Origin of the sequence: Thalassotalea sp. SU-HH00458, from assembly GCF_040362795.1 — a bacterium.
GTDB lineage: Bacteria > Pseudomonadota > Gammaproteobacteria > Enterobacterales > Alteromonadaceae > Thalassotalea_H > Thalassotalea_H castellviae.
On record NZ_BAABWW010000002.1, the window covers coordinates 230,686 to 346,028 of the forward strand.

Genomic DNA, 115,343 nt, shown 5'->3' on the forward strand with positions numbered 1-115,343 from the left:
GTAAACCGCCAGTATGCAATAAAACAATTTTATGATGCGGTTGAAAATACCCAATGTTAATTAAATCTAATAAAGCTAATATCATTTTGCCTGAATAAATAGGTTCGAAAGGTACCCCAGTTACTGCTGAAAAAGCTTGTAGTTTTGTTAAGCTCTCTGGGCTAAATTTAGCGTAGCCACCGTCATGATAGTTATTGAATATCTGCCAGTTATTCAATGGTTGATTGTGTTTATCGTTTAATAAGGCTGATACTTCTTCGGTTAGGTAATCTGTTTGCTTTAACACCGCAATACCAAGAATGTTATGTTGATTATTATCGCCAGAAATGAGTCCTGAAATCGTACCTGCACTCCCTACCGGCGTTATTAATGTGTCGTATTGTGTTTGAATATTTAATTCATGACATATTTCAGCAACCCCACGTAAAGCAAGCACGTTACTGCCGCCTTCTGGAATAATAAAATAATCAGGGAACTGTTGTGATAATTGCTGTAAATATTTTTCGCAATTGCGTTCTCGATAGGTTTGACGATCTACAAAGTGTAAGGTCATGCCCCATTTTCTCGCTTTTGAAAGGGTAAAGTTTTCGGCATAATGTGCTTCCCCTCTGATAATTCCAAGGGCGTGCAGATCATGTTGATTGCAAGCAAAGGCGAGTGCATGTATATGGTTTGAATAAGCGCCACCGAATGAGATAATGCCTTTATAGCCATTTTCTTTCACGTGTTTTAAATTGTATTTTAGTTTTCGCCATTTATTGCCAGAAATAATAGGATCAATCAAATCATCGCGTTTTATCTGAACCTGCAGCTGATATTGTTCAAAAAGTGGGTGTTGTAATGTTTGTAATTCTGAGAAATTAGACATAAAAGTTTATGATTTTATTTAATTAATCGCTTATTTTACCTTAAAAATACTTGCGCATAGCGGCTAATCAGGGATAATGAATTTAACGACAATTTGTTTTAAAAGCATAATAATATCGATAAATGTCAATAATCGCACGGATAAATCAACTATTTTCATCGCCGAAACCAACTGGTTCACTCGGTATCTGTTTGCAGCAGCAAGCGCTAGCTTTTTGTTCCCTTGAAAAAAATCAACCTGCTGGATTTCATCAGGCTAAAGTGAATGAACAACACTATGCCTCTGCTTTTTCTCAGGCAAAAAATAAAATCAACTTAACTGGTCAGTGTAATATTGTCTTGTCAGCAAAACAGAATCAATTAGTGCAAGTGGATAAACCCAAAGTCCCTGTTGAAGAAATTAATGCTGCCATCAAATGGCAAATAAAAGATCTGGTGTCAATTGCTCCAGAAGATATGATTGTTGATTACTATGATGGACCTGTGATGGGAGGCGGCCTTGAGAAAATTAATGTTGTTTGCGCCGCTAAAAGTGAGTTGCAACCTTTGGTTGAAAGCATCCATCAAGATAACTGTCAAATACAAACTATCACTGTTGAAGAGTTTGCTTTTGCGAGTTTATGCCCAAATGAAGATGACGCTCGATTGATGGTGTGTCAGCAACCTAATGAAGAGATAGTACTTATTATTGTTAAAAATAATGAGTTATATTTTCAACGTCGATTACGCGGCATGGCGACTATTGCGAGTAAAACTGAAGATGAACTTAATATGGGGGTTATTGACTCATTGAGTTTAGAAATTCAACGCTCAACCGATTACTTTGAAAGGCAATTAAAACAAGCGCCGATCAGAAGTATTGAAGTATTAGTACCTATGGCTCAAGAAGCGTTTTTAGCAAGAAAGCTTGCGGAAAATACCAATGTCCCCGTGAATTTGTTTTCTATGCCACAAGGCTATGAAAAGCAACGGGAATATGCAGCTTGTATCGGTGCGGCCATGTTAAATAACATGGAGGACAGCGTGTAATGAAAAAGTTATCCATTAATTTATTACAAGCTGAGCTTATTCCTGTACAACCACTTTGGACATTGAAACGAGTGGCATTTATTTGGTTAGGCACTTTCGTCATCATGTTCGCTTGGTTATTTTATAGCAACGTTCAATTATCTCAGCAAACCAATGAACTAAATAAACTCACCGAAGTTAAGCAACAAAATGAATTATTACAAGCTGAATTAGAACAGCAAGTGAGTCAAAATAAAGCTGACCCGCTTTTGCAAGAAAAATTAGCAACGTTAAAGTTATTATTAGTGAATAAAAAAGCACTTCATAAACAATTAACGGATACTAGCAGTACTTATGCGGCTGGTTATTCAAAAGCTATGACAGAATTATCAGAGCTTCATCATCAGGATGTTAGCTTACAAAAAGTACGTATGAATAAAGGTAGTATGACGTTTTCTGGGATAGCAAGAAAGCCTGAAGCCGTGCCAAGTTGGTTAGCGGCTTTTGATAATGCGACGTTTCTTTCTGGGCAGTCGTTTAAACACTTTAGCTTAAGTGAAAATGAAGACGCGGTGACTCACTTTACGGTTAGCTCTGAACGTTTAACTGAACAGTCAGGAGGCCAATAATGAAAGAAAAATGGCAAGATTATTCAGCTAAATTTTTAAACATATCGTCCAGAGAGCAATATTTAGTCTTGCTGACGGGTTTAATTGCGATCATCTTTATTATGTTTAGCCTCTTTATTGATGGAAACTTAGTAAAAATTAATTCACAAGCGAAGCAAATTAAACAAGTCGAGACCAATAATAGAACCGCTCAAACCACCATTGATATCTTGCAACAATCTTTAGCGACAGATCCTAATGTTGCGATTCAAAATCAGATTAACCAATATGAGCAAAAGTTATCGTCAGTAGACAGTGAGTTATTATTATTAACTTCTGACTTAATTAATCCTATCCAAATGCGCTTTGCTCTGATTGAGTTATTAAAAACTCAACCATCGGTTGCTTTATTATCTTTCGAAGTGATGGCAGCACAACCGGTAGCATCGGAAAAACCTTCTCAAAATAACGATGAACATGAGGGGAATGAAAGTACTGGGGATGAGCATTCACTTACTTTATATAAGCATGGCATTAAACTTAAATTAAAAGGCAGTTATTTTAAATTGAGGGATTACTTAAACCAGTTAGAAAATATGCAATGGACGTTTTTTTGGCAAGAGTTTAATTATCAGCTGATTGAATACCCTAATAGCGAACTGTCAATTGAAATGTATAGTTTAAGTACGCAGAAGGAGTTTATTGGTGTATAAATGCATTGTACTGTTTTTAATCCTTACTTCTGTTAATGTTAACGCTGAGTCAGTTGATCCAACTAAGCCATTTAATTTTAATCATGGCGCAGTTGCCAGCGTAGCGAATAAAAATGCTTTAGTGTTACAAACGATTGTCGAAAATGACGGACAAAAAAGTGTTGTCATTAATGGTCAACTTTTATCCTTAGGTGATCAAATTCGCCAATATACTTTATCTGAGATAACTAAGCATAGTGTGTTGTTATCTTCACCAGAGAAAAATATAGAGCTCTCAATGTTTTCATCTGTAGTGGCAAAATCAAAATGAAAAGAAAAATAATTATGCATACGCCTCAAAAAAGTTTTTATATCACGTCAATTTTCGTTTTTTTACTCGGTTGCCAATCGGTTCCACCGCAGCCGACACATGTAAAAAAAGAACTAGACAATGCCATTGCTGAGTCAACTAAACGTAAAGCACCTAAACCATTATCCACCGTACCTTCTGCGGTACAGCAAGAATTAATGAAACAAAGTATGACGCAAGCACGTCAAGGGTTACTGGCTGAAAAACGTTTAGAAATTGCCGCTAGTCAGGTGGATGCTCAAGCGTTTTTTGCTGCCCTCGTACAAGACTCTAATTATAGTGTCGCCGTTCATCCTGACGTTACAGGCACTATTACGTTAAATTTAAAAGATGTCACTCTAGACGAAGCCCTCGACGTGATTGCTAGCTTGTACGGTTATGACGTGAAAAAACAAGGTAACGTTATCAAAATATACCCCGCAGGTATTAGAACTGAAACGATCCCGTTAAATTATTTATTTGTAAAACGTTTTGGCACGTCAAGCACCAGTATTAATTCTGGTGGTGTTTCAGAAAATGACCCTAACAATGGCGGAAGTAACGGAAATAACAACCAAAATAATAACAACAACCGTTCAAATAACAGCAGTAACGGGAATAACCAAAACGGTCAAAATAACCAAAATGGTAATAGCGGTATCAATATTTATACCGAAAACGAATCTGATTTTTGGACTGAATTAAAAGAAACCTTAACGTCTTTAGTGGGCGATCAAGATGGACGTTCGGTGATTGTTTCTCCACAAGCCGGTTTGATAACAGTTCGAGCATTGCCAAGTGAAATCGCGGCAGTAAAGCAGTTTATAAATGACACACAAAATCATTTACGTCGACAAGTGATTATTGAAGCTAAGATCATGGAAGTTACTCTTAATGATGATTATCAGCAAGGGGTGAAGTGGGACCAAGTATTAGGTCATGCTAATAGTACAGATTTAACCTTTTCAACCACTGGAAATATTGCCAATAACGTAATCTCTTCTGCCATTGGTGGCACTACGGCGTTGAGCTTTATAAATTCTGATTTCTCCGGTGTTATTGAGTTATTACAAACTCAAGGGAATGTCCAAGTACTTTCAAGCCCAAGAATAACCGCTACTAACAATCAAAAAGCAGTCATTAAAGTGGGTGAAGATGAGTATTTTGTTACCGAAGTTTCTAATACAACGACGACAGGTACAGCAACCACTACCACTCCAGAAGTGCAATTAACACCATTCTTTTCAGGCATAGCGTTGGACGTAACGCCACAGATAGATGAACACGGTGAGGTGATTTTACATATTCATCCGTCGGTAACCTTAACGGATGAACAGTCAAAAACTATTCGGTTAGGAAGTGAAGACTTCACTTTACCCTTAGCGCAAAGTAGTGTGCGTGAATCAGATACTATTATTCGTGCAAATTCAGGTGAAATAGTGGTGATTGGTGGCTTAATTGAAACAAGAAAGGTTGATTTAGAATCTAAAACGCCATTACTGGGTGATATCCCTGTCGTAGGTGAACTTTTCAAAAGTAAAAACCAAACGATGCAGAAAAAAGAATTGATCATTATGTTAAAACCTATTGTGATAGGTCAAAACACTTGGAAAGATCAATTAAAAGATGCACGAGCTTTATTAAAAGAGTGGTTTCCTGAAGAAGAACAAATAGAAGAATAAAGATAAACACCCGAGTTTTTGACAATAAACCTGTATTAATCGGCTAAGTTAGTTATGTATCTATATCATTTTGGGTTAAAAGAATTACCTTTTACTTTAACGCCAAATACTAACTTTTATTTAGGGCTTGAACCGCATAATGAAGCATTAGCCGTATTAACGACGGCTTTAAAGACAGGCGAAGGCTTTATTAAAGTTGTGGGTGAAGTAGGCACAGGTAAAACGCTGTTGTGCCGTAAACTACTTAATGAGATTCCAGAGCATTTTGTTACGGCTTATATTCCAAATCCTTATTTAAAACCGGATGAGCTGAGGCGAGCCGTTGCTGTAGAGCTTGGCGTTAAGCAAGCGCAGCGAATGTCAGTGCAATTATTAACACAACGTATTCAACAACGATTACTTGAGTTACATAATCAAGGACATTCTGTGGTGTTAATTTTAGATGAATCTCAAGCGTTACCCGCTGAGAGTTTAGAAGCGTTACGTCTATTTACCAATTTAGAAACAGAAACCCGTAAGCTGTTACAAGTAGTGTTATTTGCACAGCCGGAGTTAGATCATCGCTTGAATGAAGAAGCATTTCGACAATTAAAACAACGAATTACTTTTTCATACAACTTAAGAACGATGGATAGTGAAGAAGTTGAAAGCTATATTCACCACCGCATGCAGGTTGCTGGTTATAAAGGTGCCACTTTGTTTACTCGGCAGTTATGTAAAAAAATTGCAAAAGTTACCAAAGGTACACCAAGATTAGTGAATATTGTGTGCCATAAAATGTTGATGTTAAGTTATGGACAAGGTCAATATAAAATGAACAATAAACACCTTAAAATGGCTTGTCATGATACCGAAGCAATAGTAATGCATGACTATAAATTCATTATCATATTCAGTCTTTGTGTCATTATCAGTGTGGTTTTATTTATGGCCTATTATTGGGGAGCACTGACATGAGTGTGATTAATCAAATGCTAAAAGATTTGGATGATCGCCAAAGCGATCTTCAACATTCTCAATCAGCTCAAATACCGCAGAAAAAACAGCGCACATCGTGGAAGTTAATTATCTTTTTCGTCATTATAGTGATTGTACTCAATATTGCTGGTGTGTTTATTTGGCAGTTATACAGTGAAAATCAATCATTGAAGAGTGCTTATGAGCCTTTAAATGCTAATAAGCAACGAGATATAGAGTACAAAAAATCTCAAACGTTAACGAATCGTTTAGAGCAAAAAACGCCAATAAGCAAGTCTGAAATAAGCACGGTTAAAAAAGAAGAAATTGTACTCTCTGACCTTGAAAATACATCACTTTCAAAAAATGTTGAAAGCCATCCTGAGGTAACAGTTGGAAATGAACCGTTAATAAACCAAAAAATTGACGCAGCGATTGAAAAAGATCCACAACCAATAAATCAAAAAGCTATTCAAACCACGAATAATAATAACGTTCTTGTAAATAAAGTAGCGGAAGATGCCGTGAACGATAAAGCAACGAGTAAACCTACTTTATCAATTTCGCGCAAACAATTAACGCCGGTAGAATTGACGCAACAAAAAATTGATCAAGCAGAGCAAGCATTGGCTGAAAATAAATTATCAAGAGCTGAGCAATTATTTGAAGATGTAATCTTGATGATACCAGAGCATAAAATTGCCCGGAAAAAGTTAGCGGCTTTATGGTTTGGTAGACAAGCATACCAATCAGCAATTAATTTACTATCTCAAGGTATTCAGCTATACCCTGAAGATAGAGAGTTTCGTTTAATGAAAGCTCGCATCTACTTTAATCAAGGTCAAACAACCGCTGGGGTGAATACTTTGAAAGCTTTACCTAAAGTAGAAAATGTAGAATATCAAGCGTTATTGGCCAGTCATGCCCAACAAATATCACAGTTTGATATAGCTGCAAGGGCTTATCAGTTATTAACAACACTTGAGCCCAATGCCGGTAGATGGTGGCTAGGTTTAGCCGTTGCTCATGATAGCAATAGTGAATTTGAACAGGCGACACGCGCTTATCAACAGGCGACTACTAAGAATGATCTTTCTGAAAATGCAAAGCAATTTGCTCGTCAGCGTGTTCAAGAGCTAGGAGAATAATTAAAATGGCGGCACCTAAATTAAAAATGCGGTTGGGTGATTTATTGGTACATGAACATATCATTACCAATGAACAGTTAATGCAAGCGTTAAATAGTCAAAAATCAACAGGTAGAAAACTTGGTGATACCTTGATTGAATTAGGGCATATTGCCGAACGCCAATTACTCGAGTTTTTAGCCCAGCAATTAGACGTCCCATTTTTAGATATTAGTCAACGAAGAATTGATCCCGCAGTAGCAAAACTTCTACCTGAAGTACATGCCCGTCGCTTGCGAGCTGTTATTATAGAAGATCAAGGAGATTCCGTCCTGTTAGGGATGAGTGATCCGGCTGATTTAAGTGGCTTAGATCAATTAGAACAAATGTTAGCCCCTAAAGCATTAAAGCTTGCGGTTGTGATGGAGTCGCAATTGTATGACGCTTTTGATGGTTTATATCGTCGAACGGCTGATATTGAATCGTTTGCCAGTCAGTTAGAAGAAGAATACGAACAAACTACCGACTTTGATTTAAGTACCTCTTTTGTTGATGAAGGGGGCGATGCAACGGTTGGGAAATTACTGCAATCGGTATTTGAAGACGCCGTGCAAATGCGCGCATCAGATATTCATATTGAACCCGACGAGCATTTATTACGTATTCGTCAACGTATTGATGGGGTATTACAGGAAAACGTTTTAAAAGAAAATAAAATTGCTTCAGCCATGGTATTGCGTTTAAAACTAATGGCAGGTTTAGATATTTCTGAAAAACGTCTTCCTCAAGATGGCCGTTTTAATTTGCAAATCAAAGGTCATTCAATTGACGTGCGTATGTCAACCATGCCTGTTCAACATGGTGAGTCAGTGGTAATGCGTTTACTCGATCAGTCTGCAGGTTTGTTGTCTTTAGATGAAACCGGTATGCCAGAAGATTTAGTCAAGCGGGTAAGAAATCAAATTTCTCGTCCACATGGTATGATTCTCGTAACTGGGCCAACTGGTAGTGGTAAAACAACGACACTGTATGGTGCGTTAAGTGAGTTAAACCAATCCAGTAAGAAAATTATTACCGTTGAAGACCCGGTTGAGTATCGATTACCTCGGGTAAATCAGGTGCAAGTTAATAGCAAAATAAACCTAACATTTTCAGGGGTACTGAGAACCGCGTTGCGTCAAGATCCTGATATTTTGATGGTAGGTGAGATGCGTGATCATGAAACCGTAGAAATAGGCCTACGTGGTGCATTAACCGGTCACTTGGTATTATCAACTTTGCATACCAATGATGCTATCACGAGTGCGTTACGGTTAATGGACATGGGAGCAGCTGGCTTTTTAGTGGGTAGTTCGTTACGGGCGGTAATAGCACAACGACTTGTGCGGAAAGTTTGCGATAAATGTCAGGAAGATTACCAGCCTAGCAGTCAAGAAAAATTGTGGCTAAACCACCTCGCTGGTGACGCAGCCAATAGTGCAAGCTTTAAACAAGGCAAAGGTTGTCAAACTTGCCAATACACGGGTTACAAAGGACGTATAGGTGTTTTTGAGTTATTAGAAATGAATGAGCCGATGATGGCGGCTTTAAAACGTGAAGATGCCGAAAGCTTTACCGAGCTCTCCAAAGCAAATCCAACCTTTACTCCGTTAGCGGTGGCGGCCTTTAATTATGCCAACCAAGGTATTACAACGGTTGAAGAAGTCCTTCGTTTAGTCGAAATAGTTGATGTGAAAGAGTAGTTGAATGGCAGCATTTAGTTATATTGGTCGTAATTCCCAAGGAGCCCAAGTCAAAGGCTCTATTGATGCGCCGAACGCAAATGCCGCCGCCGAGCAATTGTCACGGCAGCAAATTATTCCGATATCTATCGAACAAGCAAAAAAATTGACCGACAATTCCGGGGATCTCGGGCAGATAGATATAGGTGATTTATTAGGGTTTTCAGCGATATCACTAGATGACTTAATTGTTTTTTGTCGGCAAATGTATGCGTTAGTGCGTTCGGGCGTCCCTATTTTGCGTGCGATAAATGGTATGGCAGAATCGAGTAATTCCCCCAAACTTAAAGTGGCGTTAGCTGAGATAGCAACTCAACTTGAAGGTGGTTATGAACTTTCTTCCGCGTTACATCAACACCCAAAATTGTTTTCCCCACTTTTTGTATCATTAGTGCATGTCGGTGAAAATACTGGCCAACTTGATGAAGCGTTTAGTAAATTAGCCAGTTACTTTGAGCGCGAACAAGATACCCGTAAACGAATAAAAACAGCCTTACGTTATCCGTCTTTTGTTTTAGGGGCGATAGCCATCGCGATTGTTATTTTGAATATTTTTGTTATACCGACATTTGCGAATATGTTTTCAAAATTAGGGGCTGACTTACCATGGGCGACGAAAGCTCTCATCTCAAGTTCTAATTTTTTCTTAGATTATTGGCCACACTTACTGGTGGTATGTATAGGTGTTTTCTTTGGTTTAAGGGCGTATTTAAAAACAGAAAAAGGCTTATACCAATGGGACAGAATAAAAACAAGATTACCCATTGTAGGCTCTATCATTGAACGTTCAATACTTTCTCGCTTCTCACATAGTTTTGCTATCGTATTAAAAGCAGGGGTTCCGATGACATCCGGATTAACGCTTGTTTCTGATGCAGTTGATAATACCTATATGAGTGAAAAAATTATTGCCATGCGTACCGGAATAGAAAGTGGTGATAGTTTATTACGCTCAGCCGTTGGCAGTAAATTATTCACGCCGTTAGTGTTGCAAATGATCGCAGTAGGTGAAGAAACCGGACGAGTGGATGAACTACTTGAAGAAGTCGGTGATTACTACGAACGTGAAGTTGATTATGAATTGGGCACCTTAACGGCAAAAATTGAACCTATCTTGATCGCGATTGTAGCGTCAATGGTCTTAATTTTAGCTTTAGGTATATTTACACCTATGTGGGACATGATGTCGGCATTTAAGGGTAAATAATGACCAAATATGCCGGGGTAAATAATCGTGAAAAAACGCTCGGTGAAAATGTACTTATTATCGCGTTAATTGCGGTATTAATGGCGAGTTTTTTATATTACTTTTTTAAACAAGAACGCCAATTAACAGAGGTAGGGTTTGATGCGGTAGCGCGTAATTTTTCTGCCAGTGTTTTAGCGATTAGAGCGCAATGGTTTATGGATGGTCAGCCGGATGAAATTGATTTAAAGGAAACCGGCAAACCGGGTGTCACCTTAAAGGTGAACCAACAAGGTTGGCTTGATTTTGACGATGATAATGAAAAGTGTCAAAAAATTTGGGTAGCGTTAATGGCAACAGACTTGTTTTTTATGAACCAACCCATTGCTGTACTTGAAATTCAAACTCACAGCACTGAGAGTAAAGCGATAAACAATAAATTTGTCACTATTTGCCGGTATAGTTTACCTACTGGAGAAAGCTTTGATTATAATCTGGCAAATGGAAAAGTAAGTGTTAACAATCGTAGTTAAGCATTGGCTTTGATGACGTGTTATTTTGATTAATCTCAATTGTGAATGAAATAATGCAAACTTATTAACGAATTAAGTGACTTAGCTAGTGAAACGTTGTTAGAATCAATTTATATAAGATTGTTAGAAAAGAATATTAGAGGTTGATATGAAAAAACAGTCAGGTTTTACCCTTATAGAATTAGTGATTGTTGTGGTTATTCTAGGCTTTTTGGCGGTCACGGCAATTCCTAAGTTTCTTGATCTTACCGACCAAGCTAAGCAAGCTAATATTGAAGGCATGGCTGGAGGGTTTGCAACTGCGGTTTCGTTAACGCGTGCTCAATGGGAAGCGGAAGGTCGTCCTCAAGACACTAACACAAACTTTGTTAATTATGATGGCTCAGCGTTGTATTTAACAACACCAGCAACCAATACCAATGCTTTTCGACCAGGTTACCCTATGGGATTAACTACTACTGGCGCGAATAATGGTAATATGAACACAACTCGATGTATTGAAGTATGGAATAATATTCTGGCTCAACCTCCGTCAATTTCTGACACGGCGGCTGATCTGAACAACGGTGCGAATATTGACTATTTCGTTGTGCAATCAGTAGGTACGGGGAGTAACGGTAATAACACGTGTATCTTTTACTTAAAAGAGTCTTTACCAAAGTCGGGTGGCTCATTTGTTACGCCTACAACAACTGCTCAGGGTAATAATTTTACTTACGACCCAGCTTCAAGCACAGTAGCAATTACTATTAATAATTAATCAACAAATTCTATTCAAGAGTAAGGTAGTTAAATGAAAAATTTATCGAATATAAAGACAAAAAACCAAGGCTTCACGCTAATAGAATTAGTGGTAGTTATTGTGATTCTAGGTATTTTAGCGGCAACTGCAGCACCTAAGTTTATTGATTTAACTGGTGATGCGAAAGCATCAGTTATGGAAGGTGCGTTAGGGAGTATTGAAAGTGCTGTCAGTATGGTACATGCCAAATCATTAGTACAAGGGAAAGCAACAGGCAACAACACGGTTATAATCAATAGTCTTTATTATGCTGTAGCAAATGGCTACCCTCGTGCGGCGAATTTAGGAACTGGTGCTGGTGATACCGCAGCTAATGCAATTGGGATTTTAGGGTTGATTGATATAGACTCTTCAGCTTCTGGTGATTTTGTCGTTACCGATGCTACACCTGCTCTTATTCAACATCGAAGTGCAACTACCGCGGCAAACTGCCAAATCTCTTACCCAGACTCTACAGGTTCTGGTGTTAGACCTGATATTACTATTACTACGTCAGGCTGTTAATTCTTGCCATTATGGTAAAATTTGATATCTTCAAAGGAGAGCATTGCTCTCCTTTTTTAATGTATTTTAAAGTGATTTGTAGATGAAAAGTAAAGGTTTTACGCTAATCGAGTTAATAGTTGTCATTGTCATTCTAGGCATTCTTGCCGCAACGGCCGCGCCGAAATTTATTAATTTAGAAGCCGATGCACACACCGCCACATTACAGGCTGTGAAAGCGTCTATGGAAGGTGCATCTGCTCTGGTTTACGGTAAAGCGATAGTTAAAGGCATTCATAACGAGCCAAGTTCTTTCCCGGCATTACCTTCAATAACTATTGCTGGCGGGGTTACTGTTTATACTCATTATGGTTATCCATTAGGCACAGATACAGAGTGGAAAAAATTAATAGATTACGACACTGATGCCTTTAGTATGCAAAAGTCAACCGACTCAACCAGAGTGTATGTTTATCGAACAGGTGATCCCGTACCTACTTCAACGAGTGATGCCTGCATAGTTCATTACACTCGTTCTACAGGTGCCAATACTAAACCTATCATTGGCGTTAACAAGTGTAACTAAATCAAGGTACTTGTATGAGACCTAAAATCGTTCCCAGTAAGCAGATAAAATCATCTGGTTTTACCTTGATTGAATTACTTGTGACTATCATTATTTTAGGTATTTTATCGGCAACGATAGTACCAAGAATGTTTTCCACTAATGGTTTTGAAGCATACGCATATCGTACCGAAGTTATATCAACATTGCGTAATATTCAGCTTAGAGCAATGCAGCAAACCGTTGATACGGCCATTTGCCGACAAATAAAAATATCGAATGATAATAAAATAATTGGTTTACTTAAAACCGATACCGATAAGGCAAATAACTGTGATACAAACTTATGGCAAGATGCGCAAGCTGGTGAAACTACAAGTGTTGAAGTAGATGCTGATCATACGGTGACTTTTACTTATAGCGATACTGGAGTATTTTCTTTTGATCAAATGGGCCGTCCTGTTGACTGTGCTGCGCCTTGTGAAATTTATATTGAAGGTGAAGAAACGTTAACCATTACCATTGAACCAGAAGGATACATTCATGCGTCCTAATTTGGCTCGTTTTAACATGTGCAGTTATCGTAATTCCTTGGTTTCAGGTTTTACTTTAATAGAAACGGTTATTGGTATTGTGGTTTTATCGATAGCCTTTTCAGTATTAATCACGTTAATTTATCCGATGACAGAACAAAGTGCTGATCAACTTCATCAAATTAAAGCGGCTGAACTCGGCCAGTCGATGCTCAACGAGATCCAACAAAAAGCCTTTGATGAGAACTCAGATAAGACGGGTGGACTCATTCGATGTGGTGAAACTTCAGCCCCTGCTTGTAGCACTATTATGGGATCGGAAGGTGAAACCAGAGGGACCTATGATGACGTTGATGATTATAATGAGATCAACCATGGAAATGATATTGAAAACTCATTGAATGATCATTCTCTTGATGCCTTATATATCGGTTATAGCGTCGATGTGACTGTATGTAACGATGGTGATTATAATGGCCAATGTGATGCAACAACCAATATTGCTAAATTGATCACCGTAACAGTTAAAACACCAACAGGTTTTGATATTGTTTTTTCCACGTATCGAGCAAATTTCTGATGAGTCGACCAATCGCTAAAAAGCAATCAGGCTTTACACTTGTAGAATTAGTTACCGTTATTGTTATTCTCGGTATACTTGCCGTTGGAATGAGTAATTTTTTACAGTTTGGTAGTCGAATTTTTACCGAAACGAGTGCTCGTGACCAATTGGTGTCATCGGCACGATTTGCTATTGAGCGTCTAAATCGTGAAGTTCGCCATGCAGTACCTAATAGCGCTAAAGTTGATAATGCTAGCGGCAATTGTTTGTCATTTTTTCCAACCATTGCTAGTACTATATATAACGACATACCTGTATCACCAGAGGCAAACAGCAATACAATCACTATAATACCATTTGATGATAGTGATATTGCTTTGGCTAACCATGTGATCGTTTATCCTTTGATGGCGTCAGATTTTACCCCTTCCGCTAATACTAAATTCCATGCGTTTAACTTACCTATTGATAAGACTCTGACGCCGTGGGAGTTAAGTTTCTCTTCACCGGTTACTTTTGCCACTGACTCTCCAACCCAAAGAATATTTTTCTATGGAAATGAAGTCAGTTATTGTGTGGTTGGTACGCAACTTATTCGAACCTCCGATGGCAATAGTTCATTAATGGCAGATGATATTCTAAATTACTATAATGCTAATAATGTCGCAGCATTTAAGCTAACGGAAGCCAGCCAAACAAGAAACGCCACTATTCAAATACGATTACTCTTTGGTGTGAACGGCGAAGAGAGCGGTGAACAAGTCACGTTTAATAACGAAATACAGGTGCCGAATGTTCCTTGATGTATCTAATACTAAAGATTCTCTCAATAAGTCGTTCAACAAGCGAAGCAAGGTTATTAAATTGCACAAGCAAAGTGGTAGCTCACTGGTGATCGCAATCTTTGTTATCGTGATAATTTCAATGTTAGGTGCAGCATTAGTGAAAATGATACGCTCAAGTTCAGACAGTATTGTTTATGAAGTGTTAGGCACACGCGCTTATAATGCGGCACAAATTGGCCTACAGTGGCAATTACAGCAATTATTTCCACTTGATAATACTAACCAATTAACTTGCGCGGCCGTGTCAAACAACCCTCCTGACATAAGTAGTCATGCTGGTTTAGAACATTGCCAGGTTAATGCGCCTATCAGCTGTAATGATGAAGGAGAGATATTAGGTACACGGTATTATACTATAACGAGCACTGGGCAATGCGAAGTTGCCGGTGTTATAACTTCAAGAACATTAGAGGTGCAAGCACGTTCTTTGTAACTGTTATTTAACAAAAAAGTGTAAAAACATTTTACACTTTGTTTATTATGGAAAAAAGTTGTTTTTATAAGTAATTGAATTTCATGCTGTTTTTGATGTTGGCTCACTAGTTGCATTACTATGAGCAATTGTAAAGTTGTCTAATCATTAATACGAGGTTTTTTAATGTTTAAGTTTGCTATTAGCGTTTTATTTGCACTTTCATTGTTTGTTTCAAACGCGTCAAATGCGTCTATTCTTTTTGTTGATTATTCAGGTGACTATACTGAAGATAAGCTAACGTCTGATTTACTCGATATTAATTTTATTAATATTGGTGATTGGGACTACGTATGGGCATCGCCTGTTAACACTGAATTTTGGGATAGTGATGGTGATCACCTTTATGATAATCGCTTACTAACGGCAGACTTCCAGTTAAACTGGCAAGAAGCACAAGATTGGCAATTACAATTGTTACGTGATTTAGGGGTTGAAGCCTTTTTTAATGAAGAGACTGGCGAATATATTGAAGCAGTCAAATATTGGAATACAGGTTTCACTGGATTATCTTCAAGTATTGCCACTCCTGATGCGGTGACAACTTCTGATTTTGCTTCTGGATTTATTAGTAGTGCATTCAATGGAATTGGTTTTGATTTCGCTGATACGTTTTATGTTCGCGAAGCTTCTAAGCGCCCAGATGCAATTTCAACTCAAGTACCAGAGCCGGCGACTTTATTAATTTTTTCATTTGCGTTAATTGCTTTGTCGTTAAGAGCCCGATTCATAAAATAATAAATTTTATAGCTAGTTTCATGAAATTTAGCCTTGCAGGATGCAAGGCTTTTTCTTTTTTAGTCACCATAAAAATAGAAATATCTACATAAATACAAGTCGTTACTTGTGAAAATATAGGGTTAAGAGTAACTTTAGCGTATAGTTATAAATATGTTTGACGCTTGGGCCGCTTTAAATGCTTGCACGTTATTTTACTTTTTGTTTTCTTATTATCTTCTTTCATGCATCTGTTGATGCTTCTGAATGTTTGTCTGTTTTCCCTGATTACTATAACCAAGCCAATACTTCTAGCGAGCAATTAAGTAATTTTCCGACTAATAATTCTGGAGCATATCTAACCGATGGCACCACGCTTACTCGTGGCGATAATTATTATTTAGGTTCTACAGTTGGGAATAATGGCCAAATTTATGTTGGTCCAATTTCAGGGGGAGAAACGTCTGCACGCTTGTTTTTTCGTGGCTCTGTTTCTTGGCAAAACGTACGGATAAATGAAAGTGGCAACCCGCAAGATTTAATTATTGTTGTTGATGGTAGCTTATCAATTAGTGGCAGTAATACGCTAATTAACGCCATCATCTACGTAAAAGGGTCATTAACGGTCAATAATGGTACTTTTAATGGTGCGTTAGCTTCGGTGGGGTCTGCTAGTGGCTCGGCTAATTTTAATTATGATGAAAGTTATATCAAAAATGCCGATTTTAATGGAATGTGTGAAGGGGCGGTACAGGCGAGTACAGAATATCGTTTTGATGAAACAAGTTACGACGGTTCAACGAATGAAGTCATCGATAGCATAAGTGGTATGCATGGCCGTGCTCTTTCAACTCAACCATCACAAGGAAAAGTGTGTAATGCCGCTGATTTATCTGCAACGGGCACTTCAGATTATTTGATCCTCGATGAAAATATTTTACATGGTAAAACAGACTTTACCGTTTCATTATGGGCGCAAACCGCAAAAACTTCTAATCAGAGCATATTGTCGGGTGCAGGATCAGGTAGTAGTAATGAGTTAATTTTTTGGTTTATTAACAGCGCAAATTTCCGACCTTATTTAAAAGGTAGTTATAATGGCTCCATACCTACAACGTCTATTGCGGATTATGATTGGCATCATTTAGTGTGGACTCGCTCAGGAAACCAAAACTGCTTATATCGCGATAACGTCATGCAAGGTTGTAATACGCTGACTACTTCTGCACTGAACATTCAAAGCTTAATTTTAGGGCAAGAACAAGACAGCATTGGCGGAGGTTTTTCTTCTTCTCAAGGATGGGAAGGAAAAATTGATGAATTATTGGTTTTTGATAGTGCGATTAGCGCTAGTGAGATAAGCCAAATTTATACAAATCAAAATGCAGGTTTAGGTTATGACGGCACTGCACGAACTTGTCCTCCAGTTCCTGAGCCCACCCCTATTGCTGAATACCGATTTGATGAAACGAGTTACTATGAATACCCTAATGAAGTACTTGACAGTATAGGTGAATTTCATGGCGTAACCTCAAATATACAACCTGATGATGGTTTCCTATGTAATGCTGCCGATTTATCATCAACAGGTATTTCTGATTATATTACATTAGATAATTCTGTCTTAAACGGTCAAAATAATTTTTCAATTTCTGTTTGGGCAAAAACACAAAAAACAGGGCCACAAAGTATAATGTCGGGAGCAAGTCCAGGAAGTGTTAATGACTTAATTATGTGGTTTACTTCACATACCAAGTTTTCGCCATTTCTAAAAGATTCTAGTAATGGCAGTGTCTCAATAAGTTCAATCGCTGATAATAATTGGCATCATTTAGTGTGGACTCGTTCTGGCTCACAAAACTGTTTATATATTGATAAAGCTTTGCAAGGCTGTAGAGCTCTTTCTTCTTCAGCGCTTAATATTGATAGTTTAGTTCTTGGGCAAGAACAAGACAGCGTTGGTGGAAATTTCGATTCAAATCAATCATGGAACGGTTTTTTAGACGAGTTAGTCATCTTTGATGGTGTAATTAATCAAGCTCAAATAACCGAGATTTACGATAATTACCAAGGTGGCTTTGGGTACGATGGCGCAAATAGAACATGTCCGGTTACTTCATTATTAGCACATTACCAAATGGAAGAGTCTACATGGTCTGGGAATGCCAATGAAGTTATTGACCAAACAGGAAACGTTAATGCGACCGCTATTAATGGGCCTGTTACTGCTAACGATAGTCCTGCAATATCAGGTAACCCAGGAACTTGTGCTTACGGTACTTTTGATGGAATTGATGACTATATTGAATTAGACAACAGTTTTGATAATTTGCAAGAAAGTTTTACGATTACGGCGTGGATTAACCCAAGTAATGTGAACTCTGGCTCTAGGATTTTTATTGACGATGAAAACAACAGTAATGGTTTCGGATTTAGTTTAGGTGATCCTGGTAATGGTAAATTAAGGTTTTATTCTCGAGGGGTAAATCCTGTTAGTGTTGACACAGTTAGTTCTATTTCGCCAAATACTTGGACCTTTGTCACAGCAGTACACGATAGTATTGCGAAAACACGACAAATTTATATTAATGGTGTTGCGCAAACGATCACCGGTGGCAGTACTCGTAATACCTATACAGGGAATTGGGGCGTTGATATCGGCCCTGCAACAATCGGTGGTGAAACAGACTCAGGAGAGACTAATAATCGCTTTACCGGAAACATGGATGAAGTGAGAGTTTATCAAGGTGCATTATCACCAGGAGAAATAGCTGATATTTATGCCGAAACGCATCCTTGCCCGTTGCCATCGGTTAATCATTATCAAATCATTCATGATGGCAACGGCCTAACGTGTGAACCTGAAACGATTACAGTAAAAGCCTGTACTAATATATATGACGGTACCTGTGTCTTAAGTAGTGATACGGTAACGCTAGATGTGGTCGCTACCGGTAGTTCAGTGATCACTAATAACCTGACATTTACCGGTTCAACCACCACTAATATTGCGTATACCACGCCAGAAACCGTAGTGCTTTCACTGGCGAATCCAACTATAGCCCCTGAAAGTGCAACCGTGTGTAACGATAACAGTGCCGGCAGCTGTAATTTAGTGTTTGCTGATGCGGAGTTTGTTTTCTTAAATGGTGGCAATGCAGCTAATGTGATTGATAACCAGATTTCAGGGAATACATTTAATACGTTAGAAATTAAAGCAGTAAAAACCAATACAACAACTGGAGAATGTGAAGGGATATTTACTGGCAATGTTGATGTTGATTTTTCTCAGGAGAACATCACGCCTGACAATACTAATCCGGGGAATAATTTTGAAATTAATGGGCTTCCTATAGTTAAAGGTTCGAGTCCCTCAACGAGTGTCACTTTAAACTTTGGTAGTGATAGCATCGCAACTATCCCTTCACCTCGATATTTAGATGCGGGTCAAATCCAATTACACGCCAGTTATAGTGATTCAAATATTAATTTAGAGGGAAGTTCACTATCGTTTTGGGTCAGGCCGAGCTATTTTCAAATTGATGCGACTTCATGTAAGGATGAAGTCGGCGGTTGTACTGCTAACTCAACGACAACTCACAAAGCAGGTGATAACTTCGCTTTCACCGTGACTGCTTATAACAGCCAAGATGGTATAACTCAGAATTATCGTCAGAGTGATGGCCAGCTACAATTAAAAGTAACGCGGGTGTTACCGAATGTTGCTGGAAGTGTTGAAGGCGTATTTAGTTATGCAAATGGTCAATCTCGTTCTACTGCAAGTGGAGGATTTTCCAATGCAACCTTGGAAGATTTTTATAGTAACTCGTATGGCATTTCAACGTTTGCTAATGCGCAATATAACGAGGTAGGCGTGATTAATGTCGATGTGCAAGATTTTAATTATGGGGGAGAAAACTTAGTTGTTGAAGCGCAAGATATTGATATTGGACGCTTCACTCCTCATCACTTTAGGCAAACGATAGAAGTAGGTCACGCTGGTAGCTTAATTGCTAATCATGACACAAGTTGTAACAGCGAGGATTGGGTATATAGCGGACAAACAACCGCGGGTATTGGAAGTATTCGTTATGATTTATTACGACCTACTTTGACGGTTACCGCCTATAATGCCGCGAATCTTCCGACAGAAAATTATCGAGGTGCTTTTGTTAAATTAGCCAATGATGATGTTACATTCGGTGTTGTTAGTTCAACTCATGCCAATACATTGCCTTTGACGGGTGTGGTTTCTATGGATGGCAGTATAACCGATTCTATTGACAATACTGCAATTGCTAAAGGCTCAGTAGAGTATGAATTATCTGACCAACACCATTTTACATACACCCGAAATGCAGCGAGTAAAGTAGCACCTTTTGACGCATCTTTTGAGATTCCAATAACTTCGATTATTGATAACGACAATATCAGCTTAAAACCTTCTGATGGTTCGACAGATTATTTTGTGAATCCTAGTTTTAGTCTTGCTCAGTCAAATACGGTTAATGTTCGTTTTGGTCGTTGGAACATTGAGAATGCCTATGGTCCAGAAACAGAAAACTTACCGGTAGCGATGACCGCACAACAATGGAATGGGACCGCTTTTGAAACCAACAGCGATGAAAGCTGCCTTATTCCACAATACGCAGGTAAAGTAACATCAGGTAGTTTCTACGATCCATTGGTTGATTGGCAATATCGATTATTAGACACAACAGATGGTGAACCAATTACTCCAAGTGATACTGCTGTCACTATACCGGCTCCGCTTTCGCCATTTGTTCAAGGGGAGTATCAACAATTTATCTTCACGATTCCTGATAATGGTGTAACTAATCCACGTGGCTCTCTAGCATTTGAATATGCAGTGCCTACATGGTTAAAGTACGATTGGCAAAATCAAGATGGCACCTTTGATGATAACCCTACTGGTACAATTACGTTTGGTTTATTCCGCGGCAATGATCGCATTATTTCTTGGCGAGAAGTGGGAAATTAAACTGAATTTATCCTTTTTTAGCTATTTGCTGAAAAAAAAGTAAAAAAACTACTGTTTTTTGCAAAATCATGCATCACATCGACTGAAGTCTGGGGTATGATGAGCAGCAATTATAAAAATAACTTCATTACGCTAGTGCAGATTGACACTAGTGAGATAGCAAGGACATAGAGATCATATGTTTAAAAAATTACGTGGCATGTTTTCTAACGATTTATCAATTGATTTAGGAACAGCAAATACCCTTATTTATGTTAAAGATCAGGGCATAGTTTTAAATGAGCCTTCAGTAGTCGCCATTCGTCAAGACAGATCCGGTGGCTCAAAAAGTGTTGCCGCAGTCGGTGCAGCAGCAAAACAAATGTTAGGCCGTACACCGGGAAATATTGAAGCAATTCGTCCGATGAAAGATGGGGTTATTGCTAACTTTTTCGTCACTGAAAAAATGTTGCAGTATTTTATTAAACAAGTGCATAGCAATAACTTTTTACGCCCAAGTCCACGTGTCTTGGTATGTGTGCCTTGTGGTTCTACGCAAGTTGAACGTCGAGCGATTCGTGAATCAGCCTTAGGAGCGGGGGCTCGTGAAGTTTATTTGATTGACGAACCTATGGCAGCGGCGATTGGTGCTGGCATGCCTGTTTCAGAAGCAACAGGTTCAATGGTTGTTGATATTGGTGGTGGTACAACAGAAGTGGGGATTATCTCACTTAACGGTGTGGTCTATTCTTCTTCAGTACGTATTGGTGGTGATAAGTTCGATGATGCGATTATCAATTATGTCCGTCGTAACTTTGGTAGTTTAATTGGTGAAGCGACCGCTGAACGTATCAAGCATGAAATAGGCTCGGCTTACCCAGGTGAAGAATTAATCGAAATTGAAGTGCGTGGTCGTAACCTAGCAGAAGGTGTGCCGCGTAGCTTTACATTGAACAGTAATGAAATACTAGAAGCCTTGCAAGAGCCTTTAACCGGTATTGTTAGTGCAATTATGGTGGCGTTAGAGCAATCACCGCCAGAATTAGCCTCAGACATTTCAGAGCGTGGCATGGTGTTAACTGGTGGTGGCGCATTATTGAAAGATTTAGATCGATTATTGATGGAAGAAACCGGTATTCCTGTGGTGGTTGCAGATGATCCGCTTACATGTGTAGCACGAGGTGGCGGTAAAGCATTAGAGATGATCGATATGCATGGTGGCGATCTTTTCTCTTACGAATAAATGCACTGATTTCTTCTTTGCTATTGGCTTTCATTTCTACTTCAAAAGTACTCATTGACTAACGTCAACTCCGTGCTTTTTCCTTGAATTGAAAGCCATTATCGTCGAATAAAATAGCGCAAATTATGTATAATTTTGTTTATTTGGAAAATCTATTGGCTTGTAGCATTAATTTATGAATCCAATTTTTAAACATGGTCCATCCCCACAGCACCGACTCGTTCTGGTGCTGTTTTGTTCTGCTTTGTTGATTTTTTTTGATCATAAAGTCAATAGTTTCGAATCGGTTCGTGGTTATCTTCAATCTATGGTGAGTCCTTTGCAATACCTTGCCACTACACCAAAGCAATTAATTGATTGGAGCGTGGAAAATATTGTTACCCGCCGTCAACTCATTGCTGAAAATCAAGAATTTAAAACCAACGAATTGCGCTATCAAGAGCAATTAATGCAACTGAATATGCTTAAAAAAGAAAATGATCGTTTGCGTTCATTGCTCGCATCACCAGTTAGGGCTGATGCAAAAAAGATGGTGGCAGAAATTTTATCTGTGGATAGTGATCCATATTCTCATCAAGTTGTGATAAATCGTGGCGCTAACCAAGGCGTTTTTGAAGGTCAAGCTGTGATAGATGACCAAGGGATTGTTGGCCAAGTATTGCACGTAGGCACTATTTCGAGTCGTGTTTTATTGATTACCGATGTTACGCATGCCGTGCCGGTTCGTATTAGTCGAAACGGTATTCGACTAGTGGCCAGCGGGACAGGAACCATAGATTTATTAACCCATAATTTTGTGCCTCATAGTACCGATGTTAAAGTGGGCGATTTATTAGTAACCTCTGGATTAGGCGGTAAATATCCTGAGGGATATCCAGTAGCGCGCGTTTCAGCCGTCAGACAAGATGAAACTCGCCCGTTTGCGCAAGTGCAAAGTGAGCCGGTCGCGCAGATAAACCGATTGCGTTATTTATTGTTATTATGGCCTGAAAAACCGACGAATATTTTCTCCTCCAAAGATGATTTAGCAGCAATAAGTGAGGGTGACGATGTTGGCACATAATGGCATTATCATTATTTTCACCTTATTAGTTGCCTTGATGGCGAGCATTATGCCTATGCCGTTAAGTGTGGATGCCTTTCGACCTGACTGGGTGCTGGTTGTTTTGCTTTATTGGTGTTTAGCTTTACCAACTCGAGTCAACGTTATTACTGCTTGGGTAATGGGGTTTTTATTAGATGTATTATTAGGCTCAGTACTTGGGCTTCATGCAGCTGCTATGGCTTTGTCTGTGTATATTGTTGCGGGTAATTTTCAAAAAATTCGAAACTTTTCAGTTTGGCAACAAGCCTTAATTGTAGGAGTGATCTCTGCTCTGTATCATTTATTGGTTTTTTGGTTTCAACGTTTTTTAACCGATGTCGTTTTTCTTCCTAGTTATTTATATCCGGTCTTTACCTCTATTGTTTTATGGCCATGGGTATTTTTATTGTTGCGTAAAGTTCGTCGTCATTTTCAAATTAAGTAATATGAAAAAACTCATTTTAGCATCTCAATCTCCCCGTCGTCGTGAGTTATTAGCGCAATTAGGCTACCAGTTTACTTGCTGTCCTGCTGATATTGATGAAACGGTACAATTACATGAATCTCCAAGAGAATATGTAGAACGTCTAGCGTTGGAAAAGTCTGCGTGTATCGCAAAAGAACAGGCGGAGACTACGTTGGTTTTAGGATCTGATACTTGCGTTGTTTATCAAAATTGTATTTTGGGAAAACCTGAAAACCTAGCGCAAGCGACTGATCATTTAACTAGGTTGTCAGGAAATACCCATCAAGTGTTAACGGCAATTGCTGTTGTTCAGGGACAGTTCAGTAAAGCTGTGGTAGTTTGTACTGATGTTACGTTTAAAACGTTAACCACACAAGAAATCATCAACTATTGGCACACAGGTGAGCCGCAAGATAAAGCAGGATCTTATGGTATTCAGGGTATCGCCGGACAATTTGTGAAACACATTAGTGGCAGTTATTCTGCCGTTGTAGGTCTACCCTTATATGAAACAGCTCAATTATTAGCTGAATTTTCTTGTCCAACGCCTGTCCATAGTAGTTAACGTACAGTTTTGAATAAAAGGATCAAACATGAGTGGTGAGTTACTCGTTAATGTTACACCAAGTGAAACACGTGTCGCGTTAATCGAAAACGGTGTATTACAAGAGGTTCATGTTGAGCGTGAAGCAAAACGAGGTTTAGTCGGTAATATTTATCTCGGTAAAGTTATTCGAGTGTTGCCAGGAATGCAGGCGGCCTTTGTTGATATTAATTTAGATAAAGCCGCTTTTTTACATGCTTCAGATATTAACTCTAAATTGATCCTCAAAGAAGATGAGCAAAGTGATCAAGTTCCTGATATTCGAAGCTTAGTTCACGAAGGGCAACACATTGTCGTACAAGTAGTTAAAGACCCTTTAGGAACCAAAGGAGCACGTTTAACGACGGATATCACGGTTGCTGCTCGTTATTTAGTATTAATGCCAAATTCTAGTCATGTTGGTATTTCTCAGCGTATTGAAGAAGTTGAAGAAAGAAAAAGACTCAGAGATATCGTGCTGCCATATTGTGGTGAGGAACATGGATTTATTGTTCGTACCGCCGCAGAGGGAGCGGGAGACGAAGAATTACGGCATGATGCAGAATTTTTACGCCGAGTTTGGATAAAAGTTTTAGAAAGAAAAGCCAGAAAGCAAACGCAAACCGCTATTTATCAAGATCTATCATTAACTTTTCGCGTGTTGCGCGATTTTGTTGGTATTTCATTAGAACGGATTCGCGTTGATTCTAAACTTACGTTTGATCAATTGGGGGAATTTACTCAAGAGTTTGTACCTGAACTCACAAAAGTGCTTGAATATTATCCCGGTGAAAGACCCATTTTTGATTTGTTTGATGTTGAAAACGAAATTCAAAGAGCTTTACATCGTAAAATTGAACTTAAATCTGGTGGCTATTTAATTATCGATCAAACCGAAGCTATGACTACGATAGATATCAATACCGGAGCTTTCGTTGGTCATCGTAACTTAGAAGAAACTATTTTTAATACCAACATAGAAGCGACACAGGCCATTGCAAGACAGTTAAGGCTGCGCAATTTAGGCGGAATTATCATTGTTGATTTTATCGATATGATGAATGCCGACCATCAAAAACGTGTTCATCACAGCCTTGACGTAGCTATGAGCAAAGATAAAGTCAAATATAGCATCAGTGGTTTTTCTGCGTTAGGTTTAGTCGAAATGACTCGAAAACGCACCCGTGAAAGCTTAGAACACATTTTATGCGGCGAGTGTTCAGTTTGCCAAGGCAGAGGTCATTTAAAAACTGTTGAAACGGTGTGTTTTGAAATTTTACGTGAAATTGTCAGAGTAAATCGTGCTTATGACGCAGACAAGTTTATTGTTTACGCGGCGTCAGCTGTCAGTGAATCGTTACTAAATGATGAGTATCATAACCTTGCTGAACTTGAGGTTTTTATTGGTAAGCAAATAAAAATTCAAACAGAAATCATGTATAATCAAGAACAGTTTGATGTGGTAATGATGTAAATTGCTCAAGGAGGAGTCACACGCATTTACGAATAAAACGTAATCGCCCCACAAAGCAGATAGTCAGACAAGTGTCGAGAAGAATATAGAATTTATGGGTATATCGAAAGTATCAAATCGTTGGTTAAATCGAACATACAAATGCATTGCCATCTTTTTGGTAATATTTGCTGTGTTGATCAGCGCTTTGCGTTTATTTTTGCCCTACGCACACAATTACCGCCAAGATCTTCAAGACTACATAAATACAACCTATCAAAGTGATATTGTTATTGGTTCATTAAATATGGGCTGGCAAAGTACAGGGCCGACTTTACAAGCCGAAAATGTTAGCCTTTTGCAGACAGAAGGCTCAGAAGTTTTCATTCAAGCATTTGATATAAATATTGATTTCTGGAAAAGCATTCGATTTAGACGTTTGATCACCAAAGACTTTACCTTAGATGGCGTTAAAGTGTTATTTGATGAAAAAATGTTAACGGATAATGCTAATAGTCAGCAAAATACGGCGTTAATCAATAGTGTATCTGAACTGTTTTTAAAGCAAATAGGTCGGTTTTCGGTTAAAAATAGCCAAGTAATCTATCGTAAAGACAAAAGCAGAAGAACCTTCTTGATTAATCAAATTGATTGGTTGAATTTAGGAAAAACGCACAAGGCACATGGTAGTGTTATTGTGGATGGATTAACGTCAAATAACTTACAAGTGAACGTAGATATTCAAGGCGAGAATATTTCGGATATGAAAGGGATTATTCATATTGATGCTAATCGTTTAAATATTACGCCTTGGCTTGATCAAGTGCTCGCGATTGATAATGAAAATACCCACTCTACAGTTAACTTTAATGCATGGCTGAGTATTGATAAAGGCATTGCAAAAACACTCCAAGTGGCATTGGGCGAAAATCAAATCACTTGGCAGCAACAGACAGATATTCGCACTGTTAACCTTGATCAAGGACAGATTTTATTTCAACACCTTGATAAGCCTGAGGCACTGCATGTCACTTCGTCAGATATTCAAATAACGTCAAATGAACTCAAATGGTCACCTTTAAGATTCGAGATTAAACGGGTCAATAATGAAACCCAAGGTTATATTTCAACACTTGATATAGCCGGTCTTGCTGATTTACTCCCTTTGATTATTGAAGAGCAAACTTCTCGTCAGTTGATTGAAGAATTACATCCTACCGGTCAGCTTGATAACATTTTCTTAAAATTTGCGGATGATAAGATCTCGACCATCGCAGAATTTTCAAACTATACCAGTGAATATAGTGGCGGTATCCCTGGTATTGAAAATGTGAAGGGTGAACTCATTTATTCAGACCAGCTTTTACAAGTGGCTATCAATGCCAATGATGGAGCGTTAAATTTCGATAAGCATTTCAAAACTCCGATTATTTATGACCAATTATCATCAACATTAGCGATAAAATTTGCGGAAAATTCATGGCAACTGACGAGTGAAAACCTAACCTTCGAGTCGGATGAAATTAAACTAAATGCTGAACTAGGTGTGTTTGCAGAGCCAAATAAAGACATAGAGTTATCGTTATTAGCCACCGCTTTTGACGGTAATGCAATATATGCACAATCATTTTATCCTCATTTATTAATGGGGGATGATTTAGTGAATTATTTAAATGGCGCTCTACAACAAGGTAAGCTTGAACAAGCGCTAGTTTTGATCCAAGGACCACTGAAAAACTTTCCTTACCCTGATAAAAAAGGCACTTTTGTTGTTGATGCTGAATTAGTTGGTGCAACTTTTAAATTTGCCTCAGATTGGCCGGCGATTAATCATTTCAATGCTAATTTAAATTTTACCAACAACAGTATGATGATCACTGGCCGTGAAGGTTTATTAAGTGGTATTGACGTAAAAGGGGTAACAGCAGAAATAGCCGACTTAAATAATGATCGTTTATTAGCGGTTGAAGCCGAATTTGCAGAAACTTCGCCAGGACTTATCACCAATTTAATGATCACTAGCCCTCTCAATGATAGCGTTGGCGCAGTGCTTGAAAAAGTAGTGATCAGTGAAAATATTGCTGGCAAGTTTTCATTGTCTTTACCTTTAGATGAGCCAGAATCTACCGTCGCGAAAGGCGAAATTGCGTTTAATCAAAATAAAATAGCGTTACAAGCACCTGAAATGAATTTTACTCAAGTGAACGGTATTTTGACTTTTGAAAATGAAAAAATAGCGACTAATAAGCTCAATTTATTGTGGCGAGATATGCCTTTAACACTTGAAGTTGACGCTGATGATAAAGACGATTTCTATCAAACGGATATAAGTATTACCGCTGCATGGCTAGAAGAGCAATGGCAAGTTCAATTACCCGAATTATTGAAATCATACGGCAGTGGTTCTGTTGATTGGCAAGGTGCACTTGCCATTAAAAACTTCCACGATGGTCAGTTTTCTTATCAACTTAATCTGCAATCTGATTTAGCGGCAACTCAGTTAAACCTGCCATCTCCTTATAATAAAAATTTGAACGATGAAATGCTCGCTAGCGCTAAGGTGTATGGTAACCAAGATCAATCAAGAATTGATGTGAAACTAGGAGATGATCTAAATTTTTATGGTAATTTAAATCATCAAAGGGTTTCATTTACCCAATCTCACCTCATTTTAGGTGACGAAGAAATGTATTTACCTATGAGTGGCTTTCATATTACCACCCAACTAGCTGAAGCGAGTTTTGAACAATGGCAACCGTTCGTGACCTCCATCATTGACAGCCTACCTGCTACTAATGAAACCGATACATCGCCTCCTTTATTAGAAAAACCTCAGCGTATTCGAGGTAATGTGGGCAAATTAACGTTTTTAAATGAAAGTATACAAGGTGTGTCATTTAATTTGGAAGATGAATTAAGTTGGTGGTTATTAGAATTAACCAGTAAAGAAGCTCGAGCGAAAGTAAAGTTTTATCCTGATTGGCATACGCAAGGGATTGATATACAAGCTGATTTTATCCATCTTGCTCCAGAAAAATTGCTCTTTGCTAAGTCTGAGCCGACGAATGTCAATAATGAAGTCAGCGCTGAAATTATCAAGGAAAATCAGCAAGAAGCCCCATTTGATCTTCATGCGAACGACGAGTTTTTTAAAAATGTTCCTCCGCTACAAGTGAGATGTGCAAGTTGCTCTTATGGTAATTTAAACCTTGGAAGTGTTAATTTTACCCTTGAGAGACAAAGTGAAGATTTACTTATTGTGAATAACTTTGTTTCGCAAAGAAAAGATAATAAATTATCCTTTGACGCTCAATGGCAGCACAATCAAGAGTCATCTAAAACAACCTTGGTAGGTGATTTAAACTCAAAAGATATTGAACGAGAACTCGAACGTTTGGGGATTTCTTCAACCGTCAAAGATAGTGGTTTAAAATCATCCTTTAAGTTGAATTGGCTTGGCGGCCCACATGATTTTTCATTAGCAAATGTTAATGGTGATATTCGTGGTGAGCTCGATGAAGGCTACTTAGCAGAGGTCCCTGATCAAGCCCGAGCGTTTTCAATTTTAAGCTTACAATCATTAGTTAGAAAGCTGAAATTTGATTTTAGAGATATTTTTAGTGACGGTATGTTTTACAGCAAAGTGACCGGTGATTTTCATCTTCAAGACGGTATTATTTACACTAAAAATACATTTTTAAAAGGCTCTGCAGGAGACTTAGCAGTAAGTGGCAATACCGATTTAATTAATGAAGCGTTAGATTATCGGATGTCGTATAAACCTAATGTCACTTCAAGTTTGCCTGCTATTGCGTGGATAGCCACCTTAAACCCGGTAACATTTTTAGCAGGTATTGCCATTGATGAAGTGATCACCTCTCAAGTGGTCTCAGAATATAACTTTGAAGTCACAGGTTTAATTAGTGAGCCAAGCTTTAAAGTGGTTGATAGGAAAACACAAAATATCAGTGTGGGCCGTGACTCTCCTCCACAAATAGTCGAAAATATTTCAACGCCTGAGCAAGAGAAACTGAATATGCCTTCTCAAGAACAAAAATTAATGGATGAGCAAAAGCCAAAGACCCAGGAAAATAAAAGTGGTTAAACTCTCAGCAATTCAACTTACCTCAATGCCAAATGTAGCCGCTAATTTAGCGGTTATAGAGCAACACTTATCCAATTTAGCTTTTAGCGACAACCACCTTGTAGTATTGCCAGAATGTTGTTTGTTTTTCGGGGGGAAAGACGCTGAACAGTTAGCATTAGCCAAAGCAACCTACAAAGAGAATGCGTTAATTCATCAGTTGTCTGCACTTGCGAAAAAGTATAGGGTGAATTTGGTTGCAGGGAGTATCCCACTATATCACCCAGATACTGATAAATTTACCAATAGTAGTTGTGTTTTTTTGTCATCAGGTGAACAAATAGCGCAATACGATAAAATTCATCTGTTTGATGTTAAGGTAGATGATAATGAAAAGAATTATCTTGAATCGCGCTATACTCAAGCAGGAAAGACCCTAGTTTCTGCCAATGTTAATCAAATGAAAGTTGGCTTAACCGTTTGTTATGACTTACGTTTCCCTGAATTATACCGCCAATTAACAACGCTTGGTGCTGAAATTATCACCGTACCTAGTGCTTTTACTAAAGTGACCGGCCAGGCGCACTGGGAAACTTTATTACGGGCAAGAGCGATTGAAAATCAAGTGTATATCGTTGCTGCAGGCCAACAAGGTGTCCATGAGAATGGACGCGAAACATGGGGACATAGTATGATCATTAGTCCTTGGGGTGAAATACTTGCCTGCAAAACTGAAGGACAAGGCTCCATAAGTGTAGATGTTTGTTTATCCGAACTCTCTAGAATTCGTTCAGCAATACCGGTGGCTGAACATAACCGATTTATTACCGCATTGAAGTAACAAGTAGAAATAATATGAATATAGTTGAGCGCGAGCTCTTGGCTGATAGCCAAATAGATAGAAGTTTTTTGAATGATACCTTAAATAGCATTTATCAAAGAAATGTTGATTTAGCGGATCTGTATTTTCAATCAAGCGCTCATGAATCTTGGCTACTCGAAGATGGTGTAGTGAAAGAAGGTTCATATAATATTGAACGTGGCGTAGGTGTTCGTGCTATTTCAGGCGAAAAAACAGGATTTGCCTATTCTGATGATATATCTGCACATGCGTTAACTAAAGCGGCTGATGCTGCCAAAGGCATTGCCTTTGCGGGTAAAAATGGTGTGGTACATGCCTTTAAAGCGCAATCACAGCCTGAAATATTTCAAGGCATTGACCCTATTGGCAGTTTAACTCAAGAGCAAAAAATTACCTTACTTCATGAAGTGGAAGCTCATGCTCGCTCGATAGATAGTCGTGTCAAACAAGTAATCGTTAGTTTATCTGGTGTTTTTGAAAAAGTGTTAGTGGCGGCAAGTGATGGCACTTTTGCCACCGATATTCGTCCATTAGTTCGATTAAATTGTTCCGTTTTAGTTGAAGATAATGGCAAACGAGAACGGGCTAGTGCCGGCGGCGGTGCAAGAACGGATTACAGCTACTTTTTCGAGGTAGAAGGTAATAAAGCGCGATATTTAGCTTATGCTGAAGAAGCGGTTCGTCAAGCATTAGTCAACATAGTCGCGATAGAGTCGCCCGCAGGTAGCTTCCCCGTTGTCCTTGGTTCAGGTTGGCCAGGCGTGCTATTACATGAAGCGGTTGGACATGGCCTAGAAGGCGATTTTAACCGTAAAGGTTCTTCTGCTTTTTCAGGAAAAGTCGGTGAGAAAGTGACCTCAGAGCATTGTACTATTGTCGATGATGGCACCTTAGAAAATCGACGTGGCTCATTAAATATTGATGATGAAGGCACGCCTGCTCAATATAATGTGTTAATTGAAAAAGGCATCTTAAAAGGCTATATGCAAGACAAGCATAACGCGTCATTAATGGGGGTAAAACCTACCGGAAATGGTCGTCGAGAATCTTATGCCCATCTGCCTATGCCTCGAATGACCAATACCTATATGCTTGCAGGTGAGCATGATCCGAAAGAGATTATTAAATCGGTGAAAAAAGGTATTTATGCTCCGCATTTTGCTGGCGGCCAAGTGGATATTACTTCCGGCAAGTTTGTTTTTACCAGCTCTGAAGCGTATCTAATTGAAAACGGTGAAATTACCACGCCGATCAAAGGTGCTACTTTAATTGGTAGTGGCCCTGAAGCAATGAAAAACGTGAGCATGGTGGGTAATGATCTAGCGCTTGATGCAGGCGTAGGCGTTTGTGGAAAAGACGGTCAAAGTGTCCCTGTAGGTGTTGGTCAACCGACATTGAAAGTGGATGAAATGACCATTGGTGGCACCCAATAATTACCTGAAATTACCGTTAATGGCTTGGTAATCGTTTAGTAAAAGTGTTGATGTGAAATACTTTTATTTAAAAAAGCCCATGAGCTGTTTTCTTTAAATATGAAAGACATCAATGGATGTCTTTTTTGTTGATGGTAAATAAAAACTCGTTTGAATATCAAACTGTCGGTTTTATATCTAGGTACTATTGAAATGGATGACGAAATGCTCGTCGCTAACAAGGCGGATTCCCCTTGGCAATAGCGTGTTACGTTAAGAATGGCCAACGGCTTTAGTAAATAGCAAACATCATTAAGTCATTCTGATTATCTTTCATGCAAGTATTCTTCATTTAGCGTTAAATCAACCATAAATATGGTTGAATGACATGTTCATCCATTGCAGAAAAAATCGCATTGTTATACTATCACATTATGAACAGAAGCTATCCGCACAATAATTCGATATTAAGGCTTATCACACTTTTTGTGTTGATGAGCTTTTCGTTGGCGAGCTTCTCGCATGCTGTGCATAGTAATGAGGTTGATAGCCAGCAAGTCGAGTCTCTCGACTGTAAATTGTGTCAGCATAATCTCGACGATAATAATAATAAACTGGCCGTGATTGATGAATTTTCGGTGCAGTTTTTTGTTATCTCTTCCTCGAAAAAATCATATATTCCAGATTATAAATATTTTGTTACTCCTGCGTTAAGAGCGCCACCAATTAACTAAGTTCGTTAAATATAAAACTTAAACATTAAATATTTTTTAACTTTATCTTATTTTAATAAGTTAATTGGAAGTACCCCCATGCAATTAAATAAAATCACAGCGGCATGTCTTGTGTCGTTGGCAGTTTCACATGTCGCATATGCACAGAAAGTTTCAGGTGTTGTAGAAGATTTATCCGGTAAACCCGTTGCTAACGCTAAAGTTGTTGTCGTAAATAGCTCACAATCAATGACGACTGACAATTTAGGTAAATTTAGTTTTGAGAATATTGCTAAAGGTGATATTGAATTACATGTTACAGCAAAAGCTTTTAGTCATAATAATTATCATCTGCAAGTTAATGATAGCGATTTAACTGGTGTTTTAGTCAAAATGACCCCCAGTGTTATGGAAGTTATCGATGTACATGCTACGCCTTTACATTCTTCAAATATAGAATCAGCATTACCGGTAAACGTTATTGCTGCCGATGAACTTCGCATGAAACATGCTTCGACTTTAGGTGAAACGTTAAAACATGAAGTAGGAGTACATTCCAGTTATTACGGACCAGTTTCAAGTAGTCCGATTATCAGAGGGTTAGATGGCCCACGTGTTTTAATCACTCAAAATGGTTTAGATGTAGGTGATGCTTCAAGAGTAGGTCCAGATCATGCCGTATCGTCAGAAACCGCGACGGCGCAACAAGTTGAAGTACTTAGAGGGCCAGCAACCTTATTTTATGGTAGTGGGGCAATTGGTGGTGTCGTAAATGTCGTTGATAATCGAGTCCCGAAGGAGCTTGATGATGGCCTAGATTATATGATCAAACATAATGATGTTGCTGATGAAAACGAGGGATCATTCTCATTGAATACTTCGTCGGGCAATCTTGCCTTTCATTTAGACGGTATTTGGCGAGAGTCTAATAATTATGAAATTCCTGGTTTTGCTGAATCTGAAAATACGCATGAAGAACATGAGGAAGAGGAAGATCATGACGAGCATGAAGAAGAGCTCGGTACAGAAGGTGTTTTACTCAATAGTGATTCTAAATCTTCAGGATTTACGGTTGGCACTAGTTATATTTTAGATAATGGCTTTGTCGGTTTTTCATACGGAAGAACGGATAGAGAATATGGCATCATCGGTCATAGTCATGATCATGAAGAAGAGCATGATGAAGATGAACTTGAAGCCGATCATGACGCACACGAAGAAGAACGTGTATATGCTGAGTTAAAACAAGATCGCCTACAATTTTTAAGTGAATTGAGTTTTGATGAAGGTGTGATCAATAGAGTCGCGAGCAAGGTGGCGTATACCGATTATCAACATCAAGAAATTGAAGGTGGTGAAATTGGCACAGAGTTTAAAAACCAAGTGTTTGAAGCGCGTTTTGATGCCTATCACCGCGAATACCAAGGTTGGAAAGGCGCATGGACATTACATTATAAAAATAGTGACTTTGAGGCGTTAGGTGAAGAAGCCTTCACGCCCCCTTCTGAAACAAGTTCTATGGCATTAGCCTGGTTAGAAGAAAAACATTTTAATGATGTTTTAGTTCAATTAGGTGCTAGAGTTGAGCGTGTAGAACTGGATACTTCTGGTACATATGAAATCGAACATCATGACGAAGAAGAACACCATGAAGAATTGCAATTTGATGCACAAGAATTTACGGCTGCAAGTGCTTCTTTAGGTTTGGTGTGGGATTATCAACCAGGTTATAACTTAGGGTTTTCAACTTCAATTTCTCAACGCGCACCATCGTCTGCTGAAGTATTTTCAAAAGGGCTACACATAGGTACTGGTACCTTCGAAGTGGGGGCTATTTATGATGTTGAATATGAAGATGGCGAAGTTCATTTTGAAATGAATGATCAGTCTTTGGAAATAGAAACAGCGTATAGTTTAGATATTACTTGGCGTAAATTTGAAGGTGATTTTGGTTTTGTAGTAAGTGCTTTTGTGAATCATATTGACGATTACTATTACCAACAAAATACCGGTTTATTTTTTGAAGATGAACATGATCATGAAGAGCATGAAGAGCATGAAGAGCATGAAGAGCATGAAGAGGAAAGTGATGGTTTACCTATTTATGTTTATCAACAAAATGATGTTGATATGTATGGTCTTGAAGCTGAAATGGTCTATCAAGTAACTCCTAGTTTAAAAACGACTATCTTCGCCGATTATATCAAAGCAAAATTAAGTGACGGCGGCAATTTACCTCGCATCCCACCTAAGCGTGTGGGTGGACAGTTAAATTATCAAAGCGATAATTATGCGGCTGAATTATCTTTAAGTCATTACTTTAAACAAGATGATGTTGCGCAATTAGAAACTAAAACTGATGGTTACACTATTGTTGATGCTAATGTTAATTACTATTTAGACGGTATTGGTGATGACTTTGTGATGTTTGTTAAAGGGAATAATTTAACGAATGAAGAAGCTCGCGTACATGCTTCATTTTTAAAAGATGTTGCGCCGTTACCAGGTAGAGGGTTTGAATTGGGGATCAGAGGAAGTTTTTAATTTCTTGTCAATTGAGTTGCATAGAATAAGGAGCTGTAAAGCTCCTTTTTTTTCGACAATCGGCAAGTTTATTTTAAGCGAATACCATCTTTTTCAATGATGATTTTACCTTTTTTTAATAAGTTTCCAACGGTAGACTTAAAGGTTTTTTTGCTCACCCCTAAAGTACGTTTGATAAGTTCAGGTGAACTTTTATCATGTAGGGGACTAAAGCCACCTTGTTCGGCAATATGAGCCAGTAATTTGTCTGAAAAATCATTCACTTTACCTTCACCAGGGCGAGAAAGTGATAAATCAATTCGGCCATCTTCACGGATATTTTTGATATAGCCGGTTACTTTTTTACCAATACGCAAGGGTTGAAAAATTTCATTATCATATAATAATCCCCAATGACGATTATTAATAATGGCTTTAAAACCTAAATCTGTTTTACCGCCAATGATCAAATCTACTTTATCCCATTTTTGATATTCTGCTGGCCATATATCTAAGAATCGGTCAATTTTACTTGAAGCGACAAGGCGTTCGGTATTTTTATCTAAATAAATATGGACTAAATAATATTTACCGGTTTCCATTTTGGAATGCTGTTCGTTGTAGGGAGCAAGTAAATCCTTTGGTAAGCCCCAATCAAGAAAAGCGCCCATTTTATTGACTTGTGAAACTTTTAAGGAGGCAAATTCGCCCAGTTGAGCAAATGGTGTTTCAGTGGTGGCAATTAATCGATCTGCTGAATCGACATAAATGAATACCTTTATTTGATCATCTATTTGACAGTTTTCGGGTAAATATCGGTTAGGTAATAAAATTTCTCCCAGTTCACCGGCATCTAAATATGCTCCATTTGCCATAATGGCGATAACAGAAAGAGTATTATATTGACCAATAGTTGCCATAGTTTTCGCTCTAAATTTTTGATAAATGAAAAAGACTAAATCTATTATATCGTATTGCTTTACTTGCGTGTTGACTATTCGAATAAATAGCGTCTTTTTGAATGTTTAACGCAAAATTTAATCATTATTTATGCTTTTTTACTGTCTCTTTCGCGCGTATATATTGGGCATGACTTAAATGTAAAAGATCAGAAATGCGCCTGATGATATGGTCTTCAATACTGGCTATTTCGCCATCAGCCATGGCTAGTTGCCATAGTAACGTAATGATATGTTCTTTTTCTTGCGGCGAATAATGGCTATTAATTTTTGAGGTAAATTGATGAAAATCTATCGCATGTTCGCTTAATTCAATTGCTTGCTGTATTAATTCTTTTACTTCACTGGGCGACAGAGAAAATTGCTTGGAAATAATCTTAGTGAGCAATGACTGCTCTGCATCATCTAAATGACCATCAGCTCTCATAACTTCGCATAATAAAACAGTACAGGCCATTTCTACACTTAAAGGCTTTGGATCTGAAAATTCTTCCTCATTTAATGACTGAAAAAATGCTGATATTTTCGCTAACATAATTTATTCCTCTTTTTTGCTTATTGTTGTGTTTTATCACAAAGAACTCAAGGCGCTAACCGCAATAATTTGTGTCAGTGCGAGCTAATTTTAATCTTTAGTGAGTTTAAGCCTAATAGTTGCTATTTCGTTGATTGCTACTTACAATAACCAAATGACAGCGCTGTCTATTGCGTGTTGTATATTAATTATCATATAAACAAAGGGTAATGATGAGCCAAGTTCAAGAGCCAACAGTAACAACTCCCGTGAAAAAGAAACGACTATTATCAATTGACGCGTTACGCGGGTTTGACATGTTCTGGATTTTGGGTGGTGAGAAGCTGTTCGCAGCTTTTTTTATTATTACTGGTTGGTCTTTATTTCATATCGGTGCTGAGCAAATGCAGCATTCTGCTTGGCATGGGTTTACCGCGTACGATCTGATCTTTCCTCTTTTTATTTTCCTATCAGGAGTTAGTTTAGGTATCGCCGCAAAGCCGTTATCTAGTTATCCGCCAAGACAAGCAAAAGCGATTCTATTACAAGGCGTAAAACGCTTAGTGTTATTAATTATTTTTGGTGTTTTATATAATCATGGTTGGGGAACGGGTATGCCTGCATCACCTGAAGATATTCGTTATGCCAGTGTTTTAGGGCGCATTGGAATATCGTGGTTTATTGCAGCATTATTGGTTTGGTATGTCAGTGAAAGAACACAGTGGATTGTTGCTGTTGCTATATTAGTGATTTATTGGTTGTTATTATCTTTTGTATCAATTGGCGAGCTAGGTGGAGGAAACTTTACTGCCGAAGGTGCGTTAAATGTTTGGTTTGACCAAACCTTTCTGCCTGGCACGACTTATCGAAACTTACCGTTAGATCCTGAAGGCATATTGTCAAACGTTAATTCAGTGGTTAATGCCTTAATCGGCGTCTTTATTGGCCGTTATATGATAAAGCATCAGGCAAATGCGCAATACTTACTTATTCGGTTAGTCATTTTGGCTGGTGTCTTACTTTTGCTTGGTTACGTGTGGGGGCAATTTTTTCCGATTAATAAAACGTTATGGACAAGTTCCTTTGTCTTAGTCACAACTGGTTATAGTGTGCTTTTACTGGCACTGTTTTATGCGTTGGTTGATGTGATTGGTTTAACCCGTTGGGCGAAATTTTTTGCTGTAATTGGCACAAACTCTATTATTGTTTACTTAGGTTCAAGTTTAATCAATTGGCAATATACCAGTAAAAGCCTGTTCGGTGGCTTGATAAAAATAGCTCCAGCTGGTTGGCAAGACATTATTTTATTCGGCGGTATGTTATTACTGCAATGGCTTGTTTTATATTGGTTATATTGTCGAAAAATATTCATAAAAGTTTAAAAGTTAGTTATTTTCACCAAAATATAATTAAAAGGATTTTATTATCGGCTTTTTTAAAAGTGTATCTTCACAAAAAACGTTTAATTAAAATCCATATAAAACAATAAGATAGTTAGCTTAACTTGTTTTTCTCGTTCTTCATCGCATTTCGGCGCGATACTTGTAACAAGCGTTTACAACTTTTGTAAAATATCATGCTAGTAATTCGTTATCATTACTATAATTAATATTTTATAACTTGTTACACTTGTACACATTTACCCGAGGAATTAGTGGTGACTAGAAAAAAACAAATTATTGTCCCTATTGTCATATTAATCGCAGGAATATTACTTTTCATGGCATTTTCAAGTATGAAAAAGCCACCAGAAGAAAAAGCGAAAATTGATAATACCCCTATCGTTGCAGTGGAAGAAATTACTGTTGCGCCAATGACATTAACTGTCAATTCTTACGGCATTGTTACGCCAAAATATGAAACAGAAATTGTTGCTCAAGTGAGTGGCTTAGTGGTTGAGTTATCTGAAACCTTTGTTCGTGGTGGTTTTGTTAAGAAAGATCAACTGTTAGCGAGAATTGATCCAAGTGACTATGAAGCTGCTTTGATTGATGCAGAGGCTAATCTTGCTTCAGCACTAGCCGCATTAGAACAAGAACAAGCACAAGGTAAAGTCGCAGAACGTGAATGGAAACAAATTACCGACGCTTCTCCTACTGAATTAAGTTTACGTAAACCGCAACTAGAGCAAGAATTAGCACGCGTTAAAGCGGCGCAAGCATCAGTATTAAGAGCGAAAAGAAATCTTGAACGTACTGAGATTAAAGCTCCTTATGATGCCATGATTGAAGATCGTAATATTGGTTTAGGCGCGTTTGTTGGTACTGGCAGTCGTGTCGGCAAAGTTTTAGGCACAGGGACGGCTGAAGTCAGGTTACCTGTCGCTGATAATCAATTAAAATTTTTAATTAAACAAGGTGAAAACGCTGAAGTGGATTTAGTTGGTACCTACGCGGGTATTGATACAACGTGGCAAGCACATATTGCTCGTTCAGAAGGGGTTATTGATAATAAAAGTCGTATGAGTTATTTAGTGGCAGAAATTAAAGACCCATACTCACTTTCAACGTCTCAAGAAGAGAAAAAAACACCCCTTAGATTTGGTTCATATGTAAACGCTAATATTTTCGGATTATCGTTAGCACAAGCGACTAAATTACCCCGTTATTTAGTGGTTAATAACAAAGTAGCGATCTTAAATGAAGAATCAAAACTTCATTTTGTTGATATTGAAATTGTCCGTCAGGAAGGCGGAGACGTCATTGTCTCTAGCGGTTTAGCACATGGTGATCAATTAATTACTTCGGCACTTGATTATCCGGTTGATGGTATGAAGTTAGCCTTACCGGGAGATAAATCTGAAAATATTGACGCTGAAGAAAATAAAGAGACTGACACACAAATCGCGAGTGTTAAGGACTAAATGATGGATGATACGCATAAAGGCATAATTGCTTGGTTTGCACGCAATAGCGTTGCTGCCAATCTATTAATGATATTTATCTTAATTGGTGGTTTATTAACAATTCAAACCATTAATAAGCAAATGTTTCCGCAAGTGAAAATTAATTGGATTTCTTATTCAGCACCTTATCCTGGCGCTGCTCCTCAAGAGGTAGAAGAAGGGATCACGATAAAAATTGAAGAAGCATTAGAAACGGTTCAAGGTTTAAAACGAGTGATTACCTATTCAAACCGCAACTATTCAAATGGTTGGTTTGAAGTGGAATTGGATTATGATCCGCAGATTGTTTTAGAAGAAGTTAAATCAGCAATTGATTCTATTTCAAGTTTCCCTGATGGCATGGAACGCATTAAAGTTGAGCGTGAAAAATTCCGTCAAGAGGTGATGTACATAAGTTTGTATGGAGATTTAACAAACGGAGAGTTAAAAGAGCTTGGTCGTAAAATTCATAATGAAATTCAACAGTTACCATTAATTAATATTTCTGAGTTCTATAGTGGTTTAGGCTATGAAATCTCAGTTGAAGTCAGTAAAGATAAACTACGTGAATATGGTTTAAGTTTTAATGATGTTGCTAGATCTGTGCGAAATTATTCACGCAATATGTCAGCAGGGCAAATTCGCGCTGAAAACGGTTATATTAACTTGCGTGTTGAAAACCAAGCTTATCGTGGTCATGAATTTGAACAAATCCCTGTTATAACATTAGAAGATGGCACAAAAGTTTTATTAGGCGATATCGCTAATATTATTGATGGTTTTCAAGAAGGTCTTCAGTACTCTAAATTTAACGGTAAAAATTCTGTCACTTTCTTTATAGGTGCAGCTGATAATCAAAGTATTACCGATGTTGCCAAAGTGGTAAATCAATATGTTGAATCAAAATCGGATGCACTCCCTGCAGGCGTTGAACTAGAAACTTGGGTAGATATGACTTATTACCTAGAAGGCCGTTTAAATATGATGCTTGAAAACATGGAGAGTGGAGCGGTATTGGTCTTCATCATGTTGGCGTTATTTTTACGTGTGCGTTTAGCTTTTTGGGTAATGATGGGTTTACCGGTATGTTTCTTAGGTACTTTATTGCTGATGCCGATGGAATTTATCGACGTGACCATCAATGTCATTAGTTTATTCGCTTTTATCTTAGTACTCGGTATTGTTGTTGATGATGCAATAGTGATGGGCGAAAGTGCTCATGATGAAATAGAAGCAAGTGGTCATAGTACCGAAAGTGTTATTCGAGGGGTTAAGCGAGTCGCCATGCCAGCAACGTTTGGTGTGTTAACAACTATCGCGGTCTTTGTGCCTTTCCTCTTTGGTGAAGGACCTTCATCAGCTTTTGGTAAAGCGATTGGCGCTGTAGTTGTGTTGTGTTTAATTTTCTCATTAATCGAGTCAAAACTTATTTTGCCTGCACATTTAGTGAAAATGAAAATTAAAGAATTCAATCCTAAGAATCCGTTGGACCGTTTACGTGCGTGGATTGATACAAAACTAAAAGTGTTTATTGAGAAAAAATATCGTCCTGCTTTAGCGGTATGTATCGAGTATCGTTACGCGGTATTTATGTTCTTCATTAGCTTAATGTTGATCAGTGCTGGCTTGTTTGCCGGTGGTTTTGTTCGTTTTATTGGCCAACCGAAAATTCCTCATGATTTCCCACGTATTAGTGTGGAAATGAATGTCGATGCTTCAGAAAAAGCAACCCTTAAAACGCTGTTAGATATTGAAAAAATTATTTACAAAATAGATCAAGATATTGAAGCAGAACATGGCACAAGTATGATCTCTGATATGCAAGTTGATCTTCGTAGTCGTACAAGTGGTCGGGTAATGGTAAAACTAGTGATCCCTAAACTTAGACCCATGAATACTTTTGAACTAGCTGAATTATGGCGTGCGGCTATTCCTAATTATCCAGGTATGAAGTCGTTATCAATTGATGACAACTTGTTTGGAGGCGGACGAGACGATGGAGATATCGCCTTTAGATTAGAAAGTCAAAGTGACGCTCAACTTTTAGCCGCTGCAAAAGTGTTAAAAGAAAAACTCAATACCCTTAAAGGGGTTGGTGATGTTAATGATAGCCGTCAAACCAGTGCAAAAGAAGTACAACTTGAACTTAAGCCGTTAGCATATAGTTTAGGACTTACATTGTCTGATGTAGCTTCTCAAGTGAGTTACAGTTTTTATGGCTTAGAAGCACAGCGAATATTACGTGATACCGAAGAAGTGAAAGTAATGGTTCGTTATCCATTAGAACAACGTAGCTCTGTCGGCCATGTTGATAATGTGATGATTCAAGCACCAAATGGAGCCGAGCTACCATTATCTGAACTTGCTGATATCAGCTTAACCGATGGCGTTACTCGTATTCGTCGTGAAAATGGAAATCGCACCATAAATGTTTGGGCAAGTGTTGACGCGGATCAAGTAGAACCTTTTGAAGTGGCTAAAGATATTCGCGATAACTTTATTCCACAATTATTGCGTCAGTTCCCACAAGTACAAAGTGAGGTTTCAGGACGTATTCAAGAAGAAATGGAAAGTGCAGATTCACAATTACGTGATTTTGTTATTTCGCTTCTGGTTATTTTCTCGTTATTAGCGATACCTTTAAAATCGTACTCACAAGCTATGATGATTATGGTGGTAATTCCATTCGGTGTTATTGGTGCTGTAATGGGTCACTTGTTCTTAGGTATGGATTTAAGTGCCTTATCTGTGATGGGAATATTAGCGGCTTCAGGTGTCGTGGTGAATGACTCGTTAGTGATGGTTGATTATGTCAACAATTCTAGAAAGTCAGGTGTTCCATTAAAAGATGCGGTTATGTTTGCGGGAACTAAGCGCTTTAGAGCGATTATGTTAACGTCGTTAACCACGTTTATGGGCTTAGCACCCATTATCTTCTTTGAAACAAGTGCACAAGCGCAAATTGTTATTCCGATGGCTATCTCTTTATCCTTCGGTGTCCTCTTTGCTACTGTGGTAACGTTAATATTAATTCCGACGTTATATGTCATTATTGAAGATTTAAAACGAGTATTTTCGCGGAAAAAGAAAAAGAAGCTGATCGAACCAACCGGTGAGGAAGTTACTTCGTAACGCTTAGATAGGTCGTGAACATTTATCAAACCAGTTATTGAAAAATAACTGGTTTTTTTATGGAAAAATTTAATTTTTATGCTTGATAAAAATTCATTTATCTAATGTCGAAGACACTTGCAAGACAATAAATAAACTGTCAAAGTGAAGGTGACTTCGCTCGCTGATTTGCTCAAGGAGGTTATTGCTACAAAAATGATTGTCGATCATTTTGTCAGCTACATCGTTATGCTTCTGGTGCATAGCCACAGGTATAGAAAGTGACATATTGGTTGACCCATTGTTTATCAATAATTATGGAACTTTTATATGACTGAAGAAAAAATTACCTATATTTTAGACACCAATATTTTACTGCACGAACCTTTCGCTTTCTTATCTTTCCAAGAACACGATGTTGTTGTACCAATGACCGTACTAGAGGAATTAGACTCGATTAAAGATCGTCATAAAGACGTAAGTAGAGATGCTAGAGTCGCTATTCGAGCTTTAGAAGATGCTTTAGCTGATGCTACCCCTGAAGAAGTGATGGCAGGTGTGTCATTGCCGAATCATAACGATGACAATGTTACAGGGCGATTAGCTATTTTTAATGATTACATGTTAGAACAAACCGCAGGAAAGCTATCGTTTAACGAAAATGATAATCGCATTATTAATACCGCGATCCATATTCAAAACATCAACAAAGATCGTAAAGTCGTATTAGTCACTAAAGATATCAATATGCGATTAAAAGCAAAAGGCGCAGGACTGAACTTTGTCGAAGATTACCGAACCGATCAGCTCATAGATGATATTCAGTTTTTAACTAAAGGCTACCATCAATTTTCAGGAGATTTTTGGGCGCACGTGAATGATTGTGAAAGTGAAACTGAAGGGCGAAATACCACGCATTATATTAAAAAAGATCTCCTTCCTAGTGTTTATATGAATGAATATTTATTGGATGAAGGAGAGCATTTTGCCGGAAAAGTAACCGGTTGGGATGAAGAAAACTTAGCCATTACTGATATCAGTCGTGAACGTTTAATGTCAAAGCAGGCATGGGGCATTCATCCGAAAAATGTTTATCAAGGAATGGCAATGGACGCTTTACTTGATCCAAGTATCGATTTAGTCATATTAACGGGACCTGCCGGTTGTGGTAAAACTTTGCTGGCATTAGCTTCTGCGCTTGAATTGGTGGTTGAACGTGGTCTATACGATAAAGTTATCGTGACAAGGAGTACCCCCGAAATCGCAGAATCTATTGGCTTTTTGCCTGGCACGGAAGAAGAAAAAATGGCGCCATGGCTCGCTGCCATTACTGACTCATTAGAGGTGTTACATAAACAGGATGAAAACATGGATGGTAGCTTAAATTACATTATGGATAAGGCGAATATTCAATTTAAGTCAGTCAACTTTATGCGTGGTCGTAGTATTCAAAATGCCATCGTATTGCTGGATGAATGTCAAAATTTAACGGCGTCACAGTTAAAAACCATTATTACACGATGCGGCGAAGGAACTAAGCTAGTGTGCTCAGGAAATTTAGCGCAAATCGATAGTAATTACTTAACGGCATTAACGTCCGGGTTAACTTATATCGTAGAACGTTTTAAAGATTTCCCTGGAAGCACGACAGTAAATCTAAATGGGGTGGTTCGTAGTCGATTAGCCTCATTTGCAGAAGAAAATTTATAAGCTAACCCAGCAAAAAATAAAATGAATGATCATCTGTAAAGAGGTGATTGATTAAATCAGGAGCAATATTTAGCTCCTGATTTTTTTATGACGACTCGCCAGTTATTCGTTAGTTTTAGTGATGGAAAGTACATGGATGAGTCACGTTAAACACCGAGACTGTAATATTCGCCTAATCCTTCTAATATGTTTTTGATGGCAACCGAGGATAAAATTACCCCCATAATTCTACTGACAACACTTGCCCCGCTACTACCAATGACTTTATTTATCCAGCCAGCCAGTAACATTAAAATGTAAACGAGAACTAACACTGACAGCATAACTAACACCGTTTGAGTTTGCTGCCAAAGCGTGAATACCGAGTTTTCTGTTAATAAAACTGCCGCTAACATTGCACCTGGGCTGGCAATAGAGGGTACAGCAAGTGGGAAAATCGCGGTGTCACGATGATCTTTTTGAAACTTTTTAATTTCTTCATCAGGTTTGCTTTCGCCAAAGATCATGGTTAAAGCAAAAATAAATAATACGATGCCACCAGATATCTGAAAAGCGGGTAAAGGGATTTTTAATGCATCTAAAATGAGCTCCCCGACTACCACGAAAAATATTAAGATTAATGCCGATAGAAGTGTTGCTAGTAAGGCGATCCGGCGCTTTGTTTTTTGTTTAAATTGATCGGTAACAGCGATAAAAACAGGAATAGTACCTATGGGGTCTATAACGGCAAAAAATATGATAAAAGTCGCTACAATATCAATCATTCATTAGTCCTTTTGTTGTTAATGAGAATGTTGGAAAAGTGGCGATTATAGCATATTAAACAACTTCACGTTTGCACAGAATATTTATGGTATGTAGCAAAGCGGAAAGATTAACATGTCAGTAATGGGGGATTGCCCTTCAATACCATTACCCTAGCAATGAAAGGTATTACGTTATAGCGTCGATCTTACTTGATGTTAATTCTCTTTCTTCATTATAATGAGCAAAACCTTCAAGCGACTTTTAATATGAATAATCAAACCCTATTAGCTTTTATCATCATTTCACTAATATTTACAAGCGCTTGCGGGCAAAAAGAACTTTCTATTGAGCCAAAAAAGCTAGATTGGAAACAACGAGTCATTAAGGTCAATGAAGATAGTTCGTTGCTTTCAGGTAGTTCTTATTTATCCGTATACTCAGCGGTCTATTTACATTCCGAAAGTGATTTTAAAGAACTTTCTTCCACGGTAAGTATCAGAAACATCAATAAACAAGATACGATTTATATCAATAAGATTGAATACTTTAATACTCAAGGTCAGTTGGTTAAGTCTTTTCTTGAAAATAGTATTTATATTGCACCGATGGAAACCGTTGAAATCGTGATTGAACTTTCGGATACGGAAGGTGGCACCGGCGCTAATTTTGTTTTTGATTGGAGTATCAAACCTGATTCGAATGAGCCATTATTTGAAGCGGTAATGATCTCTGCGGTTGGTAATAAAGGTTTCGGTTTTGTTACTCATGGCAAAAAAATTAATTAACCTTTATTGGCGGTACTGAGTACCAGCCATTTTTATACGCTAAGCTCCCCCATAGAACGTGAGCAAGCGCAATATATGATAATTTTTGATTCGCTTGCTTCGGCGTTAATTGGTTGTTCTCAGTTTTATAGTTAAAATTTAAAGCTGCTTTTTGTGGTTGTAAAATAGTCACATCATGGTCAGTCATATATGCGAAGTTTTCTGCATATTGCATCATTGCTCTGCCAGAAAACTTGGGGTTGGTAAGATCGTGCCCAAGCATAGGGGAATAGTTTTCGATACCAATGAGTGATAAAAGCGTTGGCGCTAAATCAATTTGGCTTACAAGACGATTATCTAATTTAGCCGTTAAGCCTGAATTTAAAATAACACCGGGAATATGAAAGTTGTTGATTGGCACTAAATCACTGCCCATTGCTCTTGCATCATGATCCGCAACAACAAGAAAAATAGTGTTTTTCCAATATGGCTGTGTTTTAGCTTTAGCAATAAAGTTTCCTAACGCATAGTCAGCATATTGAATAGCCTTATGTCTCAGTAATTCTTTTTTATCATACTTTTGTAATTGTTTGTCGGTGTATTTTATTGGTGTGATAACTCCTTTTGGAATTTCAAAGGGATCATGATTACTAGACGTGAAGATAAAACTAAAAAATGGCTGATTGTGATTATAAAGCTCGGATAACTCCTTGTCGGCTTGATTAAATAAGTCTTCATCACTGGCCCCCCAAGATGCAATAAATTTTGGCGTGTCAATATCGTCAAAATCGACAATATCAGTGAAACCATTCCCTAAGAAAAAGCTTTTCATATTATCAAAGTGGCTTTCACCACCGTAAATAAACTGGGTTTGATAACCTTTACTTTTAAGTAATGAAGCTATGGTGAAAAAGTGTTTTTGAGATTTATCAAGTTTAACCACGGCTCTTGAAGGTGTTGGCGTAAACCCTGTGATTACTGCTTCGATACCTCTTACAGAGCGAGTTCCTGTTGCGTATAGTCGTTGAAAAGCCCAGCCTTCATTATGGAGTTTATCCATTTCAGGCGTTAGTGAGATACCACCTAAAGATGAGACATATTGTGCGCCTAAACTTTCTTCTAAAATGATCACCAAATTTTTGGGTTTACCTTGATACGAGGGAGAACGTTTAGTTAATGTCGGTAAATTGTCATTTTTAAAAGTATTTAAGGGTAGTTGTGTTTCCTGCCTAACAACATGAATAACTTGATCATTACTCATTGTTCCATAGAGGCGAGCGGCATTTATTTCGTTGCCAAATTGTTTAAGTGCATAAGCAACACTATAAGTTGAATTTAATGTTAACGAGTTAATTAACGGGTCGGTGGAAAAATACACTAATGACGGATTTATGGGACGATGGCCTAAGTTACCTCTAGCAAATAAAAATAGAACAACCACTAATGTGACAAAAGAAATAACCGCGCTTTTAGCCGTTAACTGTACTTGTGTTGACACTCGTTTATTAATGTAATTCCAGATTATTTTACTCGGTAAAATTAATAGCGATAAAACTATAAATAGCGTTAATAAATGACCGTTAACTAACATTTTAGTTATTTCATCTGGATATGCTAAGTATTCAATAAATATGCGGTTTGGCCTAAAACCATACTCATTAATAAAGGCTGGTGTGGTTAACTCTAAAAAAATAACTAGCATTGTCATGATGTAAAACCATAGGGTTAAACAGCTTCGCCAAAGCGTTTTCAATCGGCTCGCTATAAGCCAAGGGTGGAATAGTGCGGGAATGGCAGATAAGTAGCCAATCGTGCTTAAATCAATGCGAAGCCCATTAATAAAAAAGTTACTAATGTCGTGAATAGAGTCAAATCTATCTAGTTGCCATAATGCCAAGCCTGAACGTGCAAATGACAGTAAGGCTATGATACCAATAGTAAATAGTAAAAAAGGTTTTGTTGTTTTATAAACAGAAGTAAACATCGTTTGACAATTTTTATGAAAATACGCGGTTTACTATATTGGTAAAAGCTTAAGATTAACTTAAAGTCAGTTGATCAATGATAGGCACTGTATCTCTTCCTTTAAAATATTACGGCTATCCAGACTAACACCGCAATCACGACACTCAAAAGCACAGCCGCCGAACCTAAATCTTTTGCCAATCCAGAAAGCGGATGAATTTCTAATCCAACTTTATCGACAATCGCTTCAATTGCGGTATTAATTATTTCCGTAAAGATGATAAACAGCAGCGCTACAATTAATATAATCTGTTCTTTAACGGTGATGTCTAGAAGAAATGTAACTGGCGTTGCAATGATCAAAAGGAGTAGTTCTTGCCTAAAGGCAGCTTCATGGTTTATTAACCAACTAAATGCTCTTAAAGAATTTAAACTAGCTAAGTAAATTCGACTTAACCCCCTTGGTTTATTGGTATTATCAAACATTATTTAATTGTCTTTTCTTTCATTACATTAGCTTGATGCTAAAGCGACAATCTTAAGATTTCCTTAATCAACTGAGATAACGAAAAGGAAAATGACCAGGATAATGAAAAATGCACCTTGCCTAATTTGATGAGCAAAGATGTTCAAAACGACATGCAAGGGGGAGAGTGGAGCAAAAAATTAAGATGGTGCTGCGTTGAGTGGTTTTAACATCTAGCATATTGAACTATTTTATGGAAAATATGATAGCGATTAACAGAAAGTGATCGCAAATAGAAACGAACAGGCAATCGTATTCTCAGCAATAATATTAAAATATTTCGCAGATTTGTCTGTATCTACTCGACCTTTTTGATCGATTCCCTGATTATCAATTCAGGCGTGAATTTATTATTGACGAAAACATCCGAGTGTTTATAGACATTTTTTAATATCCATTGAGCTGACATTTTAGCCATTTCATTAATTGGATAATTCATCGTGGTTAATTCAGGGTGTAAATAATTAGCAAAGTAGACGTTATCAAATCCGATAACTGAACAATCTTTGGGAATTAACATGTTGTGATCTCTTAACCCTTTCATTGCACCAGAGGCCATTTCATCATTTGCACAAATAGCGGCAGTAAACGGTTTATTTTTTTTAAGGAGGTGATCAATCCCAACTCGGCCACTCGTTGTTAAAAAGTCACCTTCGTAAAATAACTCATCATCAAACTTTAAATTTGCTTCATTTAAGGCTCTTTTGTGACCATCTAAACGTTCGTTAGCATCTTGTTTAAATAGTGGGCCTGAGATGTAAGCTAAATTTTTATGCCCTTGTTCAATGATATATTTAGTTGCTAAATAGCCACCGAGTTCATTATCAATATAAAAGCATTTATCTTTAATTTCAGGGATTAAACGGTTTAATATCACCACAGGCGTTGAGCCTTTTGATAACTCAATAACAAACTCATCCGATAGAGAATCAATTAAAATAATGATTGCATCACAATTACGGTCGATTAAAAAGTTAATGCCGTCTTTTTCACTTTGTTCAACACTGTGACCTGCGGTAACCACTGCATGCTTGCCTGCTTTTCTTAATTCTATTTCAATACTACTGAGCATTTCACCGTAGAAAGGACCATGTAATTCAGAGACTAAAACCCCAATGCTATTTGAACGGTTCGAAGCTAATGAGCGGGCCACACTATTGGGGCGATAGCCTAATTCGTCCATCGCTGCCATGACTTTTTGTTTAGTTTTTTCACTCACATGCTCATGATTGTTAAGCACCCTAGAAACGGAAGATAGTGAAACACCTGCTAATGCTGAAACTTCGTAAATGGTCGCCATTATTACCCTTTAGCGTATTATAATTTTTTGCTAGTAGACTTTAACATGAAAGTTAAATGCTTAACTAGTAAGAGTTAGTGTTGTGATGAATTCTGCATACGCATTTAATATGGCATAATAATTCAACGATTGAAAGCGCTTCCAAAAAATTGTAAAAATCATTGCATTTTTTATTATTAGCAGACAAAATGGAAGCGCTTCCAGTTTTGTCTGAGTAAATTGAAAGTGACTTAATTAAATAGAAAAGCAAGCTGAGTCTGCATCAGTGATAACAAAAATTATGTGAGAAGGGCGGGGAAATGTTAGGAGAAAACAATGGCTAGTGTATCCATACAACCAGGTGAGCTTGAGCCTGTTAAACAAAGTGGTAATGACAATTATGTTTTTGCGTTAACGTCTTTAACGTCATTATTTTTTATGTGGGGTTTTATAACCTGTTTAAATGATATTTTAATTCCACATTTAAAAGGGGTGTTTGACTTAACCTATAGTCAGGCAATGTTGATCCAATTTTGCTTTTTTGGTGCCTATTTCTTAGTATCCATTCCAGCGGGCAACATAGTAAAAAAAATAGGCTTTCAAAGAGGTATTGTATTAGGGTTGATTATCGCGGCGGTTGGTTGTTTAGCTTTTTACCCTGCCGCTTCAATGCACAGCTATCCAGTTTTTCTATTCGCGTTGTTTGTACTTGCGAGCGGTATTACCATTTTGCAAGTGTCGGCAAACCCTTATGTCAGTATTTTAGGAAAAGCTGAAACTGCTTCATCAAGATTAACTCTTACCCAAGCATTTAATTCTCTAGGGACCACCATTGCACCATTTTTTGGCGCATATCTTATATTAGAACAAGTTGCAGAAAGCATGTCGGCGAGTCAACAAGCAGAATCTGTACAATTGCCTTATTTAATTTTAGCGGGAATGTTGTTTATGCTTGCGGCGGTCTTTGCTTATATAAAATTGCCTACCGTTGAATATGCACAAGACACTCATGAAAACCAATCTCTTTCTGGAAGTGCCTGGCAATATCGTCACCTTGTGTTAGGTGCGATTGGAATTTTTGTCTATGTTGGCGCAGAGGTAGCAATTGGCAGCTTTTTAGTGTCATTTTTACATGATCCTAATATTGCTGGATTAGAAGAAGCCCATGCTGCTAAATATATAGCGTATTTTTGGGGGGGCGCTATGGTTGGCCGGTTTATCGGGGCGGCGGTTATGCAAAAATTACCGGCAGGGAAAGTATTAGCGTTTAGCGCGATTGTCGCTGTGATCTTTATTGCTAGTGCCATGATAACTTCAGGACAACTTGCTATGTGGTCGATGTTATTGGTTGGTTTGTGTAATTCAATCATGTTTCCAACCATTTTTAGTTTAGCGATTAGTGGATTAGGAAAACATACCAGTCAAGGCTCAGGCATATTATGTTTGGCAATTGTCGGTGGTGCTATTATTCCGTTAATTCAGGGGATGTTAGCGGATAATATTGGTTTGCAAAATTCATTTTTCTTACCGATCATTTGTTATCTGTTTATCGCTTTTTATGGTCTGTCAGGCAGTAAGCCTTTATTAAATAAGGCTTGAGGTTATTATGTCAATTAAAATTAATATGAAACATCGTTGTATCCGTTCACTCTTGTTGGTCGCTATTACTTCTTCACTCGCGGCGTGTAATAGTGAGCAAACGCCAACGTCGGTTGAGCAAAATGAAAATCAACAACCAGAGAAAAACAGCGCACAACCATTGCACGAAAATTTAGCTATTTGGCCAAAATTAGATATTGCGGTTAAACCAGATCCAAGCGTTGAAGCGAAAGTGTCAGAAATTTTATCAACGATGACATTAGAGCAAAAAGTTGCACAAATGATCCAGCCAGAGATACGGGATATTTCGGTTGAAGATATGCGTAAATATGGCTTTGGTTCATATTTGAATGGTGGTGGTGCATTTCCTGAAAATAACAAACATGCAAGCCCTGCAGATTGGATCAAACTTGCTGAAGCTATGTATCAAGCCTCAATCGATGATTCACTCGATGGTTCTACTATTCCTACTATGTGGGGAACTGACGCGGTACATGGCCATAACAATGTTATTGGCGCGACGCTCTTTCCTCATAACATTGGTTTAGGAGCGGCGAATAATCCTGATTTAATTGAAAAAATTGCTGCGATCACCGCAAAAGAAGTGATGGTAACAGGCATTGATTGGGTGTTTGCCCCTACCGTGGCTGTTGTTCGCGATGATCGCTGGGGTAGAACTTATGAAGGCTATTCTGAAGATCCTGAAATTGTCAGAAATTACTCGGCGGCGATTGTAAAAGGTCTTCAAGGTGCTGCAGACCAGGACTTTTTAGGTGATGAACGGGTAATAAGCACCGTGAAACATTTTCTAGGGGATGGTGGCACTGAAGCAGGCGATGACCAAGGGGATAATATTGCTAGCGAACAAACGTTATTTGATATCCATGCCCAAGGTTATGTTGGCGGTTTATCAGCTGGTTCACAATCGGTTATGGCGTCTTTTAACAGCTGGCATGGCAAGAAAAATCACGGCAATAAGTACTTACTAACCGATGTGTTAAAAAACCGTATGGGTTTCGATGGCTTTGTTGTTGGTGATTGGAATGGTCACGGGCAAATTAAAGGGTGTACGAATGAGAGCTGTCCACAATCTATTAACGCTGGTTTAGATATTTTTATGGTGCCAACTAATGCTTGGAAGCCTCTTTATGAAAATACCATTGCTCAAGTAAAAAGTGGTGAAATTAAACCAAGCAGAATTGACGATGCGGTGAGCCGAATTTTGCGCGTGAAAGTCAGAGCTGGCCTCTTTGAAAAGCCTAGTCCAGCAAAACGTAAATTGTCGGGAAAAACCGCACTGATTGGTGCTGACGAACATAGAGCCATTGCACAGCAAGCGGTGAGAGAGTCTTTAGTTTTATTGAAAAATAACGAGAATCTTTTGCCGTTGTCTCCACATCAACATATCTTAGTGACCGGTGATGGTGCGGATAATATTGGTAAACAATCAGGTGGTTGGACAATTACGTGGCAAGGTACGGGTAATAACAATGCCGACTTCCCTGGCGGTACTTCCATTTATGATGGGATCAAAGCAAAAGTCGCCATGGGTGAGGGAAGCATTGAACTAAGTAGTGATGGTTCATTTATGCAGAAACCTGATGTTGCGATTGTTGTTTTTGGTGAAGAGCCTTACGCCGAAGGAAATGGTGATTTGGATAACCTTGAATATCAACGAGGCAATAAACAAGATCTAGCTTTATTAAAACGCTTACAAGCGCAAGGCATAAAAGTGGTCTCGGTTTTTATTAGCGGTCGTCCAATGTGGGTAAACGCTGAATTAAATGCTTCTGATGCGTTTGTCGCCGCTTGGTTACCGGGTTCAGAGGGCAAAAGCGTAGCTGATGTGTTATTTACCAAAGCTAATGGCGATATCAATCATGACTTTAAAGGTAAGTTATCATTTTCATGGCCGAACTCAGCAGATCAAACCACGGTTAATCGTTTTGATAAAAACTATCAACCTTTGTTGCCGTATGGTTATGGGTTAACTTACCTTGGAAATGATCAGTTTGAAAATGGCGATCAAGGTTTCGTTTTAGCAAATGATCTCAATGAAACTTCTGTGGCTGCTTCTGATTCATTAACTGAATTAAAAATCTTTGAATTAGCGGTGAAAAAGCCATGGCATGTTGCTCTGCAATCAGGTGATAAATCAGCAACGGTGACCTCTAATATTCAATCGTTAGGTGCTATCTCGTTAAGAACGTTAGACAAGGTAGTTCAAGAAGATGCAAGAACGGTATCTTTCAATGGTAATGAATCGGCAAGCTTACGTATTTTTAGTAGTTTCCCTGAAGATTTTAGAGCTTATCATGAAGCAAAATCGGTACTATCGTTTGAAGTTCGTCTTGAGCGAGTGCCAACTGATGCGGTTAACTTAGCAATGAATTGTAATGGTGAATGCCAAGACTCAATCGACATAGCGCCGCTGTTGAAAGCCGCTGATTTAAACGAATGGCACACCATTAGCATCGATTTCGCTTGCTTAAAAAGCTCAGGAGCTGAATTTGCTCAAATAATGTCACCGTTTACGTTATCAACGAAAGGTAAAGTGACATTAAGTTATTCTGGCATTAGTGTTGTTCCTAACACTGCTGAGCAAGCCACAATGAGCTGTCAGTAAGTGAATTAGTATCTACTGCCGCGTGATTACTTTTTAATAGGAAGTAGTTGTGCGGCAGTTGTTTTGAAAAATCATTCAAAACTGGATAAGCCTGATTGTTTAGGGAAGAAAATCATGAATGACTTATGTGCCACGATTGCGGATGCAACATAATATCTATCCTAAAGATAAATAGAGCTAATTTATCTTGCAAAAAAGGATAGTATATTAGTTCAATTCGGTTTATATCACTACTTTGCTTTATAGTGTTTGATGATTTTCTGAATAGTTAATCACATCACGATAAATCAACCATTGCCCATCAGGTTGCATTTGCCAAACGACTAAGTAATTACCTAATATTTTTTCATTAGATTTTTCACCTTTTATGGTGACTTCCCAAACACCGACCTCTGTTGCCGTTCTATTGTCACGCTTTGTTCAACAGTTTTTAAAGTTATTGTTGCTGGACCTGCTGACATTTCAAGTTTGAGTTGTTTGGCTATGTCTTTACGGCCCTGAATTAATGCAAAACCATCATTTAGATATAATGCATCTTCTGTAAACATTTGGGATAACTGCTCAGCCTTACCTTCATTGAACAACGCTATGTATTTATTATTATTTGCTTCGATTGTTGCACTTAAATCATTGGCCCAAGCAAATGATGACATACTCATTAGTGCAACCAGACTGTAATAAGACAACTTTTTCATAATAAAACTTTATATTGTTAATGTATTGCAAACATTATTGCAAGCCTACAAGTTATGTAATGTAATTATTCACGTTCAAGCAATCTTCCAACGGAACGATTGAGTTTATTACAGACAACCAACTATGTAATAAGGTAAAACACGCTTAACAACAAAAAAGCCACTAATTGCTTAGTGGCTTTTTAATATTCAGTTTATCTTGCGATAAATGTTGTCCTTACATTGCGCTATTTAAAGCTATAACGCATGCCTAAGGTATATCGAGAGCCATATTGGCGAGCAAACAAGAACTGCTCTTCATAACGACCATAACCTTGCTCTGTTTCGTTATTTAGGTTTAACCCTTCAAAAAATACCGTGAAGTTTTCATCGATATCATAATTAATACTCATATCGACTTGACCAAACTCTTTAGCAAACTGAGGAGGGTTGTCAGACGACCCTTGCGCTTGTCCAACACCTATTAAGTATTCATCACGCCATGCGTATGTCACCTTGACCGACAATGCTTCTTTTTCATAAAACAATTGGAAGTTAGCGGAATCACTTAAGCCCGTTAATGGCGTTTGTGGTTCTAATTCAGACACTGAATCAACTTTCGTTATATCATCCACATCAAATTCGACATCACCATCAACAAAAGTAGCATTGGCGCCAAAACCAAAGCCGGTATCACCAAAAAAGTGTTGTATTGCCAATTCAAAACCATCGACAACTTTGTTATCTGGGGTATTGAATGGACGAGTAATATCCCATTGCATTAATGGATCATCACTTGCTGGTGTTAAATAACCTTGCTCATTTAATGTCGCGCCATTAAGCTGCATTTGAGCAAATATTTCATCGTTGGTTGGGTTACCGCCTAAATCAGCAACAGCTTGATTCCATCGAGCCCCTTGATAAATTTCACGCATATCTTCAATTGAAGTAGTGACAGTTTGGCTACTGATAAAATTCTCTACATCTTTTCTAAAATATCCAACAGCAGCATAACTACCTTCTGCGTAGTAATATTCTAATGAAAGATCGAAGTTGGTTGCTTCATATGGCAATAAGTTTGTATTACCTTCACCACCAATACGAGAATTAGGTCGAGTACTTGCCCCTAAAGATCTGCCACCGGCTAAAGCACCTAAAGGCGCACGAGTGATTGTTTTCCCCCAAGAAGCACGGGCTACAATGTCCTCGGTAATATCGACTTTAGCATCGAGCATAGGTAGAAAGACATCATGCTTACCTTCGAGAGATAAAATGGTGTTGTCACCTGACTGATATTGAGTATGCCATTCACTTCCCCCTTTCCACCACACTTCTGTAGGAATAGGTTGTAATACATTACTCGTGACATCAGTTTCTTCATATCTAAACCCAATATTGACTTGTACGGGAAAATCAGCAACTTCAAATTCCCAGAATGACGAAGCATAAATACTGGTGGTGTCTTCATCAACTGAGCCTTGAGAGAGTACACTGCCATCTCGATAAGGGTCAGTACTAAAATAATCATCCCCCAGTAAGTCACTATTTAAAAAAGCTTCTGAACGGGCAACGGCTTCATCAAAGTCAAAACTATAGTAATAACCCGCACCTATTGAATTATCACCATTGGAAAATTGATCCAAAAAGTCCTCGGTCGTGTTGTATTCAAACATACCGTCAGGGAAAGCCGCAGAATAATTCGGGTTAAATAAGAAACCACCAATTAAACCACTCCAGGCGCTAGAGCCGCCAATAGATTGCTCGGTACGAGCAAGGCCAACTTTAACCGAAATTAATGATGAGTCATTTGGGTTTTCCCAAGTGCCGTCTAGTTGTAATTGCTCTATTTCAGACTTGCCTGGGCTATGAATAAATTGACTAAAATGAGAATCCATTTCACCTGGCGATAAAGTGGTGGTGCCATTTTTCCAAAAAATTGTCCCTTGTGGAATATCTCCGGTTCTAAAATCATAATGTTTACTGACTAATTGATCTGAGCCAAACACTAACGAGCCTGTGCCATCCATGCCAGAATCTTTGCCGTTATCTGCTTTGTTTTCTGAATTGTGATAATCAAGTGATACCGATATATCGTCAGTTGCAGCCCACTCAATATTAAAACCAATGGATTCTTCATTTGTTTCAGTTGTGTCGCGATTAGCTGTGTATGAACCATCATTACCGGCTAGGTCAGCGAAGAGAACGGTACCATTTTCGTCTAGCTCATATGCTTTAATATTGCCACCGTAATCGTGCCATTGTCCCCAACTAATTCCGTTATTTCCCGTGATTGATTGGCCCATTGTGTAATCAAAAGTTAAAATAACACTGTCTATTGGCGCGTACTGAAACGTGACATTGGCATTGGTTCTTTCTCGTTCAACATCCGTTATGCCATAGCCCATATTTCTTGGAAAGAAAGCACCTGCGGCAGCATTGGCATCACGATTATCGATCACTTTGTCAGCATCTAACGTAGGTAACTGCGCGTTTGACTGATATTGCCAGCCTTGTATGCCCGCCCATTGTTGTTGAAAGTCTCGTTCTTGATGAGAAAAGGCGATGGAAAAACCTAATGTATCATCAGCATAGGTATTGCTATACATACCTGAAAATTCTGGTGTTAAATCATCGCCTTCAACATTTGATGAGTCGTAAATGCCTTTACCTGAAAGTACAAATTTCTCACCCGGACTTTGAAAAGGTTTCATGGTGACAATATTGACCGTTGCGCCTAAGCCGCCACTGGGATTTTCAGCTCGCGCTGTTTTATGTACTTCAAGTGAGCTGACACCATCTGAAGATAAGTTCTCTAAACTGTATGACCGCGAATTACCCGTACCTGGCATTTGACGGCCATTTAAGGTAATTAAGTTAAAGTCAGGGCCAAAACCACGAACCGTAATTTGACTACCTTCACCGTTAGAACGACTAACCGACACGCCCGTAATACGCTGTAATGATTCAGCAAGGTTAGTGTCAGGAAACTTACCCATATCTTCAGCTGAGATCACATCCATGACGCCAGAAGCACTTCTTTTTAATGCCATCGAGCGCGTTAAACTGCTCATGATGCCGGTAACTTCAATAATTTCTATTTCTGAGTTTGTTTCTTTATTGGTTAATTGTTCAGCTTCTGCCGCAGATAACTGGTGGGTTAATCCCGTTGCTAAAATGGCTGATATGCAAGTAGCTAAACGCTTTTTAGAGTATTTTGAATGTTTCATTTTAACCTACTTTCTTAAAATTAGTTTAATTAACGTCGGCTATACTCGCCGAACAGTTATTTTTAATTACGTGTTTACGGAGCTGTTATCGCAACATTATCTATACGATAGACAGCGCCATCACCCGTTCCCCAAGCAGGGAAAACCATCAATACATCTATCGCGCTAATATCTAAGCCGGCGTCAAACAGTGCTTGTAAAGAAAAGGTATAAGTTTGCCATTCACCAACCACAGGCGTTTGACCTTCTTGACTGGCAGATAATGCTAATTCAACAGCTGATGAGGCATCTCCGGCTTCAATTTTAAATAACCAGGTTGAACTTGAGTCGAGCGGAGCTGTAACGACTTTCATATCAAAGGTTACGGTGCCATTTTGTAACAATGAACTAGCGTCATAATAAACGTCGTCATTCGCTAAGAAACCCATAACGGTTGGCGCTGAGCCAATGACAAATTCGGCCACCATGCCATGGCTTGCATCGTCTTCTTCTTCGGTTGGCGTAGAGCCACCACAACAGTCCCAAATAGGCCATTGTTCATGTTGGGCATTATCGTAAATTGTTAATCCTTTTGGAGCTGGAACACTTGTTGGATCATAAATCATGACATTATCAAGACGGTAGGTTGCGCCATCGCCGGCTCCCCAAGCTGGGAATACCATCAGCACATCTATTTGACTAATATCTAAACCAGCATCAAAGAGTGACTGTAATGAATAAGTATAAGTTTGCCACTGACCAACAACCGGATCTGCGCCTTCTTGACTTGCCGATAGTGCTAGTTCAACGGCTGATGAGGCATCACCTGATTCAATTTTAAATAACCAAGCTGCGCTTGCATCAAATGGTGCGTTAACAACTTTCATTTCAAATTGCACAACACCGTTGGCTAATAATGCTGAAGCATCAATATAAACATCATCGTCTGCTAATAATCCCATTACCGTTGGTGATGCACCAATAACAAATTCTGCAGTTAAGCCATGTTCTGTATCATCGTTTTCAACTGTTGGAGTACTGCCACCACAACAATCCCAAATGCTCCATTGCTCTTTTGCTTGGTCATCAAATAATACAAATCCTTGGAAACCACTTGAAGCATTTGGATCATAGATTTTTACATTATCAACACGATAAACAGCGCCATCACCTGCGCCCCATGCTGGAAAAATCATCAAGACATCTAAGGCACTAACATCAAGCCCTGCATTTGCTAAGTCTGCTAAATTAAAAGTATAAGTTTGCCATTGGTCGGCGACTGGGCTTACCCCTTCAACACTATCCGATAAGGGTAATTCTACTGCCGATGCAGCATTATCTGCTTCTATTTTGAATATCCAAGCTGCACTTGCGTCAGTTGGCATAGCGGTGACTTTCATTTCAAATTGCACAACGCCATTTGCTAGAATGCTAGTCGCATCAAAAGGGGCAGGCGTGCTGGTATTCTCTTCACGTGAAATAAAGCCCATTACCGTTGGATTTGCACCAATTGAAAATTCTGCGACGTTGCCGTGCTCATCATCATCCATTTCTACCGTTGGTGTAGAGCCGCCACAACAATCCCACATAGGCCAACTTGTGTTTTCATTATCACTAAAGATAGTTAGTTCAGGAGCGGCACCCACATCACCTTCAATCGATAAATTGCTAATTTGGAAGACGGCTCCTTCACCGGCGCCCCAATCAGGGAATACCATTACAACATCAATAGCACTTAAATCTAATCCTTTGTCTGCGAACGCTGATAATGGAAAGGTATAAGTTTGCCATTGACCAACAACAGGGTTAACACCTTCAAGGCTTTCATTTAATTTAAAATCAGCTGCGGTGCTTGCTTCATTACTTTCTACCTTAATATTCCACTGTGCATTTGCTGCCGGCGCGGTAATTAATTTCATGTCAAAAGTAATAACACCATTTAAATCTACTAGTGGTGAAGCGTCAAAAGGTGTTCCTTGACCATTAGGATCAGTGATAAATTCTTCTCTTGAAATAAAACCGACTACTGTTGGGGTTGCGCCAATGACAAATTCAACAACCTCTCCTTTTTCAGCGTCAGTAATCATGCTTGGCGTTGAACCTCCACAACAATCCCATGCTGGCCAATTAGGGTTTAAAGTCCCTGAAAAAATAGTTAGGTTTTTTGCTTCACCTGTTGAAGGTGGAGTAGGGACAGGTGCTTTACCTTCAACTAGGGCATCTTCTAGATCATCGTAACCAGCTCTAACTGTTTCACAACCTTTGCCTGTATCTGGGTTTTGTTGACATTGATAAACACGGATATAATCAATTTCAAAAGTTTGTCCATCAGCAAATGCACTTGCATCAATCCCTAGGTTATTGGTATTTTCAGCCCAATCACCGCCAACAGCGTTGTTTAAAATCATATAAAATTGTTGATCGTATGGTGCATTATCCCAATGAGTCGTTAACTCACCGGTTGTTTGATCAAAGTATTCTGCAAACCAACCTTTGTGCGCTAAGCCAACAGCTTCATCTTTACTGTTGTAACGAACTTCAGATTTACGTTGTGTTGCATATAAATAATCATCTACATACCAACGAATTTCACCTTCTTGCCATTCAATGGCATAAACATGGAAATCGTCAGCAGGGTTAATGCCATCAGGTAAACTATAAGATTTACCTGAGTGAGAATTATTTGGCCATTCTTTACCGTAATGTAACGTACCGTGAACGTTATTTTCTTCAACGCCTTCATCGTTCACTGTTTTTAAGTTCACTGTTTCGAGGATGTCAATTTCGCCTGACTTTGGCCAGCCGCCATAAACTTCATCTGTTGGCATCATCCAAAACGCAGGAAAACTTCCTTGGCCATAAGGCATTTTCGCTTTTATTTCAAAACGACCATATTTAAAATCTGCTTTATTTTTGCTGATCATTCGAGCCGAGGTATAAGGTAATTCAGCACCTTCTGCCGCAGGTAACGCAACTAATTTCAGCGTACCATCACTAACATAAGAATTTTCAGCGTTTTCGGTATAACATTGTTTTTCATTATTACCGCCACCCCAACAATTGACTTCATGGGTCCAGTTTTGAGTATCTATGGCTTCACCATCAAATTCGTCACTCCAAACCATTTGCCAATCGCTGACAGGTTGTTGTGGATCTATTTTACTTGAATCAGTTTCAGTTTGAGCACCACCACATCCTAGTAACGACATTGTCGATACTAAGATAAACAATGGTGTAAAACTTTTTGAAATTTTTATCATTATGTCTCCCCCGGTTAATCTAAGCACTTTTTGTTATTTTTGGAAGCGCTTCCAGTTTTACCTAAAAAAATAGCCGCTAGTTTCTGGAAGCGCTTTCGTAAATTATGTTAGTTTTATATTTAGGTCAAGTATAAACTGCCAAAAACCGCAATTATATTAGAGCTTATACTCTTAATTGAACGTGTAAAATTTTAGTATCTACTTAATTATTATTGCTTTACTTGTCTGTTTTTACTCCTCTTCGAATAGAGCAAATCAAAAGAGAAAAGAAAAGCAATGACTCTGATAACTTTTAGGATCACAAAGTCACTAATTTTAGCTACTTTGTGACGTTAACATTCAAGAAAATACTGCTACGATGTGCTTTGCTGTAGCGCATGATGGATCTTGTCAACTTTATCATTGTCGAGCGTATACCAGCGCATTACAAACGCAACTAATACAGAGCCTAAAGCGGCGAATAAAGTGAATGAGATTAAGATGCCATGCTTTGTCGTCTCACTTTGTTCCATGTCCGCTTGATAACCATAAAAGGCTAATAACCAGCCTGCTAATGCCCCTCCTATAGCTACGCCAAGTTTGATAAAGAACACAACCGCAGAATATACCATTCCGGTTATTCGAACTCCGGTTTTCCAATGGCCATAATCAATGGTATCTGCCATTTTAGCCCAAAGTAGTGGTGTTGCCATTTGCAAAAAGAAACTCCACAGAAAAAATAGGCTTAATGCGAGGGTGATTTGATGGGAACTTACAAAATAACTGATCACACATATGAAAGCTGCAATGGATTGTAAAGCGATATAGGCTTTAATTTTACAAAATTTCTTTGCGACCGTTTGTGATAATGCACAACCTAAAATACTGCCGATCATGCCTAACGTCATAAATGGGGTGATTAAATCAACTCGAACTAAATAGTATTTTACGTAATAGACAGCTAAAGTACCTCGAAGTACTTGACCACTAAGTAGTAGGAGTCCGGCTAAACACAGAATGCGCCATTGATCATTTTGCCACAAGCAGATCAAATCCTGCTTAAAGGTTGAGTTTTGTTGCGGCGGGGGGCTAATGCGTTCTTTGGTTCCTGCAAAACACAGTAAAAATAAAACGACCCCTAAAGCACTCATCGCTATCATAGTATATTGATAACCTAATGCTTTATCTCCCTCACCAAAATATTCAACTAACGGCATAGTACCAGCTGCCACTATTAAGCCGCCAAGCATGCCAAAAACAAAACGATAAGATTGAACTGAAACTCGTTCTTTCGGATCCGCCGTTAATACTCCCCCAAGCGCAGAATAGGGGATGTTTATAGCGGTATAGACAATCATTAGTAAAGAGTAAGTTGCAAACGCGTAGATGATTTTACCATTATCTGAAAGATCAAAAATGGTAAAAGCTAATATGCTGATCAAACCGAAAGGCAAAGCTAACCAGAGCAGGTAAGGCCTAAATTGTCCCCACTTGGTTTTTGTCCTATCAGCCATTGCTCCCATTAAAGGGTCAGTTATCGCATCAAATATTCGAACAATTAAAAAAAGCGTTCCGACTAATGCCGGCGAAAGACCAACCACATCTGTATAGTAAATCAGTAAAAACATCATCACAGTTTGAAAAATGATATTACTAGCGGTATCACCTAAGCCGTACGCTATTTTTTCTTTCATTCTAAGCATGTTACTTTCTCTTATTTTGATGCTTTTAAAGTGATAATGGCATTATTGGCGTTGTTGAATAAAATCTCGATAAGCATAGCCACTGGCTTTTATGGTTCTTTTTTGACTGTGATAATCCACATAGACAATCCCAAATCGTTTTAAGTAACCTTCAGCCCATTCAAAATTATCCATCAAACTCCAAGCAAAATAACCTTTTATATCAACGCCTTGCTCGATTGCTTGATGGACTGCATTTAAATGACTGTGATAATAGCTAACTCTAGTCTCATCGTTTACTTCGTTATCAATCAATTCATCAGGCATTGCTGCACCATTTTCGGTGATATATATCTCTGGTAAGTCATATCGGTTATTAAGATCGACTAATAAATCGGTAAAACCTTGCGGATAAACTTCCCATCCCATATCAGTTAAAGGTACATCATCTAAATTGATTTGCGAAAATATTTCTTGATTATCAGCTTGGTATACTGCTCTGGTATAATAATTTACCCCTAAAAAGTCAATGGGATGAGCGATTATCTGGAGATCACCTACTTGAATTTCTGGTTGTGCAATTGCAGGTAAACTTGCCAGAATATCGGGATATTGAGCGTCAATAATCGGCTTGATATACCATTGATTAAAGTAATCATCGGCGTACTTTGCAGCTGCAATATCATCGGTATGGTTAGTATTGGGGTAACAAGGCGTGAAATTTAACACAATACCATTTTGTGTGTTTGGACTAAGTTTGGTTAATGATTGCATGGCTAAGCCATGGGCAAGTAATAGGTGGTGTGCCGCTTTTTTCCCGTATTCTTTGCCTTTAATTCCTGGTGCATGAATGCCAATTTCGTAACCTAGATAAGCGCTACAAAAGGGTTCGTTTAACGTTGCGTAAGAATAAACACGATCGCCAAAAGCTTTAATAACCAGTTCGGCGTATTCTTTGAATTTATAAGCGGTTGCTCTGTTGAGCCAGCCGCCTTCGTCTTCTAAATACTGAGGTAAGTCCCAATGGTAAAGCGTTACAAATGCTTTGATATTTTTCGTTTGTAACGCATCAAGCAATTTTATATAGAAGTCGAGACCGTCTTGATTAGGGCTACCATCTTGATTCATCACTCTGCCCCAAGAAATAGATAAACGATAAGCATCAACGCCTAAAGCACTTATCATCTCAATATCTTGTTGCCAAAGATGGTAATGATCACAAGCAATTTCACCATGCGATTTATCTGCAATAGCATTTTCCTTGCGACAAAAAGTATCCCAGATACAAGGTAAACGGTGATCAGCACCGCCTTCTATTTGGAAAGAAGCAGTGGCAACGCCTAACGTGAATTGTTTCGACAGTAAACGCGAATTTTTAGGTAGAGTAATTTTCATAGTAGGCTTTATTATTAATATAATCGATTATTGGTAGCGCTTCCAAAGTAACGAGCTTGTTTTCTGGAAGCGCTTTCAATCTAGCTTGGTTAAGTTAAAAGGTCAACACCTTTCAAAAGAATAAGAACGTTTCTTAATGGGACAATGCATGATTTTTTAATTTTTTCGTTATATCATCAAATGAATATGTACTGATCATTAACAGCTAAAGATACTCTTTCCATGGCATTAGCGGGCAAAAATCAAGTAGTTACACGTTATAAGCTTTCAATAATAGGCGTGTTTATCGCAATAATGCTCGTAGCATTAATATTGGCAAGTTTTCGATATTATGGTGAATTACGCTCTATGGAGCAAAATGAGCTAACTGACTTAATTAGTCAAACCAATGATATAAATCGTCAATTTAATCAGGCAGCAAGTTCAGTGCAAGCGATCCAAGATTATGCCAATCATACTATTAACTTTCCCGAAGAAGTGCCGTTGAAATTGCCTTTGTTTGTGCAAGAAAATGAGCGATTTTATTTACAAAAATCTCGTCACGATATTCTTAAATATCGACAAGAACTGAGTGTAAATATAACGGGAATTGGCAATATCAATGAGATAAAAGACACATTTGAGAATGAATTAGCGATGGCTCATTCTTTAACTCCTGCGTTTATGGCGGCGCAAAATGCCATCGAAACAGCTAATTGGTTTTATTATGTTTCTGAGAACCAATTTGTCAGCATTTACCCTTGGGTAAATAGAAATAATTGGCAATATTCTAATAATTTGATTGAAAATGAACATGTACAAAGATTAAGAAACACCACTAGCAATTTTGACGGATTGCTTTGGTCAGCACCTTACATTGGTACCTCAAGCAAAAGTTTGTATACCGCGGTAGGGGGGCCGGTATTTTTTCAGGATAAATATATCGGTGCAGTGATTATCAATATCGATTTATCAAGACTTCATCAAAAAGTCCTGTTAGACATTAAAGAAAATGAAACCTATGTTCTTATTAATAATAAAGGACAAGTTTTATTGAATCGCTCGAAACATGGAGAGCCGCTTAAAAAGCAAGTTTCCTGGAAAAATACCCTACCTAAGCCATTAGCTAATTTGACGCTCGAAAATATTCACAACTTACCTGCATCTTCTCAGTTTCACGCTTTACTTGTTCAAAAAGCCGAGCTAGCGATTGATGGTTGGATATTATTAAAATATCAACCTTTTCAAGCGTTTACTAATCCAATCTTTGAAAGGTTTATGGGTTTGTTTTTCTTATTGTTTTTTGGCCAAATAGTGTTGTTAGCTGTGGTCTATACCGTGACGAGTAAAACCTTTATTAAACCTACTCAGCAATTTATTAGTCATATTGCTTATAGTGCAAAAGGTGATCATGGCAAAATTAAACCGCCTAGTGGTTGGCTACATTGGTTTAATTTAGTAGGAGATATTTTCAGTCAAAACAGAAGCTTAATGCAGCAGCTCAAAGAGCAAAATAATATTTTAGACAGTAAAGTAAATGATAAGACACAAGCGCTGCTAGAAAAAAGTAAACAACATCAGCATGATTATGCCATTTTGCATTCGGTGATGGATGCGATCCCAGATTATTTAATTTTCAATGATCCCCATGGATTATTAATTGGTTGTAATTTAGCGTTTGAAACTTTTATAGGAAAAAAAGAACACGCTATTTTAGGTCGTCAAGCAGGGGAATTAATTCCTAATGAGCTAGGTACTGCCTTATTAGAAGCCGCAAATAAAAGCAAAACGCAGACTAAGCATGCTCAAGGTATTTTTCAGGTAATTGAAACGGTTGATAATACGTATGAATTATTTACTTCTGAGTTTTTTGATCAAGAACAACAAGTGCTTGGCACCATCATTATTATTCGAGACGTAACGGAACAATATGCTATTAATGCTGCGTTAGCGGCAGCTAAAGAACAAGCAGAATTAGCTAACCAAACGAAGAGTCAGTTTTTGGCGAATATGAGTCATGAAATTAGAACTCCGATCAATGCGATTCAAGGCATGCATTCGTTACTCGAAAAAACGCCTATTTCTAATCAACAACGCAAACACTTAGCTAGTGCTCAAAATGCTTCCGGAGCATTATTGCATTTAATTGATGAGTTACTCGATTTAGCTAAAATTGAATCGGGCAATATGTCGATTATGAAAGCAGAATGCAGCTTAGACCGCATTGTTAGTCAAGCGATTAACTTAAATATTGGCAATGCGAATAATAAAGGCATCGAGCTTATCGTTACAATTGAGTCAAATGTACCTGTGATAGCCATCACCGATGAAATGCGTTTAGTACAAGTACTTAGTAACTTATTGAATAACGCAATAAAATTCACTCATGAGGGGAGCGTTACAATTCACTTAGCAGTGATCGCTATTAGTGATATTGATACTTTAGTGAGGTTTCGCATAATCGATACGGGCATAGGAATAGCTAAAGAAAAACAAAGTCATTTATTTGAAGCATTTATGCAGGCAGATGAATCGATGACACGCGAATATGGTGGCTCAGGACTCGGTTTATCCATTTGTCAGCGTATTATTAATTTGCTAGGTGGAGAAATTAAAATTATTAGTGAAGAAGGCGTAGGAACTGAGTTTAACTTTGTCTTACCCCTGAAAATTAATAATGATAACCCTTATGCGAAATATAATAAAAATGTACAAATATTTTGTTTAGATTATCAATTGCCGGCATCGTTTAATGCGCTTATTGAAGATTATGAATTTCAATATCATCTATTATCATCCCCTGATGATATTAATCATTACTCAGCATTAAAACTGAACATATTGTTTATTGATGCGAATGTAGTAGATGAACACTTATGTAATGTACTTGTTGAGCAGCTTTGTCATACTGAAACACTTAACTCACGGGAAAAAAAGACACAAGATCAAGACAAAGAAAAACAATGTATGTTGGCGGTTTGTCTACCCGATCAGAGCCAAGATTACAGTGTCTCGTTTGAATACTTAGATAAATACCAATTACCTTATATAGTCTGTGAAGCGCCGCTGTCACGTAATGATTTATTTAATGTTATTGATTCGAGCTCAGGCGCTAATCGTCAAAAAGTCGAACCTATTCAACATGGCAGTCCCACTGAAAATCTCACTGAGGTACCGCCGCAAAATTTAGCGAATGTAAGAATTTTAATAGTGGAAGATAACCTAGTAAATCAATTGGTTGCTAAAGAATTATTAAAGAGCATGCAAGCTGAAATCACTGTGGTTGAAAACGGTCAATTGGCGATAGAAAGCCTTGAAAAATCATCCTTTGATGTTGTGCTAATGGATATACAAATGCCGGTAATGGATGGTTTAACGGCAACTAAAATCGTGCGTAAAAACGAAAAATTTAAAGACTTACCCATTATTGCAATGACGGCACATGCGCGCCAAGAAGATATCGAAAATAGTTTAGCCGCAGGCATGAACTTACATATTGCCAAACCTGTGAACGCTGAATTACTGTTAAGTAGTATATTAAAAGTGTTAAAGAAAGCCTAATGACTTACTCTTTCTCTTAACGTTTATGCTCATTAAACTATCGGGAACATAGTGCCAGCCCACAATTGATTGGTTGTATCGAAGACAGGCTAATAAGCTAGGGTGAGTGACCTATTACCATGATTATTTGGGTTGTGTTGAAATTTGCTCGGTAATTTTTTCAAGTTTCCTAAAAGTCTCGTTTAATGTTGCACGTTCTTGAGAGTTTAATACTGACAGTATCTCTTGCTCTCGTGCTTTTACCAGAGGGGCCAGTTGATTAAAGAGTGTTTGACCTTTTTCGGTGAGTGTCAATAAAGTTGAACGTTTATCTTTAGTATTACTCACTTTTTCTAAGAGTTTGCTCTGGACTAACTTTTTAATTGCTCGACTGGTTGGCATTTTTTCAAGATTGGTTTTATTTCCTATTTCTTTTGCATTGAGTGAACTTTCATTCGCTAGAATAGCTAAGACACGCCACTCTTGTTTCGATAAATTAAATTCTCCTAGGTATATTTCAGCAATTGAATCACTGATCATCGCTTGTAATTTTGCTAATTGATAAGGAAAAAATTGCGTCAAATTAAGTAGGTTATTCATAGCTGAACATCAGTTATAGGCGTGAATCGATTTTGATAATGGTTATGATTATATCGGTTGTGATTGGGCAAGCAACTTGTATGGATAAATAGTTATTGGCACTTTGGCTGTCTAGGCTAAAAAAAGGCAAAAAAAACAGGCCTGGGAGAGCATGGCCTGTTTTTAAATTCGAGTTATCTAGTTAACGTGTTTAAGTTAAATTGTTCACTTAAATCGGTTAAATGAATAATGTAAGCTCATTATAACTCGTGTTATTAAGCTTTGTGGTCAAACAAAGCTGTAATAAGTTTAGCAGAGATTTCACATAACATTATTGGCTAAAGCTGATTTTAGGATAGCCAACTTGATCCGCATCTAAAATAAAGGTTACTGTCACCGTTGATGGTACCGGCAACTGAACATTCCCTCCCGTGGTAGATAAGGTTAACGCTTGTGCTTCGAGTAAAGTTTCATTTACGCCATAGGCGATAGAAAAATCTTCATTCGCTATTTTAAATTCATGATCGGCAGCTTCTACATCAACCATTGCATGATACAAACCGTTGCCTTGGTAAACGAAAGGTGTATTTATACCCCAATTGTTCATGCTGCCACGTAAATAAAATGTTGTCCCCGCGAACGGCTCTATTGCTCTAATGGTTAACCGTGGCGAATTTACATTGTTCGCATCTAAAACAAACACTAACTCTTGCTCAGCGGTTAAAGATAACGATAAGTTGTCGTTGGATCCTGGTGTTAACTCAAACGTAGTGCCAACAGTTGCATTGATACTGCCACCTAAATTTGGTCCACCGGTTCCTCCCCAATCGGCATCTGCAACTTTCAATGAATGATCCCCTGCTGCAATTACATAACTACCTCGATAAATACCATTTCCGGCATACGTTAACGGTCGGTTAGTTCCCCAGTCGGCCATTAAACCTCTTAAATATACGGTTGACTCTCCATAAGGCGCTGGAATGGCATTAGGATCATCTGGTGTGATCATCAAGGTTGGGTTATCAGCATTACTGGCATCTAATTCAAATATATAAGTGCCGTCAGCAATTAAATTTAAGTAAAGGTTATTACCACCATTGGTTAAGTTTGCTGATTGACCAATAGGCATAGAAAAACCACCACCAATATTAGCGTGTGAAAAGTTCTCATCAGCAATTTTAAACTCGTAGTTACCGGCTAATAAGCTCACTTCAAGTTGGTATTTATCATCGCCAACGTATGTGAAGGCATCGGAAGTATCCCAAGCATTCATGCCTCCACGTAAGTAAAGGGTATTTTCACTGTACGGTGGACGCGCCGATAAACCATAGCCTTGTGTTGCCCCTTGCGGTTTAACAAAAACAGCGGTGGTGTAGGCAGGCACGGTAAAAGTCCCTTGATTAAATGAGGCTGTTTGCACCGTATTGTCTATCGAGTTTAATTGCTTGGCATGCAAACTAAAGTCACTTGCTTTGGCAATATAAAATGATTGTTCCTGGTTACTACCATTAAATAGTACTACGATGGCATCGTGATTTTCATCAATGTCTGTTAAGCCAATACCATCATCTAAGCTCATCACTACTAAGCCTTGGGTTTGTTCACTGCCGGTATTATGGAACTTGATCCGCGCAGAAATATCTTCAGCACTGTTTAACCTAAATAGCTTGCTTGTTGCCCTGATATTAATAAACTCTTTAAACACTTCACTACTAAATTGAATGTCTTGTGAGGCAATTGCACTGTTTGGATTAGCACTAATTCCACTAATAACAGCCCATTTGTTTTCATTGTCTTGTGCTAAAGGTAAACCGATATTCCAGTTACTTTCCAATTGAGTAAAATCTACTCGGTTAAACCAGTCGCCAGCGTCGTAAGTGTTTCTATCCATAGATTTCGAACGAATTAAGTCTGAACCCATATGTAAAAAAGGGATCCCCTGACTTAACAGTGGTAAAGACAAAGAGATATTATGAATGCGAACTCTATCTGATAAACTTAAATCGCTAGGCAAGTTGTATTGCAGTTGATCCCAAAGCGTTTCGTTATCATGTTTAGAAACGTAGTTAACGGTATCAGCTGGGTCGCTACTGTAACCAGCCGGTTGACCATTCCATTGGTAATCATATGTAGAGAGATAGGCGCCACTGGCTGCCGTAAAGTGATAACTGCCAACATTGCCGACTAAACCAACACGAATGGTATCTTGCTCGTTTAAACTGCCGCCACTATTAAATAATGCCGCACTGCGAACGGCGTCACGTTGTCTATCTGAAAATGTGCCAATTTCACTGCCGGCCATATTCAGTTGTGATGCTTGTTCAAATCTACGGTTATTAGCCACTTCACCGAAATTCCAGCCTTCGCCATAAAAATAGGTATCGGCATCGACAGCTCTAACCGCTTCTCGTGCATCAATAACCGCTTGCTTAGGAAGGTGGCCCATTAAGTCAAAACGAAATCCATCATAGCCAAAATGTTGAGCAAAACTAACCAATGAATCATTCATTAATTTTGCCATCATTTTATGTTCTGTCGCGGTATTTTCGCAACAAGTCGAATTCTCTATCATGCCACTAAATTCATTTAATCGCTGATAATAACCGGGTACAACTTTATCAAGCACTGATTTGTCATATAAGCCTGAAGAAGCGGTATGGTTATAGACAACATCTAACACTACTCGCAAACCAATTTCATGCAATGATTGGTTCATTGCGCGCATTTCTATAATACGAGCGACGCCATCAGCATTTGATGCATAACTACCTTCTGGTGCTGCAAAATGTTGAGGGTCATAACCCCAGTTAAAACCGTCAAAAGCTCGCATCGACTCAACTAAAGCTTGTGCTTGTGTACTACTTGGATCGTAACTATTTAACACGTCGAGGAGCACTGCATTGTTATCTTCAACACCACAAACTGGGGCATTGCTATTACGTTGACATAATTGCGCGACAGTATCGGTAACATCTACACGTTGACTTGGCGCTTCTTCAATTGAGGCAATATCATTGGCAGGTAAAACATGAAAATGAGTCAAACCGGCATTTTGTAATGATTGGAGGTGCTGCATTGGCGCAGAACTTAATTCAGTAAAGGCTAAATATTTACCGCGGTTTGCTTCACTGGTACTTTGATCAAGAATACTAAAATCACGAATATGACTTTCGTAAATAATGCTGTCTTCCGCATCGGTTACCGTAGGTACAATGTGAGTATCCCAACCGATAGGTTTTAAGTCATTATCATCTAAATTAACAAACTGGGTATAAGCACCATTGGTCGAAAGTCCAACCGAATAAGGGTCGGTGCTATTCAGGGTTTCTATTTGCCCGGTTAATGGATGGTAAACTGTTAATTCATAACGATAAAACAAACGGTCAACGTCGTTTTTATTGCCGGTATATGACCAAATACCAGTGGCTGAGTCTGGGCTCATCACATGTGAAGCAACGAGTTGTTTAGCGGCATTGTAAATATTTATCTTAACTTGTGATGCGGTAGGTGCCCAAACTGATGCGGTAACTTGTTCACCTTGATACTGCAAACCTAATACGGCTTCGTCGGCGTCGTTCGTATTTCGAGTATATAAATAATCCAATAGTCGTGGTGTTTGAACGCGAGTAGCATCGAGCAAATCACCTTCAGCATCTAAGGCGACCACTAAAAGTTGCTCTTTGATAAATTGTTTGGCTTCTTGTTCTAAAAGATCAATTGAAAACCCTTGAAAGCCTGTAAGGTGTGGATTTTCGCTAAAATAATGTTCATTTATTGTTGTTGGGTTTATTGTAATAAACGGCAGTGCTGAAAGTGTTTGTTGATTTAATTCGGTAACGTTTGCTTCTGCAGCATGATATAAACGGTAACTATCGGCATTATTCGCTTCTGTTGACCATAGTAAAGCACTGGTATCTAACCAATGCGCTCTGGCACCATCAAGGAAAATAGGGCGTGAAGTAACGGGTGTATACCAAATGTCTGGATAACCGTTAAAAGTAAAACCTTGTTGTCCATTTTCTGGTTCAAAACGGCTGTTATTATTGCCTAGCGCTTTTTCATTCCCTTTATGAATTATAAAGTTATAGCATTGTGCTTCTGGCTCAACCGTTAAAATGTAATAACCACCAAAATCAGGGTGTACACCATCTACAGGGTAAGGATCTCCCCAATTAGCAAAATTAGGGCTGTCGGTAGTTGGGGCTGCATAGTTGCCACAACCTTCGCCATTCCACAGATGTAATCCCCAGCCATCATAATTCCCGTCGGTACGACTATAGAAAACAGCAATTTGGTCACTGGCTAAATCAAGCCCAGTGCTAAGGGTTTTAATGTCTACTTCAGCACTTAGATCGAGAGCAACTAAATCGCGTTTTAACTCAAGTTTTAAGGTGAAATTATGGCTCTCGCCAGCGGCAAGTTCATCAATAGTTAAGTTGATATAAGGGATGCCTGAGGTTTCACCGTCGGTATTAAACACTTGATGACTGCTTGCTCGTATAAGTACGCGCATTGCGCCTGAAATGCTATCATCACTGAGGTTCGTGATAGTTACCACTGAGGTATATTGTCGATTAACACGGTCATATACTGGACGGGAAGAATAATTAAATTCAGTGTCGACGGTTTCTTGCCAATCGGCCTGTACTAGCGTTGATGTTAAGAGCATCAACCCTAGTAGTAAATGGGATATTAGCTTCATTATTATGCTCCTTTATTCGCGACACGAGAGCGTTGAAGACTAAGTGCGATTAAGGCAAGCAATAAAATAGCGAAACTTTTTGGCTCTGGTACTTCTGTCGAATTAGCTGTCAACGAGACATTATCAATCGTTAACATAGAGCTATAAGATTCTTGATTAAAACCTGCTTGAACCGTGAAATCTAGAAACCAATTAGTTTGATTATTAAAGCTTGAATTTAAAGCGGTTTTAAATGTACCTGCGCCTGAAATACCACTTGGCGAGATTAAAAATCCGGCATTGCCATCTGCGCCAAATAAATTACCATTGCCATCATTTAAGCTGACAAAAAAGAAATCTGAGAAATCATTATTGATATCGAAGCTGGTAAAACTCCAATCAAAGCTTAAACGTAACTCGTCACCGCTGGTGGTAAAATCGAGTGCAGTGAATAATGTATTGGCATCAAAAGCTGTCGCGCCATTGAAATAATCTATACTGATTTTTGCCTGACACTCTCCGGCATTGTTCATGATTGAAAAATCCCCTGTTGAGCCGGGATCACCCGAACCATCAGTATCTTTTTGCCAATGATCAAAATTACAGTTTTGAAAGTCCCCATTGGTGATAACGCTTGCTTGAACTTGCCAGTTCAGCAAACAGGTCACACAGAAAGTTAGTAATGCTATTTTTATTCTCATTATCGCAATCCTTTATATATTTTTATAATTATGGAAGTTATGAATACCAAGGATTGATTTATTCAAGCGAGTAAATCACTCAGTATTCAAGCCTGACTTTCATTAAACGAAAATTGAGCAATTTATGGTGATGAATACGTATTCATGAATACGTATGCATGATTTGATGGCAGTTAAAAGCGAGGTTTTTAATGGTTGAGTAACAGGCTTATATTTTTATATAAGCCTGTTCTTGCAAGCGGTGTGATATTTCAATAACAGGCTATGTAGAGTTAGGTAGGGTTATTTATGAAGTTTTAAAATGCTTCATTAAAGTTTCAAGCTCATCGGTTAAAGTAGTTAATACTTGTGTGGCATTTTTACCTGCATGGGCTAATTCAACCGCTTCATGCGAACTTTCGGCAATCATATTTATGCGACGTGAAATATCATCACCGACTTTATTTTGCTCATCGGCGGCGGTTGCGATATGGCTATTCATATCAGTGATTGCACTTAATGATTGAGCGATTTGATTTAACGCTTCCGCCGCTTCTTGAGTTTGACTCACGGTATTGATGCTCGAAGTTTTACTCATACTCATAGTTTCAACACCACGATGAGAGCCTGACTCAAGACGTTCAATCATATTTTGAATTTCTGTGGTACTGTCTTGAGTTCTTTTTGCCAAGTTTCTAACTTCATCTGCGACCACAGCAAAACCTCGCCCTTGTTCGCCAGCGCGAGCAGCTTCAATGGCGGCATTCAGGGCTAATAAGTTGGTTTGATCAGCAATGCCACGAATTACATCTAATACCGAAACGATATTTGAAACATCATTACCTAATTCAGTGATAACCGTACTCGCTTCGTCAATTTGAGTCGCTAAATTTTCGATTGACTCTACCGCTGAATCAACAATTTCATGTGCTCTTATACCTTGTTGATCGGCTTCGCTTGTAGATTGTGCCGCTGCGCTAGCATTGTCAGATACAGTTTGCGAAGAAGCCGACATTTGCGTCATTGCAGTGGCAACCATATCAATTTCACATCGTTGTTCTTCAAACGTGCGATCTATTTCAATGGTGCGATTATTGGCATCATGGGTTTCATTTCTTAATTTGTGTACTGAACTATCTATACTGCCTAAAATGCTTGCCATCGATTCTCTTAATTGGATCATAGAACCAAAAATTGAATCAGGTCTAGCAGTGCAGTTTTCTGAGGTGGTTGAGCCGGTTAAGTCACCCGAAGCTACTCTTTGTACTAAGCGTAATACTTGCTTTGGCTCACCACCTAAATCATCTAATAACTTGCGAGTTGACCAAAAAAGTAATACCCCCAAAACAGCGGTTAATATTAAACAAATCAAAACTTGCCATTTTGCGCTAGCCCAAAAACGTGCCTCTACCTCTGTAAAGCCGATGCCAGTGCCAACGTACCAACCCCAAACAGGCGTCTTTTGAGCTATGGACAGTTTTTCTTCAATAGAGCCATCTGCTTGTTTTTGGCTCCACTCATATTGTGCAATACCCGTTGGATTATTACGTACGGCATTTTGCAAAATTTTACCCACGCTGTTGCCTTTACTGTCCTTAAAATCATTAAAACTGGTGCCGTGGAGTTGAGGATCTAAAGGTGTGGCAATAAAGTTCATGTTCTCATCTGCGACATAAACGTATTCTGTTTTATGGTATTTATTTTCGCGAAGAACTTGGGTAGCAAGCTCTTTTGCTTGCGCTTCAGTCATTTTACCACTAGCGACATATTTTTCGATTTCAGAAATAACATTAAAAGTGGATTTGAAAAGCTGTTCAACTCTTGCTTGATTATCATCACTACTCGCTATTCTTAATGTGGTTAAACCAACAATCATGACCATAAGAAATGATGCTAGAATAAGCCCAATTAATGCCCCAACTTTTAAACTTAACTTCATATTACATCCTCAATAAAGGTTGATTGATCTTGAATGAATAGCTATTTCAGCAGAAATGCTTAGTGGTATTTTGTGCAAAGAATTTAACTGATTAACCCGCATAAATTTTTGTAAGCTATGTTTTTAATATTACCTTACAAGATTAGCACTAAATGGAATATTTTTTGTAGTAAATTGATAAGAAACAATACTTAAGCACAAGTATAATTTCTAAATGGGAAATCGGCGTTTCTCATTCTCTTAGATCTTTACCTTGATTAATTGGCAATATTTACTTTTTGCTAAAGCGCAAGGAATAATATTAACGCGTAACTATGCGCGTTAATTTATCTTCAGCAGTATGAAGTAAATGGAAAAAGTGTAATTGATTTTTGGCTCTGTCAAGATTATGACTGGTATGCTTAGTGTGAAAATAATTGTCGCCATCTATATAGTCCGTGAGGAAACGAATACCAATCATAAAAGGTAATAATTGTGCCCCGATAATTAAGCTTTCTCGTTCTGTTTGTGTGATATTGCCAGCAAAACTATTAATGTAAGACTCTGCTAAGGCTTCGAAAATATCCATTCTTATTTGCATATCTTCTAGTGCCACACCGTCTTCGGGTAAAGTTGAACAACAGGTTCGAACCATATCGCCAAAATCATGCATGATAAAGCCAGGCATACAAGTATCTAAATCAATAACGGCTATCGGTTTTTTAGTGTCGCTATTAAATAATAAGTTATTAATTTTAGTATCGTTATGAGTTACTTGCACAGGAAGCACAGCAACTAACTCGGCAACCTTTTTGATAAAACTGACTTGTTCAAAGCAAAAATCAACCAAGTGTTGGCAATCATTTAATCGTTTTTTCGGATCTTTTTCGACAACCGCTTTTAATTGCGTTAAGCGAGAATCAAGGTGATGAAAATTTGGAATTATTTCCGCCAATTGATTTGCCGGAAAGTCACTCAACGCTGAGGTAAATTGACCGAATGCAGCAGCCACTTGATGCGCTTGCTCTGTGGTTTCAACCGCTTCAACTGTGTAACAATTTGGGATAAATTGAATTGCTCGCCAATAATTGTCGTTTACTATTACCGTGGGAGAATGATGTTTAGCCGTTAATTGCCACATTGGCTCTAACGAATATTGCTGACGTTCTTTTTTTTCTTGTAGATGCTTGTTAATCAGCTCAGCGTTGTTTATTACCTGAGTAGGATTTTTAAAAACATGATGATTAATTTTTTGTAGAACAAAGTTTTGCTTAACGCTTTTCACTAAATAGGTTTGATTTATTAAACCATTGCCCAGTGCTGAAACTTTACTATTTTCTATCGAGCAATGATAAAAAGGTAAAACTTCATGCAAAGCGTTATTTTCTACAAGGTTATTCATGAAAGGCAAATGTCCAATGATTAGCTTTTATTCTTGATAATTTGGTTTTCAGATAAAGAGGCGAACCAACCTTTATCAGCCAACTCAGAAAGTTTGCTATTCACATTCTCTGAATCGGCCGCATATGTTACGCCAAACCATTCATCGTGTGAAGTTAAAACCTTGGTTGGCTTTGCGCTTTGAGTATTTAACAAGGCAATAGCGTCTGGTAAGTAGCATTCTTTTTCATTGCTTTGTGCGGGGGGCAACTCTTTGGCATCAAAAGTGTTGAGCAATAATTGACGTAATATTGGAAATATCTGTTGGTCAAAATACCAAAAATTCATCGAGACTAAGGTGTTTTCAGCTAACGTTTGTTTAGGGTGATGAATCGTTTCACCGTATATATTTTTACCTTCTTGGCGAATATTCTCGCACTCAGTTAAGGTTAATAATTCATGGGTATTTGCAAGCTGGCATATGCCTCTATTGACGCCACCATAATCAGATAGCGTTTTTATTAATTGATAGGCAATCATAGCTGGTGAGTCACTTTGAGTTAAAGTCGACACTAAATTAAACGCTTGCTTTCCATAATAATCATCAGCATTTATGACGCAAAAGTTACCAGAAAGAACTTCTCTTGCACACCATAATGCATGAGCGGTGCCGAGCGGTTTTTTTCTTGTCGGTGCTATTTTACATTCACTGGGTAGATCGGAGTTTTCTTGAAAAACAATGTTGTTTTCAATGTTGTCAGGTAAGTGATTAATCACTTTTTCAATCAGTTGTGCTTGATGATTGGCTTGCGTAATAAATACAACATGTTGACAACCATTGTCTATGGCATGACAAATATTATAGAGCATTAAGGTTTTATTTAAGCGCCCAAACGAATGGAATTGTTTAGCACCGCCAAAGCGAGAACCTCTTCCCGCTGCCAATATCACTAAGCTAGTTGTTGAAAAGTTTTGCGTCATATCGTTAACTAATAATGCCAAGAGGTTGTGCACTTTGCCATACACCACGCGTGAAATCAGGGATATCTTTACTGTTACTTCTATCTGTAACTGAGTCTGCGCTTAAAGGTGCGATCACCGACCATGCGGCGGCATCATAAACATCTTGGTCGAGTGCTTCACCATGGCGTAAGCAATAAATCATTCGCCATAACATTAAAAAGTCCATGCCGCCATGACCGCCATTTTGCTTGGCCGCTTCGCCCATTTTTAACCATAACGGGTGGTCAAACTCGGCTTGCCATTTTGCTAATTGATGATCCCAGCGATGAAAACTTGGCGATGAAGGTTTACGCCCTTTTTGGCCAGAGTCTTGCCATTGTTTAAGTGCTATTTGGTAATCACGTTTATATTGCTCTGCTATTTTCGTCGGCGGTGTTTCTATCGCAATTCTACTTGGAAAGCCAGCAAAGGCGCCATTCGTTCCTTGAATATAGTTATGACGAGAATAAGGCCTTGGCGTTGTTGTATCGTGTTGCACCATAATACTGCGACCGAGTTTGGTTTTAATCACAGTGGTGTTCATATCACCGTTAATATAATTTAACTGGTTGCGTTCATGATCAGCAGGAAATTCCCGTTGAGCGTAGGCTTTTCTTCCTAATGCAGGAGAACTAGTAGAGGTTAAATAATCAAAACGATCGCCACGATTAATATTCATATATTGTGAAACGGGGCCTAAACCATGAGTTGGATATAAGTTGCCTTGCATTTTTGTATGCCAGTAGGTACGCCAAGATCCTGTTTTTCTATCTGTTTCTTTCATTTGCCAGCGTAACTCGTGAATATAAGCAGCTTCCCCGTGTAACAGTTCGCCAAATAAACCATGGCGTGCCATATTTAACACCATTAATTCATCACGCCCGTAACAAACATTCTCCATCATCATGCAATTTTTTTGCGTACGCTCGGCGGTGTCTACGAGTTGCCAACATTCTTCAACCGTCGTTGCTGCTGGAACTTCAACAAAAGCATGTTTGCCACTTTCCATGGTGTCGACAGACATGGGAGTATGCCAACGCCAAGGGGTTGAAATAATCACAATATCAATATCTTGTCTGTTGAGCATATCTTTATATGATAAGTCCGAGCCAGTATATTGGTCAGGGGCTGATAATCCTTGTGCTACGACATATTGATTGGATTTATCTAAAACATCTTGATGAATATCACAAATTGCTTTTATTTCAACGCCTTCTATATGACAACAATGTTTGACATGCCCATAACCACGTTCACCAACGCCAATAAAGCCAACTCTTACTACAGGCATTTTTGCGGAGGTTAACCCCATTACTGTTTTATGTTTTGAAATTGGCGATTTTTTAGGAACCTGAGTAAAGGTATCTGCAGTTGCTTGGCTAGCGGAGATAGTCGCGGCGGTGACGGCAGCGACAGATTTTATAAAGTTGCGACGATTAAATTTACTCATGTTTAAATGCTTTTTTAAAATTGCTAAGGTGGTGAATAAGTTACTTGTCGATTACGGCTATTGCAAGATGTGGACGTTGAATTGTTGTCGATTAAAAGTATACATACCTTTAACACTGACACACTTGAAACTAGCTTCGTGAAGTGCTGATAAAAGCGCTTTTAGTCATTTATGCCCTTTCATTTTGAATAAACGCGTGTTTAACGTCTTGTTTTAAAGTAAAATTCATCCTCTTTGATTTTTTCAACTTTTATAGTCGCCACTTGTGATGTCAAATCCCGCCCCTAAATGACAAAAAACCGTTAAAAAATTAATTTTTTCATCATTTTTGGGGATAGAGATCCACAAAACCCCACAAATTCATCACCTTCGCTAAATCCCTTAATTTTATTAGTGATCGTCGCGATCGAAATAACAATTCTTTGCTTGACATAACTTTGCATTTCTCACTAAACTGTATAAATGTGGAGAAAAGTGGGAAATTGTGGATCTTAAGATTCCATGACTCATTCTAAAAAATAAAAATAGGGTTATGTTTAGAGGCACCAGTTCAATTACGCTTGATAGCAAAAATAGAATCACGATACCAACTAGGTATCGCGAAGAGCTATTTGCTGATTGCCAAGGAAAAATGGTGTGCACTGTTGATATTCAACACCCTTGTTTATTGCTTTATCCACTTCCTGAATGGGAAGAAATTGAATTAAAACTTTGTGGGTTATCCAGTATGAATCCACAAGAAAGATTGTTGCAACAAGTTTTACTTGGCAATGCGTCAGATTGTGAAATTGATAAAAGTGGTCGTTTATTAATTAATGGTCCGTTGCGTCAACATGCCGGCTTAGATAAAAACATTATGCTAGTAGGGCAGTTGAAAAAGTTTGAAATTTGGAGCGAGCAAGCTTGGCAAGGTCAAATGCAGCAAGGCATTGCTAAAATACAATCAGGTGAAATTGAACTTACAGAACGATTACTTGATCTGTCTTTATAAATAGAATTATTAGCTAACGGCGTTTACAAAAATGCATACAGATAAGTCTCATATTTCTGTGTTGCTTGACGAAGCAATTACAGGACTCGCGATTAAACCAGACGGTATCTATATCGACTGTACGTTTGGTCGCGGCGGCCACTCGGGACTTATTCTTTCTAAGCTCTCTGACCAAGGGCGACTAATAGCCATCGACCGAGATCCTACTGCAATCTCAGCAGCGAAGAAATTTGCTGATGACTCCCGTTTTAGTATCGAACATCATGGCTTTGCTGATCTTCAGCAAATAGCGGAAAAACACCAGCTGTTAAGTCAAGTAGACGGCATTCTGCTCGACTTAGGTGTTTCTTCTCCGCAACTCGATGAAGCTGAACGTGGCTTTAGTTTTATGAAAGATGGCCCTCTTGATATGCGTATGGATACGTCACGTGGCCAAACCGCCGCTGAATGGCTAGCAACTGCCGATGTGGAAGATATTACTTGGGTGTTGCGTACCTTTGGGGAAGAAAAACATGCTTGGCGTATTGCTAACGGCATCGTTGATTCGCGCGAAGAAAACCCGTTAACCCGCACCGGCGAACTTGCGGCATTAATCAAAAAAATTGCGCCGCAACGTGAAATTAAAAAGCATCCCGCAACAAGAAGTTTTCAAGCGATTCGCATGTATATCAATAGCGAACTTGAGCAAATAGAAAAGGCATTAAATGCCTCATTAAATGTCTTAAAAGAAGACGGTCGCTTAGTTGTGATTAGCTTTCATTCTCTTGAAGATCGTCTTGTTAAACAATTTATGAAAAAGCATTCACAAGGAAAAAAAGTACCTCGGGGTATGCCGATCAGTGAAGCTGAGTTAAATAAAGGCAAAAAATTAATGTTAGTCGGTAGAAAGCATAAACCGAGTAAAACGGAAGTAGAAGAAAATGTCCGCTCGCGCAGTTCCGTGATGCGAGTGGCGCAGAGATTGGCTGAGTAATGAAAACCAGTACAAAAGTCGTGTTGGCTTTTGAATTGTGGCGCGATATTAAACAACACATGGTTGTTTATATTTTATTAGCAATGGTCGTGATGTCGGCTTTTTCAGTGATTTATTTCACGCATTTAAATCGACAAAGTACCAGTCAATTAGAAACATTATTAGCACAACGAGATGAGCTTGATATTGAATGGCGAAACTTATTGTTAGAACAAAATAGTTTAGCTGAACATAGTGCCATAGAGAGTAAAGCAGAAAAATTACTGAATATGGTGAAACCGAATGCAAAGTCTGAAGTGATTGTGACATTAAAATGAAGGGCAGTGTGAAGAAGCAAGCAGATAAATACAAACCAACAACGGTGGCATGGCGTTTTTACGTCGTGCTAGGCGTGATTGTGCTTGTATATTTTGGTTTAACGGCTCGCACAGCATACATTCAGGTGGTTGAACCTGAAATGTTAAAAAAACAAGGTGACATGCGTTCTTTAAGAACTGCGTCAAGCAAAGTACACCGTGGTTCAATCGTTGATCGCAATGGTCGAGAGCTTGCGGTTAGTGTTCCGGTAGAAACCGTCTGGGCGGATCCAAAAATCGTCATGCAAAATAATGCGTTAGCAATGGTTGAGCATTGGCAAGCCTTGGCTGATGTGCTTGATAAAGACGTCAATATCATTAAAGAAAGAGTGACACGCAATCCCGCTAAACGTTTTGTGTATGTAGAACGTCAGGTTTCGCCTGCTATGGCCGCCTATATAAAACAGTTAAAAATCCCTGGTATATATTTACGAAAAGAATCTAAACGCTTTTATCCTACGGGCGAAATAAGTGCACATATTGTAGGCTTTACCAATGTTGATGATAAAGGAATTGAAGGCGTAGAGCGCGTTTATGACCAATTATTAACGGGCGAAAACGGTAAAAAACAATACCGAAAAGATGCGAAAGGAAACCGTATCGAGGTGTTAAAAGATGTTGAGTCGACACCACCAGAAGATTTAACGTTAAGTATTGATCAACGCATTCAAGCGCTTGCCTATACCGAGTTAAAAGGTGCCGTGAAAGCGTTTAAAGCAAGTTCTGGCTCAGTGGTGGTGACCAATGTTCATACCGGTGAGATTTTAGCGTTAGTCAATAGTCCTTCATATAACCCGAACAATCGTCGCAATGTGGCGATTCATCGTTTTAGAAACCGAGCTATTACCGATTTTTATGAGCCTGGTTCTACGATGAAACCGCTAACCGTATTGTCTGCGTTAGAGTTTGGCTCGGCAACAACAAAGACAATAGTTGATACCAACCCAGGCAGAATGCGCATTGGTGGTCGACGAGTCAGTGATCCTCGTAATCATGGCGAGCAAACCTTAACTGACATTTTAGTAAACTCATCAAATATGGGCACGACTAAATTGGCGCTTGATATGCCAAAAGAGTTTTTCTTAGATAAGTTTTTTGAAGCAGGCTTTGGAGAATCAACGGGTACAGGTTTAATAGGTGAAAGTTCTGGCATTATGCATGACCGCCAACGTTGGTCACAAATTGAATTAGCCACCTTATCTTATGGAATGGGCGTTGCGGCGACACCGCTTCAACTGGCGAGATTTTATGCCACGATTGCCAACGGTGGTATTAAACGGCCCTTAACTATCCTTAAAAAGTCAAATACGAAAACCGCACCGCCAAGTTTATTTGAAGCACAACGTGTATTTTCAAAAGAGTACAGTCGTGAAGTGGTCAGTATGTTAGAGCATGTTGTAAATGACCATCCTGTTGAACAAGCTAAAGTAGATGGTTATCGAGTAGGCGGTAAAACGGGGACGGCGTTTAAAGCGATGGCAGGTGGATATGGGAATGACTATGTCGGACTTTTTGCTGGAATCGCACCCATTTCAAACCCAGAATTAGCCATTGTTGTTGTAATTAATGAACCTGGCGGTGATTTATACCATGGTGGAGAGGTGGCCGCACCAGTCTTTTCAAGAGTAATGAAAGGTGCATTACGTTTATTGAATGTTGCGCCAGATGCCAACACTACTACCGTAAATCAAACGACAGAACAAAAGGAGCCAAACCATGTTTAGTTCCACTGCTCAGTTTGTTGAAAAAGTATTAGCTGAATTTGAAATGTCGGTAAAACTAACATTTAGTCAACAAGTTCGTCATTTAGTGAATGATACTCGTGAGATTAATGCGGGTGATATTTTTTGTGCAGTAAATGGCACGGTGCAAAAAGGTCGTGATTTTATTGACGATGCATTAGCCAAAAACTGTGATTTAATTCTAGTGGAATGTGAGTCTGCTAATGAGCATGGCCAAAATACTACGCAATTGAATGCTCGAGGAAAGGCTGTTGCCATTCTTGAGTTTTATCAATTGAACCAACATTTATTTGAGTTGGCAAAAGCCTTTTATCAAGCGCCTCAAAATGCTTTAACTATGATAGGTATTACCGGAACAAATGGTAAAACGAGCACAAGTCAAATGATTGCTCAATTGTTAGATGCTTCGCACAAAAGTTGTTCGGTCATTGGGACTAATGGTGCAGGAAAAGTTTCGCAATTATCACCAATTAATAACACCACACCCGGTGCGTCACAACTTCATCAACTTTTACAGCAGTTTACAGAAGCAAAACAAACCCATGTTGCCATGGAAGTATCTTCACATGCTTTAGAGCAAGGCAGAGTAACCGCCCCGTTGTTTGATACCGCTATTTTTACTAATTTGTCGCGTGATCATCTCGATTATCATCAAACCATGGAGAATTATGCGAAAGCTAAATATCAAATTTTTACCCAATCGGCAGCACAAGTTGCCGTTGTAAACGGCGATGATGAGCAAGCAAAACGTTGGTTAAATGTTTGGCCAATTAACCAAACTGTAGTGGTTTATGGCCGTGGCGATTCTGTTAGTCATCATGACTTATTTGTTCAAGCCAAAGCGATAAAACATCTGCCACAAGGAGTTGAATTTCAGTTACATACGCACCTTGGCGATATTAGGGTAATCAGTAAAATAATTGGCGATTTTAATATAGATAACCTACTTGCTGCGATTTCAGTGCTAATGATTGAAAAAATTGCCTTGTCGGATATTGCAAAAGCCGTGCAGTCTTTAACTGCCGTTATTGGTCGTATGGAGGCATTTTCTGCGGCTAATCAACCGGTTGCAATCGTTGATTATGCCCATACACCTGATGCGTTAGAAAATGCTTTGCAAGCATGTCGTCAACATTGTCATGGTGCACTTTGGGTCGTATTTGGCTGTGGTGGTGACAGAGACAAAGGTAAACGTCCATTGATGGGGAAAATTGCCGAAGCAAATAGCGATCATATTATTGTTACTAATGATAACCCTCGAACAGAAAACGCAGAAAGTATTGCGCAAGATATTCTTGCAGGGTGTCATCAACCAGAGAAAATTACTGTGCTACTTGAGCGCCAACAGGCGGTGATGTCAGCACTGAAAAAAGCTAAAAAAGAAGATGTGGTATTGCTTGCCGGAAAAGGTCATGAAGATTATATCATCATGGGCGATCAACACATTCCCTATAACGAGAGAGCGCTAGTACGCTCATTTTATGCTCATGGAGCAGCATCATGATCCCTTTACATTTATCTGAAATCGCGCAAGCGTTGGATGGTCAACTTATTGGTCAAGATAAAGAGATCCATCAAATTGTTACTGACAGCAGGGCGTTACAATCAGGTGAGGTATTTCTTGCGTTAAAAGGTGCCAACTTTGATGGCCACCGTTTTTTATCGCAAGTACAAGAATCAGGTTGTTCGGCGGTGATTGTTGATCATGATTGCCAGTTAACGGTTCCACAAATTATTGTCGCGGATACCCATAAAGCACTCGGTAAAATAGGTGCGTATGTAAAAGCAAAAGTTGCTCCTAAAACTGTCGCTATAACAGGCAGTAGCGGTAAAACTACCGTGAAAGAAATGGTTGCGGCAATTTTATCGCGATTAGGTCATGTTTTAGCAACGAAAGGCAATTTTAATAACGATATTGGCGTACCACTTACCTTACTACGTTTGGAAGAAAACCATGATTTTGCCGTGGTTGAATTGGGGGCGAATCATATGGGAGAAATCGCCTATACCTCAGCACTTGTTCAGCCTGATGTTGCGGTGATTAATAATATTGCGGCTGCTCATTTAGAAGGGTTTGGTGATTTATGTGGCGTAGTGCGAGCAAAAGGTGAAATCTTTGAAGGCATGAAAGAAGATGGCGTTGCGCTTTATAACCAAGATTGCAAATTAGCCAATAAATGGCAATGGCGTTTAGTGGATAAAACGGTGCGTCGTTTTTCTTGTTTTAATCAAGCCGATTGTTACAGCGCGGATGTTGTGCTTGATGAGAATGGCTGTGCCAATTTTACATTAAACAGTTCGTTAGGTAGCGCATATATCGAATTAACGGTTCCAGGTAGACACAATGTCTGCAATGCCGTTGCCGCCGCCTCAATTGCCATTGAGTTTGGTGCCAGCATTGATGATATCCGTTTAGGTTTAGCTGAGATGGAGCCTGTGAATGGTCGATTGAATCTGCATCAATTAACGGAACATTTTAAACTTATCGATGATACCTATAACGCGAATGTTGAATCGATCAAAGCGGCAACCGATCTATTAGCCAGTTACCCAGGTCGTCGAGTATTAATATTGGGTGATATGGGTGAATTAGGTGCGGAAGCACGTAGTTATCATCAAGAAGTCGGTGAATATGCTAAAGAGCGTGATATTGATGATCTCTTAACCTTAGGTGTCTTGAGTCAAAACACGTCAGATGCTTTTAACCAAGGTAATAGTAGTAAAGGTAGTCATTTTAGTGAACGAGAAAATTTGCTCGCGAAACTACAAGAATTATTGGCTGATGAAAGACAGCAAATTTCTATTTTAGTGAAAGGATCACGCAGTGCGCACATGGAACACGTGGTAACCGACATTATTAATTGGCAAAACAGTCAATTAAAAGAGGAATCAGCTTAATGTTACTTTGGCTTGGCGAGTATCTCACTCAGTATTACAGTGCGTTTAATGTATTTTCCTACTTAACTTTTCGGGCGATTATTTCTACGTTGACAGCATTGGTGATTTCTTTGTACTTCGGGCCGAAATTGATCCGTGGATTACAGCGTATGCAAATTGGCCAAACGGTACGTGATGATGGCCCAGAAAGTCATTTATCAAAGTCAGGTACGCCGACAATGGGGGGGATCTTGATTTTAGCCTCAATAGTTGCAAGTGTTTTATTGTGGGCAGATTTATCAAATACTTATGTTTGGGTTGTCCTTTTTGTTGTAGTCAGCTTTGGTATTATTGGTTTTGTTGATGATTACCGTAAGGTGATCCGCAAAGATTCTAATGGCTTGATTGCTCGTTGGAAGTATTTTTGGCAAACCATTATTGGTTTAACTACGGCTTTATTTTTGTTTTACATTGCCCAAGGCCCTGAAGAAACTTCACTGATTATTCCGTTTGTAAAAGACGTATTACCGCAATTAGGTATTTTTTACGTAGTGATGACGTATTTTGTCATTGTTGGAACCAGTAATGCCGTCAACCTAACTGACGGCTTAGATGGTTTAGCGATTGTTCCCACGATCATGGTGGCCGGCGCTTTTGCTCTTTTTGCCTATGTAACAGGTAATGCCAATTTTTCTGAATATTTAAATATTCCCCATATCGCAATGACGAGTGAGCTGGTTGTGGTTTGTACTGCCATTGTTGGTGCCGGTTTGGGATTTTTATGGTTTAACACTTATCCCGCACAAGTATTTATGGGAGATGTTGGCTCACTTGCTTTGGGGGCTTCATTAGGTGTGATTGCCGTATTGGTTCGCCAAGAGTTAGTGTTATTTATTATGGGTGGCGTGTTTGTCATGGAAACTGTGTCCGTTATTTTGCAGGTTGGTTCTTATAAATTAAGAGGGCAACGTATTTTTAGAATGGCACCGATACATCATCATTATGAATTGAAAGGTTGGCCTGAGCCACGCGTGATTGTCCGCTTTTGGATAATTTCCTTAGTGTTAGTGCTTATTGGCTTAGCCACATTAAAACTTCGTTAAAAAACACTAATAAATAGTGATATGAAAAGAGAGAAAAGATGTTAGAGCGAGTTATCGCACAGTTAAGAAACAAACAAATACTGGTATTAGGTGCAGGCCTGACCGGTATGTCGTGTGTGCGTTTTTTGACTAGTCAACAGCTTGCTTGTCATGTCAATGATAGTCGCGAAACGATTATTGAAAACGAAGAATTTAGCCAAATGTTTCCGGCCTGTTCATTGTCATTAGGGGCATGGGATCACCAAAAAATACATGAGGCGCAAATCATCTTAGTTAGTCCTGGCATTGATTTAGCCGCTGAAGGCTTGATAGACCATATTGCCAAGGATTGTCAGGTTATCGGGGATGTTGAACTTTTTTGTCAAATAACCGACAAGCCAATAATCGCAGTAACCGGCTCTAACGGTAAATCAACATTAGTGACACTCTTAACGCATATCGGCACAGCGCTTGGTCACAAAGTTGCCTTAGGCGGAAATATTGGTGTTCCTGTGCTTGAGCAATTATCCGATCAAATAGATTGCTACATTCTTGAATTATCGAGTTTTCAGCTTGAAACCTTACAGAGTATGAATGCGGTTGCGGCATCGGTATTGAATGTCAGTGATGATCATTTAGATCGACATAAAACACTTGAAAATTATAGTGAGATTAAACAGCGAATTTATCAACAATGCGAAACCGCTGTGATCAATCGAGATGATCCCTTAAGTTTTTCACAGGTCAATAGACAATCAAAACCAGTTATTTCATTTGGAAGTGATGGTGGAAAAACGGGTGAATTTGGCTTGATTCATCAAGATTCGAAACTTTATTTAGCGCTGGGCGAAGAAAAATTAGTTTCACTTGAAGCTTTGCCATTAGCAGGCGTACACAATGCATTAAATTATTTAGCCGCATTAGCACTAGGTCATTGTTTAGGTTGGCCTATTGAGGAAATGATCAGACATTTATCTTCATTTAAAGGCTTAGCGCATCGATGTCAACGTATTGCTACCAGTGACAATATCACGTGGATCAATGACTCCAAAGCCACTAATGTAGGTGCGACGTTAGCGGCAATTAACGGTTTATCGTCAACCTTAATTGATAATAAGTTAATTTTAATTGCTGGTGGTGATGGCAAAGGTGCTGATTTTTCACTATTAAAAACGGCAATTAATAATGCGGTAAGTTACGTTTTTACCTTAGGTAAAGATGGCGAAGAAATCGCAAAACTTACTCAAAATAGCCAACAAGTAGGTAGCTTAACGGAAGCCGTAAGTTTAGCTAAACAACAAGCAAATGCCGGCGATATTGTGCTACTTTCACCCGCGTGCGCCAGTATTGATATGTTTAAAAACTTTGCACAACGTGGTGATATGTTTACTGATGCGGTCATTGCATTACAGGAGGCTAGTTAATGTCAGCAACTAGTTTATCGTTTATGCAATTAAAATTACCTGACTGGATGCTGATGCAGCCGTCAGCCACGTCTACTTTTGACCGTAGTTATTTAGTCTTAGCTGTTGCTATGTATGCGATAGGCTTGGTCATGGTGATGAGTTCATCAATGCCGGTGGCTGAGCGATTATTCGATAATCCGTTCCACTTTTTTATTCGTCATGCCATTTATATTGTATTAAGCATCGGCATAGCGGCATTTGTTTTACAAATACCAATGAGTCGCTGGCATCAACATAGTGGTCATTTATTGATTTTAGCCATTAGTTTATTGATTGTCGTTTTACTCGTTGGTCGCACGGTAAATGGCTCCACTCGTTGGATTGTTATTGGACCTATCACTATTCAAGCGGCAGAGCCTGCTAAGTTATTTTTCTTCTGTTATCTATCTGCGTATATGGTAAGGCGTCGTGATGAAGTCATGGAAAACGTGAAAGGCTTTATTAAACCTTTGGTGGTTTTTGGTGCTCTAGCTGGCCTACTGTTATTCCAACCTGATTTAGGCACAGTAGTTGTGATGTTTGTAACTACATTTGGCTTGTTGTTTTTAGCGGGGGCGAAACTATGGCAGTTCATCTCCATTGCTGGTGTTGGTTTAATGGCCATTGGCGCACTCGCTTATTTTTCACCTTACCGATGGGCTCGTGTTACTGGCTTTTTAGACCCATGGGCTGACCCTTTTGGCACGGGATATCAATTAACACAATCGTTAATGGCTTATGGTCGTGGTGAATTACTGGGACAAGGTTTAGGTAACAGTATTCAAAAATTAGAATATTTACCCGAAGCACATACCGATTTCGTCATGGCGATTTTAGCGGAAGAGTTTGGCTTTGTCGGTGTTTCAGTTGTATTGATTTTGAGCATGATTTTAGTATTTAAAGCGTTGATGTTAGGTAGAAAAGCAATCCAAAAAGAAAAGTATTTTGAAGGCTTCTTTGCCTTTTCAATTGGTATTTGGTTTAGCTTTCAAACGGCAGTGAATGTTGGGGCAAGTGCAGGAATTGTTCCGACTAAAGGGTTAACTATGCCCTTGATCAGCTCAGGTGGTAGTTCAATGATTATTATGAGTATGGCCTTAGCTGCTTTAATTCGTATTGATCACGAAATTCGTTTGCAAAGTATTCAAGCTACGGCAGGTTACGGCAAAAAAGGGGGGCGCAGTAAATGACAACGGCTAAACGTCCCACGTTATTAATTATGGCTGGTGGTACAGGTGGGCATATTTTCCCAGGTATTGCTGTGGCCGAATATTTACAACAGCAAGGTTGGGATATTCATTGGTTAGGTACAGCAAAAAGAATGGAAGCTGAAATTGTACCGAAACATGGTTTTGATATTTCCTTTATCAATATTGCTGGATTAAGAAATAAAAACTGGCAAGCGTGGTTGAAAACACCGTTTAAATTAATGCAGTCGGTGATGCAGTCAATGGCGGTTATTCGCAAAGTAAAGCCTGATGTTGTGTTAGGCATGGGTGGGTATGCCAGTGCTCCTGGTGGTGTTGCTGCTTGGTTACTAAGAAAACCCTTAGTATTGCATGAACAAAATGCGGTGGCGGGTATGAGTAATCGTTTTTTAGCCAATATCGCCACAAAAGTGTTAAGTGCATTTCCGGGGGCATTTAAATCACGGGTTAAGCATCAAGTGGTTGGTAATCCTTTGCGTAGTGGTATTGTTGCACTAGAGCAAAATACTTCTGACAAACCCGCGAGCAGTAAAAAAGTGCTAGTAGTGGGTGGTAGCTTAGGCGCGCAAATATTGAATGAAACAGTGCCGCAAGCAATGAAACAAATTAAATTGCAAAATATTACCGTGTGGCATCAAACCGGTAAAGGCAATCAAACTTCGGTACTAAATAGTTACCAAGCATACGGTTTGCCAAAAGAGAACATTAAAGTAACTGAGTTTATCGAAGATATGGTACAAGCCTATGCTTGGGCTGATGTGGTTGTTTGTCGTGCAGGTGCGTTAACGGTTTCAGAATTAGCAATGGCAGCAAAACCTGCGATATTTGTTCCTTTGCCGCACGCGGTTGATGATCATCAAACAAAAAATGCCATGTATTTAGTCGAAAGAAATGCCGCAAAACTTATCACACAAAAAGAATTTAATGGTACTAGCTTAGCGCAAATGTTGAACAGTATATTTGTCTCCGATTCAGTAGTTAAGTCAATGTCTAAAGCGGCACATGATGCCTCACATGCTGACGCCACTATTCGAGTCGCTCAAACGTGTATTGAGTTGGTATCACCATGAGTAATGAAATGAGAAAAACGATAAATAAAACGTCGAGCAATGCGATGAACGCTTTGATAAAAATACCTGAAATGCGTCGAGTAAAGTCAATCCATTTTGTTGGTATTGGTGGTGCAGGTATGGGAGGTATTGCCGAAGTTTTACTGAATGAGGGTTATCAAATTACCGGTTCTGATATCGGTGAAAATCAAGTGGTGGCACGACTACGTAAACTCGGCGCTACTATCGCGATTGGTCATCATCAAGATAACGTTAAAGACGCTAGTGTTATTGTGGTATCAACGGCAATTGATCAAGAAAACCCTGAAATAAAACAAGCCGCAATATTACGTATTCCGGTAGTACGCCGTGCGGAAATGTTGGCTGAATTAATGCGTTTTCGTCATGGTGTCGCTATTGCTGGTACGCATGGAAAAACGACAACCACGAGTTTAATTGCCAGTATTTTTGCTGAAGGAGGGTTAGATCCAACCTTCGTTATTGGTGGTTTATTAAATAGTGCTGGCACGAATGCACGCTTGGGCACGAGTCGTTACCTTATTGCTGAAGCCGATGAAAGTGATGCGTCATTTCTTCACTTACAGCCTATGGTTGCGGTGATCACCAATATTGATGAAGACCACATGGAAACTTATCAAGGTGATTTTGAAAAGTTAAAAGATACCTATATCGAATTTTTACACAACTTGCCGTTTTATGGCCTTTGTGTGGTGTGTATTGATAATCCTGTTGTGCGAGAAATTTTACCTCGGATCGGTCGTCAAGTGATCACTTATGGCTTTTCAACCGATGCAGATGTCGTGGCAACAAATTATCAGCAAAATGGCGGAGTTAGTTACTTTACCGTTGAAAGAGAAGGTATGCCAGAACTTGATCTAAGCGTGAATTTACCGGGCCAACATAATGTTTTAAACGCGTTAGCCAGTATTGCAGTTGCCACCGATGAAGGTGTTGATGATGAAGCCATTGTTAATGCGCTGGGCAAATTTGCTGGCATCGGACGTCGCTTCGAACAATTAGCTGATTTAACGACCGATAAAGGAAAAATGGTCTTAGTTGATGATTATGGTCATCATCCTCGAGAAGTGGCAGCGACCATTAAAGCGATGCGCAATGGCTGGCCTGACAAACGTTTAGTGATGATTTTTCAACCTCATCGTTATTCTCGAACCCGTGATTTATATGAAGACTTTGTTGAAGTGCTGTCTCAAGTTGATTGTTTATTATTACTCGATGTATATGCCGCGGGAGAAACACCAATATTAAGTGCAGACAGTAAAAGTTTAGCACGCAGTATTCGTCAACGAGGACAGTTAGAACCTATTTACGTTGGTGATGTTGCTCAATTAGCAGATTTATTAAAAGCCCAGTTACAAGATGGAGACATGGTCATTACTCAAGGTGCTGGGAATATCGGCACTATTTCGCGTCAATTAGCGGTTAACCCTTTATTTATGGAGGGTGAAAATGACTAGTTCAACGATACATTGTGAAAAAATAGCCGTGTTATATGGTGGTGACTCTGCAGAGCGCGAAGTGTCTTTACGTTCAGGTGAGGCGATAGCGAAAGGCTTGAAACAGTCGGGTTATGATGTCGTGCTGGTTGATACAAAAGGTTACTGCTTATCACAGTTAAGCCAATTAAAAATCGATAGAGCGTTTATTGCGCTACATGGTCGTGGTGGCGAAGACGGTTGTATTCAAGGGGCTCTTGAGTTTATGGGGATTCCTTATACTGGCTCAGGTGTTCTAGGCTCGGCACTATCAATGGATAAAAATCGTAGTAAGCAAGTGATGCAAGCCCTAGGTTTGCCAACTGCACCATTCGTTATTGTTGAACAAACAGATTTTCACTCAGAAAACGTTAGCGAAATCCTTGAGCAATTAGGCGGCAAAGTTATGGTTAAACCCGCTCATGAAGGCTCGAGCATCGGCATGGCGATGGCGGAAACTACCGAGCAATTAAGCGAAGCTTTAAACGAGGCATTTGTTTTTGATGATGAGATTCTTGTTGAAGCATGGATTAATGGCCCTGAGTACACCGTAAGTATTTTAGGTGATGAAGCCTTACCCGCGATACATATGGAAACACCTAACGAATTTTATGATTATGATGCGAAATATCAAGCCAATACCACGCAATATCATTGTCCTTGCCATTTATCTCACAGTGATGAATCAACATTAAAGACATTAGCATTAAAAGCGTTCAAAGCAACGGGTGCGAAAGGTTGGGGACGCGTTGATGTTATGCGTAATGAAAAAAATGAATGGCAAATTTTGGAAGTGAATACCGTACCGGGTATGACAGAAACGTCATTGGTACCTAAAGCGGCTAAGGTACATGGGTTAAATTTTTCAGAACTGGTTTGTAAGATTATAGAACTGAGTAAACAGCAACGTAATAGTGCGAAAGAGCATTAAAAGCTAATACATATGACTAAGAAAAAAGAGCAATTAGCAATCACTAAAAACAATGAAGAAACATTGCATTGGAGCTTTTGGCTAGGTGTTAGTTTTTTTGTGTTAGTGATTGTTGCGATTTGTTCTTTAGGCTGGTTTGTTACCGATAAAATGTCAGCAGACGAGTCAGCTCCTGTTACCTCTGTGGTGATCAGCGGTGAAATGGTTTACACCCACAAAGCGGATATAGAACAAGCGATAGATAGCATTAATTTAAGTAACTTTTTTAATGTGGATGTTAACCAAGTACAAAATGAAGTGGCTAATTTACCTTGGGTATTTTCGGTTTCTGTACGGAAAAAATGGCCAAATGAGTTAAAAATTTATGTGGTGGATCAAACGCCAATTGCTTATTGGAATGGTGATTTTTTGATAAACCAACAAGGTGTTGCTTTTCAGGCAGATATCACTCGAATTCAACATCCTTTACCGGCATTTTATGGCCCAGAAGGTACTGAACTAGTAGCACTGGATAATTATATTAATTTAAGTGAATTACTTAATTATCGGGCTTTAGGGATAGATGAATTAGTGTTGTCGGAACGTTTTTCTTGGCAGTTAACCTTGAATGACGGCGTTACATTAAATTTAGGCAGAGAAGAAAGAGTACAACGTATTCAACGATTTATGGATGTATACCCATTAATCAAAAAGAATAAAAAAGCAGATCAACAAGTTGATTATGTTGATTTACGTTATGACACAGGGCTAGCCGTTGGCTGGAAACCCTCAACAGAAAAAGAAAGAGTTTAACGTTAATGTCAAAAGTACATGAAAGAAACCTCGTCGTAGGTCTAGACATTGGAACATCAAAAATATCCGTGGCTGTTGGAGAAATTACCCCTGACAAAAAGTTAAGTATTGTCGGTGTAGGAAATCAACCAGCGAGAGGCATGGATAAAGGTGGCGTTAATGATCTTAATTTAGTGATTCAGTCGATTCAACGAGCGATTAATGAAGCTGAATTGATGGCAGATTGTCAGATCACCTCAGTGTATTTAGGGATTTCAGGCAAACATATCAGTTGTCAAAATGAAAACGGTATGGTGCCAATCAATGATAAAGAAGTGATCCAAGAAGACGTTGATAATGTGATTCACACCGCGCGTTCAGTGCCTATTTCTGCAGAGCGGAGGATGTTGCATGTGCTTCCACAAGAATACTCAATTGACTGTCAAGACGGTATCAAAAGCCCTATTGGTATGTCAGGGGTAAGAATGGAAGCAAAAGTTCATATTGTCACGTGTGCCAATGATATGGCGAAAAATATCGTCAAATGTGTTGAGCGTTGCAACTTAAAAGTGGATCAACTGATATTTTCTGCCCTAGCCTCAAGTTATGCCGTGGTAACAGAAGATGAGAAAGAGCTGGGTATTTGTGTCGTTGATATTGGCGCTGGAACTATGGATATTTCCGTGTTTACTGGTGGTGCACTTCGCCATACAGCAGTGATCCCAGTAGCGGGTAACCAAGTAACGAGCGATATAGGTAAAATTTTTAGAACACCATTGAGTCATGCCGAAGAAATTAAAGTGCAATATGCCTGTGCGTTACGTCAATTGGTAAGCATGGAAGAAAATATAGAAGTGCCAAGTGTTGGTGGTCGTGTTGCTCGTTCTATGTCTCGTCATACCTTAGCTGAAGTTGTTGAACCGAGATATCACGAATTATTTGAACTGATCCAAGAAGAATTAAGAGAAAGTGGTTTAGAAGATCAAATTGCTGCAGGTTACGTGTTAACCGGTGGTACGTCAAAAATGGAAGGTGTCGTTGAGTTTGCAGAAGAAGTCTTTCAAATGCCGGTGCGAGTTGCTGTGCCACAAGATGTCTCAGGATTAAAAGAATACGTTAACGATCCAACGTACGCCACGGTTGTTGGTCTATTACATTATGGCATGCAAGCAAGTGAACAAGTGAATAATGAAACAAAATCAACGGAAGGCGTGGCAAGTATTGGTGCACGAATTTTAGCTTGGTTTAAAGGCGAATTTTAATTGTTGTTGAGTGGATATTTGGCTTAACGCAATTTTAACGAAAGAAGTAAAAAGAAGTACAAAGAAGTATTTTTAAAAAAGAAGTTTTGGTGGAACAAAACGATAATAATCGGAGAGAGAAAATGTTTGAATTAATGGAAGACCATAACGAAGAAGCAGTAATTAAAGTCATTGGTGTTGGTGGAGGCGGTGGAAACGCTGTTGAACACATGGTGTGTCAAACCATCGAAGGTGTAGAATTTATAACTGCCAATACTGACTCGCAAGCGTTACGAAACTCTTCAGCTAATGTCACCTTACAAATGGGCGGTGACGTGACTAAAGGTTTAGGTGCTGGAGCTAACCCAGAAATTGGCCGTCGTAGCGCTGAAGAAGATAGAGAAACCATTAAAGAAACCTTACAAGGCGCAGATATGGTTTTTATCGCTGCTGGTATGGGTGGTGGTACAGGTACTGGTGCTGCTCCCGTGGTTGCTGAAGTTGCGAAAGAAATGGGCATTTTAACGGTTGCTGTTGTTACTAAGCCTTTCCCTTTTGAAGGTAAGAAGCGAATGAATTATGCCGAGCAAGGTATCGAATTCTTATCAAAAAATGTTGATTCTTTGATCACTATCCCTAATGAAAAATTATTAAAAGTACTCGGGCCTGGTACTTCATTATTAGATGCTTTTAAAGCCGCAAATAATGTTTTATTAGGAGCGGTTCAAGGTATTGCGGAACTTATTACGCGTCCTGGACTCATAAATGTGGATTTCGCCGATGTTCGCACCGTAATGTCTGAAATGGGCACTGCCATGATGGGGTCTGGTTTAGCATCAGGTGAAGATCGTGCTGAAGAAGCTGCAGAAGCCGCTATTTCAAGTCCATTACTTGAAGATGTTGATCTTGCTGGTGCTCGCGGTATTTTAGTCAATATCACAGCTGGTATGGATATTAGTATTGACGAATTTGAAACGGTAGGTAATGCAGTAAAAGCATTTGCTTCTGAAAATGCGACTGTTGTTGTAGGTGCGGTGATTGATCCAGAAATGACTGAAGACTTACGCGTAACGGTAGTTGCAACGGGTATTGGTGCTGAACGTAAGCCTGATATCACTTTAGTGAATCCAGCGCCTGCTATGGAACCCATTGCGGTAGGTCAAGAGTTTATTGCTAATCCACAAACGGAAGTGAGCTCTCAACCAGTAACAATGCAAGAGGCAAATGCACAAGCACAAGCACAAAAGGTGCCTGCGGCGGATCTAGATAATTACCTAGATATTCCTGCATTTTTAAGAAAACAAGCGGATTAATTTATTTTTTAAATTAATAAATGCTGAAGTTTTGATTTTATTATGCTTTTTTGCTATATTATGCGCCCGTCATTATTCGACGACGTATTATAAGTAAAATATAGGCTTAAGAAGGCTGTTTATGATTAAACAACGTACCATTAAAGAAAGTATATCGGCAGTAGGTGTTGGTTTACACAAAGGCGAAAAGGTGCAGATCACTCTCCGACCTGCGCCAGCAAATACGGGTATCGTATTTCGTCGTGTAGATTTAAAACCTGTCGTTGATATTAAAGCGACACCTGAAGCAGTAGGTGAAACGACTTTATGTACATGTTTAGTGAATGAGCAAGGCGTTCAGATTTCCACCGTCGAACACTTGCTTTCTGCTGTTGCAGGTTTAGGAATTGATAACTTAGTTATTGATGTAGATTCTCCTGAAATTCCAATTATGGATGGCAGTGCACTACCGTTTGTTTATTTAATTCAATCGGTAGGCATCGAAACCTTAAATGTTGCTAAGCGCTTTATTCGTATCACGAACACCATCCGTGTCGAAGAAGGTGACAAATGGGCAGAATTAAAACCATATCAAGGTTTTAAGGTTAATTTTGCTATCGAATTTGAACATCCTGTTATCGCTAATACTTGCCAAACAATGAGTATGGATTTATCAAGCTGCTCATTTATTAAAGAAATTAGTCGCGCACGTACTTTCGGTTTTATGAAAGACATAGAATTTTTACGTTCTCATAATTTAGCCTTAGGTGGCAGCTTAGAGAATGCGATAGTACTGGATGAATATCGTATGTTGAACAAAGATGACTTACGTTATGATGATGAATTCGTGAAACATAAAATCTTAGATGCCATTGGTGATCTATACATGTGTGGTAGTAGTATTTTAGGCGAATTAAATGCGTTTAAATCAGGCCACGGTTTGAATAACTTATTACTGCGAGAAGTATTTAAACAAGTGGATTCATGGGAATGGGTTACTTACGAAAACGAAGTAAAATCTCCTATTGAATTTCAAGAAATAAGTGCCAATCAATTTTAAGAACTAAGTGTCTTACTAAAAAACTAGCGAATAAAGCTAGTTTTTTTATGTCTGAAAATTAACGAGATTGTAAAGTTAATTGGGTTTATTCGCTAAACGGGCGAGCTTTTGTAATTTTTTCTTTAAGCTTTCTGGCGCATTTTCTGCAATTTCATTTAATTGATTTGCGGTTTTTTGTGAAATATTCCTGACAACAGGAGGGTTAATTGGTTGTTTAATCGGCTGTTGGTTGCGATAAGGTGAAACTTTTATTTCAATCTGATTAAATTCACCTGCAGACACTTCCGATAACTTTTGACTGATTTTTACCCGTTCAAACTGTAATCGCTGGCCCCAAGTAGCAGAAATCACCTCAATAACGATAGAATTTTGTTTGAAATTGGCAATATGCCATACTTCTGCTGGCAGGTCGGGGCATGTTTGTCGTACAATATCTGCTAAGATAGTTAAAGAGTTGGTTTTTGCCGCTATTTGTGCCAAAGTGCCCGATGAAGATTTCATCAAGCTTGATGTGTCGAGTGGTTTTTTAGTTTTTCTAACCATAAATCAACCAGTTATATTTTATCATTCTGAATGACAAGAGTGATACTAAACGAAATAAAGAGAGTTATGAGTTTAACACTACTATACCGTGGAAAAAATGTTAGATTTTCAATGAAATTAAATAAATTTCATTGGTTATCAGCCATTGTAATTTTTTCTATCGTATCAGGTTTTGTTGTACACCTGCTTATTTCTTCAGACGCCAAACCTAATTTACCGCTTTATAGTATCAAAGATAATACTCACCAAGTCGAAAAACCTAGTGAGATTAACGATCAACAAGTGGTTGCTTTAACCATGAAGTTGGCCGAATTACAAAGCCAAGTTTTACGGTTAAATGCGTTGGGCGATCGCCTTGCAGAGCAAGCTAATATTCCTGAAAATGAATTTAATTTTGAAGCCTTACCGCCTAGTGGCGGTCCAATGATTCAAAGTCAGGGCAGTGAAAAAAGAAGTTTAGTTGAGTTATTAGCCGATATATCAAAAGTTGAATTAGCACTGTCATTTGAAGAAAAACAACTTGAGATGCTTGAATCTATTACTTTGGGTCACCATATAGAAAATATGAGCTATTTATCGGGTAGACCAATTAAAAAAGGGTGGCTTTCATCTTATTTTGGTACCCGTAAAGATCCGTTCAATGGTCAACCTGCAATGCACAAAGGTATTGATTTTGCTGGTAAGGAAGATGCTGACATCATTACTACTGCATCAGGCGTTGTCACTTGGGCCGCAAAACGTTATGGCTACGGAAATTTGATAGAAATAAATCACGGTAAAGGGATAAAAACCCGATACGGTCACAATAAAAAAATATTGGTAAAAGTGGGTGATGTTGTCAGTAAAGGGCAAGTCATTGCTAAAATGGGAAGCACAGGTCGTTCTACAGGCCCTCATGTACATTATGAGATTCTCCGTAATAACACTCAAATAGACCCAATTAAGTACGTTTATCGAAAAGCTAAATAGTTTTTTGTATAATATTTTTTCTGTGATCGGCCTTGGCCGATCACTTTTATTTTGAAGCAAACAATATGCTTCGCGATTTTATAAAATGGTTAAAACAAGATGTTTGTAAATTTAATGACAAAACTGTTTGGTAGTCGTAATGATCGATTAATCAAACAAATGCAAAAAGAAGTTGTAAAAATAAATGCACTAGAGCCAGTTTTACAAGCACTGAGTGATGAAGAATTAAAAGCAAAAACAACTGAATTTAAAGAACGTATTGCTAAAGAAGAAACATTAGACAGCATATTGCCTGAAGCATTTGCCGTTGTTAGAGAAGCAAGTAAACGTGTTTTTGGTATGCGCCATTTTGACGTGCAAATGATCGGCGGCATGGTGCTTAACAATGGTAAAATTGCTGAAATGCGTACCGGTGAAGGTAAAACCTTAACCGCCACTTTACCGGCATATTTAAATGCATTAACAGGCAAAGGTGTTCACGTAATTACCGTCAACGACTACCTTGCTAGTCGTGATGCCGATTGGGCTAGACCATTATTTACATTCTTAGGAATGACCGTTGGTTGTAATATTCCTGGCATGTCTCCACAAGAGAAGCAAGCGGCTTACCAATCAGATATTACTTACGGAACCAACAATGAATTTGGTTTCGATTACCTACGTGACAATATGGCGTTTTCGCCAGAAGAACGCGCACAAAAGCCATTAAACTTTGCCATTATTGATGAAGTGGATTCAATCCTGATTGATGAGGCGCGTACACCACTTATTATATCTGGCCAAGCAGAAGACAGCTCTGAACTTTATAAAATGATCAATACCGTTGTTCCTACATTAGAGCAACAAAATGAAGAAGATAAAGACGAAGAAACAGGCCAAAAAGAAGACTTTGTTGAAGGTGACTTCACTATTGATGAAAAAGCCAAACAAATTTACTTAACCGAACGCGGTCAAATTCGCATTGAACAAATCATGCAAGAAAAGAATTTGATTGAAGAAGGCGATTCATTATTCTCCGCCAGTAATATCACTTTACTTCATCATGTCATGGCCGCTTTACGTGCTCATAAATTATTCCAAAAAGATGTTGATTATATCGTTAAAGACGACGAAATTATTATTGTAGATGAGCATACTGGTCGAACAATGGAAGGACGTCGTTGGTCTGAAGGTTTACATCAAGCGGTAGAAGCGAAAGAAGGTGTTAATATTCAAAATGAAAACCAAACACTGGCCTCTATTACTTTCCAAAACTTTTTCCGTTTATACAATAAATTATCTGGTATGACAGGTACTGCCGATACAGAAGCTTTCGAATTTAATCATATTTATGGTTTAGAAACGGTTGTTATTCCAACGAATCAGCCGATGATCCGAAAAGATTTACCTGATCTAATTTATTTAACCGCAGAAGAAAAATTTGAAGCCATTCTTGAAGACATTCAAGATTGTGTGAAGCGTGGTCAACCTGTCCTTGTCGGTACTATTAGTATTGAAACGTCAGAATTCTTATCTTCATTTTTGAAGAAAGCTAAGATTAAACACAAAGTACTAAACGCTAAATTTCACCAACAAGAAGCCGAAATTGTTGCCGATGCCGGTAAAGTTGGTGCGGTAACTATTGCTACCAATATGGCCGGTCGTGGTACGGATATTGTCTTAGGGGGTAATTTTGATGCCATTGTTGATAAGTTAAAAAATCCTACAGAAGAAAATATCGCGAAAGCGAAAGAAGCTTGGCAAGCCGAGCACGATAAAGTACTTGAATTAGGCGGCTTACATATTGTTGCCACGGAACGCCATGAATCCCGTCGTATTGATAACCAATTACGTGGTCGCTCGGGTCGCCAAGGTGATGCTGGTTCAACACGCTTTTACTTATCGATGGAAGATGGCTTAATGCGTATTTTCGCATCAGAGCGTATTACCAACATGATGCGTAAGCTTGGTATGGAACGTGGTGAAGCTATTGAACATCCTTGGGTGACAAAAAGTATTGAAAATGCGCAACGAAAAGTGGAAGGGCGTAACTTCGATATTCGTAAACAATTATTAGAATTTGATGACGTTTCTAACGATCAACGTAAAGTTATTTACGAACAACGCAATGAATTAATGGATGAATCTGATATTAAAGAGGTTATCTCGGCAATTCGCGCTGATGTTGTTAATGGTATTATTGATCAACATATTCCACCTCAATCGTTAGAAGAGATGTGGGATGTTGCTGGCTTGGAAGAGCGTTTTAAAGGTGACCTAACCATTGAAATGCCGATAGCGCAATGGTTAAAAGAAGACACTAAGCTGCACGAAGAAACACTCAGAGAGAAAATTTTAGCGACGGTTGAAGAGCAATACGAAGCTAAAGAAGCTATGGTGGGGCCTGAAGTTTTACGTCAGTTTGAAAAAGCCGTTATGTTGCAAAGTTTAGATTCTCATTGGAAAGAACATTTAGCGGCTATGGATCATTTACGCCAAGGTATTCATTTACGTGGTTATGCTCAAAAGAATCCGAAACAAGAATTTAAACGTGAGTCATTTGAATTATTTTCTGAATTATTAGAGAACTTAAAATATGACGTCATCGGGATTTTAAGTAAAGTGCAAATTCGTGCTGAATCGGATGTTGAAGCAGTAGAAGAGCAACACCGTAAAGCGGATGAAGTGCCAAAAGAGTTTTCTCATGAATCATCTGAGGCTGCCACTTCACCAAAACCGCAAACTCCACGTGTTGGACGAAATGAACCTTGTCCGTGTGGCTCAGGTAAGAAATATAAACAGTGTCACGGTAAATTGAGTTAATTAAAATTCATCTTGTCGTTGTAAAACTTAATTTCATTGTTAGCAGTACTCATTGACTAGCGTCAACTCCGCGCTTCTTCCTCGAAATTAAACCATACAACTTAAAGTTGAATATTTAATGGAACAAATAAAGAAACTTTGAAAATGCCAATCACATGATTGGCATTTTTGTTTAAAGAAAGTGATTTATCACAGCGTGTGAAAAACTAAATTGAGAGAAAGTATGAAATTAGTACATGTTGCCGTTGGTGTTATCGTTTCAGAGGGTGAGGTTTTTTTGACTAAACGCTTAGAACACGTCCATCAAGGTGGAAAATGGGAATTCCCAGGTGGTAAGGTTGAAGCAGGCGAATCTGTCGCTCAAGCGCTTCATAGAGAGCTTAAAGAAGAAATTGCTATCGATGTATTATCATGTATGCCTTTACTTGAAATAGTCCATGATTATGGCGATAAGGCGGTGAAGTTAGAGGTTTTCTTAGTCGATAACTTTCAAGGAGAGCCTACGGCACAAGAAGGTCAACAACAAGCTTGGTTTCATGTTAATGAATTGAGTGAAATTGACTTCCCTGACGCGAACATTAGCATTGCTGAGAAACTTAAAGCATTGTACGCTCAACGTTAGTTGAGCATACTCGCTATGTCATACTATTCTGGTTCGACAAAAAATTTATTATGTTGTAAAAATTCATCTTCTAATGCATCTAACATTTCTTCGCTAATTTGCACATCTTTTTGAACGGGTTGAGAAATTTTATGGTTTTCATCAGCCCAATCGCCTAAATCAATCAATTGGCAACGTTTGCTACAAAATGGTCGAAATTCATTTTCAGGTAACCATTGAACTTGTTTATCACAGGTCGGGCAAGGGACTTTTAACGTCATAAGAATATTTCTTTGGAAAAATAACAAGGATTATAAAAAAAACACCACTGGGTTACTAGCACTAACAACGCGCTAATTGAAATAGCACTTGTTGATCAAAATATTTTCGTCCGGTTTCATTACATGGCAGCATGAATCGAATGGAATAACGGAATTTATTGCCACTGACTGTCGGGTAATAATTAGCACCTTTCGCTACTTTGATGCGTAGTAGCAAGATCCCTTCACCATTGTCTTGATAAAAGCCACTTTGACATTGAACATCTTCAAAATTGGTCCGTTGTCTAATAAACTTTAAAATCAGGGCTAATGATGAAAAAATTTGTGCTAATAATGATAACCAATGATGAATATCTTTTTCGATGTCAGCGTGTGGACGATTAAGCCATAAAGTCAGTTGTGGCAAATCAAAACTACAACTACCGCCTTGCATGGCATAACGTTGCTTTAAAGTAGAGAGAAACTTATCTTCTTTAAGTTGCGCCCATTGTGGCGTTGGGTTTTTTAGTTGGCATAGTAAAGAAACAGATTGTTTTAAATTATCTTCTAAAATGCTGTTATCTATATTTGGTGCTCGCGACCAAATGACAAGATTTTGTTCTAATTTTTCCAGATCTTTGATTAACTCGCCTCGAATATCATTTCGTTCTAAAGTGTCTAAGATGGCAAAGAAAGAAGAGAAAAAGATTTGATGGCTAAGGTTGATATCGCATTGCAAACAATCTTTTGCTTGAGAATATAATTGCTCAAGTTTTAAATAGTTTCTAATACGCTCATTGAGCGGATGTTCATACAATACAGACGACATTTTGAAACGCTTTAGCTTAATGATTTAACAGAGTATTATTTCTATACTACCTATAGACTTAACAAATGGCTAATATTTTTACTTTTTGAAAGATTGTTCAGCAAGATCATCTGTTTTGGCTTGGTTTTGGTAATGTTTATGTAAAGTTGTCACCTGAGCTTTTATTTGTTGTAAATCCGCTGATTCATTATCAATCACTTGATTCGCTAACCCTATGCGTTTTTCCCGACTAATCTGACTATTGATAATGGCGTTAACTTCTTGTTGATCACTGTTATCTCGCCGACAAGTTCGCTTTAGTTGTGTATCGACAGAAACATCAACCACTAGCACAGTATTGACTAAAACGTGTAAGTTATTCTCTAGCAATAATGGGGCTGATAAGATGCAGTAATCTCCTGATGCTGCTGATAATGCCGATAAAATTGATTGTCTAATTAACGGGTGTAATAAAGCGTTTAGCCATTTTTTTTCGTCATCATTGGCAAATACTTTACTGCGTAAGGCGCTTCTATTTAATTCACCGTTTTCAAGTAAAATTTCTTGGCCAAAATGTTGCGCGATTGCTGTTAGGGCTTCGCTGTTAGGGGTTACGACTTGACGCGCGATAATATCTGCATCTATGATTTCGATTCCTAAGTCAGCAAACATATTTGATACGGTTGTTTTACCGCTACCAATGCCACCTGTTAAACCAACAATGTACTTTGCCATTATTAAACTCGTTAGATGTATTTAATCGTTTTTATTTTGTTATAGGCTCATTGGCTTTAAGGCATGATGAAACTTAAATAACTTTGCCAAATCCCTTCACCCCAAAGCAAACAAATCCAACCCGCAATGGCTAAATATGGACCAAAAGGAATGGCTTGTTCGCGTGCGTGATTTTTAAAAATCATTAATGATATGCCAATAATGGCACCGACAGCAGAAGCCATGAGTATTAATAAAGGCAATAACTGCCAACCCATCCAAGCACCGAAGACAGCCAATAATTTAAAATCACCATGACCCATACCTTCTTTACCTGTGATTAGCTTGAATAACCAAAAAACCGAGAATAAACTCATATAACCTGCAACAGCACCAATAACCGCTTGATCAAGTGGAACAATTGTCCCGTTGATATTGATTAATAGTCCTAACCATAAAAGTGGATAAGTAAATTGATCAGGCAATAACATATGATCAAAATCAATCATGGTTAAACAGATAAGGCCCCACGTGAGAATTAACACGTAAAAAGTAATAGGAGTGACCCCATACTGCAAAGCTACTACAACGCTTAGTCCAGCAGTTGCTGCTTCAATAATTGGGTAGCGAATAGAAATAGCGGTTTTACATTGACTGCATTTACCCTTTAAAAATAACCAACTGATAATGGGAATATTTTCGTAATAACGAATTTCATGGTTGCAATGTAGGCAAGTGGAATTTGGTTTTGATAAGGTGATTGATTCCGTTTTCTTTGCTTTTTCCGTGGTATCTTTTAGTTCATCAGCCAGAAACTCTCGGCATTCTTTATACCAACCTTGTTCTAACATCTTTGGAAAGCGAAATATAACGACATTTAAAAAGCTGCCAATAGTTAAGCCAACAATAACAACGGTTATATAAAAACTTAAAGGGTAATACTCAAAGGCAGTAATAACATCAGAAAACACGGAGAACCTACTTGCAATACTTGAATTGAAAAGAGTGTGGCGATACGTTCTCGCCACAGTGAATTACGTGATACTTTCATTGATAAAAAGTGATTAAACGACCATACCAATTTGGAATATAGGCAGGTACATTGCCACTATTAAACCGCCGATAACCACCCCTAAGACCGCCATTATCATAGGTTCTAATAGAGCGGTTAAATTGTCTACGGCATCATCGACTTGTTGCTCGTAGACCGTGGCTACTTTTGCTAACATATCATCAACCGCGCCTGATTCTTCACCAATAGCCACCATTTGAATTACCATATCAGGGAATATACTACAATTTCGCATGGCTAAGTTCATTTGCATCCCTGAAGTTACTTCTGAGCGAATTTCTAAAATGGCATCGCGAAATACCGCATTGCCTGACGCGCCAGCTGCAGACTCTAAAGCATCCGGTAACGGTACACCGGCAGCAAAGGTAGTGGCAAGGGTACGAGCATAACGCGCGACGGCGGCTTTTTCTAAAATATCACCCACCACAGGTAATTTTAAAATTTTCTTATCGACACTATCACGAAATTTTTGACTTTTTAAATGCGCTTTTTTGAAAAGGTACATCGCCGCAAAAATAGCACCGAGTCCTATATACCAATAAGCCTGCATAAAATCGGAGATAGCTAAAACTAGTAATGTAAAAGAGGGTAATTCTGCGCCGAAACTATCAAAGATTTCTTTAAACACCGGCACAACAAAAATTAATAAAATAGAGGTAACAATAGCGGCAACGACTAATACTGCAATTGGATAAGTCATGGCCTTTTTTATTTTAGCTTTTAATGCTTCGGCTTTTTCTTTATAGGTAGCAACACGATCATAAATGGTTTCCAGCGCACCGGATTGTTCCCCTGATTGCACTAAGTCGCAATACAAACTATCGAAATATTTAGGATGTTCACGTAAACATTCTGATAATGGAATACCTGATTGTAACTTAACGCTGATCTCACCTAACAGTTTTTGCATATTGCCATTATTATGCCCTTTACCTATCATTTCTATCGATTGCACTAAAGGTACACCAGCGCCTAACATAGTGGCTATTTGACGAGTAACTACTGCGATATCGGCGGGGACAATCTTTTTATCGCCACCTAAGCCAAATAAAGCCTTAGGCTTTTTCTTAACTTTCCCAGGGGTAACGCCTTGTTTTCTTAATTGCGCTTTTAATTCCAGCATACTCGCAGCAGACAGTTCGCCACTTACTTTTTTGCCTTTGCGATTCACCCCTTGCCATTGAAAGACATCGAGTTCTTTTGTGGTGGCGATTTTTTGTTTTGCTGAAGCTGCAGCTGCCATATAAACCCCTAGTAGTTATACTCGATTAACGCTCATCTAATATTCGAACTTATACCAAATATTAGCGCATAGCAATTGTTGCTAACCTACTGCTTACATTTTGAACGCTAAAAATCTAGTTGCAATTTTGCTTTATGAATTTGTCACGCGATTAATTTCTTCTAAACTCGTCATGCCTTGCATAGCTTTTTTAATGCCAGATTGCCTTAAGTTATCAAAACCTTCTTTTTGACATTGTGCAGCAATATCTAACGAATTACCGCCTTCCATAATAATATTAGCCACTTGTTCGCCAATTTTAATCACTTCATAAATACCGACACGGCCTTTATAACCACCAGTACATTGCTCACAACCGACAGGTTTAAATAGTGTAAATTGACCAATTTTATCTTCTGGGAAACCTTGTTTAAGTAATTCCGCTTCTGGAATAACTTCTTCTGTTTTACATTGGGTGCATAACCGACGTGCTAAACGCTGAGCAATAATAATACTGACAGAGCTGGCTACGTTATAGGAAGGCACTCCCATATTAAGTAAACGAGTCAAGGTTTCAGCGGCTGAATTAGTATGTAGGGTGGATAATACTAAGTGACCAGTTTGAGCAGCTTTGATAGCAATTTCAGCGGTTTCTAGATCTCGAATTTCACCTACCATGACAATATCGGGATCTTGACGAAGAAAAGAGCGTAGTGCGCTTGGAAACGTTAAACCAGCTTTAGTGTTTATTTGTACTTGGTTAATCCCTTCTAAGTTAATTTCTACCGGATCTTCGGCGGTGGAAATATTACGCTCTTGGGTATTTAATATATTTAAACCGGTATAAAGAGATACGGTTTTACCCGAACCGGTTGGGCCTGTAACTAATATCATGCCTTGTGGCTGGGCGAGAGCATCCATATAGATTTTTTTCTGCTCAGCCTCGTAGCCAAGCATATCGATACCAAGCATGGCACTGGAAGAGTCTAAGATCCGCATTACAATTTTTTCGCCCCACATGGTGGGTAGGGTACTGACACGAAAATCGATGGATTTACGTTTGGATAACGCCAATTTTATCCGACCATCTTGCGGCACACGACGTTCGGCAATATCAAGCTTAGACATAACTTTTAATCGGGCTGCCATTCGAGATGACAATGAAATAGGCGGTTTAGCAACTTCGGTTAAAATGCCATCAACGCGAAATCGAATACGATAAGATTTTTCGTAAGGTTCAAAATGTAAATCTGAGGCGCCTTTTTTAATCGCATCGAGCAGTATTTTATTAATATAAACAACGATAGGGGCATCTTCTTTACCGCCAGTAGCGCCGTCGCTGTCATCTTCGGTTCTTTCTTCTTGAACATCAATGCCAGAGAGTTCTTCAGTATCAATATCACTGATATCTAATGCATCGCTTTCTTCTTCTAATACTTTATCAATACAGGCATGTAAACTTTTTTCATTGGTCAGTACTAATTCAGTGGTAAAGCCGGTATTAAATTGAATTTCTTCAAGTGCGTCTAAATTGGTTGGATCCGACATAGCAACAAACAACACTTTACCACGTAAAAATAACGGTAAGGCATTATGTTTGCGGATCAGCTTTTCATTGCGAATACCTTCTGGGACTAAGCTCGTATCGAAATGTTGTAAATCTATGAGCGCATAGCCAAAACTTCGCGATAAAATACTGGCTATATTTTGGGCGTCAAAGTTTTTATCTTCAACCAGATAACGTACAAAAGGTTTTTTCTGCTGAATAAAATCAGCACTGATTTCATCTAGTCGCTCTGTAGGCACTAAATTATGCTTAGATAAAGCCGATAAAACACTTGATTGTTGATGCAGTCCCTTCATAAGGCTTTGGTAATACTCAAATAATTACTATCAATCACAGTGTAACGTATTTTTGTATGAAAAAACAAAAACAGTTATTTATAAAATAAAAAAGCTCCAATTAAGGAGCTTTGAGAAATATGTTTTATGTTAACAAACACCAGCTGCTAAACAAGTACTATTTGGGTCAACGGCCCAAGTAACCGATTTATTTGTAGTTACTGTAGGTACTAGGATGTAGGTTTTACTATCCACTTCTGCACCACCAGTAGCAGTTACTTTACCATCAGTCGCCATAGCTACTGTAGATACATTAGATGCATCAGCTGAACCGGTTAATGCTCCTTTAACAGCAGCACCAGCAGCGGTAGTACCACCATCAGCACATGCAGTAAGAGTATTACCATTTTGAATACATAGAGAGAAGGCAGTTTTAACTGGACTAGTTGCAAGTATTACTTCACTGAATTTTGCTTTTTTAGTGTAAGTATTATAAGCCGGTAATGCTACCGCGGCTAAAATACCGATAATCGCAACTACGATCATCAATTCAATTAATGTAAAACCTTTGTTAGTTTTTGCTGTTGCTAAGTTTTGTAATGTTTTTTTCATAATAATTAAATCCATACTCTAATTACGGGGGCTGACTTCATACTGCGACAAAATTTGTGAAATGTAAAATTTTGTATCGATTTTTTTTGCATTTTTTTACTTTTTTTTCAAAAAAGTCCATTTTTAGGCGAAATCAGCTTGATTTTTAACAGAATGTTTACGAATTTTTTTTGCCTTTAATGGTAAAAAAATTGGTTCAAGTAAAAAGTAGTTGAAAAATAGTTAAATGATTACTGCTAACATGCCAAGAAAATTTATGATTTTGATTGAGGGAGTCAAAAAGTTAGTTAAGCAAGTTTTTACTTACCGAATAAACTGTTTGGTATAAAAAAAACGGGCTGATCGTGAACAATTGGCCCGTTTTTTTGATGATATGAATTCAATCAGACAAAACGCATTGAAAGATCAACGGCGTTGACATGTTTTGTAAGCGCACCTGACGAAATAAAATCAACGCCAGCTTTGGCATAGGTGGTTAATGTTTCTATGGTCATATTGCCGGATACTTCTAGCTTTGTTTTACCTTGAGATATATCGGCTGTTAACTTAACTGCTTGTTCTATCATCTCAGGAGTAAAATTATCTAACATAATAATATCCGCTTGGGCATTTAACGCTTGAGTTAGTTCTTCAATACTCTCTACTTCAACTTCAACGGTAATGCTAGGGTGGTTTGATTTTGCTGTGCTGATCGCTTTTGCAATACCACCACAAGCGGCGATGTGATTTTCTTTAATTAAAAAAGCGTCAAATAACCCAATACGATGATTAACGCCACCGCCACATTTTACCGCGTATTTTTGTGCGCTACGTAAACCTGGTATCGTTTTTCTGGTATCTAATAACTTCGTATTAGTGCCTGATAAACATTCAACATATTTACAAGTAGTTGTTGCTGTACCAGATAAGCTTTGTAAAAAATTGAGTGCGGTACGTTCACCGGTCAGTAGAGCTCGTGCATTGCCTGATAATTCAAATAAGGTGGTATTGGCTTTAACCGCTTGTCCGTCAGTAACGAACCAAGTGATTTTTGTCGCTTGTTCTCCGGTAAAACCAAAGGCGTTATCAAGTTGTAAAAAAACTTGATTTACCCACTCTACGCCACAGATCACACATTCATCACGGCAAATAATATTAGCAACTGCTTGATTGTCTGCCGGGATCAGTTCGGCAGTAATATCAAGGGTATTGGTTATTTCTGTAGGTTGAGTGACGCCAAGATCTTCACATAATGCCCAAGCAACAGTTTGCTCAATATCGTGTTGAAGTTCTGATGAATGTTGAGAAGAGGTCATTAAATTTTCGCTTAATAATTTTAAAAGGGTAAAACACTAACGCTCACGTAAAATGAGCAAGTTTCCTGATTGACTAAATTCTACCTTTTTTAAGGCACTCATGCCCAATAGAATTTCATTTGATTTCATACCTGGGTTAATACTTGCGCTGATATTATATAAAAACAAGTTGCCAATATTAAGTTGGTCTATCATCGTTTTATACACTCTGACATTACCATTAGCGGTTTGTGCAATATGACTTCCTTGACTAGTTAATTGTAATTTGTCAGCAATATGAGCAGGAATTGATACATTTGTCGCGCCCGTATCAAGAAGAAAGGTTACGTTTTGATTATTAATTTTGCCTTGAGTAACATAGTGACCTTGCTTATTTTGCAATAATCTCACTTCTGCTTTTCCAGATTCAGTTAGACGATACTCAGGTTGTGCATTCGGATTCCATTGCTTTTCCAAAATATCTTGAAAGACAAACACCAGTAAAGCTAACACTATTAACCATGCAATCCAGATAAATATTTTGCCCATTTTATTGGTACTTATTTCTGGTTGTGATGTCATTAGCTTTAATTTCCTTGCGATCATTTAACGTTGCGGCGGTACCGTGTTACAGCAATTGCGTGATTTGTCGTTGCAGTTTATAACCTTGGCTTTGAATACACACATACAAACAGTATGATAGTGAGTATATCAATATTTATTGTGCGATTTGTATGCCTAAACCAACAATTTCTCAATCTGACGCAATTATGACTATCAATCAAGGATGGTTAGAGCAGGCTGAAAAATGTATTTCACCTCATTATGACCAACGTGAGCACTGTGCAAGTGACGAAATATCTTTACTTGTGATCCATAATATTTCACTTCCTGCAAGGCAATTTGGTGGTCAGTATATTTCTGATTTATTTTTAGGCCAGTTAGATCCCCAAGCTCATCCGAGTTTTGAAGAAATTTATCAATTACGCGTATCGGCCCATTGCCTTATTCGTCGTGATGGCCAAATTATTCAATATGTTTCTTTTAATGACCGAGCCTGGCATGCGGGTGTGTCAAACTATCAAGGCAAAGAAAAGTGCAATGATTTTTCCATAGGAATAGAGCTGGAAGGTGCGGATGATATTCCTTATACTAACGAACAATATCAACAACTTAGCCAGTTAACTTTATCACTGATCACCACTTACCCTTTAATAGCGGGTAATATCACTGGTCATTGTGATATTGCACCGAGTAGAAAAACAGATCCTGGTGATGCCTTTGATTGGCAAAAGTATCAGCAAATGATATTAAATAACTAGTTCACGAATAAATAACGACCGAGTGTAAAGCTTGTTACTTACTTTTTTGCTTTTTAAGCATAATAATATAATAAATACCGATAACATTAATGGATAATAAACATGAGCCTAATTAGTTTACTTATTGCTTTAGCGGCAGAACGCTATTTATCTTCTTCTGCTTGGCAGTTTTCTGCATATTATTCTCGTTATCATGCGTTATTTCAGCGCTATTTAGCCTTGGGCTCGCCTAGCAAGTCAGTGTTAGCTAATAGCATATTTTTACTTTTACCTGTTATCGGTTGTTACTTTCTATTAAGTGTTGTTGACAATAGTTTAATACACCTTGTGATCTCAACATTACTCTTAATTTTGTGTTTTGGCTGTGTAAAAACGCGAGATATTTATAAACAATATTTAATGGCTGCTTTTCGAGGGGAAACAACCACGTGTGATATGCATCATAAACAATTATTACAGGATAAAAACTTACCTGATATGGGCTTTGGGCAAGCGTTAATTTGGCTCAATTATCGCTACTTTATTGCAATCATGATCTTTTTTGTTGTTTTTGGTGCACCGGGCGCTTTATTTTACCGACTGTTAAGTCAGTTAAATGAAGCAAGCGATGAACAAGAAAGTGAGAAAAATGAAACCGATGAGCCTGAAATTAGCAATGCGGATAAAAGCGTCGATGACACTATTGAAGCGACAACGGAATATCAACGTAGCGAAGATGAACTAAAGGTCAGTGAATATAATCAGCAATTACTTTTCTGGTTAGATTGGCTACCTGTTCGGATGCTTGCTTTTGGCTATATGCTAGTAGGGCACTTTTCACGAGCCTTACCTGTGTGGTTGGAAAACTTCTTTGATGTAGGAAAATTACCACATAATGTATTAATTAGTGTTGCCGAGAAATCTGAAGATTTTATGGTTGATGTCAATGATTGTACTGCTGAGCCCTGTTTGTTGGTTCGATTAGCAAAACGATCTTTATTATTGTGCTTTTCAATTATTGCATTGCTGATTCTTACTGGGGTTATTAGTTAAATTATAATTATTTTCTTAACGTTATAGCCGTAACTTCTATCCCTATAAGTTACGGCTTTCTCACTCTTTTTTAATCTGTTTTACTCTTTTTAACGCAGTTCTTTCACTAAAAAAAGCGACTTTACTGATCAATTTACAGTTGTTTTTTTAGCCAGCTGAACTATGTTCTATTTACAAAATCAAAATATTTTGTTATTTTTACGTCACTTTTTACAATGGTAATACCAATTGACCGCGAGTTTTTTGCTTGTTTTTAAAAGAGTATTTATCAAATTAGGTAAAGATTTTACATTATGGTCCTAGCCAATATTAAACAACCAGTGAAGCAAGCAAAACTCTCAGATGTGATTCAATCACAACTGGAAGCGATGATCTTGGAAGGTAGTTTAATCGCGGGCCAAAAGTTACCACCTGAACGCGAATTAGCCATTCAATTTGATGTTTCTCGCCCCTCGCTTCGCGAAGCCATTCAAAAATTAGAAGCCAAAGGTTTAGTGACACGCAAACAAGGCGGTGGCACTTTTGTCAGTGAACAAATTCTCAAAGGCTTTTCTGATCCTCTTTTTGATTTAATGGCACAAAGTAATGAGTCGCAATTTGATTTATTAGAGTTTCGTCATGGTATCGAAGGAATGTCTGCTTATTATGCGGCAATGCGTGGCACGGCCGCAGATTTTGATGAAATTAAAAGCAAACATGAAGCGATTGGCAATGCCCAACTTGAAAATGACTATTGTGATGAAGCGAAAGCGGTATATGAATTTTATTTAGCGATATGCTCGGCATCACATAATGGTGTGATTTTGCATTTAGCGAGAAGTATGTCTTCAATTGTCATTGATAATATCGAGCAGAACTTAACAATACTGGCTCAACGACCTGATATTTTTGCGAAAATTGCTGAGTATCGAACCCGTTTACTCGACGCAATTGTCAGTGGGCAACCTCAAAAAGCTTGGGGTGCCAGTCACCGCCATTTAGCTTTTATTGAAGAAGTATTATTGAATTTAACGGAAGAACAGAGTCGGATGCAACGCTCAATGCGTCGTATGCAAAAGATTTGATAAAAGAAATTGGTTTTTATTTGTTTTCTAAGAACCTAACAAGAAATAGGTAGATTAAAGAGACTAAAGTTATGTTCGAATTTTTAGCACTTTTTAATCTACACCTTATTTACCTTAACTAACGAAAGAATGGAGACTAAGTAATTATGTCTGAATTCCCAAACATTGATATTGATTCATTAGAAACCCAAGAGTGGTTAGAATCAATGGAATCGGTTTTAGAAAATGAAGGTCCAGAACGCGCACATTTTTTATTAGAAAAACTAATTGACCATGCTCGTCGTAGCGGTACACATTTACCTTTTGACGCAACGACTGCGTATGTGAACACTATCCCTCCAGGGCAAGAACCACATATGCCAGGCGATCAAACGATCGAAGCGCGTATTCGTGCGGCTATTCGTTGGAATGCATTAGTATTAGTACTTAGAGCGTCAAAAAAAGATCTGGAATTAGGTGGTCATATTGGTTCTTTTGCATCATCTGCGATGCTTTATGATGTAGGTTTTAACCACTTCTTTAAGGCCGCTTCACCAGAAGATGGTGGCGATTTTATTTTTGCTCAAGGCCATATTTCTCCAGGGATTTATGCACGTTCTTTCCTTGAAGGTGCATTAACTGAAGAACAATTAAATAACTTCCGTCAAGAAGTAGATGGTGGTGGTCTTTCTTCATATCCTCACCCACATTTAATGCCAGACTATTGGCAGTTTCCAACTGTTTCTATGGGCTTAGGTCCATTACAAGCTATTTATACTGCGCGTTTCTTAAAGTATTTAACGGATCGTGGTATTAAAGATTGTTCTGGCCAACGTGTTTACGCTTTCCTTGGTGACGGTGAAACAGATGAGCCAGAATCATTAGGTGCGATTGGTTTAGCGTCGCGCGAAGGTTTAGATAACTTAACGTTTGTTATTAACTGTAACTTACAACGCCTTGATGGACCTGTTCGTGGTAACGGTAAAATTATTCAAGAACTTGAAGGCACGTTCCGTGGTGCAGGCTGGGAAGTTACGAAAGTTATTTGGGGTTCATACTGGGATGCTTTATTAGCTCGCGATACTTCAGGTAAGTTATTGCAGTTGATGAATGAAACCGTGGATGGTGAGTACCAAAACTGTAAAGCGAAAGGTGGTAAATATACTCGCGAGAACTTCTTCAATAAGTATCCTGAAACGGCTGAAATGGTTGCAAACATGTCTGATGAAGACATCTGGCGTTTAAACCGTGGTGGTCATGATCCTGTTAAAGTTTATGCTGCATATGATAAAGCCATGAAAACTAAAGGTCGCCCAACGGTTATTCTTGCTAAAACGGTTAAAGGTTTTGGTTTAGGTACTGCCGGCGAAGGTTTAAATATTGCGCATAACGTAAAGAAAATGGACGTTGAGTCAATTAAATATTTCCGTGAT

The 115,343-nt window shown here is 38.5% G+C and carries 90 protein-coding genes (2 of these 90 only partly in view); 60 read left to right on the plus strand and 30 right to left on the minus strand.

Annotation, left to right across the window (positions count from 1 at the left end; all coding sequences use genetic code 11):
* Positions 1-868: the 5' portion of a 1-aminocyclopropane-1-carboxylate deaminase/D-cysteine desulfhydrase gene (locus tag ABXH06_RS04020; RefSeq protein ID WP_353517376.1), read on the minus strand. 80 nt of this gene lie to the left of the window's left edge; only the first 868 of its 948 coding nucleotides appear in the window; its start codon is at positions 866-868; its stop codon lies off the left edge, out of view.
* 122 nt (positions 869-990) lie between these two features.
* Between ABXH06_RS04020 and ABXH06_RS04025 the strand changes: the two genes are divergently transcribed.
* The 29 genes from ABXH06_RS04025 (at position 991) to ABXH06_RS04165 (ending at position 35,194) form a co-directional block, all read left to right on the plus strand.
* Positions 991-1,896, plus strand: a complete 906-nt coding sequence (locus ABXH06_RS04025; protein WP_353517377.1) for a hypothetical protein — start codon at positions 991-993, stop codon at positions 1,894-1,896.
* The gene (locus ABXH06_RS04030; RefSeq protein WP_353517378.1) at positions 1,896-2,504 is read left to right on the plus strand and encodes a PilN domain-containing protein; all 609 of its coding nucleotides are present in this window, start codon (positions 1,896-1,898) and stop codon (positions 2,502-2,504) included. The genes ABXH06_RS04025 and ABXH06_RS04030 overlap by 1 nt, the downstream gene beginning before the upstream one ends.
* Positions 2,504-3,196, plus strand: a complete 693-nt coding sequence (locus ABXH06_RS04035; RefSeq protein ID WP_353517379.1) for a hypothetical protein — start codon at positions 2,504-2,506, stop codon at positions 3,194-3,196. Before ABXH06_RS04030 ends, ABXH06_RS04035 begins: the two co-directional genes overlap by 1 nt.
* On the plus strand, positions 3,189-3,506 hold the full coding sequence (locus tag ABXH06_RS04040; protein WP_311579211.1) for a hypothetical protein: 318 nt from the start codon (positions 3,189-3,191) through the stop codon (positions 3,504-3,506). The genes ABXH06_RS04035 and ABXH06_RS04040 overlap by 8 nt, the downstream gene beginning before the upstream one ends.
* 14 nt (positions 3,507-3,520) lie before the next feature.
* Positions 3,521-5,206 carry a pilus (MSHA type) biogenesis protein MshL gene (gene mshL / locus ABXH06_RS04045; RefSeq protein ID WP_311579214.1) on the plus strand — a complete coding sequence of 562 codons (1,686 nt, stop codon included), beginning with the start codon at positions 3,521-3,523 and terminating at the stop codon, positions 5,204-5,206.
* Between the two features lie 54 nt (positions 5,207-5,260).
* Positions 5,261-6,163, plus strand: a complete 903-nt coding sequence (locus tag ABXH06_RS04050; protein ID WP_311579217.1) for an ExeA family protein — start codon at positions 5,261-5,263, stop codon at positions 6,161-6,163.
* The gene (locus ABXH06_RS04055; RefSeq protein ID WP_353517380.1) at positions 6,160-7,311 is read left to right on the plus strand and encodes a tetratricopeptide repeat protein; all 1,152 of its coding nucleotides are present in this window, start codon (positions 6,160-6,162) and stop codon (positions 7,309-7,311) included. The genes ABXH06_RS04050 and ABXH06_RS04055 overlap by 4 nt, the downstream gene beginning before the upstream one ends.
* A 5-nt stretch (positions 7,312-7,316) precedes the next feature.
* Complete coding sequence (locus tag ABXH06_RS04060) at positions 7,317-9,032, plus strand: GspE/PulE family protein (RefSeq protein WP_353517381.1); 1,716 nt, start codon at positions 7,317-7,319, stop codon at positions 9,030-9,032.
* 4 nt (positions 9,033-9,036) lie between these two features.
* Positions 9,037-10,278, plus strand: a complete 1,242-nt coding sequence (locus ABXH06_RS04065; RefSeq protein WP_311579226.1) for a type II secretion system F family protein — start codon at positions 9,037-9,039, stop codon at positions 10,276-10,278.
* On the plus strand, positions 10,278-10,790 hold the full coding sequence (locus ABXH06_RS04070; protein WP_311579229.1) for a hypothetical protein: 513 nt from the start codon (positions 10,278-10,280) through the stop codon (positions 10,788-10,790). The genes ABXH06_RS04065 and ABXH06_RS04070 overlap by 1 nt, the downstream gene beginning before the upstream one ends.
* A gap of 148 nt (positions 10,791-10,938) precedes the next feature.
* On the plus strand, positions 10,939-11,550 hold the full coding sequence (locus tag ABXH06_RS04075; RefSeq protein ID WP_311579232.1) for a type II secretion system protein: 612 nt from the start codon (positions 10,939-10,941) through the stop codon (positions 11,548-11,550).
* Between the two features lie 33 nt (positions 11,551-11,583).
* Complete coding sequence (locus tag ABXH06_RS04080) at positions 11,584-12,096, plus strand: type II secretion system protein (protein WP_311579235.1); 513 nt, start codon at positions 11,584-11,586, stop codon at positions 12,094-12,096.
* An 82-nt stretch (positions 12,097-12,178) separates the two neighbouring features.
* A complete protein-coding gene (locus tag ABXH06_RS04085) occupies positions 12,179-12,661 on the plus strand; it encodes a type II secretion system protein (RefSeq protein WP_311579238.1) in 483 nt (160 codons plus the stop codon).
* Positions 12,662-12,675: 14 nt separating this feature from the next.
* Positions 12,676-13,194, plus strand: coding sequence for a prepilin-type N-terminal cleavage/methylation domain-containing protein (locus tag ABXH06_RS04090; RefSeq protein WP_311579241.1), 519 nt, complete (start codon positions 12,676-12,678; stop codon positions 13,192-13,194).
* Positions 13,184-13,753, plus strand: a complete 570-nt coding sequence (locus ABXH06_RS04095; RefSeq protein WP_311579245.1) for a type IV pilus modification PilV family protein — start codon at positions 13,184-13,186, stop codon at positions 13,751-13,753. The genes ABXH06_RS04090 and ABXH06_RS04095 overlap by 11 nt, the downstream gene beginning before the upstream one ends.
* Positions 13,753-14,538, plus strand: coding sequence for a PilW family protein (locus ABXH06_RS04100; protein ID WP_311579247.1), 786 nt, complete (start codon positions 13,753-13,755; stop codon positions 14,536-14,538). The genes ABXH06_RS04095 and ABXH06_RS04100 overlap by 1 nt, the downstream gene beginning before the upstream one ends.
* A gap of 61 nt (positions 14,539-14,599) precedes the next feature.
* Positions 14,600-15,013, plus strand: coding sequence for a hypothetical protein (locus ABXH06_RS04105; RefSeq protein WP_311579250.1), 414 nt, complete (start codon positions 14,600-14,602; stop codon positions 15,011-15,013).
* A 165-nt stretch (positions 15,014-15,178) separates the two neighbouring features.
* The gene (locus ABXH06_RS04110; protein ID WP_311579253.1) at positions 15,179-15,790 is read left to right on the plus strand and encodes a PEP-CTERM sorting domain-containing protein; all 612 of its coding nucleotides are present in this window, start codon (positions 15,179-15,181) and stop codon (positions 15,788-15,790) included.
* A gap of 178 nt (positions 15,791-15,968) precedes the next feature.
* Entirely contained in the window at positions 15,969-20,771 is a 4,803-nt protein-coding gene (locus ABXH06_RS04115; RefSeq protein ID WP_311579256.1) for a LamG-like jellyroll fold domain-containing protein, read from the plus strand.
* Between the two features lie 178 nt (positions 20,772-20,949).
* The gene (locus ABXH06_RS04120) at positions 20,950-21,993 is read left to right on the plus strand and encodes a rod shape-determining protein (protein WP_311579259.1); all 1,044 of its coding nucleotides are present in this window, start codon (positions 20,950-20,952) and stop codon (positions 21,991-21,993) included.
* A gap of 175 nt (positions 21,994-22,168) precedes the next feature.
* Positions 22,169-23,056 carry a rod shape-determining protein MreC gene (mreC, locus tag ABXH06_RS04125; RefSeq protein ID WP_311579262.1) on the plus strand — a complete coding sequence of 296 codons (888 nt, stop codon included), beginning with the start codon at positions 22,169-22,171 and terminating at the stop codon, positions 23,054-23,056.
* Complete coding sequence (gene mreD / locus ABXH06_RS04130; RefSeq protein WP_311579265.1) at positions 23,043-23,522, plus strand: rod shape-determining protein MreD; 480 nt, start codon at positions 23,043-23,045, stop codon at positions 23,520-23,522. Before mreC ends, mreD begins: the two co-directional genes overlap by 14 nt.
* A gap of 1 nt (position 23,523) precedes the next feature.
* The gene (locus ABXH06_RS04135; protein WP_353517382.1) at positions 23,524-24,108 is read left to right on the plus strand and encodes a Maf family protein; all 585 of its coding nucleotides are present in this window, start codon (positions 23,524-23,526) and stop codon (positions 24,106-24,108) included.
* A 28-nt stretch (positions 24,109-24,136) separates the two neighbouring features.
* The gene (gene rng, locus ABXH06_RS04140; RefSeq protein ID WP_311579272.1) at positions 24,137-25,600 is read left to right on the plus strand and encodes a ribonuclease G; all 1,464 of its coding nucleotides are present in this window, start codon (positions 24,137-24,139) and stop codon (positions 25,598-25,600) included.
* A gap of 94 nt (positions 25,601-25,694) precedes the next feature.
* Positions 25,695-29,684 (plus strand): YhdP family protein, encoded by a 3,990-nt coding sequence (locus ABXH06_RS04145; protein ID WP_353517383.1) that lies wholly within the window; start codon positions 25,695-25,697, stop codon positions 29,682-29,684.
* Complete coding sequence (locus ABXH06_RS04150) at positions 29,677-30,504, plus strand: carbon-nitrogen hydrolase family protein (RefSeq protein WP_311579276.1); 828 nt, start codon at positions 29,677-29,679, stop codon at positions 30,502-30,504. Before ABXH06_RS04145 ends, ABXH06_RS04150 begins: the two co-directional genes overlap by 8 nt.
* Before the next feature lie 14 nt (positions 30,505-30,518).
* The gene (gene tldD / locus ABXH06_RS04155; protein WP_311579279.1) at positions 30,519-31,958 is read left to right on the plus strand and encodes a metalloprotease TldD; all 1,440 of its coding nucleotides are present in this window, start codon (positions 30,519-30,521) and stop codon (positions 31,956-31,958) included.
* A gap of 485 nt (positions 31,959-32,443) precedes the next feature.
* On the plus strand, positions 32,444-32,671 hold the full coding sequence (locus ABXH06_RS04160; protein WP_353517384.1) for a hypothetical protein: 228 nt from the start codon (positions 32,444-32,446) through the stop codon (positions 32,669-32,671).
* 78 nt (positions 32,672-32,749) lie between these two features.
* Positions 32,750-35,194 (plus strand): TonB-dependent receptor, encoded by a 2,445-nt coding sequence (locus ABXH06_RS04165; protein WP_353517385.1) that lies wholly within the window; start codon positions 32,750-32,752, stop codon positions 35,192-35,194.
* Positions 35,195-35,262: 68 nt separating this feature from the next.
* Here ABXH06_RS04165 and ABXH06_RS04170 read toward each other — a convergent pair whose 3' ends face one another.
* A complete protein-coding gene (locus ABXH06_RS04170) occupies positions 35,263-36,093 on the minus strand; it encodes a CvfB family protein (protein WP_311579288.1) in 831 nt (276 codons plus the stop codon).
* A gap of 124 nt (positions 36,094-36,217) precedes the next feature.
* The gene (locus ABXH06_RS04175) at positions 36,218-36,667 is read right to left on the minus strand and encodes a tellurite resistance TerB family protein (RefSeq protein ID WP_353517386.1); all 450 of its coding nucleotides are present in this window, start codon (positions 36,665-36,667) and stop codon (positions 36,218-36,220) included.
* A 209-nt stretch (positions 36,668-36,876) separates the two neighbouring features.
* Here ABXH06_RS04175 and nagX point away from each other — a divergent pair, with 209 nt between their 5' ends.
* The 3 genes from nagX (at position 36,877) to ABXH06_RS04190 (ending at position 42,662) form a co-directional block, all read left to right on the plus strand.
* On the plus strand, positions 36,877-38,028 hold the full coding sequence (gene nagX / locus ABXH06_RS04180) for a transmembrane glucosamine N-acetyltransferase NagX (RefSeq protein ID WP_353517387.1): 1,152 nt from the start codon (positions 36,877-36,879) through the stop codon (positions 38,026-38,028).
* Between the two features lie 275 nt (positions 38,029-38,303).
* Positions 38,304-39,509 (plus strand): efflux RND transporter periplasmic adaptor subunit, encoded by a 1,206-nt coding sequence (locus tag ABXH06_RS04185; RefSeq protein ID WP_311579297.1) that lies wholly within the window; start codon positions 38,304-38,306, stop codon positions 39,507-39,509.
* Between the two features lie 3 nt (positions 39,510-39,512).
* Positions 39,513-42,662: an efflux RND transporter permease subunit gene (locus ABXH06_RS04190; RefSeq protein ID WP_353517518.1), complete on the plus strand. Its 3,150-nt coding sequence runs from the start codon at positions 39,513-39,515 to the stop codon at positions 42,660-42,662.
* Positions 42,663-42,755: 93 nt separating this feature from the next.
* Here the strand turns inward: ABXH06_RS04190 and ABXH06_RS04195 are convergent, their stop codons facing one another.
* The gene (locus ABXH06_RS04195; protein WP_353517388.1) at positions 42,756-42,929 is read right to left on the minus strand and encodes a hypothetical protein; all 174 of its coding nucleotides are present in this window, start codon (positions 42,927-42,929) and stop codon (positions 42,756-42,758) included.
* Positions 42,930-42,971: 42 nt separating this feature from the next.
* Here ABXH06_RS04195 and ABXH06_RS04200 point away from each other — a divergent pair, with 42 nt between their 5' ends.
* The gene (locus ABXH06_RS04200; protein WP_311579303.1) at positions 42,972-44,351 is read left to right on the plus strand and encodes a PhoH family protein; all 1,380 of its coding nucleotides are present in this window, start codon (positions 42,972-42,974) and stop codon (positions 44,349-44,351) included.
* Positions 44,352-44,497: 146 nt separating this feature from the next.
* On the opposite strand, the gene ABXH06_RS04205 is transcribed toward ABXH06_RS04200, so the two are convergent.
* Complete coding sequence (locus ABXH06_RS04205) at positions 44,498-45,115, minus strand: MarC family protein (RefSeq protein ID WP_353517389.1); 618 nt, start codon at positions 45,113-45,115, stop codon at positions 44,498-44,500.
* Between the two features lie 249 nt (positions 45,116-45,364).
* Between ABXH06_RS04205 and ABXH06_RS04210 the strand changes: the two genes are divergently transcribed.
* Positions 45,365-45,883 carry a DUF3124 domain-containing protein gene (locus tag ABXH06_RS04210; protein WP_353517390.1) on the plus strand — a complete coding sequence of 173 codons (519 nt, stop codon included), beginning with the start codon at positions 45,365-45,367 and terminating at the stop codon, positions 45,881-45,883.
* Here ABXH06_RS04210 and ABXH06_RS04215 read toward each other — a convergent pair.
* The 3 genes from ABXH06_RS04215 to ABXH06_RS04225 all read right to left on the minus strand — a co-directional run bounded on the left by ABXH06_RS04215 (position 45,876) and on the right by ABXH06_RS04225 (position 49,653).
* Positions 45,876-47,846: an LTA synthase family protein gene (locus ABXH06_RS04215; RefSeq protein WP_353517391.1), complete on the minus strand. Its 1,971-nt coding sequence runs from the start codon at positions 47,844-47,846 to the stop codon at positions 45,876-45,878. The genes ABXH06_RS04210 and ABXH06_RS04215 overlap by 8 nt on opposite strands.
* A gap of 101 nt (positions 47,847-47,947) precedes the next feature.
* Positions 47,948-48,313, minus strand: a complete 366-nt coding sequence (locus ABXH06_RS04220) for a diacylglycerol kinase (protein WP_353517392.1) — start codon at positions 48,311-48,313, stop codon at positions 47,948-47,950.
* 338 nt (positions 48,314-48,651) lie between these two features.
* Positions 48,652-49,653, minus strand: coding sequence for a LacI family DNA-binding transcriptional regulator (locus ABXH06_RS04225; RefSeq protein ID WP_311579316.1), 1,002 nt, complete (start codon positions 49,651-49,653; stop codon positions 48,652-48,654).
* A 315-nt stretch (positions 49,654-49,968) separates the two neighbouring features.
* On the opposite strand from ABXH06_RS04225, the gene ABXH06_RS04230 reads away from it, so the two are divergent.
* Both ABXH06_RS04230 and ABXH06_RS04235 read left to right on the plus strand, forming a co-directional pair.
* Positions 49,969-51,231 (plus strand): sugar MFS transporter, encoded by a 1,263-nt coding sequence (locus ABXH06_RS04230; protein WP_353517393.1) that lies wholly within the window; start codon positions 49,969-49,971, stop codon positions 51,229-51,231.
* Between the two features lie 7 nt (positions 51,232-51,238).
* The gene (locus ABXH06_RS04235; protein WP_353517395.1) at positions 51,239-53,857 is read left to right on the plus strand and encodes a glycoside hydrolase family 3 protein; all 2,619 of its coding nucleotides are present in this window, start codon (positions 51,239-51,241) and stop codon (positions 53,855-53,857) included.
* Between the two features lie 365 nt (positions 53,858-54,222).
* On the opposite strand, the gene ABXH06_RS04240 is transcribed toward ABXH06_RS04235, so the two are convergent.
* From ABXH06_RS04240 to ABXH06_RS04260, 5 genes are all read right to left on the minus strand, one after another.
* Positions 54,223-54,552, minus strand: coding sequence for a YybH family protein (locus ABXH06_RS04240; RefSeq protein ID WP_353517396.1), 330 nt, complete (start codon positions 54,550-54,552; stop codon positions 54,223-54,225).
* Between the two features lie 227 nt (positions 54,553-54,779).
* Complete coding sequence (locus tag ABXH06_RS04245) at positions 54,780-57,758, minus strand: TonB-dependent receptor (RefSeq protein ID WP_353517397.1); 2,979 nt, start codon at positions 57,756-57,758, stop codon at positions 54,780-54,782.
* A gap of 74 nt (positions 57,759-57,832) precedes the next feature.
* A complete protein-coding gene (locus tag ABXH06_RS04250; RefSeq protein WP_503012482.1) occupies positions 57,833-60,997 on the minus strand; it encodes a family 16 glycosylhydrolase in 3,165 nt (1,054 codons plus the stop codon).
* Positions 60,998-61,350: 353 nt separating this feature from the next.
* Complete coding sequence (locus ABXH06_RS04255; protein WP_353517398.1) at positions 61,351-62,679, minus strand: glycoside-pentoside-hexuronide (GPH):cation symporter; 1,329 nt, start codon at positions 62,677-62,679, stop codon at positions 61,351-61,353.
* 42 nt (positions 62,680-62,721) lie between these two features.
* Positions 62,722-64,053, minus strand: a complete 1,332-nt coding sequence (locus tag ABXH06_RS04260) for a GH1 family beta-glucosidase (RefSeq protein ID WP_353517399.1) — start codon at positions 64,051-64,053, stop codon at positions 62,722-62,724.
* A gap of 222 nt (positions 64,054-64,275) precedes the next feature.
* Between ABXH06_RS04260 and ABXH06_RS04265 the strand changes: the two genes are divergently transcribed.
* Complete coding sequence (locus ABXH06_RS04265) at positions 64,276-67,593, plus strand: ATP-binding protein (RefSeq protein WP_353517400.1); 3,318 nt, start codon at positions 64,276-64,278, stop codon at positions 67,591-67,593.
* 123 nt (positions 67,594-67,716) lie between these two features.
* Here the strand turns inward: ABXH06_RS04265 and ABXH06_RS04270 are convergent, their stop codons facing one another.
* From ABXH06_RS04270 to ABXH06_RS04300, 7 genes are all read right to left on the minus strand, one after another.
* Complete coding sequence (locus tag ABXH06_RS04270; RefSeq protein ID WP_311579337.1) at positions 67,717-68,172, minus strand: MarR family winged helix-turn-helix transcriptional regulator; 456 nt, start codon at positions 68,170-68,172, stop codon at positions 67,717-67,719.
* Positions 68,173-68,482: 310 nt separating this feature from the next.
* Positions 68,483-72,853: a pullulanase-type alpha-1,6-glucosidase gene (gene pulA / locus ABXH06_RS04275; protein WP_353517401.1), complete on the minus strand. Its 4,371-nt coding sequence runs from the start codon at positions 72,851-72,853 to the stop codon at positions 68,483-68,485.
* 2 nt (positions 72,854-72,855) lie between these two features.
* Entirely contained in the window at positions 72,856-73,533 is a 678-nt protein-coding gene (locus ABXH06_RS04280; protein ID WP_353517402.1) for a hypothetical protein, read from the minus strand.
* 286 nt (positions 73,534-73,819) lie between these two features.
* Positions 73,820-75,451, minus strand: a complete 1,632-nt coding sequence (locus tag ABXH06_RS04285; RefSeq protein ID WP_353517403.1) for a methyl-accepting chemotaxis protein — start codon at positions 75,449-75,451, stop codon at positions 73,820-73,822.
* A gap of 301 nt (positions 75,452-75,752) precedes the next feature.
* On the minus strand, positions 75,753-76,832 hold the full coding sequence (locus ABXH06_RS04290) for a phosphotransferase enzyme family protein (protein WP_353517404.1): 1,080 nt from the start codon (positions 76,830-76,832) through the stop codon (positions 75,753-75,755).
* A 20-nt stretch (positions 76,833-76,852) separates the two neighbouring features.
* Entirely contained in the window at positions 76,853-77,812 is a 960-nt protein-coding gene (locus tag ABXH06_RS04295) for a sugar phosphate nucleotidyltransferase (RefSeq protein ID WP_353517405.1), read from the minus strand.
* A complete protein-coding gene (locus ABXH06_RS04300; RefSeq protein ID WP_353517406.1) occupies positions 77,796-79,262 on the minus strand; it encodes a Gfo/Idh/MocA family protein in 1,467 nt (488 codons plus the stop codon). The genes ABXH06_RS04295 and ABXH06_RS04300 overlap by 17 nt, the downstream gene beginning before the upstream one ends.
* A 532-nt stretch (positions 79,263-79,794) precedes the next feature.
* On the opposite strand from ABXH06_RS04300, the gene mraZ reads away from it, so the two are divergent.
* From mraZ to lpxC, 16 genes are all read left to right on the plus strand, one after another.
* Positions 79,795-80,253, plus strand: a complete 459-nt coding sequence (mraZ, locus tag ABXH06_RS04305) for a division/cell wall cluster transcriptional repressor MraZ (protein WP_311579359.1) — start codon at positions 79,795-79,797, stop codon at positions 80,251-80,253.
* Between the two features lie 31 nt (positions 80,254-80,284).
* Positions 80,285-81,226 (plus strand): 16S rRNA (cytosine(1402)-N(4))-methyltransferase RsmH, encoded by a 942-nt coding sequence (rsmH, locus tag ABXH06_RS04310; RefSeq protein ID WP_353517407.1) that lies wholly within the window; start codon positions 80,285-80,287, stop codon positions 81,224-81,226.
* Positions 81,226-81,543: a cell division protein FtsL gene (ftsL, locus tag ABXH06_RS04315; RefSeq protein WP_303449230.1), complete on the plus strand. Its 318-nt coding sequence runs from the start codon at positions 81,226-81,228 to the stop codon at positions 81,541-81,543. Before rsmH ends, ftsL begins: the two co-directional genes overlap by 1 nt.
* Positions 81,540-83,306: a peptidoglycan D,D-transpeptidase FtsI family protein gene (locus ABXH06_RS04320; protein ID WP_353517408.1), complete on the plus strand. Its 1,767-nt coding sequence runs from the start codon at positions 81,540-81,542 to the stop codon at positions 83,304-83,306. The genes ftsL and ABXH06_RS04320 overlap by 4 nt, the downstream gene beginning before the upstream one ends.
* Positions 83,299-84,828, plus strand: a complete 1,530-nt coding sequence (locus tag ABXH06_RS04325) for a UDP-N-acetylmuramoyl-L-alanyl-D-glutamate--2,6-diaminopimelate ligase (protein WP_353517409.1) — start codon at positions 83,299-83,301, stop codon at positions 84,826-84,828. Before ABXH06_RS04320 ends, ABXH06_RS04325 begins: the two co-directional genes overlap by 8 nt.
* Positions 84,825-86,222 carry a UDP-N-acetylmuramoyl-tripeptide--D-alanyl-D-alanine ligase gene (locus tag ABXH06_RS04330; protein WP_353517410.1) on the plus strand — a complete coding sequence of 466 codons (1,398 nt, stop codon included), beginning with the start codon at positions 84,825-84,827 and terminating at the stop codon, positions 86,220-86,222. Before ABXH06_RS04325 ends, ABXH06_RS04330 begins: the two co-directional genes overlap by 4 nt.
* The gene (gene mraY / locus ABXH06_RS04335) at positions 86,222-87,304 is read left to right on the plus strand and encodes a phospho-N-acetylmuramoyl-pentapeptide-transferase (protein WP_311579379.1); all 1,083 of its coding nucleotides are present in this window, start codon (positions 86,222-86,224) and stop codon (positions 87,302-87,304) included. Before ABXH06_RS04330 ends, mraY begins: the two co-directional genes overlap by 1 nt.
* Before the next feature lie 38 nt (positions 87,305-87,342).
* Positions 87,343-88,707, plus strand: a complete 1,365-nt coding sequence (gene murD / locus ABXH06_RS04340; protein WP_353517411.1) for a UDP-N-acetylmuramoyl-L-alanine--D-glutamate ligase — start codon at positions 87,343-87,345, stop codon at positions 88,705-88,707.
* A gap of 23 nt (positions 88,708-88,730) precedes the next feature.
* The gene (gene ftsW, locus ABXH06_RS04345) at positions 88,731-89,918 is read left to right on the plus strand and encodes a cell division protein FtsW (protein ID WP_503012485.1); all 1,188 of its coding nucleotides are present in this window, start codon (positions 88,731-88,733) and stop codon (positions 89,916-89,918) included.
* Positions 89,915-91,006, plus strand: coding sequence for an undecaprenyldiphospho-muramoylpentapeptide beta-N-acetylglucosaminyltransferase (murG, locus tag ABXH06_RS04350; protein ID WP_311579384.1), 1,092 nt, complete (start codon positions 89,915-89,917; stop codon positions 91,004-91,006). Before ftsW ends, murG begins: the two co-directional genes overlap by 4 nt.
* Positions 91,007-91,050: 44 nt before the next feature.
* Entirely contained in the window at positions 91,051-92,481 is a 1,431-nt protein-coding gene (murC, locus tag ABXH06_RS04355; protein WP_353517520.1) for a UDP-N-acetylmuramate--L-alanine ligase, read from the plus strand.
* Positions 92,474-93,430, plus strand: a complete 957-nt coding sequence (locus tag ABXH06_RS04360; RefSeq protein WP_353517412.1) for a D-alanine--D-alanine ligase — start codon at positions 92,474-92,476, stop codon at positions 93,428-93,430. The genes murC and ABXH06_RS04360 overlap by 8 nt, the downstream gene beginning before the upstream one ends.
* 12 nt (positions 93,431-93,442) lie before the next feature.
* Entirely contained in the window at positions 93,443-94,222 is a 780-nt protein-coding gene (locus tag ABXH06_RS04365; RefSeq protein ID WP_353517413.1) for a cell division protein FtsQ/DivIB, read from the plus strand.
* A gap of 5 nt (positions 94,223-94,227) precedes the next feature.
* Positions 94,228-95,463, plus strand: coding sequence for a cell division protein FtsA (ftsA, locus tag ABXH06_RS04370; protein ID WP_311579391.1), 1,236 nt, complete (start codon positions 94,228-94,230; stop codon positions 95,461-95,463).
* 122 nt (positions 95,464-95,585) lie between these two features.
* Complete coding sequence (ftsZ, locus tag ABXH06_RS04375; RefSeq protein WP_353517414.1) at positions 95,586-96,755, plus strand: cell division protein FtsZ; 1,170 nt, start codon at positions 95,586-95,588, stop codon at positions 96,753-96,755.
* A gap of 121 nt (positions 96,756-96,876) precedes the next feature.
* Positions 96,877-97,794: a UDP-3-O-acyl-N-acetylglucosamine deacetylase gene (lpxC, locus tag ABXH06_RS04380; RefSeq protein WP_353517415.1), complete on the plus strand. Its 918-nt coding sequence runs from the start codon at positions 96,877-96,879 to the stop codon at positions 97,792-97,794.
* Positions 97,795-97,869: 75 nt separating this feature from the next.
* Here the strand turns inward: lpxC and ABXH06_RS04385 are convergent, their stop codons facing one another.
* Positions 97,870-98,337: a DUF721 domain-containing protein gene (locus ABXH06_RS04385; protein ID WP_311579401.1), complete on the minus strand. Its 468-nt coding sequence runs from the start codon at positions 98,335-98,337 to the stop codon at positions 97,870-97,872.
* A gap of 111 nt (positions 98,338-98,448) precedes the next feature.
* Between ABXH06_RS04385 and ABXH06_RS04390 the strand changes: the two genes are divergently transcribed.
* From ABXH06_RS04390 to mutT, 3 genes are all read left to right on the plus strand, one after another.
* Positions 98,449-99,306: a M23 family metallopeptidase gene (locus ABXH06_RS04390; RefSeq protein WP_353517416.1), complete on the plus strand. Its 858-nt coding sequence runs from the start codon at positions 98,449-98,451 to the stop codon at positions 99,304-99,306.
* A 99-nt stretch (positions 99,307-99,405) separates the two neighbouring features.
* Complete coding sequence (secA, locus tag ABXH06_RS04395) at positions 99,406-102,108, plus strand: preprotein translocase subunit SecA (RefSeq protein ID WP_311579407.1); 2,703 nt, start codon at positions 99,406-99,408, stop codon at positions 102,106-102,108.
* A 223-nt stretch (positions 102,109-102,331) separates the two neighbouring features.
* Entirely contained in the window at positions 102,332-102,730 is a 399-nt protein-coding gene (gene mutT / locus ABXH06_RS04400) for an 8-oxo-dGTP diphosphatase MutT (protein ID WP_353517417.1), read from the plus strand.
* Positions 102,731-102,753: 23 nt separating this feature from the next.
* Here the strand turns inward: mutT and yacG are convergent, their stop codons facing one another.
* The 9 genes from yacG to ABXH06_RS04445 form a co-directional block, all read right to left on the minus strand.
* Entirely contained in the window at positions 102,754-102,990 is a 237-nt protein-coding gene (gene yacG / locus ABXH06_RS04405; RefSeq protein ID WP_311579413.1) for a DNA gyrase inhibitor YacG, read from the minus strand.
* 61 nt (positions 102,991-103,051) lie between these two features.
* A complete protein-coding gene (gene zapD / locus ABXH06_RS04410) occupies positions 103,052-103,798 on the minus strand; it encodes a cell division protein ZapD (protein WP_311579416.1) in 747 nt (248 codons plus the stop codon).
* 78 nt (positions 103,799-103,876) lie between these two features.
* Entirely contained in the window at positions 103,877-104,512 is a 636-nt protein-coding gene (gene coaE / locus ABXH06_RS04415; RefSeq protein WP_353517418.1) for a dephospho-CoA kinase, read from the minus strand.
* 56 nt (positions 104,513-104,568) lie between these two features.
* Positions 104,569-105,462 (minus strand): prepilin peptidase, encoded by an 894-nt coding sequence (locus ABXH06_RS04420; protein ID WP_353517419.1) that lies wholly within the window; start codon positions 105,460-105,462, stop codon positions 104,569-104,571.
* 93 nt (positions 105,463-105,555) lie between these two features.
* Positions 105,556-106,806, minus strand: a complete 1,251-nt coding sequence (locus ABXH06_RS04425; RefSeq protein WP_353517420.1) for a type II secretion system F family protein — start codon at positions 106,804-106,806, stop codon at positions 105,556-105,558.
* 132 nt (positions 106,807-106,938) lie between these two features.
* Positions 106,939-108,648 carry a type IV-A pilus assembly ATPase PilB gene (gene pilB, locus ABXH06_RS04430; protein ID WP_353517421.1) on the minus strand — a complete coding sequence of 570 codons (1,710 nt, stop codon included), beginning with the start codon at positions 108,646-108,648 and terminating at the stop codon, positions 106,939-106,941.
* Positions 108,649-108,777: 129 nt separating this feature from the next.
* Positions 108,778-109,239, minus strand: a complete 462-nt coding sequence (locus ABXH06_RS04435; RefSeq protein WP_353517422.1) for a pilin — start codon at positions 109,237-109,239, stop codon at positions 108,778-108,780.
* A gap of 383 nt (positions 109,240-109,622) precedes the next feature.
* A complete protein-coding gene (nadC, locus tag ABXH06_RS04440) occupies positions 109,623-110,534 on the minus strand; it encodes a carboxylating nicotinate-nucleotide diphosphorylase (protein ID WP_311579431.1) in 912 nt (303 codons plus the stop codon).
* Positions 110,535-110,570: 36 nt separating this feature from the next.
* Complete coding sequence (locus ABXH06_RS04445) at positions 110,571-111,095, minus strand: retropepsin-like aspartic protease family protein (protein WP_353517423.1); 525 nt, start codon at positions 111,093-111,095, stop codon at positions 110,571-110,573.
* A 152-nt stretch (positions 111,096-111,247) separates the two neighbouring features.
* Here ABXH06_RS04445 and ampD point away from each other — a divergent pair, with 152 nt between their 5' ends.
* The 4 genes from ampD to aceE form a co-directional block, all read left to right on the plus strand.
* Positions 111,248-111,835, plus strand: a complete 588-nt coding sequence (gene ampD, locus ABXH06_RS04450) for a 1,6-anhydro-N-acetylmuramyl-L-alanine amidase AmpD (RefSeq protein ID WP_353517424.1) — start codon at positions 111,248-111,250, stop codon at positions 111,833-111,835.
* A 102-nt stretch (positions 111,836-111,937) separates the two neighbouring features.
* Positions 111,938-112,867 (plus strand): beta-lactamase regulator AmpE, encoded by a 930-nt coding sequence (gene ampE, locus ABXH06_RS04455; RefSeq protein ID WP_311579440.1) that lies wholly within the window; start codon positions 111,938-111,940, stop codon positions 112,865-112,867.
* Positions 112,868-113,160: 293 nt separating this feature from the next.
* Positions 113,161-113,931: a pyruvate dehydrogenase complex transcriptional repressor PdhR gene (pdhR, locus tag ABXH06_RS04460; RefSeq protein ID WP_432280224.1), complete on the plus strand. Its 771-nt coding sequence runs from the start codon at positions 113,161-113,163 to the stop codon at positions 113,929-113,931.
* A 146-nt stretch (positions 113,932-114,077) separates the two neighbouring features.
* Positions 114,078-115,343, plus strand: partial view of a pyruvate dehydrogenase (acetyl-transferring), homodimeric type gene (aceE, locus tag ABXH06_RS04465; RefSeq protein WP_311579443.1) — the 5' end (the start) only. The gene runs 1,410 nt beyond the window's last position; 1,266 of the gene's 2,676 nt are visible here — the first part of the coding sequence; its start codon is at positions 114,078-114,080; the stop codon falls past the right edge of the window.

What these genes read in the sequence shown, in the direction of transcription:
- secA (WP_311579407.1), top strand. Translation starts at nt 99,406, where the DNA reads ATGTTTGTAAATTTAATGACAAAACTGTTTGGTAGTCGTAATGATCGA.
- ABXH06_RS04290 (WP_353517404.1), bottom strand. Translation starts at nt 76,832, where the DNA reads ATGAATAACCTTGTAGAAAATAACGCTTTGCATGAAGTTTTACCTTTT.
- ABXH06_RS04075 (WP_311579232.1), top strand. Translation starts at nt 10,939, where the DNA reads ATGAAAAAACAGTCAGGTTTTACCCTTATAGAATTAGTGATTGTTGTG.
- zapD (WP_311579416.1), bottom strand. Translation starts at nt 103,798, where the DNA reads ATGTCGTCTGTATTGTATGAACATCCGCTCAATGAGCGTATTAGAAAC.
- ABXH06_RS04080 (WP_311579235.1), top strand. Translation starts at nt 11,584, where the DNA reads ATGAAAAATTTATCGAATATAAAGACAAAAAACCAAGGCTTCACGCTA.
- ABXH06_RS04245 (WP_353517397.1), bottom strand. Translation starts at nt 57,758, where the DNA reads ATGAAACATTCAAAATACTCTAAAAAGCGTTTAGCTACTTGCATATCA.
- ABXH06_RS04230 (WP_353517393.1), top strand. Translation starts at nt 49,969, where the DNA reads ATGGCTAGTGTATCCATACAACCAGGTGAGCTTGAGCCTGTTAAACAA.
- ABXH06_RS04195 (WP_353517388.1), bottom strand. Translation starts at nt 42,929, where the DNA reads ATGTCACTTTCTATACCTGTGGCTATGCACCAGAAGCATAACGATGTA.
- mraZ (WP_311579359.1), top strand. Translation starts at nt 79,795, where the DNA reads ATGTTTAGAGGCACCAGTTCAATTACGCTTGATAGCAAAAATAGAATC.
- ABXH06_RS04135 (WP_353517382.1), top strand. Translation starts at nt 23,524, where the DNA reads ATGAAAAAACTCATTTTAGCATCTCAATCTCCCCGTCGTCGTGAGTTA.
- nadC (WP_311579431.1), bottom strand. Translation starts at nt 110,534, where the DNA reads ATGACCTCTTCTCAACATTCATCAGAACTTCAACACGATATTGAGCAA.
- ABXH06_RS04435 (WP_353517422.1), bottom strand. Translation starts at nt 109,239, where the DNA reads ATGAAAAAAACATTACAAAACTTAGCAACAGCAAAAACTAACAAAGGT.
- ABXH06_RS04220 (WP_353517392.1), bottom strand. Translation starts at nt 48,313, where the DNA reads ATGTTTGATAATACCAATAAACCAAGGGGGTTAAGTCGAATTTACTTA.
- ABXH06_RS04215 (WP_353517391.1), bottom strand. Translation starts at nt 47,846, where the DNA reads ATGTTTACTTCTGTTTATAAAACAACAAAACCTTTTTTACTATTTACT.
- mraY (WP_311579379.1), top strand. Translation starts at nt 86,222, where the DNA reads ATGTTACTTTGGCTTGGCGAGTATCTCACTCAGTATTACAGTGCGTTT.
- ABXH06_RS04110 (WP_311579253.1), top strand. Translation starts at nt 15,179, where the DNA reads ATGTTTAAGTTTGCTATTAGCGTTTTATTTGCACTTTCATTGTTTGTT.
- ABXH06_RS04365 (WP_353517413.1), top strand. Translation starts at nt 93,443, where the DNA reads ATGACTAAGAAAAAAGAGCAATTAGCAATCACTAAAAACAATGAAGAA.
- ABXH06_RS04095 (WP_311579245.1), top strand. Translation starts at nt 13,184, where the DNA reads ATGCGTCCTAATTTGGCTCGTTTTAACATGTGCAGTTATCGTAATTCC.
- ABXH06_RS04330 (WP_353517410.1), top strand. Translation starts at nt 84,825, where the DNA reads ATGATCCCTTTACATTTATCTGAAATCGCGCAAGCGTTGGATGGTCAA.
- ftsZ (WP_353517414.1), top strand. Translation starts at nt 95,586, where the DNA reads ATGTTTGAATTAATGGAAGACCATAACGAAGAAGCAGTAATTAAAGTC.
- ABXH06_RS04200 (WP_311579303.1), top strand. Translation starts at nt 42,972, where the DNA reads ATGACTGAAGAAAAAATTACCTATATTTTAGACACCAATATTTTACTG.
- lpxC (WP_353517415.1), top strand. Translation starts at nt 96,877, where the DNA reads ATGATTAAACAACGTACCATTAAAGAAAGTATATCGGCAGTAGGTGTT.
- ftsL (WP_303449230.1), top strand. Translation starts at nt 81,226, where the DNA reads ATGAAAACCAGTACAAAAGTCGTGTTGGCTTTTGAATTGTGGCGCGAT.
- murD (WP_353517411.1), top strand. Translation starts at nt 87,343, where the DNA reads ATGTTAGAGCGAGTTATCGCACAGTTAAGAAACAAACAAATACTGGTA.
- mreD (WP_311579265.1), top strand. Translation starts at nt 23,043, where the DNA reads ATGTTGGCACATAATGGCATTATCATTATTTTCACCTTATTAGTTGCC.
- yacG (WP_311579413.1), bottom strand. Translation starts at nt 102,990, where the DNA reads ATGACGTTAAAAGTCCCTTGCCCGACCTGTGATAAACAAGTTCAATGG.
- ABXH06_RS04445 (WP_353517423.1), bottom strand. Translation starts at nt 111,095, where the DNA reads ATGACATCACAACCAGAAATAAGTACCAATAAAATGGGCAAAATATTT.
- ftsA (WP_311579391.1), top strand. Translation starts at nt 94,228, where the DNA reads ATGTCAAAAGTACATGAAAGAAACCTCGTCGTAGGTCTAGACATTGGA.
- ABXH06_RS04145 (WP_353517383.1), top strand. Translation starts at nt 25,695, where the DNA reads ATGGGTATATCGAAAGTATCAAATCGTTGGTTAAATCGAACATACAAA.
- ampD (WP_353517424.1), top strand. Translation starts at nt 111,248, where the DNA reads ATGCCTAAACCAACAATTTCTCAATCTGACGCAATTATGACTATCAAT.
- ABXH06_RS04055 (WP_353517380.1), top strand. Translation starts at nt 6,160, where the DNA reads ATGAGTGTGATTAATCAAATGCTAAAAGATTTGGATGATCGCCAAAGC.
- ampE (WP_311579440.1), top strand. Translation starts at nt 111,938, where the DNA reads ATGAGCCTAATTAGTTTACTTATTGCTTTAGCGGCAGAACGCTATTTA.
- ABXH06_RS04300 (WP_353517406.1), bottom strand. Translation starts at nt 79,262, where the DNA reads ATGAGTAAATTTAATCGTCGCAACTTTATAAAATCTGTCGCTGCCGTC.
- ABXH06_RS04085 (WP_311579238.1), top strand. Translation starts at nt 12,179, where the DNA reads ATGAAAAGTAAAGGTTTTACGCTAATCGAGTTAATAGTTGTCATTGTC.
- nagX (WP_353517387.1), top strand. Translation starts at nt 36,877, where the DNA reads ATGATGAGCCAAGTTCAAGAGCCAACAGTAACAACTCCCGTGAAAAAG.
- ABXH06_RS04165 (WP_353517385.1), top strand. Translation starts at nt 32,750, where the DNA reads ATGCAATTAAATAAAATCACAGCGGCATGTCTTGTGTCGTTGGCAGTT.
- ABXH06_RS04100 (WP_311579247.1), top strand. Translation starts at nt 13,753, where the DNA reads ATGAGTCGACCAATCGCTAAAAAGCAATCAGGCTTTACACTTGTAGAA.
- ABXH06_RS04360 (WP_353517412.1), top strand. Translation starts at nt 92,474, where the DNA reads ATGACTAGTTCAACGATACATTGTGAAAAAATAGCCGTGTTATATGGT.
- mshL (WP_311579214.1), top strand. Translation starts at nt 3,521, where the DNA reads ATGCATACGCCTCAAAAAAGTTTTTATATCACGTCAATTTTCGTTTTT.
- ABXH06_RS04255 (WP_353517398.1), bottom strand. Translation starts at nt 62,679, where the DNA reads ATGCTTAGAATGAAAGAAAAAATAGCGTACGGCTTAGGTGATACCGCT.
- ABXH06_RS04425 (WP_353517420.1), bottom strand. Translation starts at nt 106,806, where the DNA reads ATGGCAGCTGCAGCTTCAGCAAAACAAAAAATCGCCACCACAAAAGAA.
- ABXH06_RS04260 (WP_353517399.1), bottom strand. Translation starts at nt 64,053, where the DNA reads ATGAAAATTACTCTACCTAAAAATTCGCGTTTACTGTCGAAACAATTC.
- ABXH06_RS04385 (WP_311579401.1), bottom strand. Translation starts at nt 98,337, where the DNA reads ATGGTTAGAAAAACTAAAAAACCACTCGACACATCAAGCTTGATGAAA.
- ABXH06_RS04250 (WP_503012482.1), bottom strand. Translation starts at nt 60,997, where the DNA reads ATGATAAAAATTTCAAAAAGTTTTACACCATTGTTTATCTTAGTATCG.
- rng (WP_311579272.1), top strand. Translation starts at nt 24,137, where the DNA reads ATGAGTGGTGAGTTACTCGTTAATGTTACACCAAGTGAAACACGTGTC.
- ABXH06_RS04060 (WP_353517381.1), top strand. Translation starts at nt 7,317, where the DNA reads ATGGCGGCACCTAAATTAAAAATGCGGTTGGGTGATTTATTGGTACAT.
- pilB (WP_353517421.1), bottom strand. Translation starts at nt 108,648, where the DNA reads ATGAAGGGACTGCATCAACAATCAAGTGTTTTATCGGCTTTATCTAAG.
- ABXH06_RS04285 (WP_353517403.1), bottom strand. Translation starts at nt 75,451, where the DNA reads ATGAAGTTAAGTTTAAAAGTTGGGGCATTAATTGGGCTTATTCTAGCA.
- pdhR (WP_432280224.1), top strand. Translation starts at nt 113,161, where the DNA reads ATGGTCCTAGCCAATATTAAACAACCAGTGAAGCAAGCAAAACTCTCA.
- ABXH06_RS04035 (WP_353517379.1), top strand. Translation starts at nt 2,504, where the DNA reads ATGAAAGAAAAATGGCAAGATTATTCAGCTAAATTTTTAAACATATCG.
- pulA (WP_353517401.1), bottom strand. Translation starts at nt 72,853, where the DNA reads ATGAAGCTAATATCCCATTTACTACTAGGGTTGATGCTCTTAACATCA.
- ABXH06_RS04320 (WP_353517408.1), top strand. Translation starts at nt 81,540, where the DNA reads ATGAAGGGCAGTGTGAAGAAGCAAGCAGATAAATACAAACCAACAACG.
- murG (WP_311579384.1), top strand. Translation starts at nt 89,915, where the DNA reads ATGACAACGGCTAAACGTCCCACGTTATTAATTATGGCTGGTGGTACA.
- ABXH06_RS04265 (WP_353517400.1), top strand. Translation starts at nt 64,276, where the DNA reads ATGGCATTAGCGGGCAAAAATCAAGTAGTTACACGTTATAAGCTTTCA.
- tldD (WP_311579279.1), top strand. Translation starts at nt 30,519, where the DNA reads ATGAATATAGTTGAGCGCGAGCTCTTGGCTGATAGCCAAATAGATAGA.
- ABXH06_RS04115 (WP_311579256.1), top strand. Translation starts at nt 15,969, where the DNA reads ATGCTTGCACGTTATTTTACTTTTTGTTTTCTTATTATCTTCTTTCAT.
- coaE (WP_353517418.1), bottom strand. Translation starts at nt 104,512, where the DNA reads ATGGCAAAGTACATTGTTGGTTTAACAGGTGGCATTGGTAGCGGTAAA.
- ABXH06_RS04205 (WP_353517389.1), bottom strand. Translation starts at nt 45,115, where the DNA reads ATGATTGATATTGTAGCGACTTTTATCATATTTTTTGCCGTTATAGAC.
- ABXH06_RS04235 (WP_353517395.1), top strand. Translation starts at nt 51,239, where the DNA reads ATGTCAATTAAAATTAATATGAAACATCGTTGTATCCGTTCACTCTTG.
- ABXH06_RS04390 (WP_353517416.1), top strand. Translation starts at nt 98,449, where the DNA reads ATGAAATTAAATAAATTTCATTGGTTATCAGCCATTGTAATTTTTTCT.
- ABXH06_RS04025 (WP_353517377.1), top strand. Translation starts at nt 991, where the DNA reads ATGTCAATAATCGCACGGATAAATCAACTATTTTCATCGCCGAAACCA.
- ABXH06_RS04225 (WP_311579316.1), bottom strand. Translation starts at nt 49,653, where the DNA reads ATGGCGACCATTTACGAAGTTTCAGCATTAGCAGGTGTTTCACTATCT.
- ABXH06_RS04325 (WP_353517409.1), top strand. Translation starts at nt 83,299, where the DNA reads ATGTTTAGTTCCACTGCTCAGTTTGTTGAAAAAGTATTAGCTGAATTT.
- mutT (WP_353517417.1), top strand. Translation starts at nt 102,332, where the DNA reads ATGAAATTAGTACATGTTGCCGTTGGTGTTATCGTTTCAGAGGGTGAG.
- ABXH06_RS04120 (WP_311579259.1), top strand. Translation starts at nt 20,950, where the DNA reads ATGTTTAAAAAATTACGTGGCATGTTTTCTAACGATTTATCAATTGAT.
- ftsW (WP_503012485.1), top strand. Translation starts at nt 88,731, where the DNA reads ATGCAATTAAAATTACCTGACTGGATGCTGATGCAGCCGTCAGCCACG.
- rsmH (WP_353517407.1), top strand. Translation starts at nt 80,285, where the DNA reads ATGCATACAGATAAGTCTCATATTTCTGTGTTGCTTGACGAAGCAATT.
- ABXH06_RS04170 (WP_311579288.1), bottom strand. Translation starts at nt 36,093, where the DNA reads ATGGCAACTATTGGTCAATATAATACTCTTTCTGTTATCGCCATTATG.
- ABXH06_RS04030 (WP_353517378.1), top strand. Translation starts at nt 1,896, where the DNA reads ATGAAAAAGTTATCCATTAATTTATTACAAGCTGAGCTTATTCCTGTA.
- mreC (WP_311579262.1), top strand. Translation starts at nt 22,169, where the DNA reads ATGAATCCAATTTTTAAACATGGTCCATCCCCACAGCACCGACTCGTT.
- ABXH06_RS04190 (WP_353517518.1), top strand. Translation starts at nt 39,513, where the DNA reads ATGGATGATACGCATAAAGGCATAATTGCTTGGTTTGCACGCAATAGC.
- ABXH06_RS04070 (WP_311579229.1), top strand. Translation starts at nt 10,278, where the DNA reads ATGACCAAATATGCCGGGGTAAATAATCGTGAAAAAACGCTCGGTGAA.
- ABXH06_RS04240 (WP_353517396.1), bottom strand. Translation starts at nt 54,552, where the DNA reads ATGAAAAAGTTGTCTTATTACAGTCTGGTTGCACTAATGAGTATGTCA.
- ABXH06_RS04210 (WP_353517390.1), top strand. Translation starts at nt 45,365, where the DNA reads ATGAATAATCAAACCCTATTAGCTTTTATCATCATTTCACTAATATTT.
- ABXH06_RS04175 (WP_353517386.1), bottom strand. Translation starts at nt 36,667, where the DNA reads ATGTTAGCGAAAATATCAGCATTTTTTCAGTCATTAAATGAGGAAGAA.
- ABXH06_RS04270 (WP_311579337.1), bottom strand. Translation starts at nt 68,172, where the DNA reads ATGAATAACCTACTTAATTTGACGCAATTTTTTCCTTATCAATTAGCA.
- ABXH06_RS04280 (WP_353517402.1), bottom strand. Translation starts at nt 73,533, where the DNA reads ATGAGAATAAAAATAGCATTACTAACTTTCTGTGTGACCTGTTTGCTG.
- ABXH06_RS04065 (WP_311579226.1), top strand. Translation starts at nt 9,037, where the DNA reads ATGGCAGCATTTAGTTATATTGGTCGTAATTCCCAAGGAGCCCAAGTC.
- murC (WP_353517520.1), top strand. Translation starts at nt 91,051, where the DNA reads ATGAACGCTTTGATAAAAATACCTGAAATGCGTCGAGTAAAGTCAATC.
- ABXH06_RS04090 (WP_311579241.1), top strand. Translation starts at nt 12,676, where the DNA reads ATGAGACCTAAAATCGTTCCCAGTAAGCAGATAAAATCATCTGGTTTT.
- ABXH06_RS04050 (WP_311579217.1), top strand. Translation starts at nt 5,261, where the DNA reads ATGTATCTATATCATTTTGGGTTAAAAGAATTACCTTTTACTTTAACG.